The sequence below is a fragment of the Streptomyces sp. NPDC001502 genome (assembly GCF_042894785.1).
Classification (GTDB): Bacteria; Actinomycetota; Actinomycetes; order Streptomycetales; family Streptomycetaceae; genus Streptomyces; species Streptomyces kutzneri.
Genome location: NZ_JBIAVW010000005.1, coordinates 22922 through 136117 on the forward strand (window position 1 = coordinate 22922; position 113196 = coordinate 136117).

The following is a 113196-nucleotide window of genomic DNA, read 5'->3' on the forward strand; positions in this document are numbered from 1 at the left end:
GCCCCCCGAGAGCTACACTACCCCACACCCTCGTTCCCCACACGCCGCTCTGCCGAACACACCCCCGCCCCCTCCCCCCCCCAGCCCGGTTGCGCGGCGGCGCCTTCGCGAAGAGACACCCCTAGGCGAGCCGGTCGATCTCGGGGTGGTCCTGCAGCCAGGCGCGGACCGCCTGCTGTTCCTTGCCCTTCCCGGTCTCCTGGATCTTCGCTTCCAGGCCGGTCAGCTGCTCCTCGGTGAGCTTGAAGGACTTCAGCCACTCGGCGACCTTCGGCTCGTCCTCCGCGAAGCCCTTGCGGGCCAGGGTGTGGATCCCGTCGCCCTTGCCCCAGGCCCCCTTGGGGTCCTCAAGCTTGGTCAGCTCGTAGGAGGAGTACGCCCAGTGCGGGGACCACAGCACGACCGCGACGGGCTCCTTCTTCTCGTAGGCCCGCTTCAGCTCGGCGAGCATGCCGGGCGTGGAGCCGTCGACGACCTTGTACTCGCCGTCGAGGCCGTAGTCCTTCAGGACCTTGTCCTTGAGGATCGACATCTCGCCGGCGCTCGGCTCGATGCCGATGATGCGGCCCTTGAACTGATCCGCCTTGCCCTTGAGGTCGGCGAGCGAGCGCACGTCCTTCATGTAGGAGGGCACGGACAGCTCCAGCGAGGTGGGGCCGTACCAGGAGCCGAGGTCCTCCAGCTTGTTCCCGTACTTCTCCCAGTACTGGGCGTGGGTGACGGGCAGCCAGGCGTCGGTCTGGAAGTCGAGCTGGCCGCCGGCCAGGCCGGTGTACAGCGCTCCGGCCTCCAGCTGGCGGGCGTCGACCTTGTAGCCGCGGCGCTCCAGGAGCTCCTTCCACAGGAAGGTGGAGGCGATGCCCTCGTCCCACGGGATGTAGCCGACGGAGAGGGTGCGGCCCTTGCCGATGTTCGCGGCCCCGGCCGGGCCCTCCTCGGCGGCGGAGCCGCCGAAGGTGTTCAGGCCGCCCGCGACGAGCGCCAGGACCACGGCGCCGCCGATCGCGTACGCGGGCTGGGGGCGGTGGTTCCACAGCTTGGCCGCGCCGGTCGCGGCGGCCCGCGCCTTGGCGAGCGCACGGCGGCCGATCGGGGAGACCTGGCGGCCGAGCGCGCCCGTCATCCGGTCCAGGTACATGGCGAGGATGACGATGGAGACGCCGGCCTCGAAACCGAGGCCGATGTCGACGTTGCCGATGGCCTTGTAGACGGCGCCGCCGAGCCCGCCGCCGCCGACCATGCCGGCGATGACGACCATGGACAGGCCCAGCATGATGACCTGGTTGACGCCCGCCATGACGGTGGGCAGGGCCAGCGGGAGCTGGACGCGTACGAGGGTGTCGCGCGGGCTGGTGCCGAAGGCCTCGGCGGCCTCGACCAGTTCCCCGTCGACCTGGCGGATGCCGAGCTCGGTCATCCGTACGCCCGGAGGCAGCGAGAAGATGATGGTCGCGATGATGCCGGGCACCACGCCCACCCCGAAGAAGATGATGCCGGGGATCAGGTAGACCATGGCCGGCATGGTCTGCATGAAGTCCAGGACCGGCCGCAGCAGGGCGCTGACCCGGTCGGATCTGGAGGCCCAGATCCCGAGCGGGATCGCGAACGCCAGGGTGACGAGGGTGGCGACCAGGACCAGGGACAGGGTGGACATGGCGTCCTCCCACAGGCCGAGGGAGTCGACCAGCGCGAAGCCCGCGAAGGCGAGCAGGCCCGCCAGCAGACCGCGCAGCCACCAGGCGGCGACGGCCAGGATGCCCGCGAAGAGCAGCGGGGCGGGGGCGGAGAGGACGGCGTCGATGCCGTCGTAGAGGCCGGTGACGAGGGCACTGATGGCCTCGAACAGCCAGGAGAGATGGCTCTGGAGGAAGTCGACTCCACGGTCGACCCAGGCGCCGAGGTGCAGGCGGGGCATCAGGCGGCCACCTCCGCGCAGTACATCGGGGGCCGCTGCTCGTCGCCGATGAAGGCGATGAGGCGGTCCTGGGGTACGGAGCCGATGACGGAGCCGTCCGCGCCGGTGACGGCGACCGCGTGCGGGACGCGGGCGCTGACGGCGCACAGGTCGGCGAGCGGGGTCCCGGCGGTGACGGTGGGGCAGTCGCAGGCGTCGGCGGCCGGCTCCGGATCGTCCATGACGGCGTCGGCCGTCAGGACCCGGGAGCGGTCCACGTCCTGGATGAAGGAGGCGACGTAGTCGTCCGCGGGACGGGTGAGGATGTCCTCGGCGGTGCCCTGCTGGACGATGCGGCCGTCGCGCATGACGGCGATTCCGTCGCCGAGGCGCATGGCCTCGTTGAGGTCGTGGGTGATGAAGACGATGGTCTTCTTCAGGCGCTTCTGGAGCTCCAGCAGCTGGTCCTGCATGTCGCGGCGGATCAGCGGGTCCAGCGCGCTGAAGGACTCGTCCATCAGCAGGAGGTCGGCGTCGGTGGCCAGCGCCCGGGCGAGGCCGACCCGCTGCTGCATGCCGCCGGAGAGCTCGTCGGGCCAGGACTTCTCCCAGCCTTCGAGCCCGCACAGGGCCAGGGCCTCGGCGGCGCGCCGCTCGCGCTCGGGGCGGGGCACGCCCTGCACCTCAAGTCCGTAGCCGGCGTTCTCCAGCACGTTGCGGTGCGGGAACAGCGCGAAGTGCTGGAAGACCATGGAGATCTTCGTGGACCGTACGTGGCGCAGCTCACTCGCGCTCAGCGCGGTGAGGTCCTGGCCGCCGAAGAGGATGCGTCCCGCGGTGGGTTCCAGCAGGCCGTTCAGCATGCGCAGCAGAGTGGACTTGCCCGATCCCGACAGACCCATGACGACGAAGATCTGGCCGGGCCGGACGTCGAAGGAGGCGTCGATCACGGCAGCGGTGGTCCCGTCGGCGCGCAACTCGTCGCGGCCTGCGCCGCTTTCGAGCGCGCGGACCGCGGCAGCGCTGTCGGCGGGACGCCTCCCGAACACCTTGTAGACGTGCTCGGCCTGGAGCGTGGACACATACACCTCACGGGTCGTACCAAGTACGGCGCGCGCCGGCGGACCGGCGGGCCGTGGAGCGGGACGGGATCTGCCCGTGTGCGCCGTGTCCTTCGCCCCGATGGGCCGGAGGACATGGTTCCGCTCCAGCAGCGCCGATGCCCTCCATTCACCTGCGCAAACGCCGGGGTGACCCTCCTCACTTACGGGGCGCGAGGGCCCGTGGGCGGATCCGCGCACCCGGGGCGGGAGGTCCCTGATGGCTGCGGTCGGGTACGCCCGCCCCCGGGAGGGGAGTTGGGGCGGCGGCCCGGCGGCCTCTCCGACCGCCGGGCCCGGTGCGCCGCCGCCCGGGGTGTGGCCGAGGCCACAGCATGGTTCCGGCGGTTACGTGATGCGGAAACCGGTGGTCGCGTGGTCGCGGCGGTCGCGGTGGAAGGTGAGGCGGTCCCAGGTGGGGAAGGCCAGGTCGGTGACGGCCAGCAGTCGGCCGGAGCTGTCGTGCAGGGTGCGGCGCACGGTCAGCCCGCAGGCCGGGGCGGTGGACTGCGGGTGGGTGACGCGGGTCATGGTGAGGGTCTCGGCGACCCGGCCGACCGTGGCGGCGCGGTCGAGCCAGCGGTGGAGGGGGGTCAGGTCCTGCTCGCGGGCGGTCGTCGTCGCCACCGTCCGGGGCCGGAGGGCCGCCAGCTCCGGACTCCGCGCGACGGCTCCGGGGCTGAAGTAGGTGACGGCGTCCCGGAGGGTCTCACCGGCCGGGCCGCGTTCGCGGTGGTGATGGACCAGGGTGCGGTCTCCGCCGGCGATGCCGAGGAGCGTACCGAGCGAGGGCGGGACGGTGACGAAGGCGACCCAGCTCCGGGCCGACGCACGGCCGGCGGAGGGCGCCGCGGCCGGGACCACGCAGACGGCGGCAAGGGCGGGGACGGCGGGACGGGTGCCGCGGCGGCCGGTGACGACGAGGCCGTCATCGCGCAGGTACTGGAGGGCAGCCCGGATGGTCTGCCGGTTGACCTGGTAGCGCGCGGCGAGGCTGCGTTCGGACGGCAGTCGGCCGCCGGGAGTGTGCGCGGCGCGGTCGAGATCGCGGCGCAGCGCTGCGGCGATCCGCTGGTACTTGGGCATGGCGGCCGGGCCGCCGCCCCGCGAAGGGGAGGGCATGGCTTCTCCTCTGACGGGTGGTCAAGGACTGCGCGGTCTGCCCGACCAACGTAGCATTGGTCTATACCTTTCCGTGAGGTGGATCGGGGCACCTGGCCCGGATTGGCCGATTCCGCCCCCACGAACATCCCCAAGGGTCCGGGCGTCTTGACAAGGAAACTGATTAGCCGCCATATTAATTTCCATGACGAGGGACGGCATCGACGGCGAGGCACCCACGCTGGACCAGGCCAGACGCCAGGTCGAGCACTACGGCCTGGAGGTCGACCCACAGGCGGTACTGGTCGCGGTACGCCTGATCTCGGCGGGTGCGCGGGTCGGCCGGGCGGCCGAGGCGCACTTCGCCCGGTTCGGCCTGTCGACGGGGCGCTACCGCCTGCTCGCGGACCTGGAGGACCACGGCGGGGAGAAGTCCCCCTCGCGCCTCGCGGTCGACCTCGACGTCTCCAGGGCCACGGTCACCGGCCTGCTGGACGGCCTGGAACGCGAAGGGCTGATCGCCCGCCGCCCGTCCACGGAGGACGGCCGGGGCACGGTGGCCGTCCTGACCGCGCGCGGGGCGCAGCGCCTGCGCGACATGGCGTCCGAGCATTTCGGGCGGCTGGAGGCGATGGTGGGCGGGCTTTCCGTCGAGGAGCGTGCGGTGTTCCTGGATCTGCTCGCCCGCGTCGTGCGCGGCAGTGCGGCCCTGGCGGCGGACTGACCCGACCCACAGCCCTTTCGGCCCCGCTCTACGGGCAGGGGCCCTTTTTACGCAGTAATAGTTAGCCGCCTAATTATCTTCGACCGAGAAAGAGGCCAGCATGCCCGCGTCACCGAAACACAGAACCGGCCCGGACCGAGCAGCCTCCCGGCCTCCCCGGCCGCCCCGGCCGTTCACCCTGTGGCGTGAGGTGCTGACCGCGTACGCCGCGCCCGCGCTGACGGCCGGTGCCGCCGGAGCCGTCACGGGGCAGCGGGACCTGGCCGTGGCCGCCTGCACCTCCATCGCCGGCACCTCAGCCGTGGTGGCGTTCCTGGTCGGCACCTGGCTGCGGCACGGCGGGCAGCCCCGACGGTGGACCCTCACCTCGCCGCGCGGCGTCCTGACCGCCGTACTCGCCATCACCGCCGTCGGCGCGGCGGCCCTGCTGGGGTGCTTCACCGCCCAGTGGCTACCCGCCCACACCCCGGTCCCCGCCACCCCGTGGCTGGAGCGCCTGCGCGTGGACCTCCCCGTCTCCGCGGCCCTCGCCACCACCATCGTCACCCTGCGCTGGCGCAGCACCACCACCACGGCATAGGCGGCCCGGCGGCATCCCGTCGCCGCGCACTCACAGCCACAGCCACAGCCACAGCCACCAAGGAATGAGCACACGATGATCGTTGTCATGGGAGCGACCGGAGCGACCGGGAACGCCCTGCTCCACAGCCTCGCCGCGTCCGGCACTCCCGTCCGCGCACTGACCCGTACCCCGCACCGGCCGATCCCCGGCACAGCCGGCGCTCATCAGCCTCCCGCCGAGGTCCAGTACGCCGACGCCACCGACCCCCATTCCCTGCGCACCGCCTTCAAGGGCGCCGGCCAGCTCTTCCTCGCCATGGCCAACGGTCCCGCACAGGTCGAACTCGAAACCCGCGTCATAGACATCGCCGCACACGCCGGCATCGGACACATCGTCAAGATCTCCGCACCCGCCGCCGAACCCGACTCACCGGTCGCCGTCTCCCGCGGACACCACGCCGTCGAGGAACACCTGCGCGCCGCCGGCCTCACCCACACCATCCTGCGCCCCTACGCGTTCACGCAGAACCTCCTGCGCCTGGCTCCCTCCGTCGCCCAGGGCGTCATCCTCGGCACGACGGGCGACGCGCCCTGCAACTACATCGACTGCCGCGACATCGGCGACGTCGCGGCCGCCGCCCTCACCCGGCCCGACATCGCCGGCGGCACCTACACGCTGACCGGACCCGAAGCCGTCTCCCACCCCGAACTCGCCTCACGGCTGACCGCCCTGACCGGCCATCGGATCCGCTACGTCGACCTCACCCCGGACCGACTGCGCGACCACCTCATCCGCAACGCCCACATGCCCGCCTGGCTCGCCGACCACGTGACGGAGATCCAGCAACTCTCCGTCACCCGGCCCGAAGCCCCCACCACGACCGTCGGCGACATCCTGGGCCGCCCGCCCCGCACCCTCGACGCCTTCCTCCACGAGCACCGCGCCCACTTCCGCTGCTAGGCCGTCGGCGGGCGGGGGCCGGGCCCGTCGGCTGTCCCGTCGACTGGCCCGCGCCGCGCGAAAGGCGTTCCATCGAAGGGTGAGCGCTCTGCGTATCGACGTGCACGCACACCTGTGGACCGTGGACTACCTGGACCGCCTCGAACGGCTGGGCAAGACCGATACGGGCACCCAGCGCGGGATCGGCGCCGACGCGACCGAGGCCGATCTGGACCACCGGTTCGCGTTGATGGACCGGGCCGGCATCGACCTGCAGGTGCTCTCCGTCGCGCCTCAGTCGCCGCACCTGCCCGGCGAACCCGAAGCCGTGGCGCTGGCCCGTGCGGCGAACGACGCGTACGCCGAGCTCGTGGCCCGCTTCCCGGGACGGTTCCGGGCCTTCGCCGCGCTGCCGCTCCCGCACGTCGACGCCGCACTGAGCGAGGTCACCCGTGCCCTCGACGACCTCGGCGCGGTCGGCGTCGGCGTGACCACGACCGTACTCGGCCACACGCTGGCCGATCCCCTGTTCCACCCCGTCTACGAGGAGCTCGACCGGCGCGGCGCCGTCCTGTGCATCCACCCGGCCGGTGAGGGCGCCGCCAGCCCGCTGATCACCGAGCACGACATGACGTGGATGGTCGGGGCACCGGTCGAGGACACGGTGGCGATCATGCACCTGATCCTCGCGGGCATTCCGGCACGCTATCCGCGGATGCGCATCCTGGCCTCGCACCTGGGCGGCGCCCTCCCCCTGCTGCCCCGTCGGCTCGACGACCATCTGGCCTTCGAGTCCCCCCGGACCCCCGAACTCCCCTCGGTGGCCGTCGGCCGCCTCTGGTACGACACGGTCAGCCATGTGCACGGACCGGCGCTGGCCGCCGCGGCCGCGTCCTTCGGGGCCGGTCGTCTCGTGCTGGGCACGGACTTCCCGTACGAGGACGACGAGGTCTTCGTACGGGCCGTGAACTACGTCTCCGCATCGGGGCTCACCCAGGAGGAGGCCACGGCGATCCTCGACACGAACGCGGCGGACCTGCTGGGCCTCTCCGAGCCGGATCCGGAAGAGACGGCCTAGGTGTTTTAGAAGTAGCGCCGGGCGCCCGAAGGGCGCGGCTCGCGGCGTCTGGTGCCGTGCATCGCAAGGCGGAGGATCGCCCGCCTACTGGACGTAAGCGGGCGTTCCGACAACGCGGCGAGGCGCGGTGCCAGGCGCCGCGAGCCAGGCGGGACTTTTACAACATGCCCTAGCCGCGCAGCGGGTTCGGCAAGGGCAGGTAGCGGGCGTCCGCGCCGTCCGCCCGGGTCCAGCGCAGCAGCAGGTTGGTCTTGCCCGGCAGGGTCGCGGCGGCGAGCAGTTCCGCGATCTCGGGGAGCCCGCGGGTGGCGTCGTAGCGCAGGAACTCCTCCCGCGCGGCCGGCCACAGGAGCGGGGTGATGTCCGGATACCGTCCGGACAGGGCGCCCGCGATCTCCGTCAGGTTGTTGACGACCAGGCAGTAGACCAGGCGCTGCCAGGCATCCGCCCGCGGGAGGTCCGCCGGCAGTTTGACCCCCTCCGCGTCCCGGAAGAGGGCCTGCACCGGCAGTCCGTCCGCGTCGACGGCGACCAGGGTGTTCTGGAGGTGGGCCTCCAGCACGACGCCCTGCCGGGCGAACAGTTCCAGCACCGGCGGCACGACCTGGCGCAGGTACGCCCGCCACCAGCGGACCGGGTCGCTGTTCCCGGCCGGCGGGCTCCCGGGGTAGCCCTCGGCGAGCGCGGCGGCCAGCAGCGGGGTGGCCCCGGGCACGGTGTGCGCGTGCAGGCCGTCGCGGACCAGGACGGCGAGCTCCTCGAACGCGAAGGTGGCGGTGCGGTAGCCGCGGTCGGGGAGCCAGGCCGCGGCCGGGCCGGTCCGGCGCAGGGCGGCGAAACCGGCCTCGACGGCCGCATCGGTGCGGCGCAGCTTCAGCAGGTCGTGGCGCCACAGCCGGCGCACGTCGTTGGTGATCCGGACGTCGAGGCTGAACTTCACGAAGAGGTCGGCCGTCGCGTCCGGCACGTACAGGGTCCGGATCGAGGCGGTCGGCCAGGCCGGCCGCCGGGTCGCGCCGAGCCGCAGCAGCCGCCCGTCGGCGAAGGCCTCGCGCACCGCGGGCCTCTCGCCGACGAGGTCGAGCTGCCAGGGGTGGGCGGGCAGCAGCCGGTATCCGGCGGGAGCGCGCGGCCCGTCGAGAGCGTCGGCGAGGGCGTCGATCGCGGCGGAGGCGGCCGGGCCGCCCTCCTCGGCGGTCTGGTCCTCGCGCAGCCCCAGGAAGACCAGCGGGAAACGGGCGTAGGCCTCGGGCGCGTACGGCAGCCAGCTCCCGGCCGGCGCCCCGCCGCGGGCCTTGGGGGCGGGATGGTGGGGGTGGCCCATGACCAGGGACTGCTCGGAGAGGAGGTACGGGTCCGCCGGGGGTTCGGCGGTGGCCCGGGCGGCCAGCAGCGCGGCGATCGCGGCTCGGCTGTCGGTGATCTCGACGGGGAGTTCGTCGTTGGGGATTCCGGTGAACCGGCCCAGTTCGTCGGAGACGAGTTTGGCCAGTTCGGTGTGGCTGAGCGGGTGCCAGCCGTCCGCCGTGCGCAGTTCGGGGCGTTCGGGCCGGCGCCCGCCGCGCACCCGGAGCAGCCGCCCGCTGCCGCGCAGCCGGTGGACGCGCAGATCTGTTCCCGCGCCCGCGTCGTACCCCTCGGCGGGGTCGGCCGCCTCTCTGAGCAGGCAGTTCAGGAGCGGGGCGGCGGCGTACGCGTCGGCGGCGGCGTTGAGGTCCACTGGTTCCATTCGGTCCATCCGGTGCGCCGGAGGTTCGCAGGGCGTAACCACCAGTCGTGATCTTCAGTATCCGCAATCATTACTTGATCATCCCGTAAAGCGATATTCCGATGCCGGAGCCTCAGCATGCATCTTCCCCCCTCCCCGGCCGAAGAGGCCGTCGCCGCCGAACTGGCCGGCGTACGCCCGTCGCTCGGACCCTCGTACGCCGCCGCGCTCGGCGGTGCCCGGGCGGCCGTGCTGACCCGGCTGTGGCGGGCCCTGGCCTACGAGCCCCTGCCCTGGGTCCTCGCCCGCGAGCACGGGCCCGACGGCCTGGCCCTGCTGCTGGCCGGGGGCTCCCGGCTGGAGGGCCCGCTGCCGGATCCGTACGCGACCGGGCCCTGCGTGAGCGAGCTGCTGCTCGACGGCCGGCCCTACCGGCAGGCCGCGCGGCTGGTGACGGCCCTCGGGGTGCCGCACGGGGAGCAGTTCGCCGCCGAGCTGGACGCCTGTACGGCCTCCCTCGCGCTCTCCCGGGCCGGTCAGCCGCCCGCCGGGGAGGACCCCGCCCCGCTGACCACCTGGGAATGGGAGCAGCGGGTGGTCGACGGGCACCCCTACCACCCGAACTGCCGTTCCCGGCCGGGCTTTTCGGTGGCCGAGCAGCTGGCGTACGCGCCCGAGCACCGGCCGGTGGTGGAACTCGGGCTGGTCGCCGTACGGGCCGGGGAATGCCTGGTCACCGGCGACTGGCCGGAGGAGCTGCGGGACGCGGGACGGGTCCTGGTCCCGGTGCACCCGTGGCAGGCGGCGCACGTCCTGAAGCACGAGCGGGTGCGGCCCGGTTTCGCGGCGCACCCGCTGATGGCCCTGCGCACCCTGGCTCCCGCCGACGGCGGGGCGCACGTGAAGACCGCGCTGAGCGCCCGGCTGACCTCGTCCGTGCGGGACATCTCGGTCTACTCCATCGAGACGGCGGCGGCCGTCTCGGCCTTCGCGCAGGGCCTGTCCGAGCGGCTCGACGGCCGGCTGCACATCACCCGCACGCTGGGCGCCACGACCGTGCACAGTCCGGACCTGGCGGCCGTGCTGCGCGAGCCGCCGGAGGGGTACGCGGACGCCGCCGCCGGTGAGCGGGTGCTGCCGGTGGCGGCCCTGGCCTCCTTCGGCCCGGCGCGCTCGGCGGCCTGGCAGGCCGAGTTCGCCCGGCTCGCGCTCTCGGTGTGCCTGCGGGTGCTGGAGCTCGGGGTGGCCCTGGAGGCCCACGGCCAGAACCTCCTCGTCGTCCTCTCCCCCACCGGCGCCCCGCTGCGGCTGGTCTACCGCGACCTCGCCGACATCCGGATCAGCCCGGCCCGGCTGGCCCGGCACGGCCTGCCGGTGCCGCCCCTGTCCGGCAGGCTGGTCACCGACGACGTGACCGTGCTGCGGCGCAAGCTCTTCGGGTCCTTGCTGACGGGGGCGCTCGGGGCCACGGCGGGCTCGTCCGGGGCCTTCGCCGCGGCCCTCGCGGAGGTGGCCGCCCTGCCGGCGACCGCGGACACGGAGGCGCTGCTGACCGGGCCGCTGCCCACCAAGGCGCTCACCCTGATGCGGCTGAGTCCCGGGGTTCCGGGCGATCAGTGGGCGGAACTGCCCAATCCGCTGGTCGGGGGGTGAGCGGGAGCACTCGGCCGGTTTCCCCTCGGAGGGGCTCTGGAGGCTACTGTTCAGGGGCATGACAGAGACCTCGTACCTCAGCTCCGTACGGGCGTCCTACGACGCCGTCGCCGTCGACTACGCGCGGCTGCTCAGCGCCGAACTGGCCGGAAAGCCGCTGGACCGGGCCATGTTGACGGCTTTCGCCGAGTACGTGCGCGACGACGCGGGCGGCGGGGGCCGGGCGGTGGCGGACCTGGGATGCGGCCCGGGCCGGGTGACGGCGCATCTGGACGGGCTGGGCGTAAGGGTCTTCGGCGTCGACCTGTCCCCGGCGATGGTGGCGGTGGCCCGCCGGACGTACCCGGGGCTGCGCTTCGAGGTGGGGTCGATGGCCGCCCTGGACGTGGCCGACGGGGTCCTCGGCGGGGCGCTGGCCTGGTACTCCACCGTGCACACCCCGCCCTGCGGACTGCCTGCGCTGTTCGCGGAGTTCGCCCGGGTGCTGGCACCGGGCGGATATCTCCTGATCGCCTTCAAGGCGGGCGACGACCGGATCCGGCTGGACCACGCGTACGGGCATCCGGTCGACCTCGACGTGTACCGGACACCGCCGGAGCTGATCGCCGGCCTGCTGGCCGGGGCCGGACTGACCGAGGCTGCCCGCCTGGTCCGCGAGCCGGGCCCCGACGAGAAGTGCCCCCAGGGCTTCCTGCTGGCACGCAAGGGGTAGGCCGTCTCTTCCGCCGAGGATCCACCACCGGCTGGGCAAGGGCGACTGCCGGGGCCCGTCGGCGCGTGGCGGTGGGATGCGGCCGACGATGACGGCGTCGTCCTCGCGAAGGACCTGGCATGGCGCGCCGGCACCCCTCGGAGCCGGGTACGCCCGGCGCTCACCAGCGCAGCGGCAGCCGCGTCACGCCCCGCATCAAGGTGCCCGGGAGCCAGTCGGGCGGGCCCGCGTCCGGGTCCCCGGCGAGGTCCGGGAAGCGTTCCAGCAGGGCCCGGACCGCGATACGGCCCTCCATGCGGGCGAGCGGGGCGCCGAGGCAGAAGTGGATGCCGTGACCGAAGGCGAGGTGGCCCGGGCCGGTGCGGCGGATGTCGAAGACGTCCGGCCCGGGCTGCGCGAAGCGCGCCGGATCGCGGTCCGCCGCGGCGAGGGCGACCAGGACGGAGGAGCCGGCCGTGATGGTGACGCCGCCCAGCTCCAGGTCCGCGGCGGCGAAGCGGTACGTGGCGTGCTGGACCGGGCCGTCGTAGCGGAGCATCTCCTCCACCGCCCCGTCGATCAGCCCGTCCGGGTCGGCGCGCAGCGCGGCAAGCTGGGCGGGGTGCGCGAGCAGGGCCCGTAGGCCGTTGCCGATCAGGTTGACGGTGGTCTCGTGGCCCGCGACCAGCAGCAGGAAGGCCATCCCGATCAGCTCGTCCGGGGAGAGCCGGCCGCCGTCCTCGTCGCGGGTGCGGATCAGGGCGCTGAGCAGGTCCTCGCCGGGATCCTGGGCCTTGGCCGCGACGAGTTCGAGGAGGTACGCGGTCATCTCCTCCACGGCCCGGGGGTCCGCGCCGACGCCGTCGAGCGGGGCGACGATCTCCCCGGACCAGTAGCGGAAGCGCTGCCGGTCCAGGCCCGGGACGCCGAGGAGTTCGCAGATGACGGTCATCGGCAGCGGTACGGCGAAGGACGCGATCAGGTCGGCCCGGCGGTCGGGCCGGGCCGCCATCGCGTCGAGCAGCTCGTCGGTGATCTGCTGGACGCGCGGGCGCAGGGACTCCACGCGGCGGGCGGTGAACTCCCGGGCCACCAGGCGGCGCAGCCGGGTGTGGTGGGGCGGATCCGTATCCAGCATGCTGGTGGCGACGGCCGGGACGGGCGTGGTGCTCGTGAACAGCTCGGAGCCGAGCCAGTTCTTCGACAGTCCCGGATGGGCGAGGGCCTGCCGGGCCTCCTCGTAGCCGACGACCAGCCAGGTGCGTTCGCCGCCGAGCGTCAGCCGGTGGACGGGGCCGGCGGTGCGCAGCGCGTCGTAGAAGGGGTACGGGTCGGTGTTGAACGCGTCGGCGTGCGCGCTGAGATCCACGAGGGCCATGGGGGCAGCGTACGGCGGTCGTTCGCGGGTCGCGGAGCGGATTTTCGGATCATCGGCCGCAGATCGCCGGTCCCGGATCGCGGGTCTCGGATCACGGGTCTCGGATCACGGGTCTCGGATCGTGGATGGCGGATCGCGGTACGGCCATAGGACGAACCGAACCGTTTCGGCTGTGCGCCGTTCAGGGGGCACCCCGGTGCGTGTGGGACCCGCCTGCACGACTATCGGCCCGGGCGGTGGCAGGAAGGAGGTATGAGCCTCAATCGCCGCCAAGTCCTGGGCAGCGCGGCCGCGGCCGTCCTCTCCACCGTCGGGGCGGCGGCCCGGACCCCGGACTACGGCGCGCTGGCACGCGGGATCGACGGGCGCCTGGTGCTCCCCGGGGACCGGGACTACCCGCAGGCCCGCCGACTGTTCCAGCCCCGGTACGACACCGTCGCCCCGGCCGCGGTGGCCTATCCCGCGCACGCCGGGGACGTGGCCGTCTGCCTGGACTTCGCCCGCCGCTCGGCCGCGCCCGTGGTCCCGCGCGGCGGCGGGCACAGCTACGCAGGCTGGTCCACGCGATCCGCCGGGCTGGTCGTCGACACCGGGGCCATGGCCGCGGTGGCGGTCGAGGGCGGCGGCGATGCCGATGCCGACGTACGGATCGGCGCCGGGGCCCGGCTCGGGGACGTGCACGCGGCCCTCGCCGGGCACGGCCGGTCCGTCCCGACCGGGCTGTGCCCCTCCGTCGGAATCGCCGGACTCACCCTCGGCGGCGGCCTGGGCCTGGCCTCGCGGGCGTACGGGACCACCGCCGACCGGCTCACCGGGGCCCGGGTGGTCACCCCCGACGGGATCGTCCGCGAGGTCTCCGCCGACCGGGAACCGGAGCTCTTCTGGGCGCTGCGCGGCGGTGGCGGCGGCAATTTCGGCGTGGTCACCGAGTTCCGCTTCCGCACGCACCCGGTCGGCGCGTGCGCCTACGCCGAACTCCACTGGCCCGGAGGCGATTCCGCGGCCGTGCTGCGCGGCTGGCAGCGCTGGCTGGCCGGTCTGCCGGACCCGTTCTGGAGCCAGGTGGAGTTCACCGTCGAGGTGGGCGCCGGGGCCGGGGCACCACCGGCGGTGCGGGTGGTGTGCCTCGACGGGCGCCAGGAGCTGGAACGGCAGTTGACCCGGCTGTCCGACCTGGCCGGCGGGGCGCCGCAGGACAGCTGGATCTCCGTACGCAGCCACGAGGACACCGTCCGGGCCATGTCGGGCTGCCTGGAACTGAGCCCCGCGCAGTGCCGGCTGCCGGGCACGCTGCCGGGCCGGGACCCGCAGGGTCGGCTCGGCCGGGACTCGTACGCCGCACGCTCCGACTTCTGGGCGGGCGGCGGGCTGCCGGACGCGGCGATCGGCGCGGTCCTGGCCGCCGTGCGGCGGTACGGGACGAGCGTGCCCCAAGGTGGCCTGGGCGTGGTCCAGTTCGACGGGGTCTGCGGCGGTGCGGTGAACCGCGTCCCGGCCGGCTCCACCGCCTTCGCGCACCGCGACAGCGCCTTCCTCGCCCAGTACCTCGTCTACTGGCCCGAATCCGCACCGGCCGCCGCGGTGGCCCGGCACCAGGGCTGGCTCGACGGGCTCTGGCAGGACCTGCGCCCCTGGGCGAGCGGCCGCGCCTACCAGAACTACACCGACCCCAAGCTCACGGGATGGCGCGAGGCCTACTACGGTCCGAACCTCGCGCGCCTGCAGGAGGTCCGGCGCGTCTACGACCCGGACCGGCTCTTCCGTTTCCCCCAGGCCCTTTAAGGGAGTGTCCGGCATGCGACGTACGTTGACGATGGCCGTGGTGGCGGCCGCCCTGCTGGCGTCGGCAGGGCCGCTGTCCGTGGCCGCGGCCGGGAGCATCGCCGCCCCGGTGGCCGTCGGCCGCTGGTCGGCGCGCGAGGCGCAGTCCTTCTGGACCGCCGAACGGATGGCCTCCGCCGCCCCGTTGCCGCCCGTGCCGCCCGAACTCGCGGATCCCGCACCGCCCGAGCTGCCCGAACCGCCGGAGCCTGCCGAACCCGCCGAACCCGCCGAACCGGCCGAACCGGCCGAGGAGATCCCGATCGCGACGCCGACCCCCGTCATGACAGGGCTCCCGGCGCCGTCCGCAACCCCGGCCGCCACACCCACAGCCACACCCACACCCACAGCCTCACCCACACGCACACCCGGTGCCGTTCCTACGCCCACCCGCGCGCCATCGGCCCCGACTCCTACTCCGGCTCCGCTTCCGGCCCCGGCCCGCCCGGCCGTTCCACGGCTGCCGGCCCTCACCCCCGGCGTCGGGCAGAACTTCGACGGCATCCCCGTCGCCGGCCGGATGTACCTCGTCAAGGGTGGCGGGGCCTACTTCTGCACCGCGAGCGTGGTCTCCTCCCCCAGCCGCAACCTGGTGCTCAGCGCGGCGCACTGCCTGCTCGGCTCCGACACCCAGCAGGTGGCCTTCGTACCGCAGTACACGCGGGCGAAGCCACAGCCGTACGGCATGTTCCCGGTCCTGCGGGACGCGGGCGGGCGCTCCAGGATCTGGATCGACCCGCGCTACCGCTCCCAGGGCGTCGACCGCGCGGCCGCCCTCGACGTGGCGTTCGCCCAGGTGGGTCCGGACGCCCGCGGCTTCCCGGTCGAGGCGGTGGTCGGCGGGAACCGGCTGGTGACCGGCGCCGGTTACGCGCACGCACGGGCCACGTTGATCGGCTACCCGGCCTCCGCCGCCCGGCCGCGCGTGTGCGTCAACCGGACGACGAAGTTCACCAGTGCCGATGCGCGGATCCCGGGATCGTTCCTGCGGATCAACTGCACGGGTTATCCCGGCGGGACCAGCGGCGGTCCGTTCCTGACCCGCTACGACGCGCGCACCGGGACCGGTGACGTGGTGGGGGTCATCGGCGGCTGGAAGACCGGCGGGGACAAGGCCGACACCTCGTACAGCTCCTACTTCGGCGCGGACATCAGGAAGTTGTACGAGAAGGCGGTTGCCGGGGCGAAGGCGCGGCGGTGAGCACCCGCACCCAGCGGGTCCGGCGCGGGTTGCCGACCGTACGCGGTGTCACCGGAAGCCCGTCGCCGCTCAGCGGGTCGGCGGGCACGAGGCCGAGCCGGCGGCGCAGGTCGGCGAGGGCCGCATGGACGGGCGCGAGGACCACCTCGGCGCCCGGGTCGACGGACGCGAGGGCGTGCGCGGTGGTCTCGATCGCCTCGGCGGCGTCCTCGGCGGCGGTCCGGCTCCAACCGCCGGGCGCGCCGGTTCCCCAGGGCGCGACGGTGTCGTAGAGGTGGCAGGCGGCATCGGCCACGGCGTCGGCCCGTTCACCGACGCCCGGCGCCGCGATGGTCGGCAGTTCCATGCCGGGTCAACGAGCCGATGCCGCCCGGGGTGCGTACGCGCGGACACCGAGGTGCTGAAGGGGTGGTGCGGAAAGTCCGTCTCGGGCAGGCCGGGATGGTGCTTGAGCTGCTGTTCCACCCGGCAGGTCCGACTCGCCCCAGACGCGGGCATCGGCCTGATGACCAGTAGTGCCCGGCCCGGTGGATCCGGTCTCAGCGGCGTGGACTGCCCGCCAGTAGAGTCGGTCCGCAGAGCACGCGGATCTGGGGGGACGGATGACGGCTACGGATGCACCACCCATCGTCTTCGTGCATGGGACGCGGTTCAGCGCGGGTCAATGGAGCCCACAGCTCACCGCGCTCCAGGAAGACTTCCGAGTGACCGCCGTTGACCTGCCCGGTCACGGCGCGCGCTCTGCTCAGCCCTGGAGTCTGGACGCGGCGACGGAGATCATCTCTTCTGCGGTGGACTCGCTCGACCGCGGACCCGCTCTGGTCGTCGGGCACTCGCTGGGCGGATACGCCTCGCTGGAGTTCGCGCGACGCTGCCCGGAGCAGCTGCGGGGGCTGGTTCTTGCGGGGGCCAGCGCCTCGACGAGTGGTCCGTGGGCAACGCCGTATCGGTGGATCGCCGGGCTCGTCCCTCGCATACCGGCGGACCGGTTGACCCGCTGGAACGACAGGTTCCTACGTCGGCTCTACTCGCCGGAGGTGGTGGACGCCACCATCCGCGCCGGCTACGCCTTCCACACGCTGCCGGCCGCCTGGGGTGAGGTCCTGGGCCGCTTCGACGCGGATGCGATGCGCCATGTGTCGGCTCCCGTGCTGATCCTGAACGGCGAGAAGGACACCGTCTTCCGGTCCGGCGAGACGGACTTCGTCCGGGCTCATCCGCACGCCCGCATCGAACTGATCCCAGGGGCGGGACACCTCGCGAACTTCGACGATCCAGATGCCTTCACGGATGCCGTCCGCCGCTTCGCCCTGCACATACCTGCCCGCACCTGACCGCGCGCCCCGGCAGGGGCAGGCCGCCCGAGACGGCCGCTCCCAGGGGAGACCCCGCAGGCTCACGACCTCGCCAGGTGGCAGCGCTTCACGTACCAGCCCACCCAGCGGGGCAGTTACGCCGCACGGAGAAGCTCATCCCGCTGAGGCTGCTGGCAGACGTCGTACGCGCCCTGGTCCCCGAGCCCCGCCCGCAGGGCCGCACGCTGGACGAGGGCCGCGGTCTGCTGCGGGCCGCAAAGACCGTCCGCCGCGGCCGGGTGCGCCATTCGTCCACGGCCTCACGTCACAGGCCTGCCAGGGCGAGGATCCCGTGCATGGCTGCGGATGGCAGGTGGGGGTTACCGGCTGCGGCGATCGCGACGGACTCCGATGAATCGGCCAGCAGCCGCGTCAAGTCCTCCGCCGGGAGCCGGGGGTGGGTCGCTGCCGCGCTGCGCACCATGTGATCTGGATCGGCTGCAAGGCGACGCAGGGATTCGATCGGCACGTCCGGATCCCGCGGGGCCAGTCGCCTCATTCTCGGGTCGGGGTCGGTGGCCAGGCGCCGAAGGACGTCCGCCGGGAGGGGGAAGTCGTCGGCCGGGCGCCACCGGAGCCCTTTGTGCGGGCGGTGACTGCGGTCGATGCGCTCGGCGGTGGCGGGATCGATCTGGTCACGGGCGTGCAGAGCCATCGTCGTGCGGACGCTGCTCTCCTCGTCGTCGAGCAGCCGGGCCACGACCGGTGCCGGAAGGTCGTCGGCCATCGCGGCCGACGCACGGAAACAGACATATGGCGAGTCGACGTAGGTCAGGGGATCAGCCGTTACCCACGGCAGGGCCAGTGACCGAAGCTCCGCCTGTACCATCTCGCCCATGATCTCGCGTTCGAGCGCGTCGTCGTCCAGGTCTTGGTGGTTCGCGAGCCAGTCCGGCGGAGGCTCGTACGACAGGATCTGCGCATGGATCGCCGCGCGGGTCCGCTCCGGTGTGTCCTGCCGGGCGAAGACGCGGAGCGTCACGCGCGGATTGGGATCCGCGGCAAGCTTGTCGCGCAGCGCCGGTGGGAGGTCTGGATGCTCGGCGAGCTCGCTGCGTACGTCGTCGTCCGGATCGTCGGCCAGCCAACGGGCGGTGTCGGTGTCCAGCGTGCAGTGGCGTACCGCCCCAGCTCGCGTGACCGGGTCGGCCAGCAGCGCAGGGACCAGGTCGGCCGGCGGAACCGGATGGGGAATCCGCCGGAAGTAGGTCGCACAGGCTCCTGCGCGTACCGAGTCGTCGGGATCCGTCAGCAGGAGCCGGCGTACCGGTTCGGGGGCCTGAGTCCACCATTGGGCGAGCGTCGCTCGGACCTTCGGCTCCGGATCGGCCGCCAGCCGGGCCCGCAGATCCGCCGGTACGCGGTCGCTCTCCGCCAGGTGTTCGCGTACCTGTGGGTCGGCGTCGTCGATCAGCCGATCGAACAGCTCTCGCGGTGCGTCCTGCGCAGCAATCGCCACAGCCCTGCGTATCGCGGAATCCGGGTGCTCGGCGAGCATCATCCGGAAGGCGTGCGGGAGACGGCGGTTGAGAGCAAGAGAGTGGGTGAGCCAGTGATCTTCGGCGGCGATGATCTCGGCGATCATGTCATCGCTCAGGTCTGGCCGCTCGGCCACCCTGCCCAGCCCCTTGCGATAGGCGAGGAGGCGCCGCACGAGCTCGGACGGCAGGGCAGGGTTTTCCGCGAGTCCCTCCACCACCTTGTCGAGATGGACGGGCAACGGCGTAGCGTCCGACACGACGAGCACCCCTTCTGCCTCGGTGAGATGGCCACTGAGTCTCTCACGCGGGTGTGTCTGAAGATCAGATGATCACCATGGATGCAGAGCACGCCGCTCCTCCTTGGGTCAGCGGTCAGGGCGGCGTGACGCACCGGGATCATCTGCCGCAGCAGCCCTCAGCCTTGCCGTAAGGGGCCGGATCAGGGTGCGCACGCGCATCGGCCGAAGCAGCCGGCAAGGGTGCCGCTGGGCTCCGCTCCTCGACCGCCGCGCCTGCGGTGCTTGCCGTCGTCTCCTCGCCGTACGGCTCAGGTCGCAGTGGCGGCGCCGGAAATCATCATCAGGGCGCACCGGTCGGGAGGGGGGAGGCCGCCATGATGTCCGTCATGGCACAAGAACTCGCAACGCTCGTCCAGCAGACCGCCGACCGGCTGGCCGAGCAGCACGTCGGTGTGGTGGTGGCCGCGGTGGCGGAGGACATCGTGGAGATACGGGGTGCCGGAAGCACCGGCGCGAACCACGGGCATGCCCCCGGCCCCGGCACCCTGTTCGAGATCGGCTCGGTAACCAAGGCCTTCACCGCTCTGGCCTTGGCTCGCCTGGCTTCCGCCGGCACGGTGGGCCTGGACGAGCCGCTCGCCGATCTGCTGCCCGCCGGGACGGCCGTTCCGTCACGCGACGGCCGTCCGATCTCCCTGCAGCATCTCGCCACCCACACCTCCGGCCTGCCGCGACTGCCGAAAGGCATGCTGCTCCAGGCTCTGCTGCACCCGTCGAAGCCGGATCCGTACGCCGGCTGCACGGCCGACGTCCTGCTGTCCGGGCTGGCGCGGACCCGTCTGGGAGCCGCTCCGGGGAAACGGTTCCGGTACTCCAACCTCGGAGCGGGACTGCTGGGACTGGCCCTCGCCCGCCGGGCAGGCACGGAGTACGAAACCCTCATCACCCGTGAGATCTGCGCCCCCTTGGGCATGGCCGACACCGTCGTGATGGTGGACGCCACCCGCTCGGAACGCTCCGCGCAGGGCCACGCGCGCCGCGGGCGCCCCGCCGCACCGTGGCACCTCGCCGACCTGGCGGGAGCGGGAGGCCTGCATTCGACCGCGACCGACCTGGTGGCCTTCGTACGGGCCCAGCTGGACGGCGGCCCCGCCGAGCTCGCCGAGGCGATCCGCCTGAGCCGTGCGGTCGAGTACCGCAGGAGTTCCTTCGCCTGGGTGCACCTCGGCTGGATGGCCCATCGCCTGCACCCCCGGCAGGGCGCCCACCTCCAGATCTGGCACAACGGAGGAACAGGGGGCTTCTCCTCCTTCGTCGGGTTCGACCCGGAGAAACGGCTCGCCGTCATCGCCCTCGGCAACACCCGGCGCCCGGTGGACGGCCCTGCCTTCGACCTCCTGCGCACCCTGCAGGCAGAGCGTGCGGCCAAACCGAACTGACCACGGCCCGGTGCCGGTCCGGCCAGGGACCGTGACCTCAGGCGATGCCGCGCGGCGCGAACGGCATCCGCGCCATCGAGGAGGAGTGGGCCGCGTCCCTCCCCCTACGACCTGATCCGGCCCGGACGGGCCGGCGTGGTGGTGGCCGGCGGCACGGAGGCCTGTGTGTACCCGCTGCCGCCGGCCGGGGTCGCCCTTCAGCCGCCGGCGCGCGAACCTGGCCCGCACGACCGTGGAAGGCCGGGTGTACGTGGGGAAGGCGTTCACCGCGTACGTGAACACCTGCCCGTGGGACTGGACGCCGGTCAGCGGGCGAGTACGTGGCCGTCGTGGGGGCGGTGGTCGCGGGAGCGGCGCAGGTCGGTGGTGACGTAGGTGCGTTGCAGCCAGCGGTCCGCTCCGTCGTAGCGGGGGTGGAAGGCGGTGCGGCCATGGACGGTGACGCGGTTGTCGATGACGACCAGGTCGCCCGGATTCAGGCGCAGGGTGCGGGCGGTCGCCTCGCAGGCGCGGCCGAATTCGGCCAGCGCCGCGGCGGCGCGAGGGGTGAGCGGGGTGGTGACGAGTTGGGCCATCCGTATGTCGGGATCCTCGACTGCTCCCGACAGCACCGGCCGGGGCTCGACGTCGGACTCGCCCGCGGCAGCGTCGGGGCCGAAGGAAGGTGGTGGTGTGGTGATGAACTCCGGTGCGAACAGGGCCTGGCGACTGGCCGGCGTGAGGAGCGGCAGCGCTTGGCGGATGCCGGCGACGCGCATGCCGGCGATCCGGTCGTGGTCGGCGCGCAGGCACAAAAAAATCACATAGTCGGGTGGGTGGGGGTGGAAGCCGTTCTCGGTGTGGAAGGACAGCGGCACCGATCCGGCGTTGCCGTGGAAGCTCTCCTGCCCGGGCACGGGTACGACGTCCTGCACGAGGGCTCCGGATTTCTCAGCCCGGTAGGCGAGAGGCTCGCCGAGCCCGCAGGCCACCATCGTGAGCACTGCGGCCGAGACGGTGGCCCGGCGCTGGACCGAGCCGGGTACGGACGGTGTCGCGGGCAGGGCCGCCTGATCGACGGGCAGGCCGCCGATCACCAAGGTGCCATGCGCGCCGGAGTGCCTTCGAAAGCGGCGTACCCCACGGCGCAGTGGGAACGGAAGGTCCTCCCAGGCGTCCCGGGCCTGTTCCACCCACTCGGGGGCGTCGACCTGGTCGTGCTCGGCGGTGCACAGGGTGCGGGCCAGTTGCTCGCACGCGCCGGCATCGGCCGGGTCGAGTGCCCAGTCGGCGGCGACGTCAGAGCCTCGGGCGGAGCCGGGCGTCGTCTCGGGCATCAGGGTCTCCTGCCGGAGGTATGGGCGGCGGACAGGCGGACTCACGAGTGGCGCAGGCGGGCCACGGCGTCGGCGATGTAGTGGTCCCCGAATTGGATCAGGGAGGCGTACTGGGCCGCGCGGCGATGGCGCATGAGCCGTAGTTCGGCCACGGCGTTGTCGGGTCCTTCGGGTTTCTGAGCGATGGAACGACGCAGATGCACCATCGAGTACGCGAGGGTGACGTGCCGTTCACCGTCCACGATGTCGGCTTCCAGGAGCGCGCCCCGTGCCTCGGCCAGTTCCGGGGCGCGGGCCGCCAACTGCTCGTAGGGGTCGGGCACCACGGACAGCAGGTCCTTCATCGCCGCCCGGAACAGCTTGTATCCGCGATGTTGGCGCCCGCTCAACGGGACGTCCACCGACGGGGGCGCCATGGTGTGGCGTATCGCCGCCATGTAGTAGTCGGCCGGGACCGTACTTGCGTGGGTCATGGCCGCCGGGAAGCCCCGCACGTACACCGTCGCATCGGCCAGCCGCAGCAGAGCGGCATCGCCGTCGCCGTGCCGTAGATGGCGGGTGGCGTCGGCCACGGCGACCGCGGCGCAGATGTTGAACAGGACATGGGCCTGGTGCCCGATGAGCCACCGGGCACTCCACACGCTCTCCATCGACGCCCCTGCAGCAGGCTCGGGGACGGCCACCAGCGGGAGGGAGCCAGGGTCGGCGCCCGGCGCCGCGCCGGTGAGGTCGAGCACGGCCTGCCGCATCCCGGCCGCCTCCAGCGCAAGGTCGGCGCCCGACAGCGGAGCCTCACACAGGTCTTCCAGACCGCGGTGGACGACCAGGACACCGTGCAGGGCAGCCTGCTGATCCGACAGCTCCCCCTCACGGACCCGGAAGAACGACTGACTGGTCGACTCCGCCGGCAGTCCCTCACCGGCCACGGCCGGAGCCAGAGCCGACAGCGCGGCCACCAGCTCACCGGCGGCCGCCGTGGCCTGCCGCAGCGCGAGGGTCCGCTCGACAGGTCTGGCATGGGTCGCCAACCCGGCCAGCACCCGCGCGGTCCGCCCCGCCTCGGCATCTACCCGTGGGCCCAACACCGGGATGGGCCGCCCGCCTCGGGGCTCACGGAAAACAGCGACAGCAGGATGACCGGCGACCGGCGATAAGCCCATGGTGGAAGTACTTCGCCAAGAACACTCCACACGAAACCTGATCTGCAAAATCATTCCGGTGCCTGTGCCGGAGTCGGCCGGGTGCGCCCCAACCGAGCCGACGGCCGGCCGGCCGGCGGGACCGCGTCGAACACCGCTGGCGGGCCGAACCTCCCAACGGCCGGCACAGCCGCTTGCCCGCCGGGAAGGGTGAACACCCGCATCGGGCCCTGCCGGCCCGGCGGTGAGGCCGCGTCAGCCGAGCGCGCGGTCGAGGTTGAAGGCGGCGCTGATCAGCGAGAGGTGGGTGAAGGCCTGGGGGAAGTTGCCCAGCTGTTCGCCGGTCGGGCCGATCTCCTCCGCGAACAGACCGAGGTGGTTTGCGTAGGTGAGCATCTTCTCGAAGGCGAGCCTGGCCTCCTCCAGCCGGCCTGCACGGGCCAGCGCCTCCACGTACCAGAAGGAACAGATGGAGAAGGTGCCCTCGGGGCCGTACAGGCCGTCCGGGCTGGCGGTCGGGTCGTAGCGGTACACCAGCGAGTCGGAGACCAGGTCGGTGGTGAGCGCGTCCAGGGTGGAGAGCCACTTGGGGTCGGTGGGCGAGACGAACTTGGCCATCGGCATCATCAGCAGCGAGGCGTCCAGCACGTGGTCGTCCAGTCCCTGGACGAACGCCTTCCGCTCGGCCGACCAGCCGCGCCGCATGATCTGCCGGTAGATCGCGTCCCGGGACTCCCGCCAGCGGGTCAGGTCCGCCGGCAGACCGCGGCGGTTCGCCATGCGCATCGCGCGTTCCAGCGCCACCCAGCACATCAGCCGCGAGTACACGAAGTTCCGGCGGCCCGCCCTGGTCTCCCACACCCCCTCGTCGGGCTGGTCCCAGTGCTCGCACAGCCAGTCGACCACGGCACCGACCTCGTCCCAGCGGTCGCTGCTGATCGGCTGCCCCCACTTGTCGTAGAGGTAGATCGAGTCGATCAGGGCACCGTAGATGTCCAGCTGGAGCTGGCCGGTGGCGGCGTTGCCGACCCGGACCGGTGCGGAGCCGAGGTATCCCTCCAGGTGCGGAAGCTCATATTCGGGCAGGTCGGTGCGCCCGTCGATGCCGTACATGATCTGCAACGGACCGGTCTCCCCCGTGCCCCGCAGGATGCCCCGCTCGGAGATGAACCCCATGAACGCCTCGGCCTCCGAGGTGAACCCCAGGCGCAGCATCGCGTAGACGCAGAAGGCGGCGTCACGGACCCAGACGTAGCGGTAGTCCCAGTTGCGCTCGCCGCCGATCTGCTCGGGCAGGCTGGTGGTCGGTGCGGCGACGATCGCACCGGTCGGCGCGTAGGTGAGCAGCTTCAGGACCAGCGCGGAACGGTTCACCATCTCCCGCCACCGCCCGTGGTAGCGCGAGCGGGCCAGCCAGTGGCGCCAGAACCGGACGGTCGCCTCGGCCTGCTCCTGCGCCTCGGCGCGCGGGCAGGCCCGGGGCGGGACGTCGTCGCCGATCTGGTCGAGGGCGAACACGTGGGATTCGCCCTCAAGGAGCTTGAAGCGCGACCAGACGTCCTGGTCATCGGCTTCCAGGGGTGCGGTGGCAGTCAGCGCGAGCGCCAGCGAGGGGGAGCGGAACACCGCCGTGTGGCCTTCGAGGTGCGTGGTGTGCGCTTCGGTGCCGTAGCCGAAGCGGGGGGCGATCCGCGCCCTGAACGGGAGGGTCCCGCGGACGCAGATCACCCGCCGGATCAGCCGGTGCCGGGCCGCCTCGCGGGACTCGTCGACGACGGGCATGAAGTCCTGGATCTCCGCCACCCCGTCCGCGGCGAAGAAGCGCGTGATCAGCACGTTCGTGTCGGGGAAGTAGAACTGTCTGGTGCGGGTCGGGACCTCGGCGGCCAGCTCGAACGACCCGCCCCGGTCGGCGTCGAGGATGGCCCCGAAGACGCTGGGCGCGTCGAAGCGCGGGCAGCAGTACCAGTCGATGGTGCCGTTCGTGCCGACCAGGGCGGTCGTACGAAGATCGCCGATCAGGCCGTGGTCGGAGATCGGGATGTAACGGCCGCCATCCGCCTGTTCAAAACCAGCCGTGTCGAACGCCATGCGGGCCTCCCTGCCGCTGCGGCCCGGGCCAGGAGATGAAGCCTCGCTTTCATGCTAGACCGCTGGTGTGTTTCAGGCCCTGGAACTCCCGCGTCGGCCGTCGCAGCCCCGGCCTGGGTCAGTGCCCGGCGGCGGGCGAGAGCTGCCGCATGAGGCTGATCATGTCCGGGGCGACCCACTCCTCCGCGATCTTGTCGCCCTCGATGCGGTAGACCTCGATACTTCCAAAACCGACTTGTCGACCCGTCGCCTCGATCTGCTGGAACGTGCCCTGATGGGTTCCCTCGAAGCGGAGCAGCACCGTCACCTTGTCGCCGACGCCGAAGATGTCCTGGACTTTGATCTTCAGGTCGGGGAAGGCGTCCTTCATCGCCTGGGTGCCCAGGCGCCAGACGTCGCGGCCGACCAGAGGCGCCGGGCTGCCCGGAACGTTGGCGATGAAGTCCTCCGTCAGCATCTGCTCGGCCGCGTCGAGGTCGCCGCTCTCCACCGCCTGGTACGCGGTGCGCAGCAGGGTCATGTTCTTCTCGGGCGCGGTGGTCATCTCGATGTCCTCTCTGAGGCCGTCCCGCGAGCTCGGTGATCGCTCCGGGCCGGGATGCCTCTCAGTACAGACCCTGACGTCGCGGCAAGGTCAAGGGACCGAAGATCCTTTACTGAGCACGGTTCACCGGACCGCTTGACAAGGAAGTCAAGCAGTCGCTTGAGTTCTGTCGTGAGGCCAGAGAAAACGGACCTTCGCCGCGAGGCCGGTCAGCGAACGCGGGACGATCTGCTGGCGGCTGCCCTTGAGCTGCTCGCGCAGCGGGGACAGGAAGGGGTGACCCTCCGCGAGATCACCCAGAAGGCCGGAGCCAACGTCGCCGCGGTGAGCTACCACTTCGGATCACTGAAGGCGTTGTGCGACGCGGCGATCGAGCACGCGCTGGAGCGGTACCTGGACGCACAGATCCGGGAGCTCGAAGCCCTGGCGGGGAGCGCGACGCTGGGCGATCTGGCCGAGGCCTTCGCACGGCCGATGGTGAGCGCCCTCGCTGCCGGGGGGCGGGATCTGGCCGTGATACGGACCGTGGCGCGGGTGGGGATCGATCCGCCGGAAGGGTGGGAGAACCTGGCCGGGAAGTTCGAGCGGGCCCGACGTCACGCGGTGCGGGTACTGGCGGCACACCTTCCCGAGACCGACGAGCGCGAGCTCGTCTTCCGTGTCCGCTGTGCGGCCGGGATGCTGAACTGGCTCGCGCTGGCGCCCATCGGGGCCGAGCTGGGGGGCGAGCCCGCCGAGCGCGTGGAGCGGATGCTCATCCCCGTGGTGGCCGGGGCGTTCCAGGGGGCCCGGTAGGCGCCTGGTATCGCGGACCGGTCGAACCGGCCCGGCACGCCACGATGAATTCAATCGCTTGCTTGACAAGAGGCCGTCCCTTCCCCACAATTTCAATCAAAGGTTTGAATGGATTCTCTCCACACGGGAGGCACCATGAACACCGACGCGGAGACCGTGGTCCGGGCGGCGTACGGAGCCGCCGAGGGCAGCGTCCTGGACGTACAGGGCTTCATGGACCTGTTCGCCGAGGACGGCGTCTTCAACAACGTCGTCGCCGGCGAGACCTACCGCGGTGAGCACCTCGGCGACCTGGTCGCCTTCATGGGAGCGCTCGCCCCCGACGTCCACCGCGAACTGCACCGGTTCCACGTCATGGGCGACGTCGTCGCCGTCGAGCTGACGATCAGGGGCACCTTCACCGGGCCGTTCGAGACACCCGCCGGCACCGTCCGGCCGACCGGCGCCCAGCTCAACATCCCCACGGCCGACTTCTGGTACGTCGAGGACGGCAGGATCAAGGAGTTCAACTGCTACGTCGGCCTCAGCGTCATGCTCGCCCAGCTCGGCGTACAGCCCGACTTCGCCTCCGCCGTCACGGCGTCGGCCCCCGCGCCGAGCTGACCGAACCCCTCCGCTCGGCCCCACGCACCATGCTGCTGCGCCGGGCACCGCGCCCGCCCCTCCCCCACCTCGACGTGCCGATGCCGCCCTCCTTCGGCCGACCTCCGTGCGCTGAACACCATGCTCGGCCAGGTCATTGCCTGGACCTCGCACCTCGGCTCCCGCCCCGCTGCGGACGGCCTCCGCCGTCGCGACCTGACCCACACGCCACGGGGGGACGGCTCGTCATCGGGCCCGACGCGATGGCCGGCAGGCGTCCGCGAGCATCTCCTCGGAGGGCGTCCACAGGCGCCGGGCCCCGACCGGGCCGACGGCGTAGCGGGCCACGCCTTGCGGCGGCGAGGTGGCCGCGAGGACGGCGGTGGCGGCGCCCTGGCCGGCCGTCTCGATGAGTTCCGCCGGAACGCTGCCGCTGCCGCCGTCCGTGTGGCGCTGGAGGTTGGTGTAGACGGCGCCGGGCATCACGGCGTTGGCGGTGATGTTGTCGTCGGTGGCGAGCGCACCGTGCGATCCGGCGGTGAGGGCGAAGTGGCCGAGGCGGTTGGTGGCGAACTGCCACTCCCAGCCCCGTTCGGTGTAGTGCTCTGGGCAGGCCATGACGCCCGCGTTGTTGACGAGGATGTGCAGCGGGCCTTGCCAGGCGGTGGTGAACGCGGCGATGGATACCGGGTCCGCCAGGTCGAGGCGGGCAACGTGGAGGTCCCGGCTTCCGGTCGCGTCGGCGATGTCCTCGCGGACGGCAGGGTGACGGCCGCTCCGGTTCCGGCCGGGGCGCGGGCTGTTTCCGCGCCGAGGGCGGAGGAGGCGCCGGTGACGAGGGCGGGGCGGCCGGTGAGGTCGATGCCCTGCGCGACGTCGGCGGCGACAACGTGGGAGACGTGGAACTCGTAGGCCGCCCGGTCGCAGACGCCGATCGCGTCGTTTCAGCCGTCCGCGAGCGCGGCCTCCGGCTCCCGGAGCCGGGGGAAGGCGAGTTGCCGGTCCATGATCCTGGCTGCGGCATGGGCCTGCCCGCCGCGCAGGAAAGCGACCGGGCGAGGGCCTGCCGCCGGGGCCGCTTCGGCCGGCGAACGGCATTCACCGGCGAACGGCATTCATACGACCACGGTCTGCAGCCACAGGGGCAGCAGCAGGAGCGACACGAGCGAGCTCTTGATCACGATCGAGGCGGAGAGGTCGACGCCGACGTCGTAGCGCTGGGCGAAGATGAACAGGTTCTGCGGGGTCGGCATCGCCGCGATCAGGACGAGGTACGCGAGCCACTCGCCCCGCACACCGAAGAGCAGCCCGCACACCGCCCAGGTCAGCAGCGGGAACGCCAGGCACTTGAAGCCTATGAGGGCGAGTTCCTCGCGCGTGGTGCCCCGCAGGTCGAGACCGAGGCCGCCCAGGTGGAGGCCGAGGGCGAACAGGGCCACCGGGGAGGCGCTGTCCCCGACGAACGCGGCGCCGTCCAGGACGACGGCCGGGACCCGTACCGAGAGCAGGTTGAGCAGGATCCCCGCGTTGCAGGCGAGGACCAGCGGGGTCGCGAGCGACGCGCCGACGGCGCGGGAGAGGCGGCGGCCCGGGCCGCCGGCCGCCGGGCCCGCGCGGCCCAGTTCCATGAGGGCGATGACGACCAGGGACAGGACGCAGACCTGGAACAGCAGGATCGGGAAGATCGGCGCCGCCGTCCCGAACACGGTGATGAAGACGGGGACGGCGAAGTAGGCGGTGTTGACCTGGACTCCCGCCATCACGCGCAGCGCCACGTCGCGGGGCTCGCGCAGGCCGTGGGCGACCGCCGCCACGGCCACCGCCACCACCGCGAGGGCCGCGGCCCCGGCATAGCCGCCGATGGCACGCCAGTTGAACAGGGCTCCGAGGTCGCTGGCGTAGATGTTGCCGAAGAGGTAGCAGGGAACGGCGAAGAGGAAGGCGTAGTCGGAGAAGACTTTCGAGGCCTCGGCCGGAACGATCTTCCGGCGGGCGAGCAGCACCCCGCCGCCGAACGCCAGCAGCACCGGCACCAGTTTCTCCAACGCCGCCGCGCCACCCATGCCCGCATCCCCCATGATCGACAGGCAAGCAGCCTAGCCCCACCCGTCTCCCGGCCTTCCGGAGCATAGGCTGGTCCGATCATGAGCGACGAACCCCGCGAACGCATCCGTACCTCCTCGGCGGCCGGTACCCGGGTGCCCGGCGCGCTGACGCGGCTCGCCGTGGTGCTGCGCACGCCCGCCGGGGCCGCGCAGCCCTTGTTCGGGCAGGCGCCCAGGCGGTGGCAGCGGGCGCTGCCGTTCGTCGTCGTCGGCATCTTCGTCGTCACCCTGCTGCCGGTGACGATCGCGGTGCTGTCCAACGACTACGGGGCGGGCGGCGGCTGGGCGGGCGCGCTGGGTGTGGCGCAGACCGTGCCGCTGCTCCTCGCGCTGACCCGGCCGCTGCAGGCCTGGGTCGTCGTCCTGACCGCCGACATCGTCGCCGCGGTGCTGCTGATGGGCGCCGACAAGGCGGCCGGGCATTCCTGGCCGTGGCCGCCGATGACCATCGTCGGCTACCTGGTGCTGATGGCCTGCCTGGGACTGCGCGAGTCCGTCCGGACCCTGGTCGGGGTGTGGCTGGTGACCGGCGTCGTCGGTACGGTGCTGGGCTTCTCCGAGCCCACGGGCGTGATGAACACCAACGCCCTGCTCTTCGTGCTCAGCGGCGTCATGCTGGTCCTGACGGGCGCGCTACGGGGGCTCGGCGACGCGCAGCAGCGGGTCGCCGAGCAGGAGAGCATCAGCGAGGCGGAGCGGTCGCGGCGGACCCTGCTGGAGGAACGGGCCCGGATCGCACGTGAGTTGCACGATGTCGTGGCCCACCACATGTCGGTGATCACCGTGCAGGCCGATTCGGCGCCGTACCGGGTTCCGGGCATGTCGGAGCCCGTACTGGAGGAGTTCGCGGCGATCGCGGCGAGCGCACGGGAGTCGCTGGGCGAGATGCGGCGGCTGTTGACCGTGCTGCGCGGCGACGGCGCGGGCGGGGCGGACGGCGCCGACGGCGAGCGGGCTCCGCAGCCGGGGATCGGCCGGCTCCAGCAGCTGGTGGAGGCGACCGTACGGGCCGGGCAGCCGGTGGAGCTGTCGCTGGCGGCCGGGGCGGCCGGGGCGGCGCCTGCGGCGGTGGACCTGTCGGCGTACCGGATCGTGCAGGAGGCCCTGGCCAATGTGGTGCGGCACGCGCCCGGCGCCCCCACCCGGGTCTCGGTGACGGTGGACGAGGACGAGGTCCTCGTGCTCGTGGTCAACGGTCCGGCGCGGGACGCCGTGGTGGAGCTGGAGAGTTCGGGCACGGGGCACGGTCTGGTGGGTATGCGCGAGCGCGTACGGTTGACCGGCGGCACGCTCGACACGGGCCCGCTGCCCGACGGCGGCTTCCGGGTCGCCGCCCGGCTGCCCCTGAACGATCCGACCGAGGACTCGAAGTGACCATCCGCGTGATCATCGTCGACGACCAGGCCATGGTGCGAGCCGGGTTTGCCGCCCTGCTGTCGGCGCAGGCCGACATCGACGTGGTGGGCGAGGCGCCCGACGGGCGTCAGGGGGTACAGGTGTCGCGCTCCACGCACCCCGATGTGGTGTTGATGGACGTGCGGATGCCGGAGATGGACGGGCTCACGGCCGCCCGGGAGATCCTCGATCCCCCGCCCGGGGTGGTGCACCGGCCGAAGGTGCTGATGCTGACCACCTTCGACATCGACGACTACGTGTACGAGGCGCTGCGCGCGGGAGCCTCCGGGTTCCTGCTCAAGGACGCCCCGCCGGCCGATCTGATCGCGGCGGTCCGGGTGGTCGCCTCGGGCGAGGCGCTGCTGGCGCCCTCGGTGACCCGACGGCTGATCGCGGACTTCGTCCAGCAGCGCCCGGCGCCGCGCAAGGACCCCGCGCTGCGGCTGAAGGGGCTCACCCCGCGCGAGACCGAGGTGTTGGAGCTCATCGCGCGCGGGCTGTCGAACCAGGAGATCGCGGGGCACCTGGTGCTGGCGGAGCAGACGGTGAAGACGCACATCGGGCGGGTGCTGGCCAAGCTGGACCTGCGGGACCGGGCTCAGGCCGTGATCTTCGCGTACGAGGCGGGACTGGTGCGGCCGGGCGACTCCGGCTGAGTTCGCCGGTCCCCGGGCGGACCGATCGCCACCTCGGACGCCGGCCGGTCACGGCACTGGGGCGTGTTCAAAAAGTAGCGCCGGGCGCCCGAAGGACGCGGCTCGCGGCGTCTGGTGCCGTGCATCGCAAGGCGGAGGATCGCCCGCCTACTGGACGTAAGCGGGCGTTCCGACAACGGGGCGAGGCGCGGTGCCAGGCGCCGCGAGCCAGGCGGGACTTTTACAACACGCCCTAGGGCAGGCCGGCCAGGGATTCGCAGGCGGTGGCGAAGTCGGTTCCGCCTTCGCCGTCGCAGGCGTCCGGGCCGTCCGGGCCGTCGGGGCCCCCGGTGAGGAAGTCGCCGGCGGGGCCCGCCGCGAGGGTGTCGATGCCCTCGCCGCCGTCGAGGAAGTCCGCGCCTCCCGCCGTTCCCGCGCTCGCCGTGCCGGTGAGGTCGACGTTGTCGCCGAAGACGCGGTCGTTCCCGGCGCCACCGCTGATGGTGTCGTTGCCCGCGGCGGTGCGGTGCGCGTCGGCCGGGCCGCTGTCGCCGACGAGGAACTCGTCGGAGGCGCCTCCGATGATCCGGTCGTTCCCGGCGCCGGTCGCGCCGCCGCCCGCCGGGTTGGTGACGGTGTGGTCGCCGATCGCCGAGACCCCGCCGTCGCCGCCGAGGTCCAGCAGGTCGTTGCCCCCGCTGCCGATGGCGTTCTGCGCGGCCTCGCTGTCCCCGGTCATGGTCTCGGCCCCGGGCCCTCCGAGCAGTACGTCGCTCCCCGCGCCCGTGGCGTTGCCGGCGAAGGCGCCGGAGTCACCGAGCAGGGCATCGTCGCCGGGGCCGCCGTCGATCCGGTCGGCTCCGCCGCCCACCGCGCTCAGTCCTCTGCTGTCCCCCGTCATCCGGTCGTTGCCGGGGCCGCCGATCAGCTGATCGTTGCCGCCGCCCGTGGCGTTGCCTCCGGGGGCGTAGCTGTCGCCGGTGAACTGGTCGTCCCCGTCGCCTCCGAGGAGGCGGTCGTTGCCGCCGCCCGAGGCGTCGCCGGTGGGGCTGAAGCTGTCACCGCGCAGCTGGTCGGCGCCCGCGGAGCCGTCGACGGTGTCGTTGCCGAGTCCGCCGATCAGGATGTCGTCGCCCGCCAGCCCGCAGATCAGGTCGTTGCCGCCCTGGCCGTGGATCGTGTCCGGGCCCGGAGTGCCGACGATGACGTCGTCGCCCGGGGTTCCGTCGGTGGTGGCGCCGGGGGTGGCGACGACGAGGGTGGCGGGGACGCCGAGGCAGGTCACCGCCCGTGCGCTGACGTCCCCGGTCCCGAGGAGGACGACGGATCCGGCGGCCAGGGCGCAGGCGAGGCCGGCGGCGGCCACCCGGCTCGGGCGATGTCCCGGCTCGGCCGCACGCTGATGTTCCCGGTGGGGCATCGTCTGCACTCCCTTTGCCGCAATTAGTCGGACTATCGCCATAACTAGTCGGGGCGTGGGCCTCGGTGACGCCGACACACGGGCGGGCTCGGGCAGACGGCTGACGCGGATCGCACCCATGGAGCAACGCCGGGGCGCGGGCGGACCCGTCAGGGGGCCGGCTGAGGGCGCCGTCTCCTCCACCCCCTACCGGGGTATGACATCCGACTTGGCTCCACGGTCGGACGTGGGCGCGGGTACCCCCTACCTACCTTCCACCTCGTCACGAGGAGAGGAGAAGGTGCATGCGCCGCTTCGGAAGGACGATGGTCACGGCCGCGCTGGCGGTGACCCTCGTCGGGGGGACCGCCGGGTGGGCCTCGGGCGACAGCCAGGCAGCGGTCACCGGACCGCCTCCGGGCACCGCCGCCTGGCTGGCCGGCACGGCGTCCGGCCGGCCGCTGCCCGATCCGGCGACCGCCGCGCCGCGCGAGGTGGCCGCCTTCTTCGCCGGGCTGGACGACGCGGCTCGCCAGGAGCTGCTGCGGTCCCACCCGCTGGTGGTGGGCAACCTGGAGGGGGCACCGCTCCCCCTGCGGTACGAGGCCAACCGGATCGCCGTGGCCGCCACGGGGGAGGTGCGCTACGCCTCCCTCGCCGCGCCGGACCGGCAGATCCTGGCCTTCGACCCGCGCGGCCGGGGCCAGGTGGCCGAGGTGTTCGGGGACCTGGAGCACGCGGAGCACGTCTCGGTGATCGTGCCGGGTTCGGACAACGACGCCGCCACCTACGACGCCCCGCGCAAGCCCCACACCGGCCCGGCCGGAATGGCTCAGGCCCTGCGCGAGGCGACCGGGGCCGGGACAGGAACCGCGACAGGAACCGGAACCGGGACCGCGACAGCGACCGGAGCCGGCGGGTCCACCGCCGTCGTCGCGTGGATCGGCTACACCACCCCGGTCGGCGTCGGCCTGGACGCGGCCGACGGCCGCCTCGCCCGGGCCGGAGCGGCCCGGCTGGCCCGTTTCACGGCGGGACTCGACGCGGTCGGCGCGCCCGACCCGGCCCTGTTCTGCCACAGCTACGGCTCGGTGGTGTGCGGGCTCGCGGCCCGGCACACCGACGCCGCCGACCTCGTGGCCTTCGGCTCCCCCGGAATGCGCGCCGACACCGCGGCCGCCCTGCGCACCGGGGCCCGCATCTGGGCGGCCCGCGGTCCCTCCGACTGGATCGCCGACGTCCCGAACGTCGAGTTCGCCGGGATCGGCCACGGCGCCGACCCCACCTCCGCGGCCTTCGGCGCCCGCCGGGTGCCGGCGGCCGACGTACAGGGCCACACCGGCTACTTCATGCCCGGCACCCAGTCCCTGGCGGCCTTCGCCGCCATCGCGAAGGGAGAGGCCCGATGAGCGCCTCCGCCTCCCTGGCCCCGCTGCGCAAGGCCGCCGCGCGGATCGACGGCCGGACCCCCGCCCACCGCGACCGGGCGATCGACGGGCTGCGCGCCCTGGCCCTGCTGGCCGTACCCACCGGCCACTGGCTGCTCGGCGGCTTCACCCTCGACTCCGACGGCGGCCTGCACAACGCCAGCCCGCTGTCCGCGTTCGGCGGCCTGGCCCCGGCGAGCTGGGTGCTCCAGATGCTGGGCGTCTTCTTCCTCGTCGGCGGGTACGCCTCGGCGCTCTCCTTCGGGCGGCGCACCGGTTCGGCCGGCGCCTGGCTGAAGGGCCGCGTCGTCCGCCTGGGCCGGCCCGTGCTCGGGGTGACCGCGGTGTGGGCGCTGGCCGCGCCCGTGCTGTACGCGGCCGGGGTGCCGGAGGCGTCGCTGCGGACCGGGGCGACGCTGGTGGTCCAACCGCTGTGGTTCGTCGGGGTGTACGTGGTGGTCACCGCGCTGACCCCGTACTGCGTGCGGGCGGCACGGCGCCTCGGCGGCTGGGCGGCCGCCCCGCTGCTCGGCTGCGTCGCCGTGGTGGACTTCCTGCGCTACGGGCCGCTCGCCGACTCCGTACCGTCGTGGCTCGCCCTGGTGAACATCCTGCCGGGCTGGCTGTTCGCGTACCAGCTGGGCGTCTCCTGGGGCGAGCGGCGGATCGGGCGGCGCGAGGCCTGGCTGCTGCTGGCGGGCGGGACGCTGCTGTTCGCCGCGCTGCTGGCGGTCTTCCACTATCCGGCGTCGATGGTGGGCGTACCGGGTGCGGCGCGCACCAACTCGCACCCTCCGTCGCTGCTGGTACTGGCCCTGGCCTCGGCGCAGTCGGGCGCGGCGATCCTGCTGCGCGACCGGCTGGCGAAGCTGCTGGCGCGGCCCGCCCTGTGGGCCCCGGTGGTCGTGATCAACCTGTCCGCGATGACGATCCTGTGCTGGCACCAGACGGCGATGCTGGCCGCGGCCGTGCCCGGCTCGTTCGTCGGTGAACTGGCCGGACTCACGACGGCGCCGGACAGCCTGGGCTGGATCGGGGCACGGTTGGCGTGGATGCCGGTGTTCGCGGCGCTGTTGGTCGCTCTCGCCCGCTACGCGCGGCGGTTCGAGGCCCCGCCGCGGGAGGGACGCCGGGCGAGCGCGCTGCGCCGGACCGTGGCCGGGCTGCTGGCGGCGGGGTTCGCGGTGTTCGCGCTGGGCCTCGCCTGAGCGGATCCCGGATCCCGGATCCCGACTACGGCGAGAGCGCCGCTCCTTCCGGGGAGCGGCGCTCTCGTCACGTACGGGCGCTCCGCGTCAGGCGATCGAGGCGGCGACGATCGCGGCCACGGCGAGGTTGCAGGCGGCCGAGACCCAGACCGCCGGGTGGGGTTCCGGGTCGACGACGATGGCGCCGAGCTTGCCGGGGGTCACCAGGTCGAGCACGAGGAAGGCCACCGCCATCAGGATCAGGCCGAGCACGCCGAAGGCCGCGGTGGACAGCAGGCCCTTGCCGAAGTCCGCGTACGTCGTCCAGATCGAGGTGAAGACGATGCCGCCGATGCCGAGGAGCGCGGAGCTGAGGAAGAGGGCCGCGTTGCGGTTGCGCTCCTCCCAGATCTGCTTGGGAAGCTTCCCGGGCGTCAGCACGTCCACGAGGACGATGCCGAGGATCAGCAGCACCAGGCCGAGGGCGCCGTAGGCGCTGGTGCGGCCAAGTCCGTTGATGATGTCGCTCATTGAGAAGCCTGTCTCCGCGTGGGTGGGAAAGTATGTGCCGTGGGGAGGCCGAATCTATCGCACGGCCTTGACCCGGACCATGGGGAGGTCAGCAGTTGGTAAAGGTCAGGGCAGCGCGGCCGGCCGAGGCGGAGGACCTGACCGGGCTGGTGATGCGGTCCAAGGCGCACTGGGGGTACGACGCCGCCTTCCTGGCCGCGTGCGCGCCGGAACTGCGGATCCGGGCCGGCGACGTGACCGCCCGCCGTATCGTCGTGGCCGAAAGCGGGCAGGGAGAGGTGCTCGGGGTCGCCTCGCTGGAGGGGTCTCCCCCGCTGGCGACGCTCGGGCTGCTCTTCGTGGAGCCGTCCGCCATCGGCCGGGGTGTGGGCCGGTTGCTGTACCGGGACGCGCTGCGGCGGGCCGTGGACCTGGGAGTGCGCCGGCTGGTGATCGACTCCGATCCGCACGCGACCGGGTTCTACCGGGCGATGGGGGCGGTGGCGGCGGTGGCTGCGGTGGGTGCGGTGGCGGCGGCCGCACCGGACGTGGAAGCCGACGGTCCGGCCCTGGTCCGGTTCGAGGTGGCTCCCGTCCCGCTCGCCGGCTGGGCGCGGGCCTGGACCGGTGGCGGGCGGGCCGTGCACCTGGGCAATGTCGGCGAGTTCAACGCGCAGTTCGCCGACGCCACCCTGGACCCGGAGCAGCGGCCCGCACACCACTACGCGTGCCTCGCCGCCTTCTACAGTCCCTACCCGGCCGCGCTGGTACTGCCGCGGCCGGTGCCGCGGGGCTGGACCGAGCTGGTCTGCCGGCAACTGGGCTGGACCGGGGTCCAGGTGTACGACGGCCTGCTGGACGCGGATCCCGGCCTCGCCGATGCCGTACGGGCCCGGCCGGCCCTGGCAGCGTTGCTCACCGGGGCCGGGCTGCCCCTCGTACCGTGGGGGCGCACCCGGCCGTTCGGGCGGCTGTCGGGCCGGCCGTGGCGGCCCGGGGAGCTGCGCTACGAGTCGAAGTCCGCGGCGCACGCCCTCTTCGGGCGGATCCTGGCGGACGGCGGGCATCCCGGGATCGTGCTCCCCCGGCAGTGGCGGGCCGACGGGCGGTGGGCGGCGGCCCGGATGCTGGCGGCCAGGACCCGGGCGGGCGAGAGCACCGTTCTGAAATCGGAGCACGGTGTCGGGGGTTCGGGCACCACGGTGGTCACCCCCGAGCGGGTCCGTGCCGCGGGCGGGGCGCGGGCCGTGCTGCGGCGGCTGCCGCGCGGGCCGCTGCTGGTGGAGGAGTACGTCGGCGGCGGTCCGGCGTCCGGGGCGGACGAGGGGCCGCGGGATCTGACGTACGACGGCTTCGTCGACGACGCGGGCCGGGCGCACGAGGTGGGCGGGGCGGTGATGGACGTGGCGGACGGCTGCTACCGGGGTGCCACGGTGGGTCCCGGGGTGGTGCCCGCGTGGGCGGAGAAGTCCCTCACCGCCTTCGGTACGGCGGTGGGCCGGGAGCTGGCGGAATCCGGTTACCGGGGCTGGTTCGACGTGGACTTCGTCGCCGACGGGGCGGGGCGGCTCGCGCCGACCGAGACGAACCTGCGGCTGACCGGGCCGTCCATCGCCTTCATGGTGGCGGCCCGGCTCGACGCGCTGCGGGGCGCGGGGCACCTCGTACGGATCGCCGACCGGGTGGCGCTGGGCGCGCGGCTGCCCGAGTCCCAGCTGGACGAGTTGTGCGCGGCGCTGGCCCGGGGCTGCGCGGATCTCGGGGCGGTATTCGTCCCTGCGATCCCGACCGGGGCCTTCGAACCGGCGCCCTGGCTGGGTGTGCTGGTGGCCGCGCGCAGCCGGGAGGTGCTGGACGCGGCCGAGTCGCTGGTGCGGGCCGAGGCCCTGGCGGTCGGGGCGATGTTCGGCCCGCCTCGGTCCTCCGACCGCAGATCGTGATCCGCAGGTCCGGGTGGCTCGTCGCTGATCGTGGACGGGCCGGCCTTCGCACCGGGTGGGGGCAGGGCCGGTCAGTGCTTGAGGTGGATCGTGAAGCGCCTCGTGCCCGTAGCGATCGTGTCGGCGTGGACCGAGCCACGAGCCCGGTCGAATTCCCCGGTGCCGCCGGTGATTCCGTTGTCGAACGAAGGGGGAGGGCCCGGAATGAGATTGCCGAAGACCATTCCCTGCACGGAGAGCTGGCCGCCCGGGAGGGTGTAGGTCACGACGCACTGCTCCGCTCCGCCGTTGTCGACCCGGGTGGTGGTGCAGGTGCCGCCGGTCTCGCCGACCTGGTTGCCGGCCTCGTCGAAGAGGTTCGAGCGGAAGGCGGTCCGATCGCCCTGGGCGGCGGCGCCGCCGGGGTTGACGGGGAAACGCGTCTGCTCCGCGAGCCGGCCGATGAGGGTGATGACCCGCTCTTTGCCCTTGTCGTGGGCGGAATCCGTGTCCGTCGCGGCGGCCGCGACAGGGGTGCAGGCGAGAAGGGTGACGAGCGCAGTGGCCGTGCCGAGACCGGCTGCTCTGATGGGGCGCATCGTGTGGCTCCTGAGGTTGATGCTCATGGATGGTCAGGTGACGAAACCGTCATGCGATTTCATTCATAACCTCGGCCTTGTCGCCGCCCGGAACGTCCCGGCACGACCCTCCGGCAGATCTGACCGATCGGACCAACCCGGGACGTGAGACGGCCCCTTCTTCGCGTCGCCGGTCAGCGGTCCGGCCAGTCGTCGACGGGGTCGTGGAAGTCGAAGGGGTCGGCCGGTTTGCTGACGACGTAGGCCGCGACGACGACGCCCGCGATCATCAGCGGGATGTTGAAGGCGTAGACGAGGGCGGCCTGGCGCGACCAGTCCTGTTTGGCGGCCAGCCGGTAGAGGTTGTCCTGCGGCCACCAGGACAACAGCAGGTAGGACACGGCCAGATGAGCGGCCACGGTGAGGGAAGGGCCGCGGCGTTGGCGCAGCATCCGGGCGCGGCCGCCGAACAGGAACACCACCCCGACGCCGAAGGCGGCGCACTCGAACAGGTACAGCAGGGAGAACAGGAACGCCCAGGGCTGCGGCACCCCGGTGAGGTCGGTCGATCCGGGCCAGAGGAAGTTCGTCAGGATCATGGCGACGAAGCCCAGTCCGACTCCCCCGCAGCCGGCCGCGCAGCCCGCCGGGGTCTCGCTCTGGCCTGCGGCGGCCCCGTACTTGCCTGACTTGCTTCCGGCAGCCTTCGCCGCCGCGGGCATGACGGGCAGCGGCAGGGCGTCCCGGTCCTCCTGGCCCGCCGCGGTGCGGGGCAGGGTGCGCAGCCGGATGACGGTGCGCGGGGACTCCTCGCGGAGCACCTTGCCCGCCAGGTGGTCGCGCAGCTCCTCGATGTCCGGCAGCGGGGCCCTGGCCGCCCCGGTCGGCCCGCCGGGCGGTGGGGCCACGTACGCGACGAGCCGCCGCGGGCCGCGCGGGCCGTCGACCCCCTTCAGGATGACCGCGCCGATGCCCTCGTGGCTGCGGATGGCGGATTCGACGGGGTACGGGTCGAGTCGGCGGCCGCCGGGCAGGGTGATCCGGTCCCGGATCCGGCCGCCGTACTCCAGCAGCCCGTCCTCGCGGAGGAGGCCGAGGTCGCCGGTCGGTATAGCGTCGGCGCCGTCCGGCGGGACGAGGCGGATCTCCCCGCCGTGCACCTCGGCCCGGAAGCCGGGGAACGCGGTGCCGAGCAGGGAGATCTGTTCCGGGTCGTCCAACGGGTGGGGCAGCTGCGGCAGTTCGAACCAGGTGCCGATGCCGGCGCATTCCGCGGAGCCGTAGACGTTGAGCACGCGCGCGCCGGGGCGCAGCCGGACCTGCAGGGTCGCCTGCTCGTCGAGGTAGAGGCGGCCGCCCGAGACGGCGAGCAGCCGCAGGGACCGGCAGGCCGGATCGGCCCGGAGATGGGCGGCCGGGGTGAGGCTCCCCCGTTCGGCGTCCTCGATCAGCAGCCGGGCAGCGCCGGCCGGGTCGGTGTGCAGCACGGTGACGCGGCCGGTCTCGACGGCCGCGCGGATGTCCTCGGGCTTCCAGGCGGAACGCGGGGACAGCACGAGGGCGCCGCCCGAGCACAGGGCCCGGGTCCAGCCCGCGGCGAAGGCGGTGACGTCCGGTCCGACGGTGAACAGGTGCCGGTCCTGCGCGGTCGGCCGGGCCACCTCGGCCCAGCCCTCGTGGGCGGCGAGGAGCATCCCGTGGCTCACGGGGACCGCGCGCGGCTCGGCCGCCCCGGTGAACAGAACCGCTGCGGTGCGGCCGGGCGGCGGGACCGCGCCGGGAAGCCGGTCCGCGGGCGGATCCGCGGGCGCGCCGGCGGGCACGTCTGTGAGCGCGTCCGCGGGCCGGTCCGCCGGCTGTTCGGTGCGCGGCCCGCCGATCGCCGTGGCGTCCGCGTCGAGCCGGATCACCCGAGGGCCGCCGCCGTTGTCGAGGGCGGCATGCCGGGCGGCATCGGTGAGCAGGACGAGGGGCTCGGCCGCGGCCAGTTGCCGGCGCCCGGAGCGCGGGCTCTCCACGTCGATGACGGTGTAGGACCCGCCGGCCTTGAGGACGGCGAGGAGGGCGACGACCAGTTCGGTCTGCCGGGCGGTGCCCACGGCGACGAGTGCGCCGGGCGGCAGCGGGCCGGAGGCGAGCAGACGGTGCGCCAGCCGGTCGGCGCGCGCGTCCAGTTCCCCGTAGGTGAGGCCGTCCGGGCCGGCGATGAGCGCACGGGCCCCGGGGGTGTCCCGGGCCCACTGCTCGAAGCGGTGCAGGACGGTGTCGGTGGTTCGTTTGCCGAAGCGTACGGACTCGGATCCCTGCGTCATGGACCGATGATGCCACCGGGCACCGACAACGGACGGGGGTCGGCAAAATCGCTCGTGCGGGCGGGAGTTGGCGCCCCGTGCGGGCGATCCCGGACCGGATGCTTGACCTGAAGTTTGGTTGAGGTCCTAGCGTTCGGGTCATGGACATGGAAGTCACCGCCTGGACCTCGCTGCACAGCGCGATCAACGCCCAGCAGGACCGTCGCACGCTCTCCCGGGCCGGTCTGCGCCGCGTCGCCTCCTTCGCCCGTCCGCACCGCCGCGGGCTCACCCTCTTCCTCCTGCTGAGTGTGGTGACCGCGCTGCTCGCGGTGGCCACCCCGGTGCTCGCCAGCCGGGTCGTCACGGCCATCGTGGACAACCGCGACAGCTCCGCGGTCACCCGGCTGGCCCTGCTCATCGCGCTGATCGCGGTCGCGGAGGCCGGGCTCGGACTGCTGACCCGCAGACTCTCCGCCACCCTCGGTGAGGGGCTGATCCTGGATCTGCGGACGGCGGTCTTCGACCACGTCCAGCAGATGCCGGTCGCCTTCTTCACCCGGACCCGGACGGGGGCCCTGGTCAGCCGCCTCAACAACGATGTGATCGGCGCCCAGCGGGCCTTCAGCAACACCCTGTCGGGGGTGGTCGCCAATACCGTCACCCTGGTGCTGACCCTCACCGTGATGCTCGGCATCTCCTGGCAGATCACCCTGCTGGCGCTGGTGCTGCTGCCGGTGTTCGTGCTGCCGGCCCGCCGGATGGGGGCGCGGATGGCGGCGATGCAGCGGGAGGCCTCCGCGCTGAACGCCGCGATGGGCACCCAGATGACCGAGCGGTTCTCCGCCCCCGGCGCGACGCTGGTCAAACTCTTCGGGCGGCCCGCCGACGAGTCCGCGGAGTTCGCGGCCCGGGCGGCGCGGGTGCGGGACATCGGGATCCGTACGGCGATGGCCCAGTCGGCCTTCATCACGGCCCTCACCCTGGTCTCGGCGCTGGCTCTCGCGCTCGTGTACGGACTGGGCGGGTTCTACGCCCTGCGCGGTTCCCTGGACGCCGGTTCCGTCGTCGCCCTCGCCCTCCTCCTGACCCGCCTGTACGCCCCGCTGACCGCGCTGGCCGGCGCCCGCGTCGAGGTGATGAGCGCGATGGTGAGCTTCGAGCGGGTCTTCGAGATCCTCGACCTGAAGCCGCTCATCGCGCAGAAGCCGGACGCCCGCCGGGTGCCGCAGGGGCCGGTGGCCGTGGAGTTCGACCGGGTCTCCTTCGGCTACCCGGCCGCCGACAAGGTCTCGCTCGCCTCCCTGGAGGAGGTCGCCACCCTGGATGCCCGGGGCGGTACGCAGGTGCTGCACGAGGTGTCCTTCCGGGCCGAGCCGGGCCAGATGATCGCCCTGGTCGGCTCGTCCGGCGCCGGCAAGTCGACCATCGCGCAGCTGCTGCCGCGGCTGTACGACGCCGACGCGGGCGCGGTCCGGCTCGGCGGGATCGACGTACGGGACCTCACGGCCGACTCGATCCGCGAGACGCTCGGCATGGTCACCCAGGACGGGCACCTCTTCCACGAGTCGGTACGCGCCAACCTGCTGCTGGCCCGCCCGGAGGCCTCCGAGGAGGAGATCTGGGAGGCCCTGCGGCGCTCGCGGCTGGACGGGCTCGTCGCCTCGCTGCCGGACGGACTGGACACGGTGGTCGGGGAGCGCGGCTACCGGCTCTCGGGCGGGGAACGGCAGCGGCTGACCATCGCGCGGCTGCTGCTGGCCCGGCAGCGGGTGGTGATCCTCGACGAGGCCACCGCACACCTGGACTCCACCTCGGAGGCCGCGGTGCAGGAGGCGCTGGGCGAGGCCCTGGCGGGGCGGACCGCGGTGGTGATCGCGCACCGGCTGTCGACCGTACAGGCGGCGGACCTGATCCTGGTGGTCGAGGACGGCCGGATCGTGGAACGGGGCACGCACACCGGGCTGCTGGCGGCGGGCGGGCGGTACGAGGAGCTGTACCGCACCCAGTTCGCGGTGTCGGGCGGCGAGGCACCGGTGTCGGGAGCATGATGCTCTGATGGACATCAAACTGGAGCTCGTCGCCGTCCCCGTCACCGACGTGGACCGGGCCAAGGCCTTCTACGAGAAGCTCGGCTTCAACGCCGACCACGACGTCACCGTCAGCGAGGACATCCGCTTCGTCCAGCTGACCCCGCCGGGCTCGGCCTGCTCGATCGCGATCGGCAAGGGGCTGACCCGCATGACCCCGGGGTCACTGGACAACATGCAGGTCGTCGTCACCGACATCGAGGAGGCGTACGAGGATCTGCGCGGCCGGGGGGTGGAGGTGACGGAGATCCAGGACCTGCCGTGGGGCTCCTTCGTCTACTTCTCCGACCCCGACGGCAACGGCTGGGCGGTCCAGCAGACCACGCCCCGCAAGTCGGCGGAACCCGCCTAGTCCGTCTCTTCCGGGGACGCTTGTTGGACCTTCCGCCGAGGGCAGGGCGCGACCGTGGTCGGGAAAGCGCCTTGCCCTTGGTCCCCGCACCCTGCGGGGCCACTCCCGGGCGCGCAGGCGCAATGCGCGTTCCGGGTGGGGGGCCGGGTGGGAGGATGCACCGATGCCGACACCCATGCCGATGCCGATGCCGATGGACCGTGAACCGATGGATCTCGAGGCCTACGTCGAACGGACGCGCGGTGGGCCGTGCTTCGTCTGCGCCTTCCTCGCCGGGCATCCCGACTACGCGCACGAGAGCGTCTTCGAGGACGAGCACCACGTGGCCTTCCTCGACCGCTGGCCCACGCTCCCCGGAAAGGTCCTGGTGGCGCCCAAGGCGCACATCGAGCACGCCGTGCGCGATCTGGACCCGGCGGCCTACACGCGGCTGATGCTCGTCGTACGGGAGGTCGCGCTCGCTGTCGAGGACGTCTTCGACAGCGAGCGGACCTACCTGTACGCGCTGGGGAGCCAACAGGGCAACGCCCACCTGCACTGGCACATCGCGGCGCTGCCGCCCGGGGTGCCGTACGAGCGGCAGCAGTTCCACTCCCTGATGACCGAGAACGGGGTCCTGTCGCCGTCGCCCGCGGAGCAGGCCGCCACGGCAGAGCTCCTGCGCGCGGCCGTCGCCGCGCGCGGAGCCCTCGAACCGCCGTGGTGAGGTCAGGCCTCCGCGGCGGCGTGGTGGTGGTCGAGCTCCCACGCGTGGTGCTTGAACTCGTGGCGGAAGTCGGCGTGGTCCTCCCACTGGCGGGCGATGCCGCGCAGTACGTCCCAGTTGTGCTCCACCGACTGGTCGATGACGCGGCGCATGGCCGGTTCGGCGGATTCCCGCTTCCCGATGAGGCCCTTGATGGCGGAGGCCTCCAGGACGGAGTTGCGCAGCGCACGCAGGGCGCGGGAGGTGTCGTCCATGGCGAAGCCGTGTTCGCTGCCCGTCGCCTCGTCGAACAGCGGGGTGAGCCGCGCCTCGATGAATGCGGTGATCCGCTCGAAGTGCTGCACGTCCATCGGGGGCTCCCTCTCCTGCCGGACCACGCTGTGTATCCGGCGTCTCCACTCGCTTCTGCTGTTCGGGGGCCATTATCCAGCAGTCGTCCGGCCTGGCCGGTCCCCGGCCGGGGTCGCCGTCAACTCCCCCCTCACCAGGGCCTTTTCCCTGTGATCTATTTTGATGCTCCGGTGTGAGCAATCGACATGGGGGACCGGTGGACGGGAATTCAGGGCTGACAGAACGCTTCGAAGAGCACCGCTCTCATCTGAGAGCGGTGTCCTATCGCATGCTCGGCTCGCTCGCCGAAGCCGATGACGCCGTCCAGGAGGCCTGGCTGCGCCTGCACCGCTCCGACGTCAGCGATGTCGAGAACCTCGGGGGCTGGCTGACGACGGTCGTGTCGCGCGTCTGCCTGAACATGCTGCGCTCGCGCGAATCCCGGCGCGAGGACCCCATGGAGGCGTATCCCTCCGACCCCGCCGTCAGCCGTGCGGACACCGTCGACCCCGAGCAGGAAGCCCTGCTGGCCGACTCGGTCGGGCTGGCGCTGCTGGTGGTGCTCGACCAGCTGGCACCGGCCGAGCGGCTCGCGTTCGTGCTGCACGACCTGTTCGCCGTGCCCTTCGACGAGATCGCCCCGATGATCGGGAAATCCCCGGCGGGGACCCGTCAGCTCGCCAGCCGCGCCCGGCGCCGGGTCAAGGGGGCGCCGCTGGTGCCTGAGGTCGATCTGGCCCTGCAGCGCCGGGTCGTGGACGCCTTCCTCGCCGCCACCCGCGGCGGGAACCTCGACGCGCTCGTCACCCTGCTCCACCCCGACGTGGTGCTCCGGGCCGACAAGGCCGTCGGACCCACCACTGCCCCGATCCTCATCCGCGGCGCCGTCACCGTCGCCACGGGTGCGATGGCGGCGATGCAGCGGGCCCGGTCCACGGCGCCGGCCCTGGTCGGCGGAAGGGTCGGCCTGGCGATGGCCCCGCTGGGACGCCTGTTCTTGGTGCTCGGTTTCACGATCGAGGACGGCCTGATCACCGAGATCGACATCGTGGCGGAACCGGATCGGCTCGGCGCGCTCGAACTCGCCGCGCTCGATGTCTGAGGGCCGGCCACCCGGCCCCCGGAAGGAGCTCTGGCGCATTCCGTGCCGCGGCCGCCTCTTCCGTGCCGCGGTACGGCGCTCAGGGCGCGAGGACGTCCAGTTCCTCCAGCGCGCCCACCGCGATCCGGCGGGTCAGTGCCTCGGCGCGCGCCGCGTCGCCCTCGCGGACCGCCTCGGCGACCTGGACGTGCAGGGTGACGGCGGCGGGGTCGGGGTCGTGGAACATCACCGCGTGCTCGGTGCGTCCGGTCAGGACCTCCGCGACGACGTCCCCGAGGCGGGCGAACATCTCGTTGCCGGAGGCGTTCAGCACGACGCGGTGGAAGGCGATGTCGTGCCGCAGATAGCCCTCCAGCTGGTGGCCGCGCGAGGTGCGGACCATGCCGAGGGCCGCTTCGGTGAGTTCGGCGCACTGCTCCGGTGTGGCCAGCGTCGCGGCGAGCCCGGCCGCGACCGGCTCGATCGCGGAGCGCAGCACGGTGAGGGACCGCAGTTGCCGGGGCCGGTCGGTGCCGGCCAGCCGCCAGCGGATCACGCGCGGGTCGTAGACGTTCCACTCGCCGGTGGGGCGCACGATGACACCGACCCGGCGGCGGGACTCGACCAGGTGCATCGACTCCAGGACCCGGACGACCTCCCGTACGACCGTGCGGGAGGCGTCGAAGCGTTCGGCGATCTCGTCGGTGCGCAGGACGCCGCCCGGGAGGTACTCCCCCGCCGTGATCGCGAGGCCGAGGGTGTCCAGCACGTGGGTGTGGAGCCCGGACCCCTGGCCGGGACTGCCTTCGGTGGTCATGACGTAAGCGTACGGTGACGCTTCCACCGACAAAAAATGTGACGTTTCCGACGTGAAGCTTGAATACGTAGTACTTAATGCGCTTCAGTGGTGCCACACGAACCGATGTCGACGAGGACAGCGAGGTAGGCGTGAGCACCCAGCGCGTCATTGTGGTGATGGGCGTGGCCGGTACGGGCAAGACGACCGTGGGGCAACTGCTCGCCGAGGCCCTCGGCATTCCGTACGCGGAGGGCGACGCCTTCCACCCGGCGGCCAACGTCGCAAAGATGTCGGCCGGCATCCCGCTGGACGACGCGGACCGGTGGCCGTGGCTCGACGCCATCGGCGAGTGGATCCGCAACCGCGCCGGCCTGGGCGGCGGTGTGATCGCCGCCTCCTGCCTCAAGCGCGCCTACCGCGACCGGCTGCGCGCCGCCGCCCCCGGGGCCGTCTTCGTCCACCTCGCCGGTGAACGCCCGCTGATCGAGAGGCGCATGGCGGAGCGCAAGGGCCATTTCATGCCCACCGCCCTGCTGGACTCGCAGTTCGCCATACTGGAGCCGCTCCAGGACGACGAACTCGGCGTCGTGGTCCACGTGTCCGGGTCCCCGGAAGACATCACCGAACGGGCGCTGGCCGCCCTGCGTCGACTCCCCGCACACGAGAACTGAGGAATCCGCACCGTGACCGGTCTCAGCGTCGAGACTCTGGCAGCGGCCGCCACCGGACCGATCACCTCGGCCGGGAACACCCAGCTGGGGATAGCCGTCCTCGCGGGCATAGCCGTCATAGTCCTGCTCATCACCCGCTTCAAACTCCACGCCTTCCTGGCCCTGACGATCGGCTCGCTGGTCCTCGGGGTCTTCGCCGGCGCACCGTTGGCCAAGACGATCGCGAGCTTCACCGCCGGACTCGGTGCCACGGTCGCGGGCGTGGGCGTACTGATCGCGCTCGGCGCGATCCTCGGCAAGCTGCTGGCGGACTCGGGCGGCGCGGACGAGATCGTGGACACGATCCTCGCCCGCGCCAAGGGCCGGGCCATGCCGTGGGCGATGGTGCTGATCGCCTCGGTGATCGGGCTGCCGCTCTTCTTCGAGGTCGGCATCGTGCTGCTGATCCCGGTGGTGCTGCTGGTCGCCAAGCGGGGGAACTACTCCCTGATGCGGATCGGCATCCCGGCGCTGGCCGGCCTGTCGGTGATGCACGGGCTGGTCCCGCCGCACCCCGGACCCCTCGTCGCCATCGACGCGCTCCACGCGAACCTCGGGGTCACCCTCGGGCTCGGGGTGCTCGTGGCGATCCCGACCGTGATCATCGCCGGGCCGCTGTTCTCCCGTTACGCGGCGCGGTGGGTGGACATCCCGGCGCCGGAGCTCATGATCACGGAGCGCCCCTCGGCCGAGTCGGAACACCGCCCCCGGTTCGGGGCCACGGTGTTCACCGTGCTGCTCCCGGTGGCACTGATGCTCGTCAAGGCCCTCGTCGACATCGTGGTCGACGACCCCGCCGACCCGGTGCAGCGCGTGACCGATGTCGCGGGCTCCCCGATGATCGCGCTGCTCGCGGCCGTCCTCGTGGGCATGTTCACGCTCGGCCGGGCGGCCGGCTTCACCCGGGACCGGATCTCGGCCACGGTGGACAGGTCCCTGGCCCCGATCGCGGGCATCCTGCTGATCGTGGGTGCGGGCGGTGGCTTCAAGCAGACGCTGATCGACGTCGGCGTGGGTCAGATGATCCTTGACGTGTCCAAGAACTGGGCCGTGCCGACCCTGTTGCTGGCCTGGCTGATCGCCGTGGCCATCCGTCTGGCCACCGGGTCGGCGACGGTGGCCACCATTTCGGCGGCCGGGCTGGTGGCTCCGCTCGCGGCGGACATGTCCACCACCGGGACCGCACTGCTGGTCCTGGCCATCGGGGCCGGCTCGCTGTTCTTCAGCCATGTCAACGACGCCGGCTTCTGGCTGGTCAAGGAGTACTTCGGGATGACCGTCGGTCAGACCCTGAAGACGTGGTCGGTGATGGAGACCATCATCTCGGTGGTCGGCCTGGGCCTCGTGCTGCTGCTGTCACTGGTCCTGTAGCTGGGCGGCGGCCAGCGCGAGCCCGCCCGCCGCCGTTGCGCAGCGCGCCGCGAGCCTGGTGACCTCGGCCCGCAGGGCCTCGTTCTCCTGGCCTTGCCACCCGGGCGTCATGGCCGCGACCCGCAGCCGGACCGCGTGCGTGCGCAGCGCGGCGGCGTGGCCGCCGAGGCCGGCGTCCGGCGGCAGCGGCGCCGGCCGGGGCGGCCGGTACGTGACCCGGCGGCGGGCCGGGCCGGGGGTGGGCGCGGCCCCCGTCGTGGCCGGCCCTTCGGGCTGCGCCGGACCCCGGTCGCAGAAGGCCCAGAAGGCGGCGCCGAGTCCGAGGACCGGTTCGGCGGTCTCGGCCCGGCCGGTGGCGACCTGCCAGCCGGCGTGGTCGTTGAAGGGGTTCGCGTCGGTGAGCGCGTGCCAGGCGAGGATGTCGGCGAAGGACGGGGCCAGCAGCGCGAAGGCGTGCTCGGCGCCGCGCTCGCGCATGATGGCGCGGAACAGCCGGACGGCCTCGCCCTGGCGGCCCGCTCCGACGGCGCCCAGGACCGCGGCCGCGCCGGGATCGTCGAACAGTTCGGGCCGGCCCGCGCTCGCGGCCCGGATCCGGGCCTTCAGCCCGCAGACGGCGATGCTGATCGCGAGACTCTCCCGGCCCGCCAGGATTCCCGCGAGCCGCCCGGCGCGGGCCACCCCCCGGCCGCGAGGGGCCCAGCCGAGCCCCGACGGGTCGGTGAGCGTACGCAGCAGGGTGCGCCAGCCGAGCCGGACGCGGCCGCCCCGAGCGAGGGCGGCCGCGGGCAGCCGGGCGCCGAACGCCAGGCCGGAGGCGTGGCGGGCGGCCTCACCGACCGCGTCGGCGGCCTCGGCGAGGGCGCGGCACGGGGCGTCGAGCAGGTCGATGTCCGGGGCGGTGGACGCGGAGGTCGCGGCGTCGGGCATGTGATCCTCGTGGGGTTCGGCACGGGCTCGGGACGGACAGGGTCGGGCGGGGACGGGCGGGGACGGGCCGGGTCGGACCGGGTCGGGCACGGACGGGCGGGGACGGACGGGGACGGATCGGAGTCGGACAAGGTCGGAGTCTGGAGGAGTCTGGATCGGAGTCGGACAAGTCCGGTGCGAACGGGACCGGGCCGGGCGCCGGAGCGCCCTCAGCGGCGGGTGAGCCTGAGCCGGATGCCCTGCGGATCGAGCGTCGCCGGCAGCGGTCCCACCGGGTCCAGCACCGGCCGGGTGCCTGTGACCCGATGGCCGCGCAGCACCTCGGCGCAGAGCGCGGCGGTGGCCATCAGGCCCAGCTGGTCGCCCGGGCAGCGGCCTCCGCCGTGGCTGAAGGGCGCCATCCGGATGTCCTGGTCCGCGCCCGGGTTCTTCCACCGGCCGGGCACGAACACGTGCGCGGCCGGTACCCGTTCGGGGTCGCGCTGATGGAACGCGGCGGGCACCAGCACCGAGGTGCCGGCCGGGTAGCGCACGCCCCGCCATTCGGTCTCGGCGCGGGTGACGCGGATCAGGTCGGGCACCACCGGGTACAGCCGCAGGGACTCCCGCACGCAGGCCCGCAGCCGGGGCAGTTCGCCCCGGTCCGCACCGGCGGCGGCTTCGGCGGCCGCCTCGGCCGTGGCCAGGTCCTGCTCCGCGGGGTGCGCTCCGAGCAGGAGCAGGGTGCGCAGCAGGGTGTCCGGGACGGCGTCCATGGCCAGCAGCCAGTGCTGGGCCTGGCCGACGGGGTCGAGGGTGCCGCTCGGATCGGCGTGGCGGGCGGCCCGCCCGACGAGGGTGTCGCCGTCGGCCCGGGCGGCGTAGTCCTCGATGCGGGCGCGGGCCTTGTCGTGCACGGAGCGCACGGAGCGCACAGAGCGCACCCGGCCGCCGCGCGAACTCCTGCTCTCCGCGCGCAGCTGGGTGAGCCATCCGCTCAGCTCCTCGTCCGCGGCTGCCGCGTCGCCGAGCACGATCCGCCGGGCGGCGCGGTGCACGGCGTACCGGGCGCGGGCGAGGTCGAGGGTGACGGCGGTGGTGGAGGCGGCGGCGAAGGTGCCGGTCGCGGGGGCGGAGGCGGTCAGGTGCCGGGCCTCCTCCGCGAGGGCCGCGAGGAAGGGCCCGCAGGAGGGGTGCACCGGCCGGCCCGTGGCCAGCACCTCGGCACTGACCTCGCGTCGCTCCGCACGGAGTTCGCCGCGGGAGCAGCCGGAGTCGGCGGGCTCCGCGGGGTTCGGGCCCCGGCACTTGTCCGGCGGGGCGGCCGCGAGGACGCTGACGGGTTCGGCGTAGAAGCGGCGCAGGTCCTGCGGGTCGAGGAGGACGAGGACGGTCCGCCCGGAGCGGGTGCGGACCAGGGCGGGCGCGTCCCCGTGGCGTGCGCGCAGGGCACGCAGCGCGGCGGCGGAGGTGCGCACCTCGCCGGGGCGGGGCCGGGTCAGTCCGCGCAGCAGGACGCCGAAGCCGGCGAGGGCCGCCCGGGCGGTGCTTTCCGCGGCCGGGGCCGGGGCGGGGGCCGCGTACCGCAGCGATTCCTTTACGGGTGTCCGCCGGCCGGGGGCTCCCGCGCCCAGCCCCGGCACGGCCGGCCCGCGGTCCGCGAGCGGTGCCTCACCGCGGGGTGACCGACCGGCTCGCTCGGGGCGGCGGCGGGCGGCGAGGGCCCGTACCCGGGCTCGGAGCCCATCGAGGGCGGCCCCTTGGACCGTACGCATCCGTGCACCTCCGCGGCGGGAGCGACAACGCTCGGCGACAACGGCATCACCGTACGTCCCACCTGCGCACTCCGCGCTCCGAGGACCACGTCAGGGGTCCAGCCCGACCAGCAGCGCCGCGATGTCCAGCCCGGCGGCGAGGTAGGAGGTGAAGGCCTCGTTGTGCAGGGCCCATGGCGAGCGGCCGCGGCGCACACGGGCGATGGCCTCGGCGGGTGTCAGCCCCCGGTCGACGAGACACTGGGCGACGACGAGGCCGGACCTGTTGTAGCCCGAGTGGCAGCGGACCAGTGTGGTGAGGCCCGAGTCGAGGGCCAGTCCCGCGGTGCGGGCGAGACGCTGGACGGTGTGGAGCTGGTCGGGGGTGAGCGCGGCGTCCGGCATCTTTGCCACGACGTGCTCGGCCCGTGGTCCCGGGCCGTGGCCGGTCCGGGTGAAGAGGCTGATGACGAGGTCGAACTCGTCCTCCACGACGACGGGCCACAACTCACCGGCCGGGTCGGTCCAGTAGTGGCCGCCCATCCACAGGCCCGGTGCGATCTCGTCCCACGGGGAAGACGGCCCGGGTACGTCCCGGTCGCGCCGTCGGGTCTTCTTCATACGGCCGCGGCCTCCTGGGGACGGCCTTCAGGATCTCACACAACTCCCTTTCATTCAGCGGTAGTTGGCGCGAAGGCCGCTTCACGGAAGGCGGTGCGCGACATGCCTCGCCCGGCGGTCGGCAGGAGGACGGCCCAGCGGCGGTGGCGGGGGGAGACCCAGAGGGCCGCGCCACCGTCCTGCGGGGCGCGGTGGGTCCAGACCCCGTGCGGGGCGGGGTCCCAGAGCAGGCCGCGGGCGGGGGTGAGTTCACCGGTGCGGATCCGGAGCGACTCGCTGGTCCAGGCGCGGCTGATGCCCGCCGGGTCCGATGGGTCCACCGGATCCACCGGATCCACCGGATCCACCGGATCCAGGAGGCGGCACAGGAAGCGGACGAGGTCGGCGAAGGGCGCGCGGAGGGTGCCGTCGGCGAAGCGGGTGCCGGTCATGCCCAGGGGGTGCCAGACCCGGGTGGCCGCGAGGTCGGCGAGCGGGCTGCCGGAGAGCTGCTCGGCGAGGCGGGTGAGGTGGGTGAGGGTGGCGGTGCCGCCCGGGTGCGTGAGGAGGTGGTGGGCGGTGGTCCCGGCGGGGACGCCCTCGGCGGCCGTGTCCCCGTAGGCGGCGAGCGGCGTGTGCAGCCGCAGCGCCCCCTCGTCGACGAGGCTGCCGATGACCGGCCAGAGCGCGAGGACGCCGCTGAGGGCGTCCACGTCGAAGGCGGCGTCGGCGGGGTGCCCGCCGTCCGAACCCGCCTGCGGCCCCTCGGGTCCGCCGACAGCCCACACCGCCCCGGGGTCGGCGGATTCCACGAGGGCCCGGACGGCGGTGGCCTGGTCGCACAGGGAGGTCATGGTCCCCCAGGTTAACGAGCCCGGCGGCGGCCTCCCGGCAGGCCGCCGCGGAGTCCGCGCTCCGGCCACCCGAATGCGCCCGTGCCCCCTACCTCCTGCCCCCGTCCCCCGCAGCAGGAAGGGGCGGGGCGCCCGTAGGCACCCCGCCCCCGTGTTCTACCGGCCGGGCTGGCTCTTGTCCGGGCGGTCGGTCACCCGCAGGGTGTTCAGCAGGGGCTTGCCGAATCCGCTGTGCGTGACGAAGCGGACGTTGAGGACCCCGTCCGTGACCGTGACCGTGTACGTGCGGGTCAGGGCCTTGTACGTGCCCGCCTCCAGGGAGATGTCCAGGGAGGGCAGGACCTGCGTGCCCTCGGCCAGGACGTCGAAGACGCGCTTGTTGGGCTTGGTGGAGGAGAGTTCCGCGAAGCCGAGCTCCACCGTGTAGGAACCGTTCGGCACGTTGTCGAAGCGGTACTCGTACATGCCCTCACGGGCGTTGCGGAACAGCCGCTGCTCGTCCGTGCCGGCGATGGTGCGGCCGGTGGCCTCCACGGTGCTGTTGCCCTGGTAGCCGTAGGAGCCGGGCGTGTACTTGCGGTCCGGGGACCAGGCGTCACCCAGGCCGTCCGTGGTGGTGTAGCCGGATCCCGCGTCCAGGCCGACCTGGTAGCGCGGGACGACGACCTTGACCGGGACGGAGAGCACCGGGGTCCGGCCGCTCGCCGAGGTGATCTTCAGGTCGGTGGTCAGGACCGCGCCCGGGGTCAGTCCGGTCGTGTCGACCGAAAGGGTGAGCGGGGTCTTCGCGCCGGTCGCGAGGGTGCCGGTCGCCGGTGTCGCGGTCAGCCAGGTCGCGTCCTCGGACACCGTGAACTCCGTGCCGAGGCCCGGGTTGGTCAGGTCCAGGGTCCGGGTCCGCTGCTGGTTCGCCGGGAGGACGACCTCCAGGGACGGCTTGGACGCCGTCACCTTTCCGGTGCGCAGGGACTGTGTGACCGCCGTGACGTCGGCGGCCTTGACGTTCACCGTCGCCGTGGCGGACTCGTACTGGGGTGCCGCCAGTGAGACGGGGAGCGAGCCCGACGGGCTCTGGACGACGTATCCGCCGTCCGCGGCCGTGGTGGCGGACACCGCCGTGTCGCCCGTGCCGACGGTCACCGTGGCGCCCGCGACGCCGTTGCCGTCGTTGGCGTCGAGCACCCGGCCGGCCACCACACCGCTCTTGGTGGTGCGGAAGGCGATGGAGAGGCCGTCCGTGATGACCGCGGTGTTGAAGGAGTACTTGAAGGCGTCGGTGCCTGCCGCGTTCTCGACACCGACGGTGGCCGTGGAGCCGCCCTTGATGCCGGTGCCGCCGGTCCCCTTGTAGGAGTAGGAGACGGTGCCGTCCTCGCCGATCGTGGCCGAGAAGGAGAACTTGTCGGCCTGCGCCGACCAGTGGGACACCTGGCGCCACTCGATCACGTAGCTGCGGTGCGGAGCGGTGCCCGTGACTCCGGTGAAGACGCCGGAGCCGCTGCCCGCGGCGCCGACGACGAGGTCGTCCCAGAACGGGTACAGGGCCGCGTTGGGCGTGGCCGTGCTCGGGAGGTCCCCGTTGATGTCGCCGGTGTTGTTGCCGCCGAAGCTGACGGTGCCGTTGGTGCCGATCCAGGCCTGGCCGTACGTCTTGCCGTACAGGGGCAGCGGGAAGGGCAGGTCGACGCGCTCGGTGGTGTTGTCACCGGTGAGCGCGAGCTGGCGGTTGCCCTCGGCGTACGGGCGGTCGCCCGCGGCGGCGCAGGCGTAGCCGTAGCCGTCGGTGCGTTCGGGCAGGTTCACCGCGACGGTGGCGTCGCCGGCGACGGTGACCTTCGCCGTGCCGCCGGTGACGCAGCGGGAGGCGTGGGTGGCGTTCACGTCGTACGTGCCGTGCGGCAGGGTGACCTCGAAGCGGCCCTGGGCGTCGGCGGTCGCGGTCACCGGGGTGTCGGCAATGGTGACGGAGGCGCCCGCGGCGGGGCCGGCGGCTGAGGAGACGGTGCCGGTGAGCTTGCCGGAGGCGGCCTGGGTGAGCGTGAAGTCGCCGGTGGCGGTGCCGTTCTCGGTCACCGTGGCCGTCGCGGTCTGCTGTCCGTAGCCGAACTTGGCGGCGGTCAGGGTGTAGTCGCCGACCGAGAGGGAGGCGAAGCGGTAGCTGCCGTCGGCCGCGGTGGTGGCCGTACGGTCGATCGGGCCGTCGGCGGTGATCTTCACGCCCGCGACGGGCTGGTCGCCGGAGCGTACGGTGCCGCCGAGGGCGCCGATGGCGCCGCGCGGGGCGGCGGTCACGGCGGCGAGGACGTCGAGGCGGCCTTCTCCGAAGACGTTGTTGTCGGCGGCGTTGCCGCCGCACTGGCTGCTGTCGGTGTCCAGGGCGGTGCCGTCCAGGAGCGACTCGGTCTGCGCGATGTCGCCTTCCAGGGCGGGTGCGGCCGACCAGAGCAGGGCGACGGCGGCCGCGGTGTGCGGTGAGGCCATCGAGGTGCCGGAGAAGGCCTCGTATCCGCCGCCGGGGACGGAGGAGCGGACGTTCACGCCGGGGGCGGCGATGTTCGGCTTGACGATGCCGCCGGGGCCGGCGCCGCGCGAGGAGAAGGACGCGATCGCGTTGTTGATGTCGAAGGCGCCGGAGCTGTAGGAGCTGGCGTAGTCGCCGGGCGAGCCGGCGGTGTTGCAGCTCGGGCCGGCGTTGCCGTTGGAGAAGGCCGGGAAGATGCCGGCGGCCCGCCAGGTGTCGACGACCTGCTGGTACCAGGTGTCGCCGCCGCTCCCGCCCCAGGAGTTGTTGACGATGTGCGGGGCGAGGTCGGGCCGCGGGTTCTGGCCGCTCGGATCGGTCGGGGCGACGATCCACTGACCCGAGGCGAGGAGGGAGGCCTCGGAGCAGGAGTTCGACTCGCAGCCCTTGGCCGCGATCCACTTGGCGCCGGGGGCCACGCCGATCTTGTTGGCGCCGCCGTCGTCGCCGACCATCGTGCCCATGGTGTGGGTGCCGTGGTCGTTGTTGTCGCACGGTGCCGCGGTGGTGCACACGCCGGCCGGGTCGAACCAGTTGTAGGCGTGGTCGTACGTGCCGTCCGCCTTCTTGCCGCGGTACTGGTTGTTCACGGCCGGGTGGGTGTAGTCCACGCCGCTGTCGATGTTCGCGACGACGATGCCCTCGCCGCGCACCCCGACCTGGTCCCAGACCTGCGGGGCCTTGATCCGGTCGATGTTCCACTCGATCGCGTCGGCGACGGCCTTCTCCCGCTTGCCCTCGGTGGGCTTGGGGAGGGCGACCTTGTCGTCGGCGTCGATCCGGGCGACCTCGGGGCGCTGGGCGAGGGTCCCGGCGAGCTTCTGGCTGCCGACGACGCGCACGGCGTTCACGATCCAGTACGAGGTGTACTCGGCGCCGGCGCCCTGCAGGGCCTTGACGACCTCGGCCTGGCTGCGCGCGGCGTGGTCCTTCTTGATCCGCAGAACCGTTTCGGCCTTGGCGGCGCGGGTCTGCTGCTTCCCCGCGGCGGTGAGGTCGGCGGCGCTGTCGAGGTAGACCCAGAAGGCCGCCTTGGCGGACTCGTCGAGCTGGGCACGGAGCCCCGGTTCGATCTTGCGCTCGGCCGCGGTCGGGGCGGCGGGGCCGGGGTCCGGCGCGGCCGCGGCGACGCCCGCGCCGATCGGCAGGAGCAGGACCGAGGTGAGGGCGGCGAGCGCCGTGCGTAAGGACCGTGCGGGCCTTGCCGACCTTGTGGGCCGTAAGGCTCGTGGGGACCGGTTGTCGCGTTGAGCCACGTGTTGTCTCCTCGTACGCCGTGTGCGGGTTGTGCGGGAAGGGTGCGCGTGACGTGCGCGGGTCATGGTGAAGGAGACGTCATGCTCATTACAAGGGGGGCTTTTCGGCCGTCCTGCGGCCCGCCCCGGTGGCCCGTACCGGCCGCGCGGGCCAGCCTGAAGACATGACTGCACCCGCCGAGCCGTCCGGAGCCGGTGTCCCGATCGCGTCCGCGCGTGGCCGGTGGATCCTGCTGACCACCGTGCTCGGGTCGACCATGGCCATGCTGGACGGGACCGTGGTGAACGTGGCGCTGCCGCGCATCGGGGAGGATCTCGACGCCGATCTGGCGGTGCTCCAGTGGACGGTGAACGCCTACCTGCTGACCCTGGCCGGGCTGATCCTGGTCGGCGGGTCGCTGAGCGACCGCTTCGGGCGGCGCCGGATCTTCGTGCTCGGCGTGGTGTGGTTCGCGGTCGGCTCGCTGCTGTGCGGCATCGCGCCGAACGCCGGGGTGCTGATCGCCGCCCGGGCCCTGCAGGGCATCGGCGGGGCGCTGCTGGCGCCCGGCTCCCTGGCCCTGATCCAGGCGTCCATCCGCGCCGAGGACCGGGGCCGGGCGATCGGCCTGTGGTCGGGACTCGGCGGGGTGGGCGCGGCCGTGGGACCGTTCCTCGGCGGCTGGCTGGTGGACGGGCCGGGCTGGCGGTGGGTGTTCCTGCTGAACGTTCCGCTGGCCGCGGTGTGCGTGCCGGTCGCGCTGCGGCACGTACCGGAGTCGCGGGACCCGCAGGCGCACGGGCGGTTCGACGTGGCCGGGGCGGCACTCGGTGCGAGCGCCCTGGGGCTGGTCACCTACGCGCTGATCGAGGCCCGGTCGGGAGCGGCGGCAGTGATCGTCGCGGCGGTGCTCGGAGTCCTGCTGGGCATCGCCTTCGTCTACGTGGAGCGGCGGCGGCCCGATCCGATGGTGCCGCCGGACATCTTCGCGTCCCGGCTGTTCACCGCCGTCAACCTCGTCACCCTGTGCGTGTACGCGGCCATCGGCGGGTTCTTCTTCCTCGTCGTGCTCCAGCTCCAGGTGGTCTCCGGCTACTCGGCGCTGGCCGCCGGGGCCGCGATGCTGCCGACGACCCTTCTCATGCTCCTCCTGTCGGCGCGCTCGGGTGAGCTCGGGGAGCGGATCGGGCCGCGCATCCCGCTCACGGTGGGGCCGCTGCTCTGTGCGGGCGGGACGCTGCTGATGCTGCGGGTGGGGCCCGAGGCCTCCTACGTACGGGACGTGCTGCCCGCGATGGTCGTCATGGGCATGGGCCTCGTGGCCCTGGTGGCCCCGCTGACCTCGACCGTGCTCGCGTCGGTGGATCCCGGCCGGGCGGGCCTGGCCAGCGGCATCAACAACGCGGCGGCACGCGTCGCCGGGCTGCTCGCGGTGGCGGCGCTGCCGCTGCTGTCCGGAATGGGGCCGGAGTCGTACCGCTCGGCGACCCAGTTCGACGCCGCTTTCGGGCGGGCCATGCTCTGGTGCACCGGGGCGTTCGTGGCCGGTGCCGCCCTGGCCTGGGCGACCGTACGCTCCCCCGCGCCCGCCGAGGCATGCCACCCGCAGTGCCACACGTACTGCGCGGTGACGGCCCCGCCGCTCGAACCCCGTGAGGAGTCCGGCTGATCCCGTGTGCTGGAGCGGGACGGCCGATCTGGTGGCGGGCGCGGCCATCTCCGCCGCCGGGATCGTGTGCCTGGCGCGGGTACGGCGGGCCCGCGACCTGCCGGTCGCCGCGCTGCCGTTGCTGCTGGGCACGCACCAGCTGATGGAGGCCGCCGTCTGGGGCACCGGCGGCGGCTGCTCCCCGGCCTCCACGGCCTGGGCGGTGATCGCCCTGCCGCTGCTGGCGCTCTGGGTGCCGGCCGGGGTCCTGCTGGCGGCCGCGCCCGAGGTCCGGCGCCGCCTGTGGGGGCCCATGGCCGCGGGTCTGGCCGCCGCCGCGGTGCTCTCGTACTGCCTCGCGACCCGGCCGGTGACCGCCGAGATCCGGGGCCACACCATCGGCTACGGCGTGAATGTTCCGTGGATGCCGCTGGTGCTGACGGGCTACCTGTTCGCCACTCTGGGCTCCCTGCTGCTCGGGGGCGACCGGCGGCTCGGGACCCTCGGCGTGGTGCTGGCGGTGGGGGCGCTGGCCTGCTCAGCGCTGTGGCGGCTGGAATTCGCCTCCACCTGGTGCGCCTTCGCGGCGGTCGCGTCGCTGCTGGTCTGGGGCTGGGTCCGGCGCCCGTACCCGCTCCCCCTGTCACGTGATCGACCGAAAGTTACCTAGACGTATGTAGTGACTTCACACGCGGGCGGCAGTAGAACTCGTTCCCATTCTGCCGCCGAGTGAGGAACGTCACATGAGCGATAAACCGCTGTCCAGAAAGAGCTCGAACGGGATCTCCCGTCGTGGATTTCTCGGTAGAACAGGTTCTGTTATCGGGGCCATGGCCCTGGCGGGCCACATCACCCCGGCCCAGGCGGCCGCCCCACCCGGCCCGATCTCCGACGGTGCCCGCGTGCCGGCCCTGGTCATCGGCACCGGCTACGGCGGATCGGTGGCGGCCCTGCGGCTGGCGCAGGCCGGCGTGGACGTGCAGATGATCGAGATGGGCATGTCCTGGGACACGCCCGGCTCGGACGGCAAGATCTTCCCCAAGGTGACCAGCCCGGACTACCGGTCCTTCTGGCTGCGCACCCGGACCAAGGCGCCGCTGAGCAACTTCCTCGGCTTCCCGATCGACAAGGACGTCCCGAAGTACACCGGGATCCTGGACGCCGAGGACTTCGCCGGCATCACGGTCTACCAGGGCCGCGGGGTCGGCGGCGGTTCGCTGGTCAACGGCGGCATGGCGGTCACGCCCAAGCGCGCGAACTTCGCCGCCGTCCTCCCCTCGGTGGACGCCGACGAGATGTACTCCACCTACTACCCGAGGGCCAACGCCGGTCTCGGGGTCGGCATGATCGACCCGGCCTGGTTCGACACCGCCGACTGCTACCAGTTCTCGCGCGTCGGCCGCAAGCACGCCCAGCGCTCCGGCTTCGCCTGGACCTTCGTACCCGACGTGTACGACTGGGACTACATGAAGCGGGAGGCCGCCGGCACCGCCACCAAGTCGGCCCTGGCCGGCGAGATCCTCTACGGCAACAACGCCGGCAAGAAGTCGCTCGTCCAGACCTATCTCGCGCAGGCGAAGGCCACCGGCCGGGTCGCCATCTCCGCACTCCACAAGGTGACCTCGGTCTCCCCGGCGGCGGGAGGCGGCTACACGGTCACCATCGACCAGATCAACACCACCGGTGACACCGTGGCCACCAAGTCGGTGACCGCGGACCGGGTCTTCTTCGCGGCCGGCAGCGTCGGCACCAGCAAGCTCCTGGTCAAGCTGAAGGCCACCGGAGCGCTGCCGAACCTCAACGGCGAGGTCGGCAAGGGCTGGGGCGAGAACGGCAACGTCATGTGCGGCCGCGCCAACCACCTGTGGGACCCGACCGGCAAGCTCCAGTCGACCATCCCCTGTTCGGGCATCGACAACTGGGACGCGGGCGGCGCGTTCGCCGAGGTCGCACCGCTCCCCACCGGGATCGAGACGTACGCCTCGTTCTACCTGTCGATCACCAAGAACCCGAACCGCGCCGAGTTCACCTGGAACGCGGCGACGGGCACGGCCGAGCTGAGCTGGCAGACCGCCTGGAAGCAGCCGTCCATCTCCATGGCCAAGACGATCTTCGACAAGATCAACTCGAAGGAGGGCACGATCTACCGGACCGACCTGTTCGGTGGCAACAAGATCTGGAACGACACCCTCACCTACCACCCGCTCGGCGGCGCGGTCCTGAACAAGGCGACCGACAACTACGGGCGCCTGCACGGCTACACCGGCCTGTACGTGATCGACGGCGCGCTCATCCCCGGCAACGCGAGCGTGAATCCCTTCGTCACCATCACGGCACTCGCCGAACGCAACATAGAGAAGATCATCGCCACCGACCTTCCGTAGAGCCGCGTCCTCCCCCCAGCGGCCGGGGCCGTTCGGATCTCCCGAACGGCCCCTTTTGCCTGTGTGCCGCGCCCGTCGCCGCTCAGTGCCCGGGCAGCACGCAGACACTGTCCAGGCCGAGCACGTGGTTGAGCCGGCCGAAGGCGAGCCAGGACCCGATGCTCATCGTCAGCTCCACGATCTCCAGCTGGCTGTAGTGCGCGGTCATCCGGTCCCAGAACTCCTCGTCGAGCCCGTGGTGGTCGAGGGTGTACCGCTCGGCGTACTCCGCCGCCAGCCGGGTGCGCTCGTCGAACGCGTCCGTCGTACGCCACTCGGTGACCGCGTCGGAGAACTCCTCCTCGACCTTCTCCCCCTCCCGCTCGGTGCGCCAGTCCAGGCAGAAGACGCACCCGTTGATCTGCGCGACGCGCAGCCGGGCCGCCTCGAACTCGCGCAGGCCCAGGGTGGTGTGGGCGTACACCGACAGGGAGAAGTTCGCGGCGGCCATGCCGATGCCGGGGACCAGGTCGCCCCAGACGTACTCGATGGGGTGCTGGCCTTCGGGGATGTCGATCCTCATGACTGTTTCCTTCCGAGTCTGCCGATGGCGGGGCGCAGCGGGATGTCGAGGGCGTCGTAGAGTCCGGGTTCCGCCTCGACGAGCCAGTCGATGGCGCCTACGAGGCGGCCGACGGCGGTGGCGTTGCCGCCCGCCGAGCGGTTCTCGCCCTCGTCCGTGGCCTCGATGGTGACCTCGATGCGCGGCCGGCCCTCGATGACGACCCGGTGGGCACCGTCGCCGCCGTCGGGCGGCACGGGCCAGTCCGGTGCGCACGAGGCGTGGATGCGGGTGACGTGCTCGATGACGATGCGGGGCTCGCCCTCGACGATGCCCTGTACCTCGAAGCGGATCGCCCCCTGGGTGCCGGCCTCGAACGCTCCCATGGTCCTGGTGGTCACCGTGGTGTCGAGTGCGCGGCGGTCCGACGTCTCGCGGATCTCGTCGAGTTCGACCCCGAGCGCCCGGGCCATCATCCGTATCTGCCCGCCCCACACCATGGTGGGGATCGAGGGCATGAGCATCATCGGCTCGAAGTCCATGGGCTGCCCCATGCCGACGAGGTGGCGGACGGAGTCCGGCTGGTCGTAGGTGGAGTAGTCGAAGATCTCCTGGCAGCGGATGACGTCGATGGTGGTGCCGAGTCCGCTGAGCAGGAGCGGGAGTACGTCATTGCCCCACCCGGGGTCGACGCCGGAGGCGAAGAGCGAGCCGCCGCCCTCCGCGACGGCGGCGAGCACCGGGTCGCGGAACTCGGGCGGGGCGTTGCGATGGTCGTAGAGCGGGTACAGGGCCGGGCTGACGACGACCGCGCCGGACCGGACGGCGCGGGTGATGTCGGCGAGTGCCTCGTCGGGCCGGATGTCTCCGGACGCGGCGTACACCACGGCCCGGGGGCGGGCGGCGAGTACGGCTTCGGTGTCGTCGGTGGCCTCGACCCCCAACAGGCGGTCGAGCCCGCCGAGTTCTCCCGCGTCGCGGCCGGCCTTGGCTGGATTGTGGACGATGACTGCGCAGAGTTGGAGCGCGGGATGGGCCTCGACGGCACGGATCGCCAGACGGCCCACGTTGCCGGTACCCCAGACAACCGTGGAAATCATGCGCGGAGGGTAGCCACAGGTCCTTGACGTTGCCAGAGTCGCGCGGCCTGAACTCGCCCGTCTTCTCCCGCTACTGGTTCTGGCCTCCCAGGACGAAGAGGAGGTAGACGAAGAAGGCGAAGAGGTGACCGACGAACAAGTAGGCGATCAGCCGGATGATCAGGCCGCGCGGGAACTTGGATTCGAAGCGGGCCCGTATGGTCGTGGGCGCGGTCTCGGTGGCGGTCGCGGGCGCGGGCGCGTGCTGCTCGGCTTGGGACATGGGTACGGCTCCTCCGCTATCGGTGGTGCGTGGTCGTGGGCATGGGCATGGGCATGGGCGTGGGCGTGGTGGGCGCGGTCGTGGTGGCGCCGCCGAGGCACAGCCCGGCGAGGCTGCTCTGCAGCAGGGTGTGGACGAAGAGCAGGCCGGCCCCGCCCGCGGAGGCCGCGCCGATCCGGTGCGGTGTGAGCGAGTCGAAGTGCGCGCTGTCCCCGGGCTCCAGCAGGTGCTCGGCCTCTCCCAGGTGCAGCCGCAGCCGCCCTTCCAGGACGTACAGCCATTCCTCGCCGGGGTGTACGCGGACCAGCTCGCCCTGGCTGCGGCCCCGGGGGCCCCTCCCGGCGGTAGCCGGGGGAGGCACGTGGACGCGCAGTGCCTGCATGCCCCGGCCGGAGCCGCCGGCCTGCCAGTACGTCCAGCCGTCGGCCTCGCGGGCACCCGGACCGCCGGCCCGTACGATGGGATCCGCGACGGCGGGGGTCTCGCCGAGCAGCTCGGAGACGGTCGTACCGTAGGTGCGGGCGAGTCCGAGCAGGAGCGGCAGCGAGGGCTGGCGCCGGCCGGTCTCCAGGCGGGACAGGTGGGCGGGCGAGAGCCGGGCCCGTGCGGCGGCGGCCTCCAGGGTGAGTCCGGCGCGGCGGCGCAGGTCCCGCAGCTGCGGGGCGACGGCGGTCAGCTCGTCCGCCGGTTCGCCGGGACCGGCCGCGCCTTCGGGGCCGGTGTCGGATCCGGGTGTCATACCCCGATTGAGCCAGACTCTTGCCTGACTGGCAAACCATCTTGCCTCTGAGGCAAATCGTCGCCGGCGGGCGCCCCCGCCTCACCTGTTCGAGGGCCCGTTGCCGGGCGAATGCGTCACCGCGGTTGCGCGGGGTTCCGCGCCGCAGAGGCTGGGAGCCACGGCACCGGATGACCTACGGCGAGGGACGATGATCGTATCGATGATGTCCATGCCGGAGGGTGCCCTGACCCGCGGCCCCGTGTCGCAGGCACGCGAGCGTCTCGCCACGTCCCGCTTCCTGTTCGTGGACGTGGAACTGCCCGAGGACAGCGCGCCCGGCGAACCGTCGCTCACCCACCTGCTCGGCCTGGAGGCCGAGGACGTGGCATGGCTCGGACGCAGGGAGGAATCGGCCCGGGCGGAGATCTTCGGGGACAGCGGCGCGTTCGTCGTGCCCGCGGTCGACGCGGACCGGGTCATCCACGTCCACGCCCTGGTGACCGAGCGGTACCTCCTCACGGTCCACCGGGGGCCGGCCCCGCTGATCGGGGACGTGACCGCCCGGTTCCCGCGCGAGAGCCCGCCGGACTCCGTGGCCATGCTGTTCCTGCTGCTGGACGAGGCGATGGAGACCTATCGCCGGGCCGCGGTCCAGGCCCTGCTGGAGGTGGAGGACCTGGAGGACGCCATGTTCCGCCGGCGCGAGCCCGAGCAGCTCTACCGCCTGGCACGGCTGCGGCGCACCGCGGCCCTGCTGCACCACACCCTCCTCCCCTACCACCGGGTGGCGGAGGAGACCGTCACGCGCCGGGTGATGAACCGCGGCTTCCAGGAGGAGCGCCGGCAGCTCGTCCGCGAGTACCGGCGCACCGCGAATCTGGTGCTCACGGACATCGAGTCCCTTCAGGAGACCGCCCGGCGGGCCTTCGGCAGCTACTCCTCCCTGGTGTCGGGCGATCGGAACGGCGTGATCAACCGGCTGGCGGTGGTGTCGACGATCTTCCTGCCGCTGACCTTCCTGACGGGGTTCTTCGGCATGAACTTCGCCTACCTGACCGACGAGCTGGAGAGCCGGGCCGTCTTCTGGCTGCTCGCCGTGGGCCTGCAGGTGCTCTTCCTGCTCGCGGCCCTCTACGTGCTCCACCGCACCCGCCTCTGGCGCAGACTGCGCGAGGACGACAGCGACTTCGACGACGAGCAGGGCGGCCGGTCCACCCCCTAGCCGGCGTGTGCTGCCAGGACCGTGGCCACCGTGTCCGCCTCGGTCGCGGTCTTGTCCGGGCGGTGGCGCAGGACGCGGGCGAAGCGGAGGGTCACCCCGGCCGGGTAGCGGGAGGAGCGCTGGAGGCCGTCGTAGGCGATCTCGACGACCAGTTCCGGGCGGACCCTGACGGTGAAGCCGTCGTCCTCGACCGCCAGCCCGCGCAGCCGCTCCGTCTGCCAGCGCAGCATCTCGTCGGTGAGCCCCTTGAAGGTCTTGCCGAGCATGGCGTACGTCCCGTCGCCGGTGCGCGCCCCCAGGTGCAGGTTCGACAGCAGGCCGGTGCGCCGCCCGTGGCCCCATTCGGCGGCGAGGACGACCAGGTCGAGGGTGTGCACCGGTTTGACCTTGAGCCAGTGTCTGCCGCGCCGGCCCGCCGCGTAGGTCGAGTCCAGCGCCTTGACGACGACCCCCTCGTGGCCGCGGCGCAGCGTCTCGGCCCAGAACTCCTCGGCCTCGGCGCCCTGCTCCCCCGGCTCCTCGACGGCGAGGCGGCGGACCCGGGCGTCCGCGGGGACGAGCGCGGTGAGGGCCGCGTAGCGCTCGCGCACCGGCAGGTCGAGGAGGACGTCCTCGCCCACGGCCAGGACGTCGAAGAAGTAGGGGGCGACCGGGAGCGTCCGCCGGGCGGCCTCGACGTCGACCCGGGAGCCGACCCGGCTCGCGATCTCCTGGAAGGGGACGGGGCGGCCGTCCGCCGCCCGTCCGATGACCTCCCCGTCGAGGATGAAGCGCTCCACGGGCAGCGACCGGGCCAGCTCCGCCACCTCCGGCAGCCGCCCGGTGATCTCGTCCAGCGAGCGCGTGTAGATCCGTACGTCGTCGCCCTCGCGGTGGACCTGGACCCGGATCCCGTCCAGCTTCTCCTCCACCGCGCACGGCCCGAGCACCGTCAGCGCCTCGGCGACCGACTTGGCCGTGCCCGCCAGCATCGGCTGGACGGGCTGCCCCACGCGCAGCGTGACCGTGCGCAGGGCCTGCGCACCCTCGGCCAGTACGGCCGCCGCCACCCGGGGCAGCGAACCGTCCAGCATCACCGCCCGGCGCAGTGCGGCGGCCGGCACCTGGGCGGCCGCGGCCACGCCCTCCAGGGCCACCGCGTCGAGCGCGCCCTGGCGCACCTCGCCGGACAGCAGGGCGCGCAGGAACACCTGCTCGGGCCCGGTGGCCCGGCCCAGCAGGCCGGCGAGGATCCGGCCGCGCCGCTCCACGGACCCGGTGCCCGCCACCGTCGCCAGTTCGCCGACCGCGGTGTCGACGTCCCGGACGGTCAAGGCGGGGTCCGTCGCCGGTTCGATCTCCTGGGCGAGCGCGCGCCACCCGATGCCCGGGCGGCCCTGCGGGAGGCGCCCGGAGAGATAGGATATGACCAGGCCGGCCTCCTCGGGGGAGGCGGCGGCGAAGAGCTCGGCGAGCAGGGCGCTCTTGCGGGACCGGGCGGAGGTGTCGGCGACCTCCCGGGACACGCGTGCGACGTCGGCCAGCAGCATGCGGCCATCCTCCCGCCCGCGGATGTGCCGCGCAGGTCGGGAACGGGCCGGTCCGGGACCGGCCGGGGCGTGTGGCGTGTACCGCAGCCGCGGTACACGCGGGGCCCGGCCTAGTCCTGGAGAAGGTGGGCGGTTCCGCCTGTGGGTGCTCGGAGCCCGGGGAACGGGCCCTTAGGGTGCCCGTATGAAGCTCCGAATGCCCCGGCGCCGCCGAGACCGTCTGCTCGCGGGCGCCGCCGCGCTCGCGGTCGTGGCGGGGGCCGGTACGTGGACGGCCGCGTCCGCGACCGGTGACGAACCCGCCGTGCACCGCCAGGACCAGGTCGTGAACATGCCCGGCGCCGGGATCGACACCTCCTACTTCACCGCGGGCGGCGGTGCGGAAAAGCGTCCCGCCGTCCTCCTCGGGCACGGTTTCGGCGGCAGCAAGGACGATGTCCGCGAGCAGGCCGAGCGCCTCGCCCGGGACGGGTACGCCGTCCTCACCTGGTCGGCGCGCGGCTTCGGCCGCTCCGAGGGCCGGATCGGCCTGAACGACCCCGAGTACGAGGTCAAGGACGTCTCCCGGCTCATCGACTGGCTCGCGGCCCGGCCCGATGTGCGGCTCGACGCGGCCGGCGATCCGCGCGTCGGCGTCTCCGGGGCCTCCTACGGCGGCGCGATCTCGCTGCTCGCGGCCGGTCACGACCCGCGGGTCGACGCGATCGCCCCGCAGATCACCTACTGGAACCTCGCGGACGCCCTCTTCCCGAACGGCGTCTTCAAGAAGCTCTGGTCCGGCATCTTCTTCACCAGTGGCTCGACCGACGGGATGCAGCAGGCCCTGCCGGGACAGCGGCCCGGTACGGCCGCCGCGCCCGGCTGCGGACGCTTCCAGCCCGAGCTCTGCGCGATGTACGAACGCGTCGCGGTGGCGGGCAAGCCCGATCCCGAGGCCCGCACCCTGCTGGAGCAGCGCAGTCCGTCGGCCGTCGGCGGCCGGATCAAGGTGCCGACCCTGATCGTGCAGGGCCAGGACGACTCCCTCTTCCCGCTGGACCAGGCCGATGCCATGGCCAAGGCCATCGCGGCGAACGGGGCGCCCGTCTCCGTGGACTGGGCCGCCGGCGGGCACGACGGCGGAATGGGCGAGGCCGACCGGGTCGAGGCCCGGGTGGCCTCCTGGTTCGACCGCCACCTCAAGGGGGACGCGGGCGCCGACACCGGCCCGGCGTTCCGGGTCACGCGTTCCGGAGGCATCGACTCCACCGACGGCCAGGTCACCCTGCGCGGCGCGACCGGTGACCGGTACCCAGGGCTGGAATCCGGCCCGCGGGAGTTCGCCCTGGCGGGGCCGGAGCAGACCTTCGCCAATCCGGCGGGCGGCGCGCCTCCCGCCCTGTCCGCACTCCCGGGGATCGGCGGGCAGCTCGCCGCCTTCGGGGCCGGGCTCTCTCTGGACTTCCCCGGGCAGAACGCCCGCTTCGAGTCGGCGCCGCTGGCCGGGGACATGACGATCACCGGCACCCCGACTCTCACCCTAAAGGTGAGGTCGACAGCCGTGGACGGCTCGGCCGTCCTGTTCGGCAAGGTGTACGACGTGGGACCCGACGGCCGTCAGCAGGTGCTGCCGAGCCAGCTGGTCGCCCCGGTGCGGGTGGAGGACGCGCAGCAGGGTGCGACCGTGCGGCTGCGGCTGCCCGCGATCGACCACTCCGTGGCGGCCGGGCACCGGCTGCGGCTGGTGATCGCCGCGACCGACCTCGGCTACGCGACCCCGGCGGCGCCGGCCACCTACACCGTCGCCGCGGAGGGCCCGCTTGCCGTGCCGGTCGCCGCGCAGGTGCGGACCGCCTCGGCCGGGCTGCCCGCCTGGACCTGGTGGCTGCCGCTGGGTGCGCTCGCGCTGGCCGCGGCGCTGCTGGGCCTGCGGCGGACCGGCCGGGGGGCCACCGGGCCGGGGTCCGGCGCGGCGCAGCCGGACGCGGCCCTGGCCGACGTACCCCTGGAGATCACCGGACTGACGAAGCGCTACGCGAAGGCACAGGACCGGTACGCGGTGAAGGACCTGTCCTTCCGCGTCGAGAAGGGGCAGGTACTGGGGCTGCTCGGGCCCAACGGGGCCGGGAAGACCACCACCCTGCGGATGCTGATGGGGCTGATCTCGCCGGACGCCGGGGAGATCCGGGTGTTCGGGCACGCGGTACGGGCCGGGGCGCCCGTGCTGTCACGGGTCGGGGCCTTCGTGGAGGGCGCCGGATTCCTCCCGCACCTGACGGGCCGGGCCAATCTGGAGCTCTACTGGCAGGCCACCGGCCGCCCGGCCGAGGACTCGCACATGGCGGAGGCCCTGGAGATCGCCGGGCTCGGCGACGCGCTGGAGCGCGCGGTGCGCACGTACTCGCAGGGCATGCGCCAGCGCCTCGCGATCGCGCAGGCGATGCTCGGAATGCCGGACCTGCTGATCCTCGACGAGCCGACGAACGGTCTGGACCCGCCGCAGATCCGGGAGATGCGGGACGTGATGATCCGCTACGCCGCGGGCGGGCGGACGGTCATCGTCTCCAGTCACCTGCTGTCGGAGGTGGAGCAGTCCTGTACGCACCTGGTGGTCATGGACCGCGGGCAGCGGGTCGCCGCGGGCGAGGTCTCCGAGATCACCGGCGGCGGGGACACGCTGCTGGTGACGCTGGCGGAGCCGGTGGACGAGGTGAGCGTCGAGAAGGTGGCGGCGCTGGAGGGAGTGGGTTCCGTGGTGGCCGCCGATGACGGGCTGCTCGTACGGCTCGAAGGCGCGACGGCCGCGGGGCTGATCGCCGAACTCGTACGGCTGGAGGTGCCGGTGAGCGGAGTGGGACCGCACCGGCGACTGGAGGACGCGTTCCTCACCCTGATCGGAGGTGCGGCGTGAGTACGGCGACGACGGTACGGGAGGTGGCTCCGGGCTACCGGGCGAGCCGTACGCTGCCGCTGCGCGTGGAGGCGCTGCGGCAGTGGCGCCGGCGGCGGACGCTGGTGATGGGCGGGGTGCTGGCCGCGCTGCCCTTCATTCTGATGATCGCGTTCGCGGTGGGCGGCGGGCCGGGCAGCCGGGGCGGCGGGAACGGCCGCGTCACGCTGATCGACACGGCCACGGCCTCGGGTGCGAACTTCGCCGCGACCTGTCTGTTCGTCTCGGCCGGCTTCCTGCTGGTGGTGCCGGTGGCGCTGTTCTGCGGGGACACCGTGGCGTCGGAGGCGAGCTGGTCCTCGCTGCGCTACCTGCTGGCCTCGCCGGTGCCTCGGGCGCGGCTGCTGTGGAGCAAGCTGGTGGTGGCGCTGGGCTTCAGCCTGGCGGCGATGGTGCTGCTGCCGGCGGTGGCGCTGGCGGCGGGCACGGCCGCGTACGGGTGGGGGCCGCTGAAGCTCCCCGCGGGCGGGGCACTGGCGGTCGGGGACACCGTGCCGCGGCTCGCGCTGGCGGTGGCCTTCGTCTTCGTGTCGCAGCTGGTGACGGCGGGTCTGGCGTTCTGGCTGTCGACGCGGACGGACGCGCCGCTGGGCGCGGTGGGCGGGGCGGTCGGGCTGACGATCGTCGGCAACGTGCTGGACGCGGTGACGGCCCTCGGATCGTGGCGGGAGTTCCTGCCGGCGCACTGGCAGTTCGCGTGGGCGGACGCCTTGCAGCCGCAGCTGGAGTGGGGCGGGATGATCAAGGGAACGGTGGTGTCGGTGTCGTACGCCTTGGTGCTGTTCGCCCTCGCCTTCCGGGGATTCTCACGCAAGGACATCGTGTCCTAGGCCCGTACGGAACACGGCTGTTCCCCGAGGCGCCTGGGGCGCGCGGGGCCGGCCGGCGGCGCCGTGTTGGCACTCGCCGCGGTGGCGGCGGTCGTCGGCTCGGGGATGGAGGCGGCGCTGCCCTGGTGGCTGGTGGCGGCCGTGGCCGTGCCGACGTCGGGGCTCGCCGCCTGGACCGGGGCACGGATCGGCCGCCGGCAGGGCGTGCGCGACGCGGTCCTGGAGCCCGGCGAGACGGTGACCGGCACCTACACCGTCCGGCCCCCGCACACCGGGCACACACCGCCCGCGGCGCATGAGGGGCCGCAGTACCAACTCCGCCTGACCACCCGCGGAATGCAGCTGTGGGAGCGTTCCGTCCTGCCGTGGCGGCACCCGTGGCCGGAGCTGCGGGTGATCGCCGACGGCCCCCGGCTGCGCATCCACCACCAGGGGCAGGAGGCCGGCACCATGCTGCTGGAGCAGCCGGGCGCCGTGCAGGAGATCCGTCTCGCGGCCAGGCGATACAGGGGCGGCTGACGCCCGGCCCGACGCAAGGCCGATCGGGCGTTGCGGCGGGGCCCCGGTGCCACTGGGAGGCGGCCGGGGGCGGCTGGGGGCGGTTGTCAGCCGAGGACGCGCACGGGCGAGCCGTCGAGGAACGCCTGGATGTTCTCGACCGCATCGCCGTAGTACGTGGCGTAGTTGGACCGTGTCACATAGCCCAGGTGCGGGGTGGCGAGCAGCCGGGGGGCGCTCCGCAGGGGGTGCCCGGCCGGCAGCGGCTCGATGTCGAAGACGTCGATGCCCGCGCCCGCGATCCGGCCCGCTTGCAGGGCTTCGAGGAGCGCCTTCTGGTCGACGATCGCGGCGCGCGAGGTATTGACGAGGTAGGCCGTCCGCCGCATCAGCGCGAGCTCGGCGGCCCCGATCAGGCCCCGGCTGCGCTCGCCGAGGGCGAGGTGGACGGAGACGAAGTCGCTGCTCGCCAGCAGCACCTCCTTGGACGGCGAGAGGGCGACCCCCGCGTCGGCGGCCCGTTCCTCCGTGAGGTTCGGGCTCCAGGCCACCACCTCCATGCCGAAGGCGAGCCCGACCCGGGCGACCCGGCTGCCGATCTTCCCGAGGCCGAGCAGCCCGAGCCGCCGCCCGTGCAGGTCCGCGCCCACGCCCTGCTGCCAGGGGCCGCCGTCGCGCAGGGCGGTGTTCTCCCGCACCAGGCCGCGGGCCAGGCCCAGCAGCAGGGCCCAGGTGAGCTCCACGGGCGCAGTGGCGGAGCTGCCGGTGCCGCACACGGTCACGCCGTTGCGTGCGGCGGCTGCGTAGTCGATCACCGAATTGCGCATGCCGGACGCGATGAGCAGGCGCAGGCGCGGCAGCCTCTCAAGGAGCGAGGCCGGGAACGGGACGCGTTCGCGCAGGGTGACCACGATGTCGAAACCGGCCAGCCGTCCGGCGAGCACGTCCTCGTCGTCCATGTGGTCGGTGAAGCTCACCGTTTCGACACGGCCGGCGAGCGGCGACCAGTCCGCCGCGGTACGTCCGACGTCCTGGAAGTCGTCGAGGAGCGCACAGCGCAGGGGCCGCCGCCCGCCGCCCGTCACGCGCCGGCGCCCGGCGCGACGGCGTCGATCGCGGCGAGCAGCTCGGCGTCCAGCGGGCGGTCGGCGACGGCCGCGTTGGCACGTACCTGCTCGGCGGAGGTGGCTCCCGCGATGACGGAGGCGCAGCCGGGCTGGGCGGAGAGCCAGCCGATGGCGAGTTCGAGGACGGTCCGGTCGTGCTTCTCGGCGAGCGCGGCCAGCGCTTCGACGACGTCGAGGCGCTCCTCGGTGAGGTACGAGTCGCGGCCTTCGAGGCGGGAGCCGGCCGGTACGGGCGCACCCCGGCGGATCTTCCCGGTCAGCAGGCCGTTGGCGAGCGGGAAGTACGGGAGGACGCCGACGCCGTAGTGGAGGGCGGCCGGGACCAGCTCGCGCTCGACCGACCGCTCCAGCAGCGACCACTCGTTCTGCGCCGACACGAAGGGGACCGAGCCGGTCTCGCGGGCGACGTGGGCGGCTTCGGCGAGCTGCCAGCCGGAGAGGTTGGAGTGGCCGAGGTAACGGACCTTGCCCTCGGCGACGAGCTCGGTGAGCGCGGCCAGGGTCTCGGCGATCGGGGTGGCCGGGTCGGGGCTGTGCAGCTGGAGGAGGTCGATGTGGTCGGTGTCGAGGCGGCGCAGGGACTCCTCGACGGCACGCCGGATGTAGGCGCGGCCACCGCGCGATCCGGCGGCGGGCCCGTACTTCATGTCCACGCCGTCGTAGCCGAACTTGGTGGCGAGGACGACCTGGTCGCGACGGCCCTTGAGGGCCTGCCCGAGGTGGACCTCGGAGCCGCCGGCGCCGCCGTAGATGTCGGCGGTGTCCAGGAGGGTGATGCCCGCGTCCAGGGCGGCGTCGACGACGGCGCGGGTGGCCTGGGCGTCGAGTCGGCCGCCGAAGTTGTTGCAGCCGAGGCCGACGGCGGAGACCTGCAGTCCTGAACTGCCCAGGGGGAGATAGCGCATGCGGTTCGTTCCTCCGACTCGACAAGTACATGATCAACTGAACTTTCAGTCTAGGCGGCCGCTCCGGGCGCCGGACCGAAATCCGGGCAGCGGGCTGTGAACGCCGTGTGACACGCGGGCCGCAGCCCCACCGGCCACCTCGCCTGCCCCGGGTAATTTGACCGTGTGGATCATGACGTCGCCCTGCTGGTCGCGGCCGCGTTCTGACCGGAGTTCCCCGCCCCGCCCGGGGCGGGGTCAGCCCGACCCGAAGGAAAACGTGAACCGGAAACTGATACCGGCCGCCGCCGTCGCCACCTGCGCGGCCGCCGTTCTCGCCTTATTCGCCGGACCCGTCAACGCCGACGAGAGCCCCGGCCCCGTCCCGAGCGCCTCGCCTACCAGGGGGCCGTCCGTCCCGCCGACCACCGGCCCCACGGTCATGCCGTCGGGCACCCCCGTTCCGGGCACGCCCCTTCCGGGGGCGACCCCCACACTGGTCCCCACCGTCACCCCGAACCCCACGGTCACCCCGCAACCCGGCAGGCCCACCGGCCGTCCCGGAGGCGGAGGCACCGGCGGAGGCACCGGCGAGACGCCCGCCCCGACCGCCGCGCCCGGCTGCCCGCACCCCGTGCCCCAGCTCCCCGCCCCCGAGAGCGTCCCCGCCTACGGCACGGTCACCGTCGACATGTGCGCCACCGACCAGCGCACCGGCCGCGGCAAGCTGCTCTTCACCTCCGGGGCCGACACCGACGACCCCGTCACCTACCGCGTCACCCTGCGGTGGACGTACGAGGGCAAGTCCGAAGCCGGGTGCGAAGCGTGCTGGTCCTCGGCCCGCTACGACTACACCGAGGACGTCTACGTCAACGACGCCGTATCCGCCCAACGTCTCGCCGTCCCGTTCGTCATCCGGCACCGCGGCGAGCTGATCGGGGAGCAGCGGCCCGGTACCGGCGTGACCGTCGTCGACATCCAGCCCATGGAATCCGCCGGGCAGGACAACCCCGCGTTCGTCGGCCCGGTGCCCGGCGCCACGCCACCGCCCCGGTCCTCCTGACCTCTCCCCCGCCGCACGGCTCAGACGAGGCGGGTGGCGCCCGGGGAGGGGGAGGCCGTCGTGACGCGGGGTGGTGTGAAGCCCGCACGGCGGAAGGCGTCCGTCACCGCCCGGGTCACCGACCGCTCGGCGTCCGCGTCGATCAGGGACAGCGCCGAGCCGCCGAAGCCGCCGCCCGTCATGCGGGAGCCGTACGCGCCCGCCGCGTTCGCCGTGGAAACCGCCAGGTCCAGCTCCGGGCAGGACACCTCGTAGTCGTCGCGCAGCGAGAGGTGCCCTTCGGTGAGCAGCGGGCCCGTCTCGCGCAGCCGGCCGGCACGCAGTAACTCCTCGACCTTCAGCACCCGTTCGTTCTCGGTCACCACGTGCCGGACCCGCTTCCTCCGCACCGGGTCGTCCAGGCGGGCCAGGGCCTGCTCCAGCTCCTCGTACGGGAGGTCGCGCAGGGCGGGCAGGCCCAGGGCCTGGGCCGCGCGGTGGCAGGAGGCCAGGCGGCGGCTGTAGGCCCCGTCGGCGAGTGCGTGCTTGACCTGGGTGTCGATGACGAGGAGGCGCAGGCCGGCCGCCGCGCAGTCGAAGGGGATGTGGCGCTGTTCGAGGCTGCGGGTGTCGAGGTGGAGGGCGTGTCCCTCGGTCGCGCAGGCCGAGGCCGTCTGGTCCATGATCCCGCAGGGGACGCCGACGTAGGCGTTCTCGGCGCGCCGGGCGAGTGCGGCCAGTTCGGGGCGGGTGAGCGGGATCCCGTACAGGTCGGTGAGAGCCAGCCCGGTGGCCACCTCCAGGGCGGCGGAGGAGGACAGGCCGGCGCCGGTCGGTACGTCGGACCGGACGTGCAGATCGGCGCCGCCGACCGGAAGTCCGGCGTCCAGCAGGGCCCAGGCGACCCCGGCGGGGTACGCGGCCCAGCTCGCGGCGCCCTGCGGGGGGCGCGCGGGATCGAGGTCGGCGAGGTCGAGGGTGACCGCGCCGGAGGGGACGTCGGCGGAGTGCACCCGCAGGATCCGGTCGGTGCGCCGGGCCACGGCCACCTCGGTGCGCTGCGGGAGGGCGAACGGCAGGACGAAGCCGTCGTTGTAGTCGGTGTGTTCGCCGATCAGGTTGACCCGGCCCGGGGCCGCCCAGACCCCCTCGGGCGGGTACCCGTACAGCTGCCGGAAATCGTCCCGTGCCGACCCGCTCACGCGCTCGCCACCTCCCGCAGCCGCGCGGCCGCGGCCTCGGGCCGGACGTCGTTCATGTAGGCCTCCATGCCGGATTCGGTCCCGGCCAGGTACTTCAGCTTGTCCGCGGTGCGGCGGATCGTGAACAGCTCCAGGTGGAGCGCGAAGTCGGCCCGGCCCTCGCCCGCCGGGGCCTGGTGCCAGGCGGAGATGTACGGGGTCGGCTCGGGCCGGTCGAAGAGCCGGTCGAGGCGCCGCAGCAGCTCCAGGTAGACCCGGGGGAATTCGGCGCGGGCCTCGTCGCCGAGGGCGGGCAGGTCGGGGACCCGGTGGCGCGGGTAGAGGTGGACCTCGTACGGCCAGCGCGCCGCGTAGGGCACGAAGGCGGTCCAGTGCTCCGTTTCGAGGACGACGCGGGTGCCTTCGGCGCGTTCGGCGGCCAGGACCTCCTCGAAGAGGTTGCCGCCGGTGCGCTCGCGGTGGGCGGCGACGGTGGCGAGCATCCGGGTGGTGCGCGGGGTGACGAAGGGGAAGGCGTAGATCTGGCCGTGCGGATGCGCGAGGGTGACGCCGATCTCGGTGCCGCGGTTCTCGAAGCAGTAGACCTGCTGGACGCCCTCGCGGGCGGAGAGTTCGGCGGTGCGGTCGCTCCAGGCGGCGAGGACGAGGGCGGCGCGCTCCTCGCCGAGCTCGGCGAAGGAGGTCAGGTGGTCGGGGGTGAAGCAGATGACCTCGCAGCGGCCGGTGTCGCCGGCGAGGGAGGGGAAACGGTTCTCGAAGACGGCCACCTCGTAGTCGGGGGCCGGGATCTCGCTCGCGCGTCCCCCGGTGGAGGGGCACAGCGGGCAGGCGTCGGCGGGCGGGTGGTAGGTGCGGGCCTGCCGGTGGGAGGCGATGACGACCCGGTCGCCGAGCAGCGGATCGCGCCGTACCTCGGAGCTGCCCGCGGTGGCGGACGCGTCGGGCGGACGCGTGTCGGGGAAGGCGCGGGCGGCGCCGTCGCCGGTGTCGTAGTAGAAGATCTCGCGGCCGTCGGCGAGGCGGGTGCTCGTGCGCTTCACAAAAGGAACTCTCTCACTCCAGGGTGACGACCGTGGTGCGGCCGAGGTCGGACCGGTCGCGCAGGGGCAGTTCGGTGCCGGGGCGCTCCGGTTCGAGAACGATGATCGCGTTCTCGTCCGTTCCGTGGTGCCCGGGGGTCCGGGGGGCGCGGAGCGGCAGGGGCTGCTCCCGCCCCCGCCCCTGCCGCTCCACTCCGCTCCGCTCCTTAAATCATCTTTCCGGGTGATCACGCAGTGATTAGTCTCGCTCCATGATCGATCACGGCATAGCTCTCCCCCACCACCGCCTCCACGTCGTGCCGGCGGTGGTGGCGCTGGCGAGCCCTGCATGGCAGCGGGACGTATGGCTCGACCCGGATCAGCACGAGGGTCTCGACTACACCGTGCACGTGCTCTTCGACGACTTCTGCGATGCGGACGATCCGTTGCCATGGCTGGGACAGAGCCTTCGCACCATGGAAGAAGTGGAGCTGATGGCGAGCCTCGGTACTGCCTACGGCGTGGTGCAGGACGCGGTCGGCGCTGATGCCCGGGACGAGGAATACCTGGCCTCGCCGGGGTGGCCGGCCGTGGTGACGGCGGCAGCCAGGCTGGCCCAGGTGCTGGTGGCGAATGATCACGTGGCGCTGGGCGAGCTGCACGAGGCCGGCTTCCGCCGGCCGCTCGGCGCGGAGTCGGCTTCGCCCGAACCCGAAGAGGGCGCGCGCTGATTCATGACCGCGGCCGGCCGGCGAGAGCCGCCGCGCTTGCGGTCGACCGGCGGGAACGGCCGCGGCCGTTCCCGCTCGGCATCCGTCGGATCAACCCGCGGAGCGCGATCCGTACGCCCGGAGTCGGCTCCTGTTCACGAGGTCAGTCGGCCCAGACGTCCCACCATTGCTGCGACTGGAAGTTCTTCTGCCACAGCTGGACGCGCGCTCCGTTGCCCACGACGTTCGCGTCGCGGTCCATGACGATGTTGCCGCCGCCGTAGAAGCGTGCGTTGTAGAGCGCACGGTCGCCCGACGGGTGGGACCAGCTCTGCTGCGGGGTGTTGTTGCAGTCCCAGATCTGTACCTTGGTGCCGTTGCGGCCACCGCCGTTGAGGTCGGCGTCCAGGCACTTGCCCGGGAAGCGGTAGCTCTCCAGCGCGCCGTTGTTCCAGAGGTACCAACGCTGCTGGCTGGTGCCGTTGCACTGCCAGATCTGGACGACCGTGCCGTTGCCGCCACCATTCGCGTCCACGTCCAGACACTGGGTGGTGGGGCGTTTGGCGAAGTCGTTGGTGATCCGCACGGGCTGGTTCAGTAATCGCTGCGGCGCGGCGGCCGTCACGCCCTGGGGCGGTGCGGCCCAGTACACGGGCTGGGGTGCGGTCCGAGCCGGGATTTCGGTCACACCGGTGGCTTCGGCTCCGGCGGTTCCGGTCAGAGCTGCGGCGAAAGCGACGGCGGCGGCCGCGGTGACCGCCGCCGATCGGGTGATACGAGGCATGTTCCCTCCCAAGTCTGCGGGTGCATGCGGGCGTTGCCGCTCCAGGCCGACGACGCCCGACGGGTGCCGGCAAGCAGCTGAACACAGCCCGGCCCCTCCCGGTCAGAACGCCGATCCGGCCATGGAGGCCTGGACCGTCCGGAGGCGGGCCGCAGAACGGATCGGGCGCCCGCGCGCCGAGTCGCGCCGCCGGTCACGAAGGCTCCTCGCGGGCGGCGGGTCAGCTCTCGTAGTCGTACTTCACCCCGATGCCCAGGGTGCCCTGGGTGGGGAGGATCCCGGCGCCGATGACGTCGAGGACCGGCGGGAGGAGAAGTTCCGCGAGCCGGGCCACTTCCTGCGGGGTCAGCGCCGACCACGGGCCCGAGGCGAGTTCGTCGGTGAGCTTTTCGACCCCGGTGCGCAGCGCCAGCCCTGCTTCAGTGGCTGTGCCGTCCTCGGCCAGCAGGCCCCGGGAGGCGAGCCGCTCGCGGGCGGCGCTCCACTGGCCGGCGGACCACCGGCGGCCCTCGAACCACTGGGCGGGCGCGGCTCCCACGCCCGACTGGAGGACCAGGGACTCGACGGGGTCGAGGTGGTGGGCCTGAAGGGCGGCGAGGTGGCCGTCCCCGCGGTGCTCGCGCAGGATCGTCGCCGCGTGCCAGAGCACGGTGTGCGGGGCCGTGGGCCAGGGCAGGGCGGCGTTGGCGGCGGCCAGCGGGCGCCCGCCGGCGGTGACGGCCTCGGCGGCGCGCCGGGCGAGCAGGGCGGCCTCGGCCAGGTCCGGGGAGGCGGTGCGCTCGCCGAGCAGGGCGTGCAGCGAGCGGTCCGCGGCGACGGCCCGGGCCGCGAGTACGCGGGCGGGCTCGGCGGTGTGCCAGGACCGGGCGAGGTAGTGGTCCACCATGCCGGGGCTGAAGCTGTAGAAGAGGGCGTTCACGAGCCCCGCTCCGGCCGGGCCCAGGGGTGCGGCCCGGTAGGCGAAGTACATCGGCCACCGGTCGTCGGTGGCGTAGCCGAGCGCGCCGGCCTCCTCGTAGGCCTCGGGGGCGAAGTAGACGACGGCGTGGACCGGTTCGAGCAGCTGCCACAGCTGCCTCACCGTGCCTGGTGCGTGTGCGGTGCTGTACGTCATCTCGCGTTCCCCCGACGTCGGTTGGTGCCCGGTACAACAGGGGGCCAGCCTAGGGGTGTCTTGTCGATCGGGCCGGTGAAAGCGCGGGCCAGAGCGTCACATAACGTGCTCTCCATGCATCAGATGTACTCGGCCGGGCCCGCCGCGGACGGCGAAGACGCAGGCAGGCGGCGGTTCCTCGCGATCGCGGCGGGGGCGGCCACGGCCGCGGGGCTCGGGACCCTGGCCGGTTGCGCGAACGGCGAGGGTGAGGGCGGAGCCGCGTCGGCGCCGCGGTCCGCGACGGCGTCGGAGTCCGCCGCGCCGGGCGGGAAGCCGTCGGCGACCGGGCCACAGGGTCTCGACGTCAAGGCCGAGAACGCCCGCCCGGGCCATGCCGACTGGCCGGTGGACAAGGCCGGTCCGGCGCGTGCCATCGAGGGGTTCGCGGACAAGGTCAGCGTCCTGCCCGGCGAGTCCTTCGGGCTGCACGTGTCGACGACCGCGCCCCGGTTCACCGTCTCCGCCTACCGGATGGGCTGGTACGGCGGGGCCCGGGCGCGGCTGGTGTGGCGCTCCGAGGCCCTGCCCGGGGCCCGGCAGCCCGAGCACGCGGTGGACGCCGGGACCAGGATGGTCCGCACCCGGTGGACCCGTACCGCCACGGTCGAGACGAAGGACTGGCCGGAGGGCAGCTACCTGCTGCGCCTGGACGCGCAGGGCGGCGAGGGCCGGCGGTTCGTGCCGATCACCGTCCGGTCCGCGGCGACCGCCGGCCGTACGGTCGTGGTCAACGCGGTGGCCACCTGGCAGGCGTACAACCGGTGGGGCGGCTACGGCAGCTACGACGGCCCCAACGGCGGCTTCGCCTCCCGCTCGCTCGCCGTGAGCTTCGACCGGCCCTACGAGTACGACGACGGCGCGGGCCTGTTCCTGGTGTACGAGGCTCCGCTGATCGCGCTGGCCGAACGGCTCGGCATACCCCTCGCCTACACCACGACCACCGACGTGGCACGGGAGAAGCGGCTCCTGGAGGGGGCGGCGGCGGTGCTCTCCCTCGGGCACGACGAGTACTGGTCGCCGGAGCAGCGGGCCCACTTCACGGCCGCCCGCGACGCCGGAACCAACATCGCGATCCTGGGCGCGAACTGCTGCTACCGCCGGATCCGGCTGGAGCCCTCCGACCTGGGGCCGGACCGCACGCTGGTCTGCTACAAGTCGTCCTACGAGCAGGACCCGGGGTTCAAGCGCGGCCATCCCGCGACGGTGGACTTCCGCTCCGCGCCCGGCGCGGACCCGGAGAGCTCGCTGCTCGGCGTGATCTACGACGGCTATCCGGTGGACGCCCCGTACGTGGTGACCAGCCCCGGGCACTGGCTCTTCGAGGGCGCCGGCGCGAAGGCGGGCGACCGCTTCGAGCACCTGGTCGGCGTCGAGTACGACAAGGTCGACACGGGTTTCCCGACGCCCCGGCCGATCGAGATCCTGGCCCACTCCCCCGTCGTGTGCGAGGGGCGGCCCAGCCACCAGGACACGGCCTACTACACGGTGGCGAGCGGGGCCGGGGTGTTCGCGACCGGCACGATGCGGTGGGTGGAGGCCCTGGACGCGACCGGCGACGGCCGCAGCGGACGCAACCACGGTCTGGACGCGCGCTCGGGGGCGCTGACCACCCGGGTGACGGAGAACCTCCTGCGGGTGTTCGCGGCGGGTCCGGCCGGCCGGACCCACCCGGCGCAGGACAACGTCAAGGCGGTGTACGGGAGTTCGTGATCCGGTGCGGTCACCGGGCCGGGAGGCGGGGTACGGGGCGAAGAGGGTGGACTTCACCCGAAGAAGGTGTTTAGGATCGTGATCACGGCATCGCGTGTCGGTCACCGTCCGGGTGAGGCATGGAGGCGCCGTGACGTGCCTTTCGGAGGCATTCACCCATGTCCGTTCAGCTGAACCACACGATCATCCACTCCCGTGACAACCGGGAGTCCGCCACCTTCCTGGCACATGTCCTCGGCCTGGAGGTCGGGACCGAGTGGGGGCCCTTCGTCCCCGTGGACACCGGCAACGGCGTCACCCTGGACTTCGCGACCATCCCGGCCGGGTCCATCACCCCGCAGCACTACGCGTTCCTCCTCTCGGAGGAGGAGTTCGACGCGGCGTTCGAGAAGATCCGGTCGGCGCGGGTCCCGTACTTCGCCGACCCGCACGGTCGGCACCCCGGCGAGATCAATCACAACGACGGGGGCCGCGGGGTGTACTTCACGGACCCGAGCGGCCACGGGATGGAGATCATCACGCGCCCGTACGGCTACCAGGAGTCGGGCGCCGAGTAGGCCCCGGCCGAGCATGCGCGGGTCATCCGCTCCATGACGGCCACCGGCAGCACCGGGTTCCGGGCGGCGGCCTCCGCCGTCCCCTCCTCGCCCAGCAGCGCGACGAGGACGGGTACGGGCACCCGTGGATGCCGCGCCGCCATGGCGCGTACGCCGCTGTCCGGGTCGTCGAGCATCCGTACCACCGAGTCCGGCGACAGCCGGGGGTCGGTGGCGGCGCGCAGCCGTACCTCGGCGTCCTCGTCCCCGCTGAACCGTTCCACCAGACCGGGCGTCGAGTCCGGGTCGTCGAGGGCCAGTTGCCGCAGCCGCGGGTGCGGGTCGTCGGCGTGGCGGAGCAGGTCGCGCCGTGGGAAGTTCGGGTGTCCGTAGGGCCGGTCGGGGGTGGAGTAGCTCCCGTTCCACCACTGCCACACCTCCAGCAGCATGTCCGCCGGAGCGTCGTCGCACCGCTCGGCGAGGAAGAGCCGGACGACCCGGTCCTCGTCCCGGGCCAGCCGTTCCACCACGTCCGGCGGCAGCCGCCGGGCCGTCGCGACGCTGCTGCGCAGCAGGAGGTGCGGGGATGCCGCGAGGCGGCGCATGGCCTCCTCGTCCTCGTGCAGTGCCACCACCCACGCGACCGGCCGCCGCATCGTCCGCGGATCGATGTGCACCGGTACGGCGGCCCGCCGCTCCTCCGGCAGCTCGGGACGCGTGGACACGGCGAGGCGTACGTCGTCCTCGGGGTCGGCCGCGAGCACCTCGACCAGGTCGGGGTCGAGGTAGGGGTTCCGGGCCAGGTTCCGGCGCAGCCAGGGGTCCGCGTCGGCGCAGAGCCGCAGGACGAGCTCCCGTTCCAGCCGGTGGCCCTCGACGAGACGGCCCGCTCCGGGCTCGGCGTCGTAGAACTCCGCGGTGAGCGGCGCCTCCTCGTGCCGGGCGAGCGTGACCGCGGTCCGCACGGCCGGGGCGGGATCCGCGGCCAGCCGGGCCCGGGTCCCTTCGTCGAGGTCCCGCCAGCCGGCCTCGCACGCGGCGGCCCGCACCCGCGGGAGCGGATCCGCCAGCAGGGCGAGGCGCAGCGGGAGGGGCAGTGCGGGCATCCGGGCCAGCTCCTCCCGGACCGGACCGAAGGGGTCCGCGGCCAGCGTCCCGTACGCCTCCCGCGTCAGCCCCCGCCCGGCCATGGCCGCGGCCTGGAGCATCAGCTCGCGCCGGGCACCGCCGGATTCGCCGAGCACCAGCCGTGACCACTGGGCGGCGGTGAGCCCGAGGGATGCGGGTGCCTCGGCGAGCGTGCCGCGGACCCGCCGGTCCGGGTGGTCGACCGCGGCGTCGACGACGGCGGGCGACAGCTCGCGCCGCGCCAGGACGTACGGGGCCGTGTCCAGGTCCAGCAGCCGGATCCGGATGTGGTCCGGTGCGGCCGCGTTGAAGCTCAGCCCCTGGAACCAGGCCTGCCGGAGCCTCGGCCCGGCTGCCGGCCCCCAGTCCCGATCCGGCCACCGGTCGTCGCAGCGTCGTACGTCTGTCCCCATCCGAAGGACGGTAGACGATGTCCGGCGTGCCCGTGTCCGGGTGTACGCCGACGCGGGTCCGCACCCCCGGACACCCGCGGCGGGAGACGACCCGGGAGGATGTCCACATGAGCCCCATCGGTCGCATCTATCACATCCATGCGGGCGGCGGGGCGCCGAGGGAGGGACACACCATGTCGGACAACACCCCATTGGGTGATCGGATGAAGCGTTACGAGGCGGTGCACCGTGCGGTCCTGCCGCGCCGCACGTACACGCTGCTCCGGGTGGACGGCCGCGCCTTCCACACCTACATGCGCGGCGCGGCCCGGCCCTTCGACGAGGCCTTCATGGGCGACATGGACGCCGTCGCCGAGGCACTGTGCGCGGAGATCGCCGGAGCGCAGTTCTCGTACACCCAGTCCGACGAGATCAGCATCCTCTACACCGACTTCGGCAGCCCGGGCACCGAGCCCTGGTTCGGCGGGGTGGTCGCCAAGCAGCTGTCGGTCGCCGCGTCGCTGGCCACGGCCGTCCTGAACGAACGCCGGCCGGGCAAGCGCGCCTTGTTCGACGCCCGCCTGTTCACGATCTCCGATCCGATCGAGGTCGCCAACTACTTCCTGTGGCGGCAGCGGGACGCCGTGCGCAACAGCATCAGCATGGCCGCGCAGGCGCACTTCCCCCACAAGCGTCTCCAGGGCGTCTCCTCCGGGGGCATGCAGGAACTGCTGTGGTCGGAGGCCGGGGTCAACTGGAACGAGTACCCGGACGGCTGCAAGCGGGGGCGTGTCGCCGTACGCCTGACCGGTGAACGGGAGACGGTCTACGTCGACCGGCGGACCGGCCGGGAGGAGAGCACCACGGCGGTCCGTTCCTGGTGGGAGACCTCGTCCGCACCGCACTTCACCACGAGCGCCGAAGGCTGGCTGGCCGAGACGATCCCGATGATGCCGAGCTTCGCCCCGGCCGCCGTCTGACCGCGGCCGGTCCGGGCACACAGCAACGCCCGGCCGGGAGATGTGCTCCCGGCCGGGCGTTCTCGACAGGCGTGCTGTCGGTGTCGCAGGGGCGGCAGGATTCGAACCTGCGGCCTTCGGTTTTGGAGACCGGCGCTCTGACCAGCTGAGCTACACCCCTTCGGTGGACCAACCATGACACGAACGGGCCGGGAGATCCAATCAATTCCCGCTCGACCGGGTGCGAGTCCCTCGCCGGGGTGTGTTCCGACGGCGGACAACCAGCCGATCACCCTCCAGGGCGGGGCTGATTGTCCACGGTGGCCGAAGGTCCGCGCCGTCGACCCGAAACCGACCGGAGCCGTTGCCGAAGGTCAGCGCGGGCTCAGGAGGCAGAACTCGTTGCCCTCCGGGTCGGCCAGGACCGTCCAGGAGATCGCGGACTGGTCGATACCGGGGTCGGTGGCGCCCAGGGCGCGCAGCCGGGCCTCTTCTGCTTCCATGTCGTCACCGGGGTAGGGGGAGACGTCGAGGTGAACGCGGTTCCACACGCTCTTGGTGTCGGGGGTGCGGACGAACTCCAGGTAGGGGCCGACGCCTTTGGCGGAACGCAGGGACGCGTGCTCGTCGGTGACCTCGTGGAGCGTCCAGTCCATCGCCTCGCCCCAGAACCGGGCCATCGCTCGCGGGTCGGTGCAGTCGACCACCACCGCGGCGATCGGCCCGGTGTCCTGGTAGATCGGACGGGGTTCCAGGACACAGAACTCGTTGCCCTCCGGATCGGCCATGACCGTCCAGGGGACGTCGCCCTGACCCACGTCGGCGAGCGTCGCGCCCAGATCCTGCAGGCGCGCGACCAACTCCGCCTGATGGGCGGTCGAGGTGGTGGCCAGATCAAGGTGCACCCGGTTCTTCACCGTTTTGGGTTCCGGACGGGCGATGATGTCGATGCAGACGGCCGCGGGGTCGGGGTAGGTGAAGCCCACGGGTTCGAGGTTCGTCACGCCGGGCCCCTCGCTGTCGACACCCCACCCGAGTGCCTCCGCCCAGAACCGGCCGAGCGCGGAGTCGTCCTGGGCCTTCATGTTGATCTGTACGAGTCTTGTTGCCATGCCGGAGATCCTAAGAGCTTCCTCGCCCGCTACCGCAGAATCGCCACATGAGATGACCTCTTGGGGCGAGGGGGCACGGCCGGGGCGGGTGGCGGGACTGCGCGCTGCGGAGGATCGTGGGTGGTGGGGACCCGTGGAGCGGGAGGTTCCGTCATGCCCCGAAGCCGACGACCGGGGCGGGTGCGGGGCTCGCTCCTGGCGCTCGCGCTCCTCGCGCCCGCCCTGCTGGGCGCGGCCCCGGGCGGCTCGGGCGAGACGATCTCCCTCACCGGGAACGGGCCGGGCCTGCGGCTCGACGTCACGTTGACGCAGGTGGTGGACCCGGCGAGTCCCGCAGGTCCCGAGCCCGCCGAGCCCACCGGGACCGACCGGCTCGTCGCGACGCGCTTCCGCCTGGAGAACACCGGGACCGCCGTCTACCAGGACTCCCCCGCTCCGGCGGCGCATCTGCTGGACACCGCCGGGCAGCGGTTCACCGGCGACGACGTCCCCACCACCGCCGGGCCGGTCTTCCACGAGAGCGTCACGCTCGATCCCGGCGGCACGGCGGAGGGTTTCATCACCTTCCGGATCCCGGCGGACGCCGAGCCGGCCGCGGTCCAGTTCGCCCTCGACACCGGCCTCGCCGATGACGTCGGCCAGTGGAGCCTGCCGCTCCCGTAGCGGGCGAGTTTCGGCCGCCCTCTTGACCGCTCTGGTCCAGACCAATAGTTTCCGGCATGCACAGCGCACGCGCACACGCCCCGCTCCCCGCATCCGCAAAGGAAGCCCATGCGCCGCAGCATGCTCGGCAGGCTGGCCGTCGCCGCCTGCTCCCTCTCCCTGCTGACCGCCTTCGCGCCCGCCGCCGCCGCGCAGGCCGGCGGTGGCCACGACCGTCCGTACAAGAAGGTCGGCTACTTCACCCAGTGGGGTGTCTACGGACGGGACTTCCAGGTCCAGGACCTGGAGGCGAACGGCTCCGCCGGCAAGCTCACCCACATCAACTACGCCTTCGGCAACGTCAGTCCCGAGGGCAGGTGCTTCACCGGCAACGTGCCCGGTGAAGCCGACGCCTGGGCCGACTACGTGCGCCCGCTCGACGCGGCGAACTCCGTCGACGGGGTGGCCGACACCGGGGAGCAGCCGCTCGCCGGCAACTTCAACCAGCTGCGCGAGCTCAAGGCCAGGCACCCCGGCCTCAAGGTGCTGATCTCGCTGGGCGGCTGGAGCTGGTCCACGCACTTCTCGGACGCCGCGCTCACCCCGGCCTCCCGCAAGGCCTTCGTCGAGTCCTGCATCGACCTCTACATCAAGGGCAACCTTCCGCAGGACGGCGCCCGCGGCGGCGCGGGTGCGGCCGCCGGCGTGTTCGACGGGATCGACCTCGACTGGGAGTGGCCCGGCTCCGCGGGTGACACCGACACGAAGTACCGGCCCGAGGACAAGCAGAACTTCACCGCGCTCGTCAAGGAGTTCCGCACGCAGCTCGACGCGTACGCGCGGAGCCAGAAGAAGGGGACCTCGTACGAGCTGACGGCCTTCGTCCCGACCGCCCCCGCCAAGATCGACGCGGGCTTCGACGTCCGCCGGATCATGCGCGACCTCGACTTCGTGACCCTCCAGGGCTACGACTTCCACGTCTCCGGCGAGCCGAGGACCGCCCAGCAGTCCGCGCTCCGCGCCCGGGGCGACTTCAGCGTCGACGGCACGGTGGACGCCTGGCTCCGGCGCGGCGCACCCGCGAACAAGCTGGTGATGGGCATGCCGTTCTACGGACAGGGCTGGACCGGCGTCACCGGTGGCGGGGACGGCATGGGGCAGCCGGCCACGGGCCCGGCACCGGCCACCTGGTCCGCCGGGTACGAGGACTACAAGGCGCTGAAGAAGCTGGCCGACTCCGGTACCTACACGATCCACCGGGACCGGCGCGGCGGCCACGCCTGGCTCTTCGACGGCACCACCCTGTGGACGTACGACGACCCGCAGGTGCTGCGCGCCAAGACCGGGTACATCCGCGAACACGGCCTCGGCGGTGCGATGTTCTGGTCGCTCGACGCGGACACCGCGGACGGCGAGCTGATGACGGCGGTCGACCGGGGCCTGCGCGGCCGCTGACCGGGGCGGCCCCTGACACCACCCACCCACCCACCGACCGGCGCCGCCGGGCCGCGGAAAACCATCCGGCCCGGCGGCGTCCCTCCACATACGCCGCATGAGGAACTCGACGGTACGGCCGGTCAATCGGCTGACGACGCGCTGGGCCGCGGCCGGGCTCGGGCCGCTGCTCGCCCTGCTCGCGGACGGCTCGGGCGGCCGTGGCGCACGGCCCCTCCGGTGCGGTCACCCTGCTGGAGGTCGTCGGGGCGGCGGGCGTGGACGTCCATCTCGTGCTGGGCGAGCCCGACGCGCCGGCCGGCGGCACGCTCACCACCGGGATCGCCGCCGTCACCAGGGACCTCCCCGCCAGGGGAGCGAGCCTGCTCCCCGACGGGCGCCCCGGTCCGGGACTGGCGGTCGGCACGGTGGCCGCCCACTCCCCCGAACCCCGGCTGGACATCGAGACGGTGGCCTTCGAAGTGCGGTCGGAGCACGACCTCCTGGACCACGGCCCGGCTGTTCGGGCTGGAGACCGCCACCGACACGGACCGCGGCCGCTTCCCCGGCGCCGGCGCCCGGCCGCTGGCCATCACTTCGGCACGGCAGTGCGCACTGGCCCGGTTCGGCGCCGAGGGCTTCGAGGCCGCCGCCGTCACCGCCTTCGGCGTGGCGGCCGGGCCGAGGTGTACTTCGACAGGCCGTTCGGGTTCCTGGCCGTCCACCGGACCTCGCGGCTAGGCCGTCTCGTGGCCGGACCGGCGGTGGGCGGCGGCCAGGGCCGCCGTCTCCGTGAAGGCGGGGACGCGCCCGGTGCCGCCGCGGCCGGAGACCGAGAGGGAGGCGGCGGCCGTGCCGTACGCCACCGCGTCCGCGAGGGTGTCTCCGAGGACGAGCCGGGCGGTGGTCGTGCCGGTGAAACAGTCCCCCGCCCCGGTCGCGTCCACGGGCTCGGGGTTGACGGGCACCGGGTGGTACGCCGCCCGCGTGCCGTCGTCCAGCAGCAGCCGGTCGGCGCCCGCGGTGACCACGACCGTGCGGGCGCCCAGTGCGCGGCAGCGGGCTGCGGCGGTGCGCGGGTCGGCGGTGTCCACGAGGGCCAGCGCGTCGGCCGGGCAGGAGGTCTTGAGCAGTCCCGTCAGCGGCGCGATCCGGGCCAGCAGCTCGCGTGCCTCGGCCCGGCCGGTCAGCCGGGAGCGGAAGTTGGGGTCGTAGGTCAGATGCCCGCCCGCCCCGTGCACGAGGCGGGCGGCGGCCAGTACGGCGTCGCGGCTGCCCGGCGACAGGGCGCCGGTGATGCCGCTGGTGACGAGCGCTCCGCAGCGGGTCAGCAGCTCGCGCCAGGACGCGATGTGGCGGGGCGCGAGGGTGGAACCCGCGCTGCGGGTGCGCCAGTAGACGAACGCGCGGTCGCCGTCGGTGTCGGCGGAGAGCAGGTAGGCACCGTTGGGGTGCGGGGCGCGGCGGACGTGGGAGACGTCCACACCGAGTTCGGCGGCCCGGTTCAGCAGCGGAACGCTGAGTTCGTCGTCGCCGACCACGGCGAGCAGGGCGGTACGGGCGCCGGCCGCGGCCGCGGCGGCCGCCGCGTTGAGGGCGTCCCCGGAGTAGGAGATACGGGCCGGGGTGCCGTCGGCGGCCTCGTGCAGGGCGGTGCCCGCGTGGATCTCGACCAGGACCTCGCCGAGTACGAGGACGTCGTAGCGCGTCTCGGCCCGTCCGGCCACGGTCAGTGTCCCGGGGCGGGGTCGCAGGGTGCGCAGCACGGCGTGGCCGCCCCGGCGAACACGGCGGCCAGTTCGCCCGGGTCGGACGGCAGGCCGGCGCCTATCCCGACGGCGGTCGCGCCGGCGGCGAGCCAGTCCGGGACCTCGGAGGGCCGGATGCCGCCGGTCGGGACGATCACCGCTCCGGGCAGGACGGCCCGGAGGGAGCGGACGAACCCGGGGCCGCCGACGTGCGCCGGGAAGACCTTGGCGGCTCCGGCGGCCCGGACGGCCGCGGCGATCTCGCCGGGGGTGAACCCGCCCTCGATGAAGACGGCTTCGCGGCGTACGGCCACCGCGCGGACCTCGGGGGCCGGGTAGGGGGAGATCAGGAAGGCGGCGCCCGCGTCGAGGGCCGTCTCCGCCTGCGCGGTGGTGGTGACCGTGCCGACGCCGATGAGCGCCGGGCGGCCGTGGACGTCGCTCAGCGGGGTGGTGCGGGTGACGGCGGCGGCCCAGCCGGGGGTGGAGGTGGTGAGCTCGACCGCGCGGCAGCCGGCGGCGAGGAGGGCGGTGGTGTGGCGGACGGCCTCGTCGGCGTCGGTGTTGCGCAGCACGGGCAGCACGCGCTGGGCCGCCAGCACCGCGTAGAGGTGCCCCGAGGGGTGGCCGGTGGGCCGGCCGGACGAGTGGCCGGACGGGTGGCCTGACGGGTGATCGGGCAACGGATCCTCCCCTTCGCTCCACGCGCTTGTTCCACGTAGTGGAACGGCATACCGTATGACGGAACCATGTGGTCTAGACCCTACCCACGCCAGGAGCGCTCGTGTCAATGGATGAAACGGCAGCGGGCGGGCGCGCGGGGCGGAGCTCCGCGGCCGGTTCCGCCGTGGAGAAGTCCCTGCGCGTCCTGGAGGCGGTGGCCGCGCCCGGCGGCCCGCACCGCCTCGCCGATGTGACGGCGGCGGCCGCGGTGCCCAAGTCCAGCACCTTCCGTATCCTGGCCTCGCTGATCGACCAGGGCTTCGTACGCCAGGGGGCCGACAGCCGGTACGGGGTGGGGCCGCGGCTGCGCGGGCTCTCCGCCCTGGTCGGCGCCGGGGAACCGGCCGGCATCGGGCACATCCTCGGCGAACTCCGGCGGGCCACCGGCCAGACGGTCCATCTGGCCCTGCAAAGCGGGCACACCATCACCTACATCCGCAAGCTGGAGAACGAGGACCAGCCCTTCCGGACGGCCTCCCGCGTCGGCATGCGCATGCCGCTGCACACGACCGCGATCGGCAAGAGCATCCTGGCTCTGCTGCCCGACGAGGAGGTACGGGAACTGATCGGCGCGACCGGGCTGCCTCGGCGGACGCCGCACACGCTCACCACCGCACGGGCCCTCGACGCCCAACTGGCGGCGGTCCGTGCCCAGGGCTTCGCCGTCGACGATGAGGAGAACGAGCCCGCCATCCGCTGCATCGGCGCGGCGATCCCCGGTCCGGCGGGCCGGCCCGTCGGCGGGGTCAGCGTCACCGCCGTCACCTTCCTGGTCTCCCGCGAGGAGATCGAGGCGTTCGCGCCGGCTCTCCGAGCGGCCGCGGAGGCCCTGGCTCCGCTGCTGTGACCCCCGGTGGAAGGCCCCGGAAAACTCTTCGGGAAAATTCTTCCGGATAACTGTTATCGACGCCCCCGTCGACGGTCTCCCATGTATCGGGCATCATCGACCGCCGGTACGGACAGGGAACATCACATGACTACTCAGCACACCGCAGCGCTCGTGGCAGCGGCCCGCGCGGGCGACCTGCGCGCGCAGGACGAGCTCGTCAGCACCCATCTCCCGCTCGTCTACAACATCGTCGGGCGGGCCCTCAACGGGTCCTGCGACGTGGACGACGTGGTGCAGGACACGATGCTGCGGGCGCTCGACGGGCTGGGCGGCCTGCGCGTGGACGAGAGCTTCCGGTCCTGGCTGGTGGCGATCGCGATGAACCGCGTGCGGGCGCACTGGCAGGCCCGGCAAAGCGGTTTCGGCGAGAGCACACTGGAGGCCGCGAGCGATGTCGCCGACCCGGGTGCCGACTTCGTCGACCTGACCGTCGCCCGCCTCCAGCTCGCCGGACAGCGGCGCGAGACGGCGCGGGCCACCCGCTGGCTGGAGCCCGAGGACCGGGCGCTGCTGTCCCTGTGGTGGCTGGAGTGCGCCGGGGAGCTGACCCGGGCCGAGGTGGCCAGTGCGCTGGAACTGTCCCCGCAGCACACGGCGGTCCGGGTGCAGCGGATGAAGGCGCAGCTGGAGTCGGCCCGCGTGGTGGAGCGCGCGCTGGACACCCATCCGGCGTGCGAGGAGCTGCGGACCGTGATGGCGGGCTGGGACGGGGAGCCCTCGGCGCTGTGGCGCAAGCGAATAGCCCGGCACGCCCGTGAATGCGTACGTTGCTCCGGCCTGTGGAGCGGGCTGGTTCCGGCGGAGGGGCTGCTGGCCGGTCTGGCCCTGGTCCCCGTCTCGGCGGCCCTGCTGGCGGGGATGAAGACGGCGGGGGCGGCCGGCTTCGCCCCCGCGAGCGTCGCCTTCGCCGAAGGTGTCGACGGGGGCTTCGGCGGCGGCTTCGACGACGCGGCGACCCAGCTCACCCCGGTGGCCGACGTGGGCGGCGGTGGCCGCGGCGCGCTGCGCAAGCGCCGGCAGAGCCGCCGCCGGGTGGTCGGCGGTGCGGTGCTCGCCGCCTGCGTCGCGGGAGGCGGGCTCGTGTACCTCGGGGGGCTGCCCGGTTCCGGTGACACGAAGGACGGCGCCGCCGCGGCCCCGACCCCGCTGGCCGCGCTCTCGGCGACCGAATCCGCCGCTCCGCCCTCGGAGTCGGCCTCACCCTCCCCGTCCGCCTCGCCCTCCCCGTCCGCCTCCGCCTCGCCGAGTCCGTCGGCGAGCCCGAGCCCGACGCAGTCCAAGAGCAAGTCCCCGAGCCCGAAGGCCTCGGCGGCCAAGCCCGCGCCCGCCCCGCCGTCGGGCGTGGCCGGTCAGGTCGTGGCCCTGGTCAACAGCGAGCGGGCGGCGGCCGGCTGCGGCCCCCTCAAGGAGGACCCGCAGCTGCGTGCGGCGGCTCAGGGGCACTCCGACGACATGGCGGCCCGGGACTACTTCGATCACACCAGCCCCGACGGCAAGGACCCGGGCGACCGGACGACCGCGGCCGGGTACCGCTGGTCGACGTACGGGGAGAACATCGCGCGCGGCCAGCAGACGGCCCAGTCGGTCATGGACTCCTGGATGAAGAGCCCGGGCCACAAGGCGAACATCCTCAACTGCTCCTTCAAGGACATCGGCGTGGGCATCCACCAGGGCTCGGGCGGCCCCTGGTGGACCCAGAACTTCGGCGCACGGTAGGGGGTGTCTTGTCGATCAGGGCGGATCAGCGAGCCCGGCCTGATCGGCAAGACACCCCCTGGGGAGGCGGAGCGGTCGCCCGGCCCCGCCGCCGGGGTCCCGTCAGGGCTGCAGGCCTCGCAGCTTCTCCGGGTTGACGGTGACGCGCAGTGCGGTGATCCGGCCGTCGGCGGCCTCGAAGGTCATGGCGCCGACGGTCGCGCCGTTGTGGACGAGCAACAGGCCGGGCTCGCCGTTGATCTCCGCGGGGCGCATCGCCCCGTCGCGGGCCTCGGACTTGGCCAGGACGCCGAGCCACCAGCGGGCGACGTGATCGGCTCCGTGCAGCGGGCGGCGGGCGGCGGTGACGACGCCGCCGCCGTCGGCCCAGGAGACGATGTCGGGGGCGAGGACCGTGAGCACCTCGCCGAGGTCCCCGCCGAGGCAGGCCTGCCGGAACTTCTCGACGATCTCGCGCTGCTCGGCCGCCTTGGCGGTGAAGCGGGGGCGGCGCGCCCGGACGTGTTCGCGGGCCCGGTGCGCGGACTGGCGGACGCTCACCTCGGACTTCCCGACGGCGTCCGCGATCTCGGCGTAGGAGTACCCGAACACCTCGCGGAGCATGAAGACCGCGCGCTCGGTCGGGGTCAGGGTCTCCAGTACGACCAGGACCGCCATGGACACGGTGTCGGCGAGTTCGGCCTCCTCGGCGATGTCGGGCGAGGTGAGGAGGGGTTCGGGGAGCCAGGGTCCGACGTACGCCTCGCGGACGACCTGGGCCGACCTGAGCCGGTTGAGGCTGAGGTTGGTGACGGTGCGCACCAGGTAGGCCCTGGGGTTCTCGACCGCCGCGCGGTCGGCGCGGTGCCAGGCGAGCCAGGCGTCCTGCACGATGTCCTCGGCGTCGGCGACGCTGCCCAGCATGCGGTAGGCCGTGCCGAACAGCAGGCGCCGGTGTTCCTCGAAATTGTCACTCATGATCACCACGGTGTCATTCGCGGACCCCGATCATCAAGGGAGGTCGGCCCGTACACCGGCCCCGGCTCCGCGGCCGAGGCCGCGGCCGAGGCCGAGGCCGATCACGGTGTGGCCGGCCCGGGTGAGCGCCTCGGCGATGCGGTGGTCGGGACTCCGCTCGCCCGGCCGGCAGCACCTTCCTGATGTCGTTAATACCCATGGGACAAGACGCCCCCGGCGAACGTGACGCCACCGGGGTGCGACCCGTGTCACACCCGGGTCGTCTCTTTCGGCCCGGGTGTCAGTGGTGGAAGCCGGACTGCGGCGCGGTGGCCGGTACGGGCGGGGGCGTGGTCTTCAGGTGTTCCACGGCCGCGCGCAGGTCGGTGACGAGCAAGGCCATCTGATCGCGGGTCACGCCGTGCCGGACGAGGACGCGTTGGATGACCGTGTCGTCGCGGTCGGCGGGCAGCGGGTACGAGGGCACCTGCCAGCCGCGCATGCGCAGCCGGTCGGAGAGGTCGTAGAGGCTGAATCCGGCGGTGTCGGGGTCGGCGAGTTTGTAGGAGACGGCGGGCAGGGCGCCCTGGCCGTCGTAGAGGAGGGTGAAGTCACCCATGTCGGCGATCTGCCGGGCGAGGTACTGGGCGGTGTCGGCGCAGGCCTCCTGGACGTGCCGGTAGCCGGCCCGGCCCAGGCGCAGGAACAGGTAGTACTGCGCGATGATCTCGCCGCCCGGGCGGGAGAAGTTGAGGGCGAAGGTCGGCATGTCGCCGCCGAGGTAGTCGACGTTGAAGACGAGGTCGGCGGGGAGCAGGTCGGCGGTACGCCAGACGATCCAGCCGACTCCCAGCGGCGCGAGCCCGTACTTGTGGCCGGAGGTGTTGACGGAGGCGACGCGCTCCAGCCGGAAGTCCCACACGACGTCGGGGTGGAGGAAGGGCGCCACGAACCCGCCGCTCGCACCGTCCACGTGGATGGGGACGTCCCAGCCGTGCTCGGCCTGGATCCGGTCGAGCTCGGCGGCGATCTCGGCCACGGGCTCGTAGTCGCAGGTGTACGTGACGCCGAGGATGGCGACGACTCCGATGGTGTTCTCGTCGACGTACTCGGCGAGCTGATGGGCCTGCAGACCGGTGGCGCCGGCCTCGATCGGGACCTGGCGCAGTTCGACGTCGAAGTAGCGGGCGAACTTCTCCCAGCAGATCTGGACCGGGCCGCACACCAGGTTGGGGCGGTCGGTGGGCAGGCCTTCGGCGCGGCGGCGCTCGCGCCACCGCCATTTGAGGGCGAGGCCGCCGAGCATGGCGGCCTCGCTGGAGCCGGTGGTGGAGCAGCCGGCCGAGGCGGTGCCGGCGGGGGCGTTCCACAGGTCGGCCAGGATGTTGACGCAGCGGGACTCGATCTCGGCGGTCTGCGGGTACTCGTCCTTGTCGATCATGTTCTTGTCGAGGCAGACGTTCATCAGGCGGTGCACGCCCTCGTCCGACCAGGTGGTGCAGAAGGTGGCCAGGTTCTGGGCCGCGTTGCCGTCCAGGAGCAGCTCGTTGCGGAGCAGTTCGTAGACGACCTCGGTGGGTGAGTGGTCCTCAGGAATCCTGTACTTGGGGAGGATCTGGCCGCTCAGCGTGGACGTGAACACGTCCGTGTCGGCGTCCTGAGCGTGTGCGTCCCTTGTCTCATGAAGAGCCATATCGGGACTATAGGTGCAAACTCGACCTTACGGCGGATGCTGTCGGTGTCGGTGGCTGCGAGGCGGATCGAGGCCGTGTTCAGTGAACGGTCAGCCCGAACTCGGCCGCAACGCGCTGAAGCCCCTTGGTCTCCGGCCGGATTGGCTGCGTCTCAGCCTGGCGGACGCCCACCCCTTCGAAGATCCCCCAGCACCGATGACCTCCCCATCGTGAGCGGAAGGTGATGCCCTGAATGCAGTGCTCGCCGGTGGGTGTCCGCTGCGCGCGTGCCCACGCACCGATTCCTTGGGAGATTCCTCGCTCGGAGCCGTTCATGTCACTGACCGTCAGTCTCTCCACACCCAGATAATCCAGTTCGGGGCGGAGCACATGACTGAGGACCTGCAGAGTGGCGTCGTCGTTCACGTCGAGGAAATGGGCCTCCAGTGGAGGCAGCAGCCGGGTCAGCACATGCCGCGTCAGCCAGTCCCTCGGGATATGACCGGGCGCCAGAAACCCGGCATCGGTATTCCAGTCTTCCCCGACAAGGTCTCGCATGTCCGGAGCGACCCGGAACGGCGCGAGCGCTTCGGAGAAGCAGCCGTCGATGTCCGAGGCACCGTACAAAGTGCCCTGGTTCGGCCCGCTCCAGCGGTCTTGGGCGCCCGACGCCCCGGAGTCGTCAAGGGTGTAGGAGTATTTCAGCGGTTCGCGTGACCTAGCCAGCCGCCAGATTCCGCGCTCGGGGGCCGGAACCAGCATGATTTCGGCCTTGCCAGGCGCAGGTACAGCGGAACCGTGTGACCTTCCGGCCTGCTCCCTGAGGTTGTCCAGGGCAGTCCAGCGGCGCTCCCATCGTTGCACCTCGGAGTCCCGGAGAGACACCTTCACGCCGTTCCGGCTGAGCGACAGCAGCGCTTGAACCAGCGCGAGCAGTGTGCGGTCCGAAGGGAACGACCGGCCGCGCAGGGCGTTGCTGATCGTCGCTTCCCCCACATGCGTCCCGTGGGAAGTCGCCCTGGCGATCTGGCGCAAGCTGGGGTTGCCGCTGGAGACGCGCAACGCCGTGAGGTCGGCGGCAAGCAAGGCCAGTTGGGCGGCGAAGTCTCCGTCTCCCTTGCGGAGCGTCGGCGCATCGCCGGCGCGGCGGAACGTGACGGCTGTCTCGGGAGCCGTCACCGGCTCCGGCTCGGTACGTGGACGTGGCTCCTCGACGAGCAGATAGACCGGTTCCCGGCCGTTGTCGAAGCGCATCTCGTGGAACGCTTCGCTGCCCCGGAGCTCCGGCCCGTACAGCTCGACCATCAGCCGTCTTGAGGCTGCGACCATCCACAGTTGCCTGTCCTGGGAAGGGTGACGGCTGACGGAGTCCAGTACGCCGAGCAACGTCGAGTCCGGGGGCTCGCCCGGAGGGGCGAAGTCCATCGCGACACGGACCGGGCCTCGCCGGTCCGCCTCTGCGGCCTCGTCCTGCTCCAGCGCGTGCCGCAGACGGGAGAGGAGCGTGGTCAGCAGCAGGGGTTCGGCACGGCCCACGGGGAAGAGGACACGGACGGTTCCGGACCGGTGGGCGACCTCCAGGCCGGCCTCGCGGAGGGAGGTCTCAGCGAGGATGTCGCGCAGCAGTTGTGCCAGGCGGTGCACCTCGCTGTCCGCGGTCACGGCGACGTGGATCCGTGAATCACTTCCCATTGCCGCAGTCGGCCGCTTGACCGTGGCCAGGGGCAGGGCGTGGCCGTCCGCGCGCAGGACACCTGAGGGGTCGGAGATCAAGGCCATGCCCGCTGCCGCCGTGGCCTGCCGGCGGGCCAGGTATTGGGACACACCCTCCAGGGTGGCCTGCTCCTCCGACCGTTTGATCAGCTCCCGCAGTGAACTGGCGACCAGCGGCGGGTAGGCGTAGGTACGGCGGTTCCATGCGAGTGGCTCGTGTGGGTCCGGCCGGTCCTGATTCTCCTGTGGCCCCGCCGGTTCCCGGTGGTGCGGGCGGAGCAGACCGGCGAGGAAGACCTCGGCCAGGTGTTCCGGCCTCGATTCCGGCACGGCCGAGCGCTGGACGAGCCGCATCAGAGGGATGGTCAGGGCTGGACCGGCGCAGGCGAGGTGGGCTGCCAACCGCTGGGCCGGCAGCGAGGCGTATCCCAGAAAGTCCTCAAGAGCGTGCTCAGCCGTCTGGGGATCCCCGTCACCGACGGCTCTGTCGGGTACCTGGCCATCTTCACCGCCGTCTTCGACGATGCCGCCCCCTGCACCGTCCCACGGAACCCCGAGGTCGACGACAGGCAGTGCTGCTTCGCCGGCGGAGGTGCCCACCAGCCTTGCCCAGGCCGTCGCTGATGAACCCGAGACGGCGTCGATCACGGGAATCGCCATCCCGGGCACGGGCAGCAGCCCGCTGGGGATCCGGGGATGCCGGAGTTTCAGGTTGCGGTTCGACGTGCCCGGCCGGGCGGCGGAGACCATGAGTCGCGTCGTGGGCAGACCGGTTTCCTGCCACATGTGCTCCGGGAGTACCTGGAGGACGGCCAGTGGCCCTCGCCGTCCCCACACGTTCAGCATGCGTTGTGCTGCGCCCGTGGACCATGCCTCGCTCACGGCATCGGTCAGGACGAGGACCAGGTGGCGTTCGCCTCCCTCCATCGCGGTACGGGGGGCGCCTGGCCGAAAGGGCTCTGCCGTCAGCCGGATCGCGTCGGAGCGGTCGGTGTTCATTCCGAGGAGGCGGGTGCGGCCGAAGGCACGTAGGCGGTGAAGTGCCTGGTACAGCTCGTGCGCCGCGTCGTGCCAGATCGCCATGGACAGTCCGTCGTCGACCACCAGGGTCACGTCGAGGAGCAGCTCTCTGGCCGGGCGCAGCGCGACGTCGGGGAACCCGTCCGCGATGGCGGAGATCGTGCCGGCCAGATCGAGCTCATGGCGGACACGGGAGCGGACCGTGGTGCGCAGGGGACGCAGCGACCGTTCCAGCGAGCGGAGGTACGGCAGGGCCTTGGGGGTGCCGATGCGCAGGTGCGTGACGGCTGGACCGGAAGCACCGGGGCCCTCCGCGGTGGAGTACAGGGCTCGCTTCCGGTGTGTGGACGGTGGCAGGCTGACTTCGAACGGCTGGGTGTGCTGAATCCGGCGGTCGTGCGGGGAGTTCCGGGAGCTGCCGGGGTGGGCATTGCCGTCCGCGGGCTCCGTGGGTGCGGTCCGCAGTGGCAGTTCCTGAGTGGCGAGCCAGATGATGTCAGCGAGCTCCTCGGGCTCGGGGTCGTAGCCGGCTGCCCGTAGTGCTTCGCGGAGCCGGGCGATCACGTCAGGGCATCCGCGTCGTCCAGGGGGCGCAGTACGGCTTCGAGGACGTGCGGGTCCAGCGCGACGTTGGACAGCCGCAAATGGATGGCGTTCAGCAGTTGGTCGGTGGCCAGTCGTCCGTCCTGGCCTGCCTGGCTGAACCTTGTGATGAGTTGCCGGACGGCTGCCGCGGTCTGTTCGTCGGCGGCGGCGAGGTCCTGGGCGAACTGCGCTTCGACCACCGAGGTCAGGTGTTCCTGGTCGGGGTCGTCGAGGAAGAGCCGCACGCAGCGGCGCAGGAACGCCGGCGGGAAGTCGCGTTCGCCGTTGCTGGTGATGATCACGACGGGGAACTCCTGGCAGTACACCCATCCGTTCGATACTTCGCCGGCGTCCTGCACCTCCTCGCACGTGTCGTTCCGATCCACACCGCTCCCGTCGTCCGCTGCGGGGGGACGGTGGTGAGCGGTGCGAGCGACGCCTACACGTGCGTGCTGCTGTCCGGTCGCACTGGAGTGCCTGCTGAGTTCCGGGATCTCGAAGGCGCCTTCTTCGAAGACCGTCAACAGGTCGTTGGGCAGGTCGATGTCGCCCTTGTCCAGCTCGTCGATGAGCAACACGCGCGGCTGTCCCGGCGAGGCGGCAAGGGCGGTGCCCAAGGGGCCGAGTGTGATGTAGTCCTCGACCGGCCGGGAAGCAGTGCCCTGACGCCGGTGCAGGGTGGCATCCCGGAGCCTGGCCACCGCGTCGTACCGGTAGAGGGCGTCACTGAGCACGGAACGGGAGTTCACCGGCCAGTGCAGGACGTCCCCGAGGCCGAGGTCGTCTGCGACGGCGTGGGCGAGGGAGGACTTGCCCACGCCGGGAAAGCCCGTGACCAGCAGGGGGCGGCGCAGGTGCAGTGAGGTGTTGACGATGTCGATGTCCTGCGGACGCATGATGTACGGAGGCCTCTTGGGGCGGTGGTCACCGAAACGTCGCCAGGGCGGCCCGGGCGGCAGACGGACGGGAAACGAGGCGTGCGGGCCACGGAAGAGCGCCCCGGGGCGGTCGTCGGTGTTCATGGACGAGGAGTCCTTCCTGGAGAGCGGGGTCGCATGCGCGGGAGCAGGCGGCGGGGATCGTCCCAGAGCAACACGAGGCCGCTTCCGGCGTCCTTGGGCGAGTCCCCGCACCCGGCGCGCAATTGCCGCATTTCTTCCGGCAGATCACGAGGGTGCACGACCTGCCGCAGTTGCGTCAGGTCGTGCGTGGCACGGTGGTCTCCGAGTCGGCGGTGCCAGGCCATCACCGGCACGCCGGCCTGCGCGCAGTAGGCCAGCGCGGGCGTGAACTCCGCGTGTGGACCGGTGAGCTCGACGCACCCGGCGAGATGACGGTCCTCCAGGGCGGTCTTCAGACGGGGCAGGTCCAGGGCGTCGTTCCGCAGCCAGTGGTGGTCGCCGGCCGCGGTGTCGGTGCCGCACGCGTCCCAGCGAGCTGCCCAGTCGGTGCGGCGCTGTGCGTACCGCACGACGACCGGTGCGACAGTGCCCAAGGGGACGTTGTCGACTCCTTTGTGCTGTACCGGGATGCGTTCCACCTGCAGTTCCAGCTGCCCGACGGGCAGGAAGAACTCGACGCCGAGGTTGACGTGCCCGCCGGCCAGATACGGTTCGACCACGGCACCGACTCGGTACTGGGTCTCACGCCAGGAATGGAAACCACGGTTGCCGCCCACGTTGTACGAACCGCTCACGGCGTCGACGATCCAGGCGGAGAAGGCGTAGCGGGCCCCACCTGTCGTCCCCGGCTGGTCGACCTCCAGCTGGACCATGATCCAGGTCTCGTCGGCGCGGCGGCGGACGCAGTCCTCGACCGCGGCCTGCGTCTGGGCGTCCAGCGTGGCCGAGGTCCTGCCGATCCGGTGGGCGACCTCCCGGTTCCAGGCCCGCAGTGCGGTGCCGTCGCCGCCGCACGCGTCCGCCTCGGCCGCCGCCAGACAGACGAAACGCAGCAGAGCAGGCAGCACGTCGGCTTCACCCGGTGCACCGACCGCCTCCAACGACCGGACCAATGCTCCGACATCCGCGGACGCGTCGGCAAGGTGGCACCTGAGTCTGCGGTCACATCGTGCGGCCGCGGCCACGTCCGGCACTTCGGCTGCGCCGAGGGCCCTCACCAAGGCGGTGTACTCCGTGTGCGTGAGGAACTCGTCCGGGCGCACCCGCCGCGCCGCCGCGCGCAGGGCCGGTGCGAGCTCCCGCACCGCGTGAGCGTGATCCTGCGCAGAGTTCCCTGGAGATCCCTGGTCGGCGGGGCCGGTCTGTGCGAGCAGTTCGTCCATGAGGGTGGGCAGTCCGTGAGCGACACGGCTGGCGGCGGTGACGAGCTGTTCGGTGGAACACGCACCGGCGCCGTCACTCACGGAGATCACCACGGGGACTTGCGCGGCAAGGCGTTCGGCGCATGCGGCCCGTGCCGCCGAGTCCGGCAGTGCGGTGTCGAGCAGGGCCGCCAGGTTACGCTCGTGCTCGGTCGGGGGAAGGACGAACTCCCCGGTGATCCGTGTGCGGCCGTCCCAGTTGCGCCGTAGCAGGCTCGGCTTCTGGAAGGTCTCTTTGTCGTCGCGCAGCGCGGCGAACGCCTGGTCGACCTCGTCACTGACGCGATGCAGATCCGGGAGGACGACACCGCTGCCGTCGTCGAGGGACCTGAGGAGGGTCCGGGGGAAAAGGCCGGTCGCCTCCCCCTCACGTACGGCTCCGGTGCGGACGTTGCGGGCTTTCTGGCCCGTACTGCAGGCATGCATGATGAACAGGCCGCGCTGGGCGACACGGGTGGAGGTCACGACGACGTCGATCACGGCGACATCGAGGCCGGCGGGCTGGTTCTGGCACGCATTGACCGCGACCGCGACCTTGGGCACCCCGCGGCCGCCGTCCCTGCCCACACGGGTTGCCTGCAGGGCCAGTTGGAGGGCGTCGACGCCGATGGCCCGCTTCGTCACCACCGAACTGTCCGCGAGGAGCAGAACGTGGCTGCCGTTGCTGTCGACGACGCCGTGCCCGGACCAGAACACCCAGAGCAACTCGGCGTCCAGGGTGACCATCCCCTCCTGGACGTACCGGGCGACCGAGCCCGAATCCGCCTCCCTGGTCTTGACACCCGCCGGCAGCAGGCCAGTGCCATCCACCCGATGGAGGCTGCTCGCGAGGGCGGATGCGAAGAAGGTGACGTTCTCCGCCGGCACACCGCAGGTGTCGACCAGCCACGACACGAACGCGCAGGCGTCGGCGAAGGGACCGGTCACGTTCCAGGCCGGGTCTTCATAGCGTTCGACGGCGACGACCAGCGCGTGCGTCCGCGCCGGGTCGACCGGCACTGTCAACCGAGCACCTCCTGGTGCAGCCACGCGTAGAAGGGCCGGTGGTCCCAGTAGGCACTGTGGGCACGCAGGAGGGGACGACCGGTGTTGAACTGCTTGTCGGTCACGCGGTCCGCGCCGAAGATCGGGGCGCCGACATAGGCGAGGGGGTCGCGCGGGTCGTACGCGTTCAGCCACCGGGGGAAGTGGGCCGGAAGGTTCCGGCCGTAGGGCAGTGAGACCAGTGCGTCCATCTCGTACAGGAACGGCGCTTGCGAGCCCACTGTCACCAGGGCGCTCACCTGTCGGCTGTGGTCCTCACTCGCGAACAGGTCGACGCACGCGACGCCACCCAGGCTGTGGGCCAGCACCACGACGGGCGGCTCGGCAGCACGCACGGCAGCGGCGACGCAGTCGCGCAGTCCCCCACCGCGTGCCTGGTAGCGCAGGATGTCCCCGAGGGGCGGAGCGACCTGGGCGCTCACTCCGGGACGATTGCGTCGGACCTGCCAGGACGTGAGCCATTCGCCGGTGCGCCACAGGGGCAGCCAGGCCGGCTTGGTCAGGCCGGAGATCCACCCGAGTGCAGCGCCGGGTTCGCCGAGTGCCTCAAGAACCGCTGCCTGCAGCTCGTGCCCGGCCGCTCCGTCAACGCTGATTCCTCCTGCGCCCCAGCGCGTGTCTGCGCGGTCCAGAGCCACCGCGACCACAGCGCGGGCGACGATGTGCCGCAGGTCGTCCAGTGGCGTCGAGGTCTCGGTGAGCAGGGCGCCCAGCATGTCGGACACCGCGCCGGCCGCCGAGGTCAGATCGTTTTCGTTGAGGCCGTGCCTCCGTGCCGGCTCGCGCAGCGCGGGGTGGTCCGGTACGTCCTTCAGCAAGTGGACGAGTTGTTCCGCCGACGTCTCGTCCTGCTGCGGAACGTAGGCGATTGCCGTCTGGCTCGCCTCCGCCTCTGCGAGGATCCGTAACTCCGCGAGGGGGTCGGTGTCGAGCAGGGCCCAGATCGCGGCGGCTGCGTCACCGTCTTCGGCCCCCTGCGGGCCGGGCTCAGGAGGCGGCTCCTCCGCCTCCGCCCTGCGGCGCTGGGGCACCGAGATCCCACCCTGGTGGAGTTGGGCCCCGTGGTCCTCGCCCCACAGGCAACGGAGCAGCTCGGCGCTCACGTCCAGCTTGTCGAAATGTCTCACCACCAGGTCGAACAGCTTGTCGTAGCCGTCACTACGGACCCCCGTGCCGTGCACCAACACCACACTTGTCATGTGTATGTGCTCCCCTGCAATCAGGCCACGAGTCTGGCAGAGGGGAAAGCGGCGCACCCGGAAATCGTGAAGAGTTGCGACCTGCCGAAGCGATCCCAGGGCGCGGCCCGGCTGTTCTCCACCCGGTCGCGGCGTCAGTCGCGGGCCTGGAGGTAGGTGTCCAGTTCGGCCGCGCCCGCCAGCAGGGCGCGGCCGCGGGCGGAGAGGCGGGCGCGCCAGGCGGTCAGGGCGGACTCCAGGGGTGCCAGGCCGCCCGCCGTGCGGACCTGTGCGAGCAGGGGGGCGATCTCTTCCAGCAGGTGGCCGCCGCGGCGGAGTTGGTGGGCCAGACGGGCGTCGCGGACGTCGGCCTCGTCGTACACGCGGTACCCGGTCAGCGGGTCGCGGCGCGGGCGGACCAGCCCGGCGCGTTCCCATGCGCGCAGGGTCGCGGGCCGGACACCGAGTTCGCGGGCGAGCGGCCCGACGAACGTGGCGCCCGACGTGGCGCCGGACGTGGCGCCGGGCTCGAAGGCCGCACCGGTGGGCGCCAGGGCGCGTAGCGCGTTCTCCACGGCATCGAGGGTCCGCCGGTCGGCGAGGAGTTCGGCGTGGGTCCCGTCGATGAGACGGAAGGCCTCCTCGGCCGCACCCTCGTTCACGGCTCGCATGATCGATGCCGCCGTCCGGTGGCCGTGGCCCGGCACGAGGGCGAGGAACGCGGCCAGCGCGCGTGCGTGCAGCGGGGTGTAGGTGCGGTAGCCCTGGGGGGTCCGGTCCGCGGCCGGGAGGATGCCGGCCTCCTCGTAGTTCCTGATCGCCTGCGTGGACAGACCGTGCCCGCGCGCCAGGTCGACCGGCCGAAGGCGTCGGCCGCTTTGAAGGTTTTGGCTCACGAAACCCAGGATAGAGCGGAAAAGTTTCCACCGAAGGTTCAACGATAGCGTTGAAGGCATGCCAACCGACATCAAGGACATCGCCCGCACCGTCGACGCCGCCACCGTGATGGAACCGTTCGCGGCCCGACCGCGACTGCTCGCCCTCGGCGAGCCCACCCATGGCGAGGACACGCTGCTCGAAGTGCGCAACGAGCTCTTCCGGCAGCTCGTCGCGCAAGAGGGCTACCGGACGATCGCGATCGAAAGCGACTGCCTGGCGGGCCTGCTGGTCGACGCGTACGTCACCTCGGGCACCGGCAGCCTCGACGAGGTCATGGAGCGCGGCTTCAGCCACGGGTTCGGCGCATCCGCCGCCAATCGCGAACTCGTGCGCTGGATGAGGGCGTTCAACGAGGGCCGGCCTGCGCCCGAGCGGCTCCGCTTCGCCGGGATCGACGGCCCGCTGGAGATGGCGGGTGCCGCGAGCCCCCGGCAGGCCCTCACCGCGCTCCACGACCACCTCGCCCGCCACGTCGACGCCGAGCTGCTCCCCTGCACCGCGCACACGCTCGACCGCCTGCTCGGCGCCGACGACCGGTGGACCGAACCCGCCGCGATGACGGACCCGACCCGGTCCACGGGGCGCTCCGCCGAGGCCCGGGAGCTACGGCTGCTCGCCGACGACCTGGTGGCACTGCTGGAGGAGCAGACGCCGCACCTGATCGCGGCGACCTCCCGGGAGGACCTGGACCGGGCCCGCCTGTACGGACGCACCGCCACCGGCCTGCTGCGCTACCACCACTGGATGGCCGACGGCTCAGCGGCCCGCATGACCCGGCTGGTGGGCCTGCGGGGCCGGATGATGGCCGACAACCTCCTCGCCCTCGCCGCCCGGGGCCCGGTCCTCGTCCACGCCCACAACGCCCATCTCCAGCGGGAGAAGAGCTCGATGCGGATGGGCGGCAGGCCGCTGGAGTGGTGGAGCGCCGGTGCGCTGCTGAGCTCCCGGCTCGGCACGGAGTACGCCTTCGTGGCCACGGCCCTCGGCACGATCCGGCACCGGGGAGTGGACACGCCGCCGCCGGACACCCTCGAAGGCCTCCTGTACGCGCTCCCGGACGACCGCTGCGTCGTCGACGCCCGCCGGCTGGCCACCTCCCTGGGCGGCCCACCGGCGCCGGCGCCCCGGGTCTCCCCCTGGTTCGGCTACGCCCCGCTCGACCCGGCCCACTTGGCCGCGATCGACGGGGTCGTGTTCATCAAGGATCTTCCGGAGGTCCCGCCCGCATCCACTCCGGAGTCACCCGGCACAGGCTGGGGCCGGGTCTGACGCTCTGCTTCCAGCCGACTCTGCAGTGTGATCCCGCACATAGTGCCCTCCTCACTCAGAAGAAATTACTGTCGAGTAGAGTTTGTCCCGCAGATCTTCCCGTCCGGGCCCCCGGAGCCGCTCCGGACGGGAAGATCATCCAACTTGTTCTACCGGCAACTTATCCGTCCATGTCCGGATACAGGCCAAGCCTCTCCCGAGCCCTGATACCTCTTCGGACCATGAAGAAGATCACTCGCCGTCAGGCCTTGGGGACAACCGCCGGTGCCCTCACCGTCCTTGGCCTGACCGCCGCCGCCGCGGGCGCCACGAACGCCGCCGCGACCCCCACCGAGCCCACCACCCCGGGCACGGTCGACGAGGTCTACAAGGGCCGTCGTATCCAGATCACCGCCGGCGAGGGGGGCCACCACGGCGGCCACCACTCGCCCGGCCAGCCCACCGTCCGAATAGACGGCAGGGAACTGCACATCATGCGCAACGCCGACGGCACCTGGATCAGCGTCATCAACCACTACGAGACCTTCGCCGACCCGAAGCTCCTCGCCCGCGCCGCGGTGCGCGATCTCCAGGGCGCCGCCCTCGTTCCCTTCGGAGGTGCGGCATGACCGTCCGCAAGAACCAGGCCACGCTGACCCCGGCGGAGAAGCGCGCCTTCACCTCCGCGCTGCTGGAGCTCAAGCGCACCGGCAGCTACGACCGCTTCGTCACCACCCACAACGGCTTCATCATGAGCGACACCGACTCGGGCGACCGCGTCGGCCACCGCTCCCCCTCCTTCCTGCCGTGGCACCGGCGCTTCCTCCTGGAGTTCGAGGAGGCGCTGCAGAAAGTGGACGCGAGCGTGGCGCTCCCGTACTGGGACTGGACCGTGGACCGGACCTCCCGCGCCTCCCTCTTCGCCGCCGACTTCCTCGGCGGCACCGGGCGGGCCCGCGACGGGCAGGTCATGGACGGACCGTTCGCGTACACGACGGGCAAGTGGAACATAAACGTCCGGGTGGACGGGCGCGCCTACCTGCGCCGCGATCTCGGCGCGGCCGTCGCCCAGCTGCCGACCAAGGCCGAGGTGGACTCCGTACTCGCCATGCCGGTCTACGACATGGCGCCCTGGAACAGCTCCTCCAACGGCTTCCGCAACAACCTGGAGGGCTGGCGCGGCGCCAACCTGCACAACCGGGTGCACGTGTGGGTCGGCGGGCAGATGTCCACCGGGGTCTCCCCCAACGACCCGGTGTTCTGGATGCACCACGCCTTCATCGACAAGCTGTGGGCCGACTGGCAGGCCAAGCACCCCCAGTCCACGTACCTGCCGGGCGCGGGCACGCAGAACGTCGTCGACCTGAACGACACCATGCGGCCCTGGAACAACGTGACCCCGGCGGACATGCTGGATCACCGGAAGTTCTACACCTTCGACACCGAACCGGCCGCCGCCGCCAGCCAGCGGTAGTGCAGTTCGGGGCGGCCGACCTGGCCGTACCGGGGGGTGCGGTCAGCGCGGCCGGTGTCCACCAGGTGCTCCAGGTAGCGGCGGGCGGTGATCCGGGAGATCCCGGCCGCCTCGGCCGCCCCTGCTGCGGTCAGCCCCTCGGGCGCCGACCGCAGCAGCACGGCGACCCGGTCCAGGGTCGGCGCGCTCAGCCCCTTGGGGAGCTCGGCCGGGCGGGGTGCGCGCAGGGCGGCCATCGCCCGGTCGACGTCGTCCTGGCCGGCCGCCTCGCCCGCCGTCTGGCGGAACTCGGCGTAGCGCAGGAGCCGTTCGCGCAGGGTGGGGAACGCGAACGGCTTCAGTACGTACTGGACCACGCCGAGCGAGACGCTCTCGCGGACCACGGCCAGGTCCCGCGCGGAGGTCACCACGATCACGTCGACGGGATGTCCGGCGGCGCGCAGCCCGCGCGCGAAGCGCAGGCCGTGCCCGTCGGGCAGGCCGAGGTCCAGGAGCAGCAGGTCGACGCGGGTCCGTTCCAGGAACCGGGTGGCCTCGGCGAGCGAGTGGACGGCGCCGACGGCGGCGAAGCCGGGCACCCGGCCGATGTAGAGCGCGTGCGCGTCGGCGGCCACCGGATCGTCCTCGACGATCAGCACGCGCACCTCGCCCCCGCTCATCGCGGGCCCCCCGGGCCCGCGGCGGGTGCGGACGCCATCGGCAGGCGGACCGTGAACTCCGCGCCTCCGCCCGGGCCCTGCGCGGCGGTCACCGCGCCCCCGTAGCGCTCCGCCACCTGCCGGACCAGCGCGAGGCCGAGGCCGCGGCCCTCGCCCTTGCCGGACCAGCCCCGGCGGAACACGTCCACCCCTTCGGGCAGCCCGGGTCCGTTGTCCGCGACCCGCAGCAGCAGCTCGTCCGCCTCGGGCCGCAGCGTCACCGCGATCCGGGCCCCCGGTACGGCGGTGAGCGCGTCGACCGCGTTGTCGATGAGGTTGCCGAGCACGGTGACCAGGTCCCGGGCCGGCGGCAGCCCGCCCCCTTCGGCGAGACTGCGGCTGTCGGCGGTGACGACCAGCTCGACGCCCCGCTCGTGCGCCTGGGCGGCCTTGCCCAGCAGCAGCGCCACCAGCACCGGCTCCCCCACCGCGGTGACCACCTCGTCGGTGAGGGCCTGGGCGAGTTCCAGCTCGGCGGTGGCGAAGTCGACCGCCTCGTCCGCGCGGCCGAGTTCGATGAGCGAGACCACGGTGTGCAGCCGGTTGGCCGCCTCGTGGGCCTGGGAGCGCAGCGCCTGGGTGAAGCCCCGCTCGTGGTCCAGCTCGCCCGTCAGCGCCTGCAGTTCCGTGTGGTCGCGCAAGGTGACCACCGTGCCCCGGCGGCCTCCGCCCGCGACCGGCGAGCTGTTGACCACCAGCACCCGGTCCGCGGTCAGGTGCACCTCGTCCACCCGGGGCCGGTCCGCGAGCAGGGCCCCGGTGAGCGGGGCCGGCAGACCGAGGTCGGCCGCCTGGCTGCCGGTGACCTCGCCCGGCAGACCCAGCAGTTCCCGTCCGGCGTCGTTGATCAAGGTGATCCGGCGCTGCCCGTCGAGCATCAGCAGCCCTTCGCGGACGCCGTGCAGGGCCGCCTGGTGGTAGTCGTACATCCGGCTGAGCTCTGCCGCGTTCATGCCATGAGTGTGACGGCGCAGCCTCGCGTTGACGACGTACGTGCCCACGCCGCCGAGGGCGAGCGCGCCGCCCGCGACCCAGGCAAGGGCCGAAAGCTGCGTGGCGAGGCGGTCGCTGATGGCGCGGACGGTGATCCCCGCGCTGACCAGGCCGATGATCCGCCCCTCGTCCTGGAGCGGGGTGACCACGCGGATGGACGGGCCGAGGGTGCCGGTGTACGTCTCGCTGAAGGTCTCGCCGCGCAGCGCCGGGGCGGTGTTGCCCATGAAGGGCTCGCCGATCCGGCGCGGGTCGGGGTGGGTCCAGCGCCGCCCCTCGGGGGACATGATCGTCACGAAGGCCACTCCGGAGTCCTCTCGGACCCGCTGGGCGTAGGGCTGGAGCTCGACGGACGGGTCGATCCCGCGCGCCGCTCCCCGTACGGCCTCACGTACGGACGGCGAGTCGGCCACCGCGTGGGCCACGGCCCCGGCCTGGCGCCGGGCGGCCTCCTCGGCCTGGCCCCGGGCCGTGGCGTACGCGAAGACGGCGCAGCCCGCGACGACCACGGCGACCAGCAGCACCTGCATGGCGAAGAGCTGGCCTGCGAGGCTGCGCGGGGGGCGGGGGAAGCGGAACATGGCGCTCAGTGTGCACCGGGTCGTGAACTCAATGAACGCAAGGGTGACCGGGGTCACAGGCCTGGGCGATGGTCTCCCCGAACGTAATCACCACCGGGAGGCATCGTGGCCGCCAGGCGCGACAGAACGCACTATCTCTACATCGCGGTGATCGGCGCGGTGCTGCTCGGCATCGCCGTCGGCTTCGCCGCCCCCGGCGTGGCCGTGGAGCTCAAACCGCTGGGCACCGGCTTCGTCAACCTCATCAAGATGATGATCTCGCCCGTGATCTTCTGCACGATCGTGCTGGGCATCGGATCCGTGCGCAAAGCCGCCAAGGTGGGCGCCGTGGGCGGGCTCGCCCTCGGCTACTTCATGGTCATGTCCACGGTGGCGCTGGCCATCGGCCTGCTGGTCGGCAACCTGCTGGAGCCCGGCAGCGGGCTGCACCTGACCGAGGCGGCGCGCAGCGCGGGCGAGGCGCAGGCCAAGGCGGGCGGGGCCGAGAGCACGCCGGAGTTCCTGCTCGGGATCATTCCGACCACACTGGTGTCCGCCTTCACCGGGGGCGAGGTGCTGCAGACGCTGCTGGTGGCGCTGCTCTGCGGGTTCGCGCTGCAGGCCATGGGCGCGGCGGGCGAGCCGGTGCTGCGGGGCATCGGGCACATCCAGAAGCTGGTGTTCCGGGTACTCGCGATGATCATGTGGGCGGCTCCGGTGGGCGCCTTCGGGGCGATCGCGGCGGTGGTCGGGGCCACCGGCATCGACGCGCTGAAGTCCCTCGCCGTCATCATGATCGGCTTCTACACGACCTGCCTGCTCTTCGTGTTCGTGGTCCTCGGCACCCTGCTGCGGGTGTGCACCGGGGTCAGCGTCTTCGCCCTGCTGCGCTATCTGGGCCGGGAGTTCCTGCTGATCCTCTCGACCTCCTCCTCGGAGTCGGCGCTGCCGCGGCTGATCGCGAAGATGGAGCATCTGGGGGTCTCCCGGCCGGTCACCGGGATCACCGTGCCGACCGGCTACTCCTTCAACCTGGACGGGACGGCCATCTATCTGACGATGTCCTCGCTCTTCATCGCAGAGGCGATGGGCAAGCCGCTGGCGCTGGGCGAGCAGATCTCGCTCCTGCTGTTCATGGTCATCGCCTCGAAGGGCGCGGCCGGGGTGACCGGCGCGGGCCTGGCCACCCTCGCCGGCGGACTGCAGTCGCACCGGCCGGAACTGGTGGACGGCGTCGGCCTGATCGTGGGCATCGACCGGTTCATGAGCGAGGCACGGGCCCTGACGAACTTCGCGGGCAACGCGGTCGCGACGGTGCTCATCGGGACATGGACGAAGGAGTTCGACCACGCGCGCGCCACCGAAGTGCTCGCGGGACGGCTGCCGTTCGACGAGAGCACGCTGGTGGACGACGGGCACGGCGCACAGCAGCAGGGCGAGCCCGCGCGGTCCGCCGCGCCCACCGGGGCTTCCGAGGCCACCGGGGCTGCCGAGGCCTCCGAGGCCTCCGAGTCCTCCGAGTCCTCCGAGTCCTCCGAGTCCTCCGAGTCCGACGGAACCCCGAATTCCGTGCCGCAGCCCTCGGCCAACCCCAAGGACGGGGTGCCGGTCTAGCCGGTACGCCCCTGCGGGCCGGCCGGGCAGGGCTCGCCCCCACGGTGCCCAGCCCGGTCGGCCCGCCGCATTCTCCGTACTTGCACCCATAGTCGGGATTCGGCCACCGATAAACGAACCTCCAGGCTGTAAAAGGTACTTCCGTAACAGGCTGTGTGCATGACATCTTGCGTCCACCACTTGTTTCGTTCGACCCGGCCTGACCACCGGGTCTTCGGAGGACGCATTGATACCCCACATATCCAGCCGACCTCGACGTGCCCTCGTGCTGGCCGCCACGCTCGGCGCGGCACTCGCTTTCGGGGCCCCCGCCGCGCTCGCCGGCACCGCCCCCGTCTCGCCCAACGGCTCCTCGGCCCCCGCCCCCGCGGCGGCCGCCCCCAAGGCTGCGGCCCCGGCTTCCCAGAGTGCGACCTGGGTTGCCGGTACCCGTGCCTACCTCGTGATCACCGCTCCCGGTGACACCACGGCCGTGCGCAACGCCGTCACCGCGGGCGGCGGCACGGTGTTCCAGTACTACGACGCGATCGGCGTGATCGTCGCCCACTCGGCGTCCGGTACCTTCGCCACCACCATGCGCGGTGTCAGCGGCGTCCAGCAGGTCGGCGCCACCCGCACCTCGGACGTGCGGCGGACGCCTACAACCCGGCGCTGCCCGCCAACCCGACGCAGGCCACGACGCCTTCGGGCGAGCCGGTCCGCGCCGACATGACCCAGATCAAGGCCGACCAGGCCTGGGCCGTCACCACCGGTTCCGCCTCCGTCAAGGTCGGCATCCTGGACACCGGTGTGGACGACCAGCACCAGGACCTGGCACCGAACTTCAACGCGGCGGACTCCGCGTCCTGCGCCTACGGAAAGCCGGACGCCCGTACGGGCGCCTGGCGGGACGTCGGCACCCACGGCACGCACGTGGCCGGTACGGTCGCGGCCGCCAAGAACGGCAAGGGCGTCATCGGCGTGGCCCCGGGCGTGAAGATCTCCTCGGTGCGCATCGCCGAGCCGGGCTCCTCGCTCTTCTTCGCCGAGAACACCGTCTGCGGCTTCATGTGGGCCGGTGACCACGGCTTCAAGGTCACCAACAACAGCTACTACACGGACCCGTGGCAGTTCAACTGCCCGGACAACGCCGACCAGGCCGCGATCATCGAGGGTGTCAAGCGCGCCCAGGAGTACGCGGAGGGCAAGGGCTCGCTGCAGGTCGCGGCGGCCGGCAACTCCAACATCGACCTGGCCAACAAGACGACCGACACCGAGAGCCCGAACGACTCGACGCCGGTCACCCGCACCATCACCAACGCCTGCCTCGACATCCCGACCGAGCTCCCGGGCGTGGTCACGGTCTCGGCGATGGGCACCACCGCGAAGGCCTCGTACTCCAACTACGGCCTGAACGTCGTCGACGTCACGGCCCCTGGCGGCGACACCGTCGGCATCTACAGCACCCAGCCGGGCGGCAAGTACGGCACCATGAGCGGCACGTCGATGGCGTCCCCGCACGTCGCCGGTGTGGCGGCCCTGCTGGCCAGCACCAACCCGGGCATCACTCCGGCGCAGCTGCGCGACAAGCTGGCCACCCAGGCCAACGACGTCGCCTGCCCGTCGGACAGCCGCTGCAAGGGCACCACGGCGAAGAACGGCTTCTTCGGCGAGGGCCAGGTCGACGCGCTGAAGGCCGTCGGCAGCACCCCGCCGCCCGGCAAGTACTTCGAGAACGCCGGTGACTTCGCCATCGGCGACAACACCACGGTGGAGAGCCCGGTCACCGTCAGCGGTGTCACCGGCAACGCCCCGGCCACCCTCAAGGTGGGCGTGAACATCGTGCACACCTACATCGGTGACCTGAAGGTCGACCTGGTCGCGCCGGACGGCACCGTCTACACCGTGCACAACCGTTCCGGCGGCAGCACCGACAACATCAACCAGGTCTTCACCGTGAACGCCTCCTCCGAGGCCGCGAACGGCACCTGGAAGCTGCGGGTCAACGACAACGCCGGCGGCGACACCGGCAAGGTCGACTCCTGGAACCTGACCTTCTAGCAGGTACTCACGTCTGTCAGCGCTGGAGCACGTCGGCGAGCCAGTCGAAGACGACGTCGCAGTGCTGCTGCGGGGCCATCGGGGAGCAGTGCAACTGCGCCCCGGTGGCCTCCGTCAGTTTCACGTACTCGCGGCGCGTGCGCAGGAGGTCGTACATCTGCTGTGGCTGGCCCGGGTAGAACAGCTCGAAGTCGTAGTCCAGGACGAGCGTCGGGGCCTTGATCCTCCCGACCACCTTGGTGATGTCGAGGCCCATGGCCACCTGCGCCGGGGTCCAGAGGTCCGTGAGCACGACGCCCTCGCGGGCCTGGCGCAGTGCCTGCCGGTCGAAGATCTCGAAGCGCTTCTTGACGGTGAAGGCGAGCTCCGGCGTCAGCTCCGGGACGACCTCCTCGTTCCATACCCGGTTGGTCTCCTCCTTGTCGGGCGTGACGATGGCGCGCAGCTCCGCGTCGAATCCCAGCCAGGGGCTGACGCAGCCCGGCTGGCAGGCGACGGCGGCGAGCCGGTGCTCGAAGGCGGCGGCGCGGGCGACCAGGTTGCCGCCCATGCTCAGGCCGGTGAGCGCGATCCGGCCGCTGTCCACGTCCTTGCGGTGCTCCAGCCAGTCGATGAGCGGGCCGACCACCTTCTCCCAGCGGGTGGTGAAGGGGATCTCCTCCACGAACAGGAGCTGCCCCTGGCCGGGTCCGTCGTAGACGAGGGCGTTCCAGCCGCGGCCGAGGGCTGCGGCCACGCCGTAGGTCCACATGTCGAGGTTCTGGCCGTCGCTGCCGTTGGTCAGGATCACGGTGGGGCGCGGTTCGGCGGGACCGTCCGGGCGGAAGAACCAGACCGGCAGGTGGGTCTTGCCGTACGGGACCTTCGCGCGGACGGCGGCCGGTGAGCAGAGCCTGGCGAAGGTGTCCCAGGCTCCCCGCCCGGCCAGGTAGACCGCCTCCTCGTCACCGGGGTGGTCGGTGCCGAGCACGTAGAACAGCGCCTGCGCGTAGTACTGGGCGGCGCGCAGGGACCGGAAGCGGCGGGTCTGCGAGGGAGCGTCGTGGCCGTGGCGGCCGGCGGCCGGGGGCGCGGCGAGCCGGTCCCCCCAGGCGCGGAAGGTGTCGCTGAACGTCTGCTCGGACAGACCGGCCGCGTTGATGGCGTTGACCGCGGTCAGCACCTCGCCCACCTCGGAGGCGCGCATGCCGGCCGCGCCGAGTGCGAGCAGGCCCGCGAAGTTGAAGCCGGGATCGTCGAAGAGCTTCATCGCTCCGGGGGTCGGATCCACGGCCTTGCCGGACGGCTCGGGCGCGGCGGCCGCGGTGCGGGCTCCGCTCCCGACGGCGAGCGCCCCGGCCCCCGCGGCGAGCCCGGTCAGGGCCGCGCGGCGGGTGAGTGCGGAGGGCTGGTGCGGTGTACGAGCGGTCATGCAGCGGACCGTACGCCGGGCCCTCGGCGGGGCGGGGCACGGCGCGCCCTCCCTTGCTCCGAACGGCGGCGCGGCCCCGCGAGGGGTGTCAGCCCGTCCGCCGCCCGGCCCGCAGTACGCAGTCGCCGCAGAGCCCGCCTCCGGGCACCTGGTAGTAGAGGCAGCAGCTGCGCCGTACGAACGCCACCCCGAGCCCCTCCTCATGGATGAAGGTGCCGGTGCCCGCCAGCGCTCCGCCGTCGCCGAGCAGGGCGCCCGCCAGCTCCACGGCCGCGCCTCCCGGCACCCGGTCGACGAGCACGCGCAGCGCCCCGACGAGCCCGGACGCCGCGTTCCCGCGCAGGACCTTCGGCGAGACCCCGAAGCGCTCGCGCAGGGCCTCGTCGAGCACGGCCAGGTTCGCGAGGACGTTCTCCCCGAGTGCCTCGGCCGGCAGGCCGGGGGCGGGCTCGGGCAGCCACAGCTGGAGCGATCCCGCGTCCGGCAGCAGCCACCACACCCGGTCGGCGGCCAGGTCCGGCACCCGGCCCGCCAGTGCCGCGCACCCGAGCCCCAGCGACCAGAGCCGGGAGACGATCCCGAACTGTGCGGTCGAGGCGGCCACCCGGCCCGGTCCGGTGCCGATCCGCCGGCCCACCTCGGCCACGTACGGCCCGAGCTGCTCCCCGTACAGCGCGGTGAGCGGCCGGAAGCCGGGGCCGGGCGGTTCCTTCCCGCAGGGGACGGTGAAGAAGGGTCCCACGGCGGCCAGTCGCCGCAGTACGTCGTCCATAACCGGAATGATCTCAGCGGCGCGGGGCCGAGGTCAGGCCGGGTCCGGGGTCGCCCCTTCGAGGACCTCCACGTAGTGCGGGTTGCGCATGATGCCGAGCACATTGCCGAAGGGGTCGGTGACGGCCGCCGTGACGAATGCGCCGTCGCCGTGCGCGGTCACCGGCTGGTACTCCGTCGCCCCCAGGTCCAGGAGCCGCGCGTGGACCGCGGGAAGATCGTCGACGGCCCAGTAGGCCACCGCGCCGCCCGGGTCCTTCGCCGCGCCCGGCGGGGCGTAGCGGCGGTCGACGATGCCCAGCTCGTGCTGGTAGTCGCCGATCCGGAACTCGGCGTAACCGGGCCGCTCGAAGTACGGGGCGATCCCGAGGAGCTCGGTGTACCAGGCCTTCGCGGCCTCCAGGTCGTCGGCCCAGAAGTTGATCGTCGCAAACCCTCGCAGCATGAACACCCTCCTCGGCGGACACAGGCATCGCTGCGACTCTACGGCGGCCCCGCGGGGGCCGTAGCAGACCCGGGTGGCGCAGTCGTACCTCCCCCGTGGTGCGACCGCTCACGGACACACCGCCGACGACCATGTGTTCGATGTCCGGGCGGGGCGGCGGACCGGCGGGTCCGCGTGCGGGATCCGCGAGCGGGGCCTCGCTCGGGATCACCCGACTCTATCCGCATCCTCGCAGGTCAGGCGCGATCGCAGGGCGATCGGCGGCCGTCGGCGCGGCCGTCTGGGGGGCCCATGTCGTGCACGTGAAGGGATGTCCGTGGATCGTGATTACGGGTGCTCCGAGGCGGGGACCCAAGTGCTCGGA

At 72.7% G+C, this 113196-nt stretch carries 94 protein-coding genes, 1 tRNA gene and 3 pseudogenes; 44 read left to right on the forward strand and 54 right to left on the reverse strand.

The annotated features are described in order from the left end of the window. Positions 1-121: 121 nt before the first annotated feature. The 3 genes from ACFY0D_RS09685 to ACFY0D_RS09695 form a co-directional block, all read right to left on the reverse strand. Positions 122-1915 carry an ABC transporter permease/substrate binding protein gene (locus ACFY0D_RS09685; RefSeq protein ID WP_390797794.1) on the reverse strand — a complete coding sequence of 598 codons (1794 nt, stop codon included), beginning with the start codon at positions 1913-1915 and terminating at the stop codon, positions 122-124. Beyond that, the gene (locus tag ACFY0D_RS09690) at positions 1915-2976 is read right to left on the reverse strand and encodes a betaine/proline/choline family ABC transporter ATP-binding protein (protein ID WP_351162064.1); all 1062 of its coding nucleotides are present in this window, start codon (positions 2974-2976) and stop codon (positions 1915-1917) included. Before ACFY0D_RS09690 ends, ACFY0D_RS09685 begins: the two co-directional genes overlap by 1 nt. Before the next feature lie 366 nt (positions 2977-3342). Next, a complete protein-coding gene (locus ACFY0D_RS09695; protein ID WP_390797795.1) occupies positions 3343-4116 on the reverse strand; it encodes a GntR family transcriptional regulator in 774 nt (257 codons plus the stop codon). Positions 4117-4300: 184 nt separating this feature from the next. Here ACFY0D_RS09695 and ACFY0D_RS09700 point away from each other — a divergent pair, with 184 nt between their 5' ends. The 4 genes from ACFY0D_RS09700 to ACFY0D_RS09715 all read left to right on the forward strand — a co-directional run bounded on the left by ACFY0D_RS09700 (position 4301) and on the right by ACFY0D_RS09715 (position 7398). Continuing rightward, on the forward strand, positions 4301-4819 hold the full coding sequence (locus ACFY0D_RS09700) for a MarR family winged helix-turn-helix transcriptional regulator (protein ID WP_214935062.1): 519 nt from the start codon (positions 4301-4303) through the stop codon (positions 4817-4819). A 190-nt stretch (positions 4820-5009) separates the two neighbouring features. Continuing rightward, entirely contained in the window at positions 5010-5399 is a 390-nt protein-coding gene (locus ACFY0D_RS09705) for a hypothetical protein (RefSeq protein WP_390797796.1), read from the forward strand. 87 nt (positions 5400-5486) lie between these two features. Further along, the gene (locus tag ACFY0D_RS09710) at positions 5487-6341 is read left to right on the forward strand and encodes an NmrA family NAD(P)-binding protein (protein WP_390797797.1); all 855 of its coding nucleotides are present in this window, start codon (positions 5487-5489) and stop codon (positions 6339-6341) included. Positions 6342-6420: 79 nt separating this feature from the next. Further along, positions 6421-7398, forward strand: coding sequence for an amidohydrolase family protein (locus ACFY0D_RS09715; protein WP_390797798.1), 978 nt, complete (start codon positions 6421-6423; stop codon positions 7396-7398). A 169-nt stretch (positions 7399-7567) separates the two neighbouring features. On the opposite strand, the gene ACFY0D_RS09720 is transcribed toward ACFY0D_RS09715, so the two are convergent. Then, entirely contained in the window at positions 7568-9136 is a 1569-nt protein-coding gene (locus tag ACFY0D_RS09720) for an IucA/IucC family protein (protein WP_390797799.1), read from the reverse strand. Positions 9137-9244: 108 nt separating this feature from the next. On the opposite strand from ACFY0D_RS09720, the gene ACFY0D_RS09725 reads away from it, so the two are divergent. Both ACFY0D_RS09725 and ACFY0D_RS09730 read left to right on the forward strand, forming a co-directional pair. Beyond that, positions 9245-10759, forward strand: a complete 1515-nt coding sequence (locus ACFY0D_RS09725; RefSeq protein ID WP_390797800.1) for an IucA/IucC family protein — start codon at positions 9245-9247, stop codon at positions 10757-10759. A 58-nt stretch (positions 10760-10817) separates the two neighbouring features. Beyond that, positions 10818-11471, forward strand: coding sequence for a class I SAM-dependent DNA methyltransferase (locus tag ACFY0D_RS09730; protein ID WP_390797801.1), 654 nt, complete (start codon positions 10818-10820; stop codon positions 11469-11471). A gap of 160 nt (positions 11472-11631) precedes the next feature. Here ACFY0D_RS09730 and ACFY0D_RS09735 read toward each other — a convergent pair whose 3' ends face one another. Next, the gene (locus tag ACFY0D_RS09735) at positions 11632-12828 is read right to left on the reverse strand and encodes a cytochrome P450 (protein WP_390797802.1); all 1197 of its coding nucleotides are present in this window, start codon (positions 12826-12828) and stop codon (positions 11632-11634) included. Between the two features lie 252 nt (positions 12829-13080). On the opposite strand from ACFY0D_RS09735, the gene ACFY0D_RS09740 reads away from it, so the two are divergent. Together ACFY0D_RS09740 and ACFY0D_RS09745 are read left to right on the forward strand one after the other, a co-directional pair. Next, positions 13081-14610: an FAD-binding oxidoreductase gene (locus ACFY0D_RS09740; protein ID WP_390797803.1), complete on the forward strand. Its 1530-nt coding sequence runs from the start codon at positions 13081-13083 to the stop codon at positions 14608-14610. A 13-nt stretch (positions 14611-14623) separates the two neighbouring features. After that, positions 14624-15850 carry a serine protease gene (locus ACFY0D_RS09745; protein ID WP_390797804.1) on the forward strand — a complete coding sequence of 409 codons (1227 nt, stop codon included), beginning with the start codon at positions 14624-14626 and terminating at the stop codon, positions 15848-15850. On the opposite strand, the gene ACFY0D_RS09750 is transcribed toward ACFY0D_RS09745, so the two are convergent. After that, positions 15801-16196, reverse strand: a complete 396-nt coding sequence (locus tag ACFY0D_RS09750; RefSeq protein ID WP_390797805.1) for a hypothetical protein — start codon at positions 16194-16196, stop codon at positions 15801-15803. The two genes, ACFY0D_RS09745 and ACFY0D_RS09750, sit on opposite strands and share 50 nt — an antisense overlap. Positions 16197-16452: 256 nt before the next feature. Between ACFY0D_RS09750 and ACFY0D_RS09755 the strand changes: the two genes are divergently transcribed. Further along, positions 16453-17184 (forward strand): alpha/beta fold hydrolase, encoded by a 732-nt coding sequence (locus tag ACFY0D_RS09755; protein WP_390797806.1) that lies wholly within the window; start codon positions 16453-16455, stop codon positions 17182-17184. A 286-nt stretch (positions 17185-17470) separates the two neighbouring features. Here ACFY0D_RS09755 and ACFY0D_RS09760 read toward each other — a convergent pair whose 3' ends face one another. Continuing rightward, on the reverse strand, positions 17471-18943 hold the full coding sequence (locus ACFY0D_RS09760; RefSeq protein ID WP_390797807.1) for a hypothetical protein: 1473 nt from the start codon (positions 18941-18943) through the stop codon (positions 17471-17473). Between the two features lie 368 nt (positions 18944-19311). Here ACFY0D_RS09760 and ACFY0D_RS09765 point away from each other — a divergent pair, with 368 nt between their 5' ends. Then, on the forward strand, positions 19312-20364 hold the full coding sequence (locus ACFY0D_RS09765) for a serine hydrolase domain-containing protein (protein ID WP_390797808.1): 1053 nt from the start codon (positions 19312-19314) through the stop codon (positions 20362-20364). A 305-nt stretch (positions 20365-20669) separates the two neighbouring features. Here ACFY0D_RS09765 and ACFY0D_RS09770 read toward each other — a convergent pair whose 3' ends face one another. The 4 genes from ACFY0D_RS09770 to ACFY0D_RS09785 all read right to left on the reverse strand — a co-directional run bounded on the left by ACFY0D_RS09770 (position 20670) and on the right by ACFY0D_RS09785 (position 25454). Next, a complete protein-coding gene (locus tag ACFY0D_RS09770) occupies positions 20670-21680 on the reverse strand; it encodes a TauD/TfdA family dioxygenase (protein WP_390797809.1) in 1011 nt (336 codons plus the stop codon). 41 nt (positions 21681-21721) lie between these two features. Next, complete coding sequence (locus tag ACFY0D_RS09775) at positions 21722-22765, reverse strand: hypothetical protein (RefSeq protein WP_390797810.1); 1044 nt, start codon at positions 22763-22765, stop codon at positions 21722-21724. Between the two features lie 309 nt (positions 22766-23074). Then, the gene (locus tag ACFY0D_RS09780) at positions 23075-24910 is read right to left on the reverse strand and encodes a glycoside hydrolase family 15 protein (RefSeq protein WP_390797811.1); all 1836 of its coding nucleotides are present in this window, start codon (positions 24908-24910) and stop codon (positions 23075-23077) included. Positions 24911-25028: 118 nt separating this feature from the next. Further along, entirely contained in the window at positions 25029-25454 is a 426-nt protein-coding gene (locus tag ACFY0D_RS09785; RefSeq protein ID WP_390797812.1) for an ester cyclase, read from the reverse strand. 171 nt (positions 25455-25625) lie between these two features. On the opposite strand from ACFY0D_RS09785, the gene ACFY0D_RS09790 reads away from it, so the two are divergent. Continuing rightward, on the forward strand, positions 25626-26249 hold the full coding sequence (locus ACFY0D_RS09790; RefSeq protein ID WP_390797813.1) for a TetR/AcrR family transcriptional regulator: 624 nt from the start codon (positions 25626-25628) through the stop codon (positions 26247-26249). A gap of 135 nt (positions 26250-26384) precedes the next feature. Beyond that, positions 26385-26852 carry an ester cyclase gene (locus ACFY0D_RS09795; RefSeq protein WP_390797814.1) on the forward strand — a complete coding sequence of 156 codons (468 nt, stop codon included), beginning with the start codon at positions 26385-26387 and terminating at the stop codon, positions 26850-26852. Positions 26853-27077: 225 nt separating this feature from the next. Here the strand turns inward: ACFY0D_RS09795 and ACFY0D_RS09800 are convergent. Both ACFY0D_RS09800 and ACFY0D_RS09805 read right to left on the reverse strand, forming a co-directional pair. Further along, positions 27078-27766, reverse strand: a pseudogene (locus ACFY0D_RS09800) (SDR family NAD(P)-dependent oxidoreductase). A 180-nt stretch (positions 27767-27946) separates the two neighbouring features. Continuing rightward, positions 27947-28909, reverse strand: coding sequence for an AEC family transporter (locus ACFY0D_RS09805; RefSeq protein WP_382538624.1), 963 nt, complete (start codon positions 28907-28909; stop codon positions 27947-27949). Positions 28910-28975: 66 nt separating this feature from the next. Between ACFY0D_RS09805 and ACFY0D_RS09810 the strand changes: the two genes are divergently transcribed. Both ACFY0D_RS09810 and ACFY0D_RS09815 read left to right on the forward strand, forming a co-directional pair. Further along, entirely contained in the window at positions 28976-30310 is a 1335-nt protein-coding gene (locus ACFY0D_RS09810; RefSeq protein WP_390797815.1) for a sensor histidine kinase, read from the forward strand. Then, on the forward strand, positions 30307-30987 hold the full coding sequence (locus ACFY0D_RS09815) for a response regulator transcription factor (protein ID WP_030384870.1): 681 nt from the start codon (positions 30307-30309) through the stop codon (positions 30985-30987). The genes ACFY0D_RS09810 and ACFY0D_RS09815 overlap by 4 nt, the downstream gene beginning before the upstream one ends. Before the next feature lie 232 nt (positions 30988-31219). Here the strand turns inward: ACFY0D_RS09815 and ACFY0D_RS09820 are convergent, their stop codons facing one another. Beyond that, complete coding sequence (locus tag ACFY0D_RS09820) at positions 31220-32386, reverse strand: calcium-binding protein (protein ID WP_390797816.1); 1167 nt, start codon at positions 32384-32386, stop codon at positions 31220-31222. A 284-nt stretch (positions 32387-32670) separates the two neighbouring features. Between ACFY0D_RS09820 and ACFY0D_RS09825 the strand changes: the two genes are divergently transcribed. Next, complete coding sequence (locus ACFY0D_RS09825) at positions 32671-33774, forward strand: alpha/beta hydrolase (RefSeq protein WP_390797817.1); 1104 nt, start codon at positions 32671-32673, stop codon at positions 33772-33774. Continuing rightward, positions 33771-35000 (forward strand): acyltransferase, encoded by a 1230-nt coding sequence (locus ACFY0D_RS09830; protein ID WP_390797818.1) that lies wholly within the window; start codon positions 33771-33773, stop codon positions 34998-35000. Before ACFY0D_RS09825 ends, ACFY0D_RS09830 begins: the two co-directional genes overlap by 4 nt. Before the next feature lie 87 nt (positions 35001-35087). Here ACFY0D_RS09830 and ACFY0D_RS09835 read toward each other — a convergent pair whose 3' ends face one another. Further along, a complete protein-coding gene (locus ACFY0D_RS09835; RefSeq protein ID WP_030717969.1) occupies positions 35088-35510 on the reverse strand; it encodes a DUF350 domain-containing protein in 423 nt (140 codons plus the stop codon). Between the two features lie 95 nt (positions 35511-35605). On the opposite strand from ACFY0D_RS09835, the gene ACFY0D_RS09840 reads away from it, so the two are divergent. Beyond that, positions 35606-37429 carry a GNAT family N-acetyltransferase gene (locus ACFY0D_RS09840; RefSeq protein ID WP_390797819.1) on the forward strand — a complete coding sequence of 608 codons (1824 nt, stop codon included), beginning with the start codon at positions 35606-35608 and terminating at the stop codon, positions 37427-37429. Between the two features lie 71 nt (positions 37430-37500). On the opposite strand, the gene ACFY0D_RS09845 is transcribed toward ACFY0D_RS09840, so the two are convergent. Together ACFY0D_RS09845 and ACFY0D_RS09850 are read right to left on the reverse strand one after the other, a co-directional pair. Then, positions 37501-38007, reverse strand: a complete 507-nt coding sequence (locus tag ACFY0D_RS09845) for a hypothetical protein (protein ID WP_390797820.1) — start codon at positions 38005-38007, stop codon at positions 37501-37503. 173 nt (positions 38008-38180) lie between these two features. Further along, positions 38181-40298, reverse strand: coding sequence for an AMP-binding protein (locus ACFY0D_RS09850; protein ID WP_390797821.1), 2118 nt, complete (start codon positions 40296-40298; stop codon positions 38181-38183). A gap of 140 nt (positions 40299-40438) precedes the next feature. Here ACFY0D_RS09850 and ACFY0D_RS09855 point away from each other — a divergent pair, with 140 nt between their 5' ends. The 3 genes from ACFY0D_RS09855 (at position 40439) to ACFY0D_RS09865 (ending at position 43425) form a co-directional block, all read left to right on the forward strand. Continuing rightward, complete coding sequence (locus tag ACFY0D_RS09855; protein WP_390797822.1) at positions 40439-42328, forward strand: ABC transporter ATP-binding protein; 1890 nt, start codon at positions 40439-40441, stop codon at positions 42326-42328. A gap of 7 nt (positions 42329-42335) precedes the next feature. Further along, the gene (locus tag ACFY0D_RS09860) at positions 42336-42719 is read left to right on the forward strand and encodes a VOC family protein (RefSeq protein WP_390797823.1); all 384 of its coding nucleotides are present in this window, start codon (positions 42336-42338) and stop codon (positions 42717-42719) included. 208 nt (positions 42720-42927) lie between these two features. Beyond that, the gene (locus ACFY0D_RS09865; protein ID WP_390797824.1) at positions 42928-43425 is read left to right on the forward strand and encodes an HIT family protein; all 498 of its coding nucleotides are present in this window, start codon (positions 42928-42930) and stop codon (positions 43423-43425) included. Between the two features lie 2 nt (positions 43426-43427). On the opposite strand, the gene ACFY0D_RS09870 is transcribed toward ACFY0D_RS09865, so the two are convergent. Further along, positions 43428-43775 (reverse strand): hypothetical protein, encoded by a 348-nt coding sequence (locus ACFY0D_RS09870; protein ID WP_390797825.1) that lies wholly within the window; start codon positions 43773-43775, stop codon positions 43428-43430. A gap of 197 nt (positions 43776-43972) precedes the next feature. Between ACFY0D_RS09870 and ACFY0D_RS09875 the strand changes: the two genes are divergently transcribed. Further along, complete coding sequence (locus ACFY0D_RS09875) at positions 43973-44857, forward strand: sigma-70 family RNA polymerase sigma factor (protein WP_390797826.1); 885 nt, start codon at positions 43973-43975, stop codon at positions 44855-44857. A 79-nt stretch (positions 44858-44936) separates the two neighbouring features. Here the strand turns inward: ACFY0D_RS09875 and ACFY0D_RS09880 are convergent, their stop codons facing one another. Then, positions 44937-45653: a FadR/GntR family transcriptional regulator gene (locus ACFY0D_RS09880; protein ID WP_390797827.1), complete on the reverse strand. Its 717-nt coding sequence runs from the start codon at positions 45651-45653 to the stop codon at positions 44937-44939. Positions 45654-45784: 131 nt separating this feature from the next. Between ACFY0D_RS09880 and ACFY0D_RS09885 the strand changes: the two genes are divergently transcribed. Together ACFY0D_RS09885 and ACFY0D_RS09890 are read left to right on the forward strand one after the other, a co-directional pair. Further along, positions 45785-46306: a gluconokinase gene (locus ACFY0D_RS09885; protein ID WP_390797828.1), complete on the forward strand. Its 522-nt coding sequence runs from the start codon at positions 45785-45787 to the stop codon at positions 46304-46306. A 12-nt stretch (positions 46307-46318) separates the two neighbouring features. Further along, positions 46319-47716: a gluconate:H+ symporter gene (locus tag ACFY0D_RS09890; RefSeq protein WP_390797829.1), complete on the forward strand. Its 1398-nt coding sequence runs from the start codon at positions 46319-46321 to the stop codon at positions 47714-47716. Here the strand turns inward: ACFY0D_RS09890 and ACFY0D_RS09895 are convergent. The 5 genes from ACFY0D_RS09895 to ACFY0D_RS09915 all read right to left on the reverse strand — a co-directional run bounded on the left by ACFY0D_RS09895 (position 47702) and on the right by ACFY0D_RS09915 (position 55610). Next, entirely contained in the window at positions 47702-48646 is a 945-nt protein-coding gene (locus ACFY0D_RS09895; protein ID WP_390797830.1) for a hypothetical protein, read from the reverse strand. The genes ACFY0D_RS09890 and ACFY0D_RS09895 overlap by 15 nt on opposite strands. 209 nt (positions 48647-48855) lie before the next feature. Further along, positions 48856-50400: a cytochrome P450 gene (locus ACFY0D_RS09900; RefSeq protein WP_390797831.1), complete on the reverse strand. Its 1545-nt coding sequence runs from the start codon at positions 50398-50400 to the stop codon at positions 48856-48858. Positions 50401-50490: 90 nt separating this feature from the next. Continuing rightward, positions 50491-51000, reverse strand: a complete 510-nt coding sequence (locus ACFY0D_RS09905; protein ID WP_390797832.1) for a protein phosphatase — start codon at positions 50998-51000, stop codon at positions 50491-50493. A 50-nt stretch (positions 51001-51050) separates the two neighbouring features. After that, positions 51051-51833, reverse strand: coding sequence for a hypothetical protein (locus ACFY0D_RS09910; protein ID WP_390797833.1), 783 nt, complete (start codon positions 51831-51833; stop codon positions 51051-51053). 156 nt (positions 51834-51989) lie between these two features. Next, entirely contained in the window at positions 51990-55610 is a 3621-nt protein-coding gene (locus tag ACFY0D_RS09915) for a S8 family serine peptidase (protein ID WP_390797834.1), read from the reverse strand. A 164-nt stretch (positions 55611-55774) separates the two neighbouring features. On the opposite strand from ACFY0D_RS09915, the gene ACFY0D_RS09920 reads away from it, so the two are divergent. From ACFY0D_RS09920 to ACFY0D_RS09930, 3 genes are all read left to right on the forward strand, one after another. Beyond that, positions 55775-57259 (forward strand): MFS transporter, encoded by a 1485-nt coding sequence (locus tag ACFY0D_RS09920; RefSeq protein WP_390797835.1) that lies wholly within the window; start codon positions 55775-55777, stop codon positions 57257-57259. 4 nt (positions 57260-57263) lie between these two features. Further along, entirely contained in the window at positions 57264-57908 is a 645-nt protein-coding gene (locus ACFY0D_RS09925; protein WP_390797836.1) for a DUF6629 family protein, read from the forward strand. Between the two features lie 73 nt (positions 57909-57981). After that, positions 57982-59622, forward strand: a complete 1641-nt coding sequence (locus tag ACFY0D_RS09930) for a GMC oxidoreductase (RefSeq protein WP_390797837.1) — start codon at positions 57982-57984, stop codon at positions 59620-59622. Between the two features lie 82 nt (positions 59623-59704). Here the strand turns inward: ACFY0D_RS09930 and ACFY0D_RS09935 are convergent, their stop codons facing one another. The 5 genes and pseudogenes from ACFY0D_RS09935 to ACFY0D_RS09955 all read right to left on the reverse strand — a co-directional run bounded on the left by ACFY0D_RS09935 (position 59705) and on the right by ACFY0D_RS09955 (position 62264). Further along, the gene (locus tag ACFY0D_RS09935; protein ID WP_351163185.1) at positions 59705-60184 is read right to left on the reverse strand and encodes a carboxymuconolactone decarboxylase family protein; all 480 of its coding nucleotides are present in this window, start codon (positions 60182-60184) and stop codon (positions 59705-59707) included. Continuing rightward, positions 60181-61263, reverse strand: a complete 1083-nt coding sequence (locus ACFY0D_RS09940) for a dihydrodipicolinate reductase (RefSeq protein WP_390797838.1) — start codon at positions 61261-61263, stop codon at positions 60181-60183. The genes ACFY0D_RS09935 and ACFY0D_RS09940 overlap by 4 nt, the downstream gene beginning before the upstream one ends. Further along, positions 61260-61328: pseudogene (locus tag ACFY0D_RS09945) on the reverse strand (hypothetical protein); the annotation flags it as partial. The pseudogene ACFY0D_RS09945 and the gene ACFY0D_RS09940, both read right to left, overlap by 4 nt. A gap of 5 nt (positions 61329-61333) precedes the next feature. Then, complete coding sequence (locus tag ACFY0D_RS09950; protein ID WP_390797839.1) at positions 61334-61525, reverse strand: DUF6126 family protein; 192 nt, start codon at positions 61523-61525, stop codon at positions 61334-61336. A gap of 16 nt (positions 61526-61541) precedes the next feature. Then, a complete protein-coding gene (locus ACFY0D_RS09955) occupies positions 61542-62264 on the reverse strand; it encodes a helix-turn-helix domain-containing protein (protein ID WP_390797840.1) in 723 nt (240 codons plus the stop codon). 202 nt (positions 62265-62466) lie between these two features. On the opposite strand from ACFY0D_RS09955, the gene ACFY0D_RS09960 reads away from it, so the two are divergent. Then, complete coding sequence (locus tag ACFY0D_RS09960) at positions 62467-63468, forward strand: CorA family divalent cation transporter (RefSeq protein WP_390797841.1); 1002 nt, start codon at positions 62467-62469, stop codon at positions 63466-63468. On the opposite strand, the gene ACFY0D_RS09965 is transcribed toward ACFY0D_RS09960, so the two are convergent. Beyond that, positions 63465-64997, reverse strand: coding sequence for an ATP-dependent DNA ligase (locus tag ACFY0D_RS09965; protein WP_390797842.1), 1533 nt, complete (start codon positions 64995-64997; stop codon positions 63465-63467). The genes ACFY0D_RS09960 and ACFY0D_RS09965 overlap by 4 nt on opposite strands. A 184-nt stretch (positions 64998-65181) precedes the next feature. Between ACFY0D_RS09965 and ACFY0D_RS09970 the strand changes: the two genes are divergently transcribed. The 3 genes from ACFY0D_RS09970 to ACFY0D_RS09980 all read left to right on the forward strand — a co-directional run bounded on the left by ACFY0D_RS09970 (position 65182) and on the right by ACFY0D_RS09980 (position 69275). Beyond that, complete coding sequence (locus ACFY0D_RS09970; protein WP_390797843.1) at positions 65182-67887, forward strand: alpha/beta fold hydrolase; 2706 nt, start codon at positions 65182-65184, stop codon at positions 67885-67887. After that, positions 67884-68756, forward strand: a complete 873-nt coding sequence (locus ACFY0D_RS09975; protein WP_390797844.1) for an ABC transporter permease — start codon at positions 67884-67886, stop codon at positions 68754-68756. The genes ACFY0D_RS09970 and ACFY0D_RS09975 overlap by 4 nt, the downstream gene beginning before the upstream one ends. A gap of 63 nt (positions 68757-68819) precedes the next feature. Continuing rightward, on the forward strand, positions 68820-69275 hold the full coding sequence (locus tag ACFY0D_RS09980; RefSeq protein ID WP_390797845.1) for a hypothetical protein: 456 nt from the start codon (positions 68820-68822) through the stop codon (positions 69273-69275). A gap of 86 nt (positions 69276-69361) precedes the next feature. Here the strand turns inward: ACFY0D_RS09980 and ACFY0D_RS09985 are convergent, their stop codons facing one another. Together ACFY0D_RS09985 and ACFY0D_RS09990 are read right to left on the reverse strand one after the other, a co-directional pair. After that, a complete protein-coding gene (locus ACFY0D_RS09985; protein WP_390797846.1) occupies positions 69362-70339 on the reverse strand; it encodes a D-2-hydroxyacid dehydrogenase family protein in 978 nt (325 codons plus the stop codon). Then, complete coding sequence (locus ACFY0D_RS09990; protein WP_390797847.1) at positions 70336-71286, reverse strand: aldo/keto reductase; 951 nt, start codon at positions 71284-71286, stop codon at positions 70336-70338. Before ACFY0D_RS09990 ends, ACFY0D_RS09985 begins: the two co-directional genes overlap by 4 nt. A 259-nt stretch (positions 71287-71545) precedes the next feature. Between ACFY0D_RS09990 and ACFY0D_RS09995 the strand changes: the two genes are divergently transcribed. Next, positions 71546-72328, forward strand: a complete 783-nt coding sequence (locus tag ACFY0D_RS09995) for a hypothetical protein (protein WP_390797848.1) — start codon at positions 71546-71548, stop codon at positions 72326-72328. A 20-nt stretch (positions 72329-72348) separates the two neighbouring features. Here ACFY0D_RS09995 and galK read toward each other — a convergent pair whose 3' ends face one another. From galK to ACFY0D_RS10010, 3 genes are read right to left on the reverse strand one after another with little or no spacing between them, the layout of a single operon-like run. After that, positions 72349-73509, reverse strand: a complete 1161-nt coding sequence (gene galK / locus ACFY0D_RS10000; protein WP_390797849.1) for a galactokinase — start codon at positions 73507-73509, stop codon at positions 72349-72351. Next, on the reverse strand, positions 73506-74549 hold the full coding sequence (galT, locus tag ACFY0D_RS10005; RefSeq protein ID WP_390797850.1) for a galactose-1-phosphate uridylyltransferase: 1044 nt from the start codon (positions 74547-74549) through the stop codon (positions 73506-73508). Before galT ends, galK begins: the two co-directional genes overlap by 4 nt. A gap of 13 nt (positions 74550-74562) precedes the next feature. Continuing rightward, a complete protein-coding gene (locus ACFY0D_RS10010) occupies positions 74563-74742 on the reverse strand; it encodes a hypothetical protein (protein ID WP_390797851.1) in 180 nt (59 codons plus the stop codon). Positions 74743-74800: 58 nt separating this feature from the next. Here ACFY0D_RS10010 and ACFY0D_RS10015 point away from each other — a divergent pair, with 58 nt between their 5' ends. Beyond that, complete coding sequence (locus tag ACFY0D_RS10015) at positions 74801-75259, forward strand: hypothetical protein (protein WP_390797852.1); 459 nt, start codon at positions 74801-74803, stop codon at positions 75257-75259. A 142-nt stretch (positions 75260-75401) separates the two neighbouring features. Here ACFY0D_RS10015 and ACFY0D_RS10020 read toward each other — a convergent pair whose 3' ends face one another. Both ACFY0D_RS10020 and ACFY0D_RS10025 read right to left on the reverse strand, forming a co-directional pair. Continuing rightward, on the reverse strand, positions 75402-76022 hold the full coding sequence (locus ACFY0D_RS10020; protein ID WP_390797853.1) for an RICIN domain-containing protein: 621 nt from the start codon (positions 76020-76022) through the stop codon (positions 75402-75404). 220 nt (positions 76023-76242) lie between these two features. Next, positions 76243-77136, reverse strand: coding sequence for a hypothetical protein (locus ACFY0D_RS10025; protein ID WP_390797854.1), 894 nt, complete (start codon positions 77134-77136; stop codon positions 76243-76245). A 114-nt stretch (positions 77137-77250) separates the two neighbouring features. On the opposite strand from ACFY0D_RS10025, the gene ACFY0D_RS10030 reads away from it, so the two are divergent. Next, complete coding sequence (locus ACFY0D_RS10030; RefSeq protein ID WP_390797855.1) at positions 77251-78888, forward strand: N,N-dimethylformamidase beta subunit family domain-containing protein; 1638 nt, start codon at positions 77251-77253, stop codon at positions 78886-78888. A gap of 158 nt (positions 78889-79046) precedes the next feature. After that, on the forward strand, positions 79047-79445 hold the full coding sequence (locus ACFY0D_RS10035) for a VOC family protein (RefSeq protein ID WP_390797856.1): 399 nt from the start codon (positions 79047-79049) through the stop codon (positions 79443-79445). Here ACFY0D_RS10035 and ACFY0D_RS10040 read toward each other — a convergent pair. After that, positions 79421-80965 carry a PE-PGRS family protein gene (locus ACFY0D_RS10040; RefSeq protein WP_390797857.1) on the reverse strand — a complete coding sequence of 515 codons (1545 nt, stop codon included), beginning with the start codon at positions 80963-80965 and terminating at the stop codon, positions 79421-79423. The genes ACFY0D_RS10035 and ACFY0D_RS10040 overlap by 25 nt on opposite strands. A gap of 107 nt (positions 80966-81072) precedes the next feature. On the opposite strand from ACFY0D_RS10040, the gene ACFY0D_RS10045 reads away from it, so the two are divergent. Next, on the forward strand, positions 81073-81924 hold the full coding sequence (locus ACFY0D_RS10045; RefSeq protein WP_390797858.1) for a tRNA(His) guanylyltransferase Thg1 family protein: 852 nt from the start codon (positions 81073-81075) through the stop codon (positions 81922-81924). An 86-nt stretch (positions 81925-82010) separates the two neighbouring features. On the opposite strand, the gene ACFY0D_RS10050 is transcribed toward ACFY0D_RS10045, so the two are convergent. Both ACFY0D_RS10050 and ACFY0D_RS10055 read right to left on the reverse strand, forming a co-directional pair. Further along, positions 82011-82084, reverse strand: a tRNA-Trp gene (locus tag ACFY0D_RS10050). Between the two features lie 193 nt (positions 82085-82277). Further along, complete coding sequence (locus tag ACFY0D_RS10055) at positions 82278-83015, reverse strand: VOC family protein (RefSeq protein WP_390797859.1); 738 nt, start codon at positions 83013-83015, stop codon at positions 82278-82280. A gap of 153 nt (positions 83016-83168) precedes the next feature. Between ACFY0D_RS10055 and ACFY0D_RS10060 the strand changes: the two genes are divergently transcribed. Both ACFY0D_RS10060 and ACFY0D_RS10065 read left to right on the forward strand, forming a co-directional pair. Beyond that, positions 83169-83678: a hypothetical protein gene (locus tag ACFY0D_RS10060; protein ID WP_390797860.1), complete on the forward strand. Its 510-nt coding sequence runs from the start codon at positions 83169-83171 to the stop codon at positions 83676-83678. A gap of 108 nt (positions 83679-83786) precedes the next feature. Further along, a complete protein-coding gene (locus ACFY0D_RS10065) occupies positions 83787-85112 on the forward strand; it encodes a glycoside hydrolase family 18 protein (protein WP_390797861.1) in 1326 nt (441 codons plus the stop codon). Between the two features lie 716 nt (positions 85113-85828). Here the strand turns inward: ACFY0D_RS10065 and ACFY0D_RS10070 are convergent. Both ACFY0D_RS10070 and ACFY0D_RS10075 read right to left on the reverse strand, forming a co-directional pair. Further along, a complete protein-coding gene (locus tag ACFY0D_RS10070) occupies positions 85829-86818 on the reverse strand; it encodes a PfkB family carbohydrate kinase (RefSeq protein ID WP_390797862.1) in 990 nt (329 codons plus the stop codon). 2 nt (positions 86819-86820) lie between these two features. After that, positions 86821-87522 (reverse strand): bifunctional 4-hydroxy-2-oxoglutarate aldolase/2-dehydro-3-deoxy-phosphogluconate aldolase, encoded by a 702-nt coding sequence (locus ACFY0D_RS10075; protein ID WP_390797863.1) that lies wholly within the window; start codon positions 87520-87522, stop codon positions 86821-86823. Between the two features lie 107 nt (positions 87523-87629). On the opposite strand from ACFY0D_RS10075, the gene ACFY0D_RS10080 reads away from it, so the two are divergent. Then, positions 87630-88409 (forward strand): IclR family transcriptional regulator, encoded by a 780-nt coding sequence (locus ACFY0D_RS10080; protein ID WP_390797864.1) that lies wholly within the window; start codon positions 87630-87632, stop codon positions 88407-88409. Positions 88410-88535: 126 nt separating this feature from the next. Next, entirely contained in the window at positions 88536-90167 is a 1632-nt protein-coding gene (locus ACFY0D_RS10085; protein WP_390797865.1) for a sigma-70 family RNA polymerase sigma factor, read from the forward strand. A 102-nt stretch (positions 90168-90269) separates the two neighbouring features. Here ACFY0D_RS10085 and ACFY0D_RS10090 read toward each other — a convergent pair whose 3' ends face one another. The 7 genes from ACFY0D_RS10090 to ACFY0D_RS10120 all read right to left on the reverse strand — a co-directional run bounded on the left by ACFY0D_RS10090 (position 90270) and on the right by ACFY0D_RS10120 (position 101535). After that, positions 90270-91124 carry an RNA polymerase sigma-70 factor gene (locus tag ACFY0D_RS10090; protein WP_390797866.1) on the reverse strand — a complete coding sequence of 285 codons (855 nt, stop codon included), beginning with the start codon at positions 91122-91124 and terminating at the stop codon, positions 90270-90272. 280 nt (positions 91125-91404) lie between these two features. Continuing rightward, on the reverse strand, positions 91405-92796 hold the full coding sequence (locus tag ACFY0D_RS10095) for a glutamate decarboxylase (protein ID WP_390797867.1): 1392 nt from the start codon (positions 92794-92796) through the stop codon (positions 91405-91407). A gap of 79 nt (positions 92797-92875) precedes the next feature. Further along, positions 92876-96073: an SAV_2336 N-terminal domain-related protein gene (locus tag ACFY0D_RS10100; protein ID WP_390797868.1), complete on the reverse strand. Its 3198-nt coding sequence runs from the start codon at positions 96071-96073 to the stop codon at positions 92876-92878. Beyond that, positions 96070-97116: an AAA family ATPase gene (locus ACFY0D_RS10105; protein ID WP_390797869.1), complete on the reverse strand. Its 1047-nt coding sequence runs from the start codon at positions 97114-97116 to the stop codon at positions 96070-96072. The genes ACFY0D_RS10100 and ACFY0D_RS10105 overlap by 4 nt, the downstream gene beginning before the upstream one ends. Further along, positions 97113-99416 carry a hypothetical protein gene (locus ACFY0D_RS10110; RefSeq protein ID WP_390798169.1) on the reverse strand — a complete coding sequence of 768 codons (2304 nt, stop codon included), beginning with the start codon at positions 99414-99416 and terminating at the stop codon, positions 97113-97115. The genes ACFY0D_RS10105 and ACFY0D_RS10110 overlap by 4 nt, the downstream gene beginning before the upstream one ends. Before the next feature lie 2 nt (positions 99417-99418). Further along, positions 99419-100660 carry a hypothetical protein gene (locus ACFY0D_RS10115; protein ID WP_390797870.1) on the reverse strand — a complete coding sequence of 414 codons (1242 nt, stop codon included), beginning with the start codon at positions 100658-100660 and terminating at the stop codon, positions 99419-99421. A gap of 134 nt (positions 100661-100794) precedes the next feature. Beyond that, positions 100795-101535, reverse strand: a complete 741-nt coding sequence (locus ACFY0D_RS10120) for a TioE family transcriptional regulator (RefSeq protein WP_390797871.1) — start codon at positions 101533-101535, stop codon at positions 100795-100797. A 58-nt stretch (positions 101536-101593) separates the two neighbouring features. On the opposite strand from ACFY0D_RS10120, the gene ACFY0D_RS10125 reads away from it, so the two are divergent. The 3 genes from ACFY0D_RS10125 (at position 101594) to ACFY0D_RS10135 (ending at position 104300) form a co-directional block, all read left to right on the forward strand. Beyond that, a complete protein-coding gene (locus ACFY0D_RS10125) occupies positions 101594-102847 on the forward strand; it encodes an erythromycin esterase family protein (RefSeq protein ID WP_390797872.1) in 1254 nt (417 codons plus the stop codon). Positions 102848-103068: 221 nt separating this feature from the next. Beyond that, complete coding sequence (locus ACFY0D_RS10130) at positions 103069-103455, forward strand: tyrosinase cofactor (protein ID WP_301363989.1); 387 nt, start codon at positions 103069-103071, stop codon at positions 103453-103455. Next, on the forward strand, positions 103452-104300 hold the full coding sequence (locus tag ACFY0D_RS10135) for a tyrosinase family protein (RefSeq protein ID WP_390797873.1): 849 nt from the start codon (positions 103452-103454) through the stop codon (positions 104298-104300). Before ACFY0D_RS10130 ends, ACFY0D_RS10135 begins: the two co-directional genes overlap by 4 nt. Here the strand turns inward: ACFY0D_RS10135 and ACFY0D_RS10140 are convergent. Then, positions 104255-104959 carry a response regulator gene (locus ACFY0D_RS10140; RefSeq protein ID WP_390797874.1) on the reverse strand — a complete coding sequence of 235 codons (705 nt, stop codon included), beginning with the start codon at positions 104957-104959 and terminating at the stop codon, positions 104255-104257. The two genes, ACFY0D_RS10135 and ACFY0D_RS10140, sit on opposite strands and share 46 nt — an antisense overlap. Next, on the reverse strand, positions 104956-106572 hold the full coding sequence (locus ACFY0D_RS10145) for an ATP-binding protein (protein ID WP_390797875.1): 1617 nt from the start codon (positions 106570-106572) through the stop codon (positions 104956-104958). Before ACFY0D_RS10145 ends, ACFY0D_RS10140 begins: the two co-directional genes overlap by 4 nt. 105 nt (positions 106573-106677) lie before the next feature. Here ACFY0D_RS10145 and ACFY0D_RS10150 point away from each other — a divergent pair, with 105 nt between their 5' ends. Beyond that, entirely contained in the window at positions 106678-108165 is a 1488-nt protein-coding gene (locus tag ACFY0D_RS10150) for a cation:dicarboxylate symporter family transporter (RefSeq protein WP_390797876.1), read from the forward strand. 265 nt (positions 108166-108430) lie between these two features. Next, positions 108431-110205 (forward strand): annotated as a pseudogene (locus ACFY0D_RS10155) (S8 family serine peptidase). A 16-nt stretch (positions 110206-110221) separates the two neighbouring features. Here the strand turns inward: ACFY0D_RS10155 and ACFY0D_RS10160 are convergent. From ACFY0D_RS10160 to ACFY0D_RS10170, 3 genes are all read right to left on the reverse strand, one after another. After that, positions 110222-111616 (reverse strand): alpha/beta hydrolase family protein, encoded by a 1395-nt coding sequence (locus tag ACFY0D_RS10160; RefSeq protein WP_390797877.1) that lies wholly within the window; start codon positions 111614-111616, stop codon positions 110222-110224. A gap of 88 nt (positions 111617-111704) precedes the next feature. Further along, complete coding sequence (locus tag ACFY0D_RS10165; protein ID WP_390797878.1) at positions 111705-112388, reverse strand: (2Fe-2S)-binding protein; 684 nt, start codon at positions 112386-112388, stop codon at positions 111705-111707. Positions 112389-112421: 33 nt separating this feature from the next. Then, the gene (locus ACFY0D_RS10170; RefSeq protein ID WP_390797879.1) at positions 112422-112832 is read right to left on the reverse strand and encodes a VOC family protein; all 411 of its coding nucleotides are present in this window, start codon (positions 112830-112832) and stop codon (positions 112422-112424) included. Positions 112833-113196: the final 364 nt, after the last annotated feature.

Bases quoted from the DNA above. Each gene is read 5' to 3' on its own strand.
- ACFY0D_RS09700 (WP_214935062.1), top strand. From the start codon at position 4,301: ATGACGAGGGACGGCATCGACGGCGAGGCACCCACGCTGGACCAGGCC.
- ACFY0D_RS10115 (WP_390797870.1), bottom strand. From the start codon at position 100,660: ATGACAAGTGTGGTGTTGGTGCACGGCACGGGGGTCCGTAGTGACGGC.
- ACFY0D_RS09940 (WP_390797838.1), bottom strand. From the start codon at position 61,263: ATGATTTCCACGGTTGTCTGGGGTACCGGCAACGTGGGCCGTCTGGCG.
- ACFY0D_RS09950 (WP_390797839.1), bottom strand. From the start codon at position 61,525: ATGTCCCAAGCCGAGCAGCACGCGCCCGCGCCCGCGACCGCCACCGAG.
- ACFY0D_RS09880 (WP_390797827.1), bottom strand. From the start codon at position 45,653: ATGACCACCGAAGGCAGTCCCGGCCAGGGGTCCGGGCTCCACACCCAC.
- ACFY0D_RS09960 (WP_390797841.1), top strand. From the start codon at position 62,467: ATGATGTCCATGCCGGAGGGTGCCCTGACCCGCGGCCCCGTGTCGCAG.
- ACFY0D_RS10090 (WP_390797866.1), bottom strand. From the start codon at position 91,124: ATGAGTGACAATTTCGAGGAACACCGGCGCCTGCTGTTCGGCACGGCC.
- ACFY0D_RS09855 (WP_390797822.1), top strand. From the start codon at position 40,439: ATGGACATGGAAGTCACCGCCTGGACCTCGCTGCACAGCGCGATCAAC.
- ACFY0D_RS09835 (WP_030717969.1), bottom strand. From the start codon at position 35,510: ATGAGCGACATCATCAACGGACTTGGCCGCACCAGCGCCTACGGCGCC.
- ACFY0D_RS09740 (WP_390797803.1), top strand. From the start codon at position 13,081: ATGAGCCTCAATCGCCGCCAAGTCCTGGGCAGCGCGGCCGCGGCCGTC.
- ACFY0D_RS10130 (WP_301363989.1), top strand. From the start codon at position 103,069: ATGAAGAAGATCACTCGCCGTCAGGCCTTGGGGACAACCGCCGGTGCC.
- ACFY0D_RS09685 (WP_390797794.1), bottom strand. From the start codon at position 1,915: ATGCCCCGCCTGCACCTCGGCGCCTGGGTCGACCGTGGAGTCGACTTC.
- ACFY0D_RS10085 (WP_390797865.1), top strand. From the start codon at position 88,536: ATGACTACTCAGCACACCGCAGCGCTCGTGGCAGCGGCCCGCGCGGGC.
- ACFY0D_RS09780 (WP_390797811.1), bottom strand. From the start codon at position 24,910: ATGGCGTTCGACACGGCTGGTTTTGAACAGGCGGATGGCGGCCGTTAC.
- ACFY0D_RS09955 (WP_390797840.1), bottom strand. From the start codon at position 62,264: ATGACACCCGGATCCGACACCGGCCCCGAAGGCGCGGCCGGTCCCGGC.
- ACFY0D_RS09930 (WP_390797837.1), top strand. From the start codon at position 57,982: ATGAGCGATAAACCGCTGTCCAGAAAGAGCTCGAACGGGATCTCCCGT.
- ACFY0D_RS09810 (WP_390797815.1), top strand. From the start codon at position 28,976: ATGAGCGACGAACCCCGCGAACGCATCCGTACCTCCTCGGCGGCCGGT.
- ACFY0D_RS09725 (WP_390797800.1), top strand. From the start codon at position 9,245: ATGCATCTTCCCCCCTCCCCGGCCGAAGAGGCCGTCGCCGCCGAACTG.
- ACFY0D_RS09805 (WP_382538624.1), bottom strand. From the start codon at position 28,909: ATGGGGGATGCGGGCATGGGTGGCGCGGCGGCGTTGGAGAAACTGGTG.
- ACFY0D_RS10135 (WP_390797873.1), top strand. From the start codon at position 103,452: ATGACCGTCCGCAAGAACCAGGCCACGCTGACCCCGGCGGAGAAGCGC.
- ACFY0D_RS09900 (WP_390797831.1), bottom strand. From the start codon at position 50,400: ATGCGTACGGTCCAAGGGGCCGCCCTCGATGGGCTCCGAGCCCGGGTA.
- ACFY0D_RS10105 (WP_390797869.1), bottom strand. From the start codon at position 97,116: ATGAACACCGACGACCGCCCCGGGGCGCTCTTCCGTGGCCCGCACGCC.
- ACFY0D_RS10055 (WP_390797859.1), bottom strand. From the start codon at position 83,015: ATGGCAACAAGACTCGTACAGATCAACATGAAGGCCCAGGACGACTCC.
- ACFY0D_RS09910 (WP_390797833.1), bottom strand. From the start codon at position 51,833: ATGACCTCCCTGTGCGACCAGGCCACCGCCGTCCGGGCCCTCGTGGAA.
- ACFY0D_RS10045 (WP_390797858.1), top strand. From the start codon at position 81,073: ATGAGCCCCATCGGTCGCATCTATCACATCCATGCGGGCGGCGGGGCG.
- ACFY0D_RS10025 (WP_390797854.1), bottom strand. From the start codon at position 77,136: ATGACGTACAGCACCGCACACGCACCAGGCACGGTGAGGCAGCTGTGG.
- ACFY0D_RS10080 (WP_390797864.1), top strand. From the start codon at position 87,630: ATGGATGAAACGGCAGCGGGCGGGCGCGCGGGGCGGAGCTCCGCGGCC.
- ACFY0D_RS09720 (WP_390797799.1), bottom strand. From the start codon at position 9,136: ATGGACCGAATGGAACCAGTGGACCTCAACGCCGCCGCCGACGCGTAC.
- ACFY0D_RS09850 (WP_390797821.1), bottom strand. From the start codon at position 40,298: ATGACGCAGGGATCCGAGTCCGTACGCTTCGGCAAACGAACCACCGAC.
- ACFY0D_RS09990 (WP_390797847.1), bottom strand. From the start codon at position 71,286: ATGCGCTATCTCCCCCTGGGCAGTTCAGGACTGCAGGTCTCCGCCGTC.
- ACFY0D_RS09830 (WP_390797818.1), top strand. From the start codon at position 33,771: ATGAGCGCCTCCGCCTCCCTGGCCCCGCTGCGCAAGGCCGCCGCGCGG.
- ACFY0D_RS10060 (WP_390797860.1), top strand. From the start codon at position 83,169: ATGCCCCGAAGCCGACGACCGGGGCGGGTGCGGGGCTCGCTCCTGGCG.
- ACFY0D_RS10170 (WP_390797879.1), bottom strand. From the start codon at position 112,832: ATGCTGCGAGGGTTTGCGACGATCAACTTCTGGGCCGACGACCTGGAG.
- ACFY0D_RS10030 (WP_390797855.1), top strand. From the start codon at position 77,251: ATGCATCAGATGTACTCGGCCGGGCCCGCCGCGGACGGCGAAGACGCA.
- ACFY0D_RS10095 (WP_390797867.1), bottom strand. From the start codon at position 92,796: ATGGCTCTTCATGAGACAAGGGACGCACACGCTCAGGACGCCGACACG.
- ACFY0D_RS10015 (WP_390797852.1), top strand. From the start codon at position 74,801: ATGATCGATCACGGCATAGCTCTCCCCCACCACCGCCTCCACGTCGTG.
- ACFY0D_RS10140 (WP_390797874.1), bottom strand. From the start codon at position 104,959: ATGAGCGGGGGCGAGGTGCGCGTGCTGATCGTCGAGGACGATCCGGTG.
- ACFY0D_RS09965 (WP_390797842.1), bottom strand. From the start codon at position 64,997: ATGCTGCTGGCCGACGTCGCACGCGTGTCCCGGGAGGTCGCCGACACC.
- ACFY0D_RS09755 (WP_390797806.1), top strand. From the start codon at position 16,453: ATGACGGCTACGGATGCACCACCCATCGTCTTCGTGCATGGGACGCGG.
- ACFY0D_RS09970 (WP_390797843.1), top strand. From the start codon at position 65,182: ATGAAGCTCCGAATGCCCCGGCGCCGCCGAGACCGTCTGCTCGCGGGC.
- ACFY0D_RS10020 (WP_390797853.1), bottom strand. From the start codon at position 76,022: ATGCCTCGTATCACCCGATCGGCGGCGGTCACCGCGGCCGCCGCCGTC.
- ACFY0D_RS09730 (WP_390797801.1), top strand. From the start codon at position 10,818: ATGACAGAGACCTCGTACCTCAGCTCCGTACGGGCGTCCTACGACGCC.
- ACFY0D_RS09935 (WP_351163185.1), bottom strand. From the start codon at position 60,184: ATGAGGATCGACATCCCCGAAGGCCAGCACCCCATCGAGTACGTCTGG.
- ACFY0D_RS10160 (WP_390797877.1), bottom strand. From the start codon at position 111,616: ATGACCGCTCGTACACCGCACCAGCCCTCCGCACTCACCCGCCGCGCG.
- ACFY0D_RS10125 (WP_390797872.1), top strand. From the start codon at position 101,594: ATGCCAACCGACATCAAGGACATCGCCCGCACCGTCGACGCCGCCACC.
- ACFY0D_RS09765 (WP_390797808.1), top strand. From the start codon at position 19,312: ATGGCACAAGAACTCGCAACGCTCGTCCAGCAGACCGCCGACCGGCTG.
- ACFY0D_RS09825 (WP_390797817.1), top strand. From the start codon at position 32,671: ATGCGCCGCTTCGGAAGGACGATGGTCACGGCCGCGCTGGCGGTGACC.
- ACFY0D_RS10035 (WP_390797856.1), top strand. From the start codon at position 79,047: ATGTCCGTTCAGCTGAACCACACGATCATCCACTCCCGTGACAACCGG.
- ACFY0D_RS09820 (WP_390797816.1), bottom strand. From the start codon at position 32,386: ATGCCCCACCGGGAACATCAGCGTGCGGCCGAGCCGGGACATCGCCCG.
- ACFY0D_RS09745 (WP_390797804.1), top strand. From the start codon at position 14,624: ATGCGACGTACGTTGACGATGGCCGTGGTGGCGGCCGCCCTGCTGGCG.
- ACFY0D_RS09750 (WP_390797805.1), bottom strand. From the start codon at position 16,196: ATGGAACTGCCGACCATCGCGGCGCCGGGCGTCGGTGAACGGGCCGAC.
- ACFY0D_RS10165 (WP_390797878.1), bottom strand. From the start codon at position 112,388: ATGGACGACGTACTGCGGCGACTGGCCGCCGTGGGACCCTTCTTCACC.
- ACFY0D_RS09895 (WP_390797830.1), bottom strand. From the start codon at position 48,646: ATGCCCGACGCCGCGACCTCCGCGTCCACCGCCCCGGACATCGACCTG.
- ACFY0D_RS09735 (WP_390797802.1), bottom strand. From the start codon at position 12,828: ATGGCCCTCGTGGATCTCAGCGCGCACGCCGACGCGTTCAACACCGAC.
- ACFY0D_RS10065 (WP_390797861.1), top strand. From the start codon at position 83,787: ATGCGCCGCAGCATGCTCGGCAGGCTGGCCGTCGCCGCCTGCTCCCTC.
- ACFY0D_RS09795 (WP_390797814.1), top strand. From the start codon at position 26,385: ATGAACACCGACGCGGAGACCGTGGTCCGGGCGGCGTACGGAGCCGCC.
- ACFY0D_RS09695 (WP_390797795.1), bottom strand. From the start codon at position 4,116: ATGCCCTCCCCTTCGCGGGGCGGCGGCCCGGCCGCCATGCCCAAGTAC.
- ACFY0D_RS09710 (WP_390797797.1), top strand. From the start codon at position 5,487: ATGGGAGCGACCGGAGCGACCGGGAACGCCCTGCTCCACAGCCTCGCC.
- ACFY0D_RS09845 (WP_390797820.1), bottom strand. From the start codon at position 38,007: ATGCGCCCCATCAGAGCAGCCGGTCTCGGCACGGCCACTGCGCTCGTC.
- ACFY0D_RS09865 (WP_390797824.1), top strand. From the start codon at position 42,928: ATGGATCTCGAGGCCTACGTCGAACGGACGCGCGGTGGGCCGTGCTTC.
- ACFY0D_RS09920 (WP_390797835.1), top strand. From the start codon at position 55,775: ATGACTGCACCCGCCGAGCCGTCCGGAGCCGGTGTCCCGATCGCGTCC.
- ACFY0D_RS10145 (WP_390797875.1), bottom strand. From the start codon at position 106,572: ATGTTCCGCTTCCCCCGCCCCCCGCGCAGCCTCGCAGGCCAGCTCTTC.
- ACFY0D_RS09860 (WP_390797823.1), top strand. From the start codon at position 42,336: ATGGACATCAAACTGGAGCTCGTCGCCGTCCCCGTCACCGACGTGGAC.
- ACFY0D_RS09905 (WP_390797832.1), bottom strand. From the start codon at position 51,000: ATGAAGAAGACCCGACGGCGCGACCGGGACGTACCCGGGCCGTCTTCC.
- ACFY0D_RS10040 (WP_390797857.1), bottom strand. From the start codon at position 80,965: ATGGGGACAGACGTACGACGCTGCGACGACCGGTGGCCGGATCGGGAC.
- ACFY0D_RS09770 (WP_390797809.1), bottom strand. From the start codon at position 21,680: ATGCCCGAGACGACGCCCGGCTCCGCCCGAGGCTCTGACGTCGCCGCC.
- ACFY0D_RS09870 (WP_390797825.1), bottom strand. From the start codon at position 43,775: ATGGACGTGCAGCACTTCGAGCGGATCACCGCATTCATCGAGGCGCGG.
- ACFY0D_RS09785 (WP_390797812.1), bottom strand. From the start codon at position 25,454: ATGACCACCGCGCCCGAGAAGAACATGACCCTGCTGCGCACCGCGTAC.